Genomic DNA, 115,343 nt, shown 5'->3' with positions numbered 1-115,343 from the left:
CCGTATGGCTAACGCCACGCTGCGCTAACGCAATAACATTGTGTAATTAATTCTGTCTCACTACTTACAAGGTACATCCTAGCCCCATTCATCGCTTGCGGAGAGGGGGTAGGGTTCTTGTTCTGGGTTTGATGACAATTTGCTATAACCTTAAAAACAAGCAATGCACCTGACTGACAAAATCAGTAGAGTTATTTTCAGTATACCTACAGCAATTCTCATTCTTATGAAATACAATGGAGGGCGCAATGGAGGGCGCAATGGAGGGCGCAATGGAGGGCGCAATGAAGGGCGCAATGAAGGGCGCAATGGAGGGCGCAATGGAGGGCGCAGGCCCTGCGCCCCTACGAGTTTTGCGATAAAAAACTGTACCTCATAACATCAGAAAGTGCTTTATGTTTACTATTTACCCTTCTTCTCTGCAAAATATCCTTAATTTTGGTATCCGCGTCCTTACTTGGGGAAGTTTTATCGGACTCCCTCTGGTGCTATCTGGCCAAATGGCTCAAGCACAATCCTTAAATTTGATTCCAAGCATTGTCGAGTTAAATAGCGAAGGTGGTAAGTCCGAAGGGGCATTTACCATCGTCAATGCCAGCACTACTGACCCTGTTCGCGCTCGACTCTATACCGAACCTTTTTCCTATACGGATGGAGGATTCGCTTCAGAACCTAATAGTAAAGCCGACCTTTCCCCCTATATTGTATTTTCTCCCCGTGAGTTAACAGTCGGACCAGGACAATCTAGACAGGTGCGACTCGTGACTCGTATTCCCAGAAATATCACTAATAAAGAGTATCGGGCGGTAGTGTATGTTCAATCATTAGCTGAATCTCCTGATAACCCCAATGCACCTAAGGATGTAGTCACTGTAAAAATGGGTCTTGTAACCAGAATTGGGGCAACCGTTTATGCTCGTCAAGGTAAAACTGCCGCCAATCTCAACATTACAGGCGTTGAATATAATCCTAAAGAACGAAAAATATTACTTGGTGTCCAAAATACTGGTAATGGTTCAACTCGTCCCTATATTGAATGGACACTTAAACAAGGGGATAAGGAAATTCTCAGTCAGGTAGGCCTACCTACATCAATAGTAGCTGAAAGTAGCCGTAAATTCCCGATTAGTTATCCGACAAAGGATGAAAAGCCTCTTCCCACTGGGACTTATAATTTTTCTGGAAAACTTGTTTGGGTTAATAAAGGTTGGGCATTAAATTCTAGGACTAACCAAAATGTTCTCCCTTTTAATTTTTCCTTCACTGTACCTAGTAAATAATCGCTGAGTAAGGATCAAAAAATCAAGGTATACTAAACACGGGTGAGATTTAAACTTTTGCCAAATGACAAAAAACCCAGATGTGTAGGGGTAAAGCAAGAGCTTCATTGGTGTCAACTTAAGCTCAAATCCCTAACACATCTCGTTCCTAGTATCTGACTAGGAATGCAGTTGATGAGGCTCTGCCTCTAATATCATTGAAGGCAGAGCCTTCTAGAATTCATTCCCAGTCAGAGACTGGGAATGAGATGAAGGGAATTTAAACCCACGCACCATCTGGGTTTTGCCTGTGTAGACGCGGTTTCTAACCGCCCAGTTAACTATTTACAGAATCAAATGAATAATTCGTGTTGAAAATATATAATTTGTAAGGACTTCGCTTGAATGAGCATAAATGATATCATGAACCTAAACTCCTATAATTCTGACCCGCTACAGCCACTAAATTCAGAATTAGAAGATCCCTTGTATCAAAAACCATATAAATCCAGGAAAGCATCATCATCATGAAACCTAACACCATATTTCAAGACCTCAGCATTATCATTGCCACCAGCAACCACAACCCACGTATTCTGACTCACGATTTCCTCAAATGCAGCGATATTATCCCTATGGATTGGGAACTAGCGCAACAGCCAATAGTAGGAGATCAAGGTTCTCAAGTTATTTTCACAAATGCCCTGAGTTTGGTTGCTCAACCGGAACGTCTGATGTTTGTAGAAGTATTTGGAGATAAAAATATTGCAGATTTACAAATTGCGGCGATCGCTCACAAATACCTCAAAGCATTACCAAATATAGAATGTCAAGCCATAGGAATTAATCTTCGCAGCTATGCCAGTCCCACAGAAACAGATGGAGAAGCAGAAGTGCAAAACTATATGCAAGGTTTACTAGCTCCAGGACCTTGGCAAACAGTGGGACAAGAACCTATTCAACCAACAATCAGATTAACATTTACCCTAAAACATACCCAATTTAACCTCAGCATCAACGAAGGTCAACTCCACCAACCAGAACAAGCATCAAGTCCCATTGTCTTATTTTCTGGCAACTTTAGCTACAACGTTACAGGTGAAACTAAGGAAGGCAGACTTGCATCACTTACACAAAGTTTAAACAACTGGAAAACAGATTTAGAAACCTATCAAGAAATCATCAACACCAAATTTATAGCTCCTAAATTTCCCATTCTACAAGACGCACCGGAAGCCTTAAACCAGGAATTAATCACAGCTAGATAAATACCCTCTCTTAGTTATCCGAGAGCTTAATATATCCCCTGAAAATGGGGGTATTTTGGAATTTTTATTGTAAGTCACTTTTCCAGTATCAAGTTTTAATATCATCTCACCAAGTTCGCTTATTTATTACTACTAACAAAAAGGAACAAAATCATGTCATTACCAGAAAATTACAATCCCTTGGATCTCAATCCCCAAAGTTATAACCCCTTGATTCCTAACGGCACCACAGACCATTTAGGATTAAATCATCCCAAGGAAATCCTCTTTATTGCTCCTAACATTGACAACTATCAGAGTTTGATAGATGGGATTAATCCCAATATCGAAGTAATTAAATTAGACTTAACCCAAGATGGAGTCTTTCAAATCAGCGAAGTCTTGCAAAGATATCAAGGAATAGAGTCTGTTTATATTGCCACTCACGGTAGTCAAGGTGACTTAGAACTGGGTTCTACCAACTTAAACTTCAACACATTAGACAGTTACGAAAGTAACTTAACTAGCTGGGGTCAACACCTCACCCAGAATGCAGATATTATCCTTTATGGGTGTGACTTTGCTGCTACTGAAGAAGGTGTCAGCCTAGTCCAAAGGTTGAGTGCAATTACTGGTGCTGATGTAGCTGCATCCGACGATTTAACAGGTGGTACAAATAAAGGTGGAGACTGGGATTTAGAGGTACAAACAGGATTAATTGAAGCAGGGCTGGCTTTCAAAGATAGCGCGATCGCTGGCTATGATTCCGTATTTGCTTCCCTTTCTGGCAATATCAGTGGAAAACAACAATATGGAAATGTAGTTGCACTAGGTCCTGTAGAAAATAGAGATAATGTCACCTTTGGTGGTAACGTTACTCTGACCGGAGATGTTACCTTGGACGTAGTTGGTAACTTCACCTTAGATGGAGGCTGGAAAATTTCTGGAGATGGGGTAGGCGATCGCGACAGCCTAACTATTAATGCCACAGACACAGTGACAATTAACGGTGATATCGGTGGTGGCGGCTTTAAGAATATTACCATTCAAGCCCCCAAAATTAAAATTTTAGATAATGTCGTCATTTCTACCCGCTTAGTCAATGGAACTACTAGCGCTAGTTGGTTAACAGATGCCTCCACAGGTGATTCAGGTAGCATTAACCTAAATGCCATAGTTGATTTACGTGATCATCCTGATTTCTTCTTTGCTGCTGCTATCAAAGATGCACTGACACCAGATCCCCAAATTGAAGTCAAAACTGGATCAAAACTCCTAGCTCACGTTCTAGGCAGCGATACTACTAATAAAGCAGGTGACATAACCCTCAAGGGAGAAGCTTTAGTATTAAGAGCCGGTCTTTCGATCTGGGATTACTCCGATAAGAAAGTTGATATAAACCTACAAGGATCAACAATCAAGGGAGCTAAGGTTACAATAACTGCTAACGCTGAAGATAAAAACCCTTATTCAGAAGTCCCCGAAGGAGTGCAAAAAGCAATAATTGCACCTTTTGTGCAATCTACTTTGTATGAATTACAAAATTTATTAATTCCTGTATCCGTACAAGTGCGTGGTTCGGATACGCAAATCACCATTAATAACACCTTCATATCTGCCAGTGGCAAAGTTGATATTGCCTCTACATCGGTTGTAGATAGTAGTGTCCAAGCAATTAGTACAGTCAATAGCGTTAAAGCTATCACAAGAGACAAACTAAATAATCCCCTTTCTCACTTTGCAGTTGCCTATGGTAGAGCTACAGGTACAGCCGAAACCTTTATTCAAGGTAGCACCACCATTGAAGGCGGCTCTGATGTCAGTGTCGGATCAAAAGTAACAACAACCGCATTAGTAGGTGCTAGAGTATTTGCTAATACTTTAGGTTCGTTTTTCCCTGAAAATGCTCCTGCCAATGCTAACGAATTTGGGGCTTCATTCGCCTTTGCCAATACCGCTACCACATCTAAGGCAATTATGGACAATGGCTCCAGTATTATTGCCAAAGGGAACGTCAGTTTGAAGGCAGAGGGATCAGTCAAAAGTGATGCCAAAGCTACCACAGCAATCTACATTAGTGGCAACGCGGGTATTGGGATTGCCGCTAATTGGGACGACACGAATATTGAGGCCCAAGCCAATGGTTCAATTACCTCCGGTTCTGCCTTTGTCGGTAAGATCATTGATCTATCAAATGTCAACAACAACACCATTACAATTCCCAATCATCAATTTAAAACAGGGGATGAGTTTATTTATAGTAATGGGGGCGGTACAAGTATTGGTGGTCTGAGTGATGGAGAAACCTATACAGTCGTTAAAATAGACGACAATACCATCAAGTTAGTAAAAGAAACAGCTATAGATTTAGATAACACCGGACTTAACCCTGGAGTTAAACAAAGCCTAACTCCCCAAGGTGGATTATTCTTCGATGCCGCTACAGCGCTGAATGTTAATACAGAAGAAATCACACTAACTAATCATGGCTTAACAACCGGTCAGGCAGTAACTTATTTCAGTGATGATAATGGTAATGATCTTGATGGATTAATCACTCAAGGTGAATACTATGTAATTGCAGTAGATCAAAACAAGATTAAATTGGCATCAACCATTGATAGAGCAGCCACAGGAATAGCAGATATTGATCTAATTGATAGTGACAAAACTGCTGGTTCATCGCAACTGCTGAATTACCTGAAACTAGACCAGGTAGTGAAAACCATAGATGCTTCTAGTAACAGTATAGTTAATTTGAGCGATAGCAAAATTGCGATCGCTAATCATGGTTTAGTAACAGGGCAAGTAATTAACTATGATCCCGCATTAGGAACTGCCATTGGTGGACTTTCCAAAAGAGGTTATTTTGCCATTGTTCTGGATACAAACACAATTAAATTGGCATCCACCTACGACGATTCTGTTGATGGCACTGCTGTTACTCTGACTGGCTTAGGTTCGGCTTCCCAAACATTCACTTTTACCAAGACTCCCCATCAATTCGACCCTACCAATAGCACTGTTGTAAGTAAAGACAACGACACCATCAAAATCACCAATCATGGTTTTACTACTGGTGATGCGGTTTACTATGAAGTCGATCCCCAGTTCTCAACCACCCAAACAATGACAATGAACTTGTCATTTGATCCAGCAACTGACGTGGATCTGACAAGCAACACCATTACATTCAGTAGTCTGCACCACCTAACAACAGGCGATGCAGTTACCTATCAAACAGGCTACTTGGGTGAAACTTCCACAGCGATCGGCAACCTGGCTAAAGGCACAGTTTATTATGTAATAGTCATTGACGATACTCACATAAAACTTGCTACTTCCAAGTCCAGCGCAGAAAGCTACACTGCCACCAACGACACCTCCATAGATATACAAGCCGGAGGAACTGGCTCGCTTCATAATTTTAAAACCACCAGAAATGTCACAGTCAAGGATACACCGCTACGTGGTTTAGAGAATCAAACCTATTATCATGTTGTTGTTATTGATCAGGATACAATTCAATTAGCTGAATCCTTGCCAGAGGCCATTAATGCTGCGGGAATTGATCTAGATGCCACCGTTGCCAGTGCGGGTACAGAACATACCCTGAAAAATCCCCGACAAGGCAGCAGTGGTATTTCTGTAACAGCCTCTTTAAAAGCAACTGATAAATCATCCTCTAAAGGAGCTACTGGTTCTAACCCCACAATTAATGACCTGCTTGCCAATCCTGTCTCCCTACTCCCAGCAGCCACAGCAATTTTTCAGCCTGCCCAGACAAAGGATCTGTTGGCCGGAAAAACCGACAAGAATAAAAAAGGAAACATGAATGGTGAGGAAAGTTCCTCTGTTGGATTTGGTTTTGCCTTAAACTTGTTTGAACATGATGTATTTGCCACAGTCGGTCCATCAGCAGTTTTAAAATCCACTGGAAATGTTACTGTTAAGTCCTCCATAGAACAAAAACTGCAAACCTTCGTGGACGCTGCTACTGGTAAAGACGGAGATGGGATTGCTGTAGCATTTTCCTTTGGGCTGGGACTCTATACCAATACTGTTAAGTCCAGAATTTATGATGGAGCGATCGTTGATGCCAGCAATCAACTTTCAGTTACATCTGACCTCATTTATCCCTTTTTGTTGGATTTCAAGAAAGACTATTCCTTTAAGGATGACCCAAAGACTCCAGCAATAAATGAAGCAGAACAAGGCATAGGAAATGTGATTTTACTAACCAAGGATATTCTCTTTGATGGTAAACTAGGTTTCCCTAGTCGGATTTTTAATACCTTCGTCACTACAAAAAATAAAGGTAAGAAAGATCCGAAAAAAGGAGGAGAAATATCAGGAGGCACAATAGGTTTTGCCTTATCTGGATCATACCTGGATTACAACAATACATCTGAAGCGATTATTGGTTATAGAGATCCCAACGATTCAACTATTACTGGAACTCAAATTAATCAGGACAATAACTATAGCTCTGACCGAAACTTTGATGCCGCTAGTTCTAGCGTAGTTAGTCTCAACGATGGCACGATTAAAATTGCTAACCACGGTTTAACAAAAGGGCAATTAATTAACTATTCCTTTGTTGGCGGAAATGCTATTGGTGGACTTAGTAATCGTGCCTATTTTGTGATTGTTGTTGATGCCAACACTATTAAATTGGCAGATACCTACGCTCAATCCATTAGTGGTACGGCAATTCAATTTACAGCATTAGGTTCTGGAGTCCAAAAAGTTAGCTTAACTAATTCCTGGTCAAAGAAAACAGTAACAATAGTTGACACATCTAGTTTGAGTGGTGATGACAAAACCGAAGCTGATGATGAGAATAAACTAAAAATTAATACCAGCGATAACCTAATTAAAATTAGCGGTCATGGCTTAAAAACAGGAGACATGATCAACTATTCCGTTGGTACAGGTGGAACTGCGATCGGTGGACTCACGGCTAATAGGGGATATTTTGTCATTGCTGCTGATGCGAACTACATTCAATTGGCAAATAGCTATCAGGATGCCTTGGGTGGTAATGCTGTTGACTTAACTGGAGTTGGTATTGGCTCTCAAGTCTTTACAATCATTAATACACAATCTGTACTAGTAAAAGCTAATACAGAAATGACGATGGTTAATGTTGTTGGTATTATCCACATTGCTGTAAATGTTGATTCCCTTATTAAAGTTTCTCAAAAAGGAGATCCCACTGAAGCATTTAATATCTTTGGTAATCGAGCAAAAAATGGTCTTGGTGCTTCGGTATTAGTTCAAACAGTAGATAACAATACGATCGCTAAAATCAATGATGGCGTTGTCATCACCACAAGCCCACTGGGTGATACTGGCATTGACCCCCTGAAGAAAACAGCATTAGCAGTCATCGCCAAAGAAAATGTATTCTTCTTTGACCTAGTGCAGGGGGGTGGTGATGCCGAAAGCTATGGATTTACTGGTAGTGGTATTGGCGTAGGGCAAACCAGTACAACCATCGCCCAAATTGAAAGCGGCGTAAAAGCTGATGGTGGAGGAGTTGCAGTCAAAGCAGAAAGTGATAACACTCATGTGACAGTAGTTGGTGCTGCTCAACAAACGGACAGTGTAGGTGTTGGTATTAGTGTAGGAGTTAATGATGTAACTCGATATACTAAAGCCATTGTTGGCAAAGAACAGCAAGATAATGACCAAACACCAGGTAACAAGGGAACTTATATTATTAGCACTGGTGACATTGATGTATCAGCAAAAAATACGGGAGATTTTGTCGTAGTAGCTTTAGCTGCTGCCATCAATGCTGATCCACCTAAACCCAAACCAACCGCAGGAACCCAATATGATTGGACTGTGGCGGGTAATGTGGCAATCAATATCATAGATGACACTACTCTAGCGTATATTAATGATATTGGCACAGTTAGAGCCTATAACGGCAATATCAAACTTAATGCCAACGATGATAGTTTTGTTGGGACATTTTCTGGTGGAGCGGCAATTAATACCTCTAAACTGAAAACTCAAAAATCTACAAATATTGGGTTATTTGGCTCTTATAGTTTGAATGAGTTTGACAGTACCACCCAAGCATTCATCCTTGGGGCAACGGTAGCAGGTACAGACGTTACCCTAGAAGCTGATCAGGATAATACTGTTATTTCTCTCTCCATAGGCTTGGCGGGTTCAAGCACAACAGCCGCCACTGGTTCAGACACATCGGTAAATGTGCCGGGTTCCTTCTCCCAAAATATTATTAAGAACAAGAAGACAGAAGCGTTCTTAAAAGATGCGATCATTGATGCCACAGGAGACTTAAAACTACTGGCTGATGATACTTCCCAGATTTATGCCATTGGAGGTGTGATTGGATATAGCCTTTCCTTGGCTGGAGCAGGGGAACAAACTACTGCCGTAACTGCTGGATTCTCAGTAGCTACAAACGATGTAACAAATACGATCCGAGCTTACAGTCTCAACTCGGTGATCAATAATTCTGTAGCTACCACATCAGGCAATATTGAACTAAAAGCAACAGCATCAAACACAAGAATAATTGCTATCAGTTTAGCTGGTGCTGGTTCTAATGCCAATAATCCTGCTAACAGTAGCTTTAGTGTCGCTGGTGCTGGAGCAGGTTCTAAGAATACCATCACTAGCACCATTGCAGCATTTATTAGTGAAGGTTTGGTTAAGACTAAAACCAGTGGTAAAACCTTAAACCTGACAGCCAAGGATAATTCAGAAATTTATGCTGAATCTGGTGGTGTGGGTGTGGCTTTGGCTCAAGGAGGAAAGGGATCAGGTTCTATTTCCGTAGGTGCATCAGCATCAGTTAATAAAATTACTGACTCCTCTATCAAAACTTATATAGATAATGCCACCATTATCTCGGCAGGTACTATCACCCTTACCGCAGATTCCACTGCAACTATCCAAGCGGCGAGTATAGGTGGTTCAGTTTCCAGCACTCAAACTACCAGTGGATTAAGTGGTGCTTTTGCTGGGGCTGGGGCCGGGTCTGGAAATACAATTAGTACCACCATTACAGCGATTATTGACAATTCTGCTAATGTCACCAGTGTAGGCACAGTGACCCTCTATGCAAAAGATGAGTCGAAAATCACTGCTGACGCTGGTGGTGTGGCTATTGGGATAGCTGCTGGAAAGGAATTTACTGGGGCAATCACAGTTGGAGCATCCCAGGCAACCAATACAATTGACAATAATGTTAAAGCCACAATTGACAAGGCAAAAGTTAATGCCACAGGCGGTAATATTAGCCTGAAAGCTGAATCAAAGTCCACTATTGTGGCACGAAGTATGGCGGGAACTGTATCGGGAAGCCAGAGCAGCGGTACAACGGGATTGAGCTTGTCTGGGGCTGGAACTGGTTCTGATAACGATATCACTAATGTAATTGAAGCAGCCATTCGGAATGGCGCTGATGTTAATGCCAGTGGAGAAATTAAACTGGAAGCTATTGATACTCCGACCATTACTGCTGATGCAGGGGGAGTGGCAATTGCTGTAGTCTTGAATTCTAAAACTGGTATAGCAGGTACTATTGGTGCCTCGATCGCTACCAATGATATAGATAACACCATAGCCGCTGTCATTGAAGGAGTGAATACAAAAGTTGACTCTTCTGCGGGCGGAGTCACCTTGTCTACTACTTCTACCGCTAAGATCGATACGTTGGCATTGTCAGGTAGCATTTCTGCGGCTAAAGGTGGTAGTGAAACCGGAGTTAGTCTAGCCGGATCTGGTGCTTCTACTAATAACGAAATCAACAATACCATTGAGGCCGCAATTAGAAATCAGGCTGTTGTTACAGGTAGCGGCAAAATTGCCCTGACAGCAACAGATAACTCTACGATTATTTCTGATGCAGGTGGAGGATCTCTGGCATTTTCCGGTGGGAGTGGTAATAATTCAGGAGCGATCGCCATTGGTGTCGCCCAAGCACTCAACACCATTGACAACAAGGTTTCTGCCTACATTGACAACGCCAAAGCCTCATCTAGTAGTAATGATATAGATATTACGGCTGATGCCAATGCTACTATTACTGCCAAGAGTGTAGCCATATCAATCGCGATCGCTGTGGGGAAAGAGCTTTCCGCCGGACTTAGTGGTGGAGGCGCAGACGCAATCAATATCATTCTCAGTGATACCAACGCCTACATTAAAAACAGTGACATTATCCAAGTTAAGGATCTCACCCTCCTAGCCGAGAATACATCCACAATTACTGCCGCTGTAGTTGTTATTGCTGCTGCAGGTTCAAGCGGTGGACCAGGAGGAGCAGCATCCATCGGGGGAGCAGTAGCTAAAAACTACATTGGTTACGACAAAGATGGGAATAAAGCCGCCACAGACATTAGAGCCTACATTGAAGGTTCAAGTATCAAAGCTAGTGGTAATCTCACCCAAACAGCCACCACAACCAATCAAACTATTACCGCCGATGTGGGAGCAGGTTCATTAGCCGTATCAGTCAAAGGTAGCGGTCCAGTTAATATTGCAGCCAGCGGTGCTGGTGTATTAGCAGACAATAAAATCGCCCAAATAGTCAGTGCATTTATCGAAGGTGATGGAACTGGAGCAGACGGAATTTCTGCCAATGCGATCGCCCTCACAGCCAAAGATACCTCCACCATCACAGCCAGAGCCGGAGCAGTATCAGTAGCAGCAACATTCCTGGGGACAAGCGAGGTGGCAATAGCTGCCTCCATCGGTGTCAGCTTGGCCCGGAACGATGTTGGCAACGAAGTCAAAGCATATATCCAAAATGCCGACACCAAAGTCGAAGCGAAAACAGGCAATCTGAAGTTAGAAGCCTTTGATAAAGCCACCATTAATACTGATGCCGTGGCTGTATCTATAGCTGTAGCCGTTTCCGAGAAATGGTCTGCCGCCTTGAGCGGAGTCGGTGCTGAATCCACCAACAAAATTCATAACACCATCGAGGCATACCTAAAAAATAATCCCGTGGTGACAGTGGCAGGAGCAATCACTATCACCGCCACAGACGATTCAGAAATCACCTCCGATGCTGGTGGCGGCTCCTTGGCGGTGGCAGCCGGTGGGAATAATAGCATTGGTCTTTCCATTGGTGTGGTACTGGCAGACAACACTATTGATAATAAAGTTTCTGCCTATATTGACAACACTAGCCTCACCGCCAACACCACAGATATCTTGATCAAAGCCGAATCCGATGCGAAAATTACCGCCAGAAGTGTTGCCGTCTCCATCGCCGTAGCTGTGGGTAAAGAATTTAGTTTGGGACTCAGTGGTGGGGGAGCAGATGCAGAGAATATCATCCTCACTGACACCAACGCCTACATTAAAAACAGTACCATTACTCAGGCAAAGGATGTCACAATCACCGCCGATAACACCTCCACCATTACCGCCGCCGTGGTTGCCATATCCGGTGCAGTGTCTGGTGGTGGCCCTGGTGGTTCAGCTTCCATTGGTGCAGCCGTAGCTAGAAACTACATTGGTTACGAGAAAAACGGCAATAAATCAGCCACAGATATTAGAGCCTTCATCGAAAATTCCAGTATTACAGCCAGTGGCAATCTCAGCCAAACAGCCACCTCTGATCAAACCATTACCGCCGATGTGGGTGCAGGCTCGGTAGCCATAGCCGCCTTTAGCCAGGGATTCAATGTGGGTGTGAGTGGTGCTGGTGTGTTAGCTGACAATCAAATCGCTGAAGTGGTCAGTGCCTTTATTGATGGCGACGGAGCCACGGGAATTTCTGCCAATTCTGTCACCCTCAAGGCTGACGACACCTCAGACATCACAGCTAGAGTTGGTGCTGCATCTGTGGCAGCCGCATTCCTGGGTAATGCCGCGATCGCCGCCGCCATTGGTGTCAGTTTAGCTCGTAACGACATTGGCAATGAAGTCACGGCTTACATCAAAAATGCCAACAATAAGGTAGAAGCCACAAATGGGCAACTGAAAATAGAGGCGATTGAAGATGCAACTATTGATACCGATTCCGTTGCTGTTGCCATCGCGATCGCAGTGTCCGAGAAGGGGGCATTGGCCTTAAGTGGTGCGGGAGCAGAAGCCACTAATAATATTGAAAACACAGTTCAAGCTTATGTTGATGGCAGTACGATCATTGCCAATAATGGATTAACCACCATTAAGGCTAAGGACACATCAGACATCACCGCCGATGCGGGTGGCGGAAGCTTTGGCCTATCTGTGGGGGGAGCTACATCCGTCTCCATTTCTATAGGTGTCTCCTTAGCCAGAAACACCATTGACAACGACATCAAAGCTTACATCAACAATTCCACCGCTTCTTCCACAGCTAACAGCATCTCCATCATTGCCGAATCCGATGCCACCATCGAGGCTATTTCCGTGGCCGTTGCTATATCGGTAGCAGTGGGCAGCAACACAGGTATAGCCCTTGGTGGTGGGGGAGCAGAAGCCACCAACGTCATCCTCACCGATACCAACGCCTATATCAAAGGCAGCACCATCAGTGATGTTGATAATGTCACTTTAACAGCCGACTCCGACAACGACATTGATGCCGCCGTGGTGGCGATCGCAGGCAGTGGTGCAGGCAACGCAGGTGGAGGAGCGGTAGCCGCCGCCATAGGTGGGTCTTTAGCCAAAAACTACATTGGCTATAAATCTAATGGTGACAAATCCGCAGCCCAAGTCAGAGCCTATATTGAAAATTCCAGCATCACAGCCACAGGTGCATTGAGCCAAACCGCCACAGCCGAAGATACAATCACCGCCGATGTGGGAGCAGGAGCATTAGGTGTAGGGGCTACGGGAGACTTCGCCGTTAGCCTAGTGGGTGCGGGTGCGGTAGCTGAAAATAAAATCGCTGCCGAGGTGAAGGCATATATAGACAGGGATGGGGTATCAGGTATTTCCGCCAACAGCATCGCCCTCAAAGCTGATGACACCACAGACATTACAGCCAGAGTGGGCGCAGCTTCTGTGGGTATATCCTTTGCTGGTAATCTCTCTGTGGCAGCCTCCATTGGGTTAAGCATTGCTCGCAACGACATTGATAACGATGTTCATGCCTACATCCAAAATGCCGACAATAAAGTAGAGGCAAAGAATGGTTCTTTAATATTAGAGGCAATTGAAGACTCGACCATCACCTCCAATGCCGTAGCCGTATCCGTCAGTGTTGCCATATCTCCCAACATCTTCTCAGGAGCGTTGGCTCTGACTGGAGTTGGGGCAGAATCCACCAATATTATTAACAACAGTGTTAAAGCTTACGTTGATAGCAGCACCATAGAAACCAAAGGTGGAAATGCCAACGATATCAAACTAGATGCCCAAAGTACATCACATATCTCTGCATTGGCCGGGGCTGTGGGCGTGGCTGGTTCTGGCGCATTAATAGCAGCATCAGGAGCCATTGGCGTTTCCCTGGCTAGAAACCTAATTGGTTACGACTCCATCACTGATGACTCTGGTTACGGTAACGAAACCCTGGCATATATCAAAGATTCTACCGCCACCTCCACAGGGGATATCAAAGTTTATGCCAATAGTAAAGACACCATTGAGACAGTATCCTTCGCCGGTTCAGTGGCGATCGCTGTGGGTATTGGTTTATCTCTAGCCGGGGCTGGGGCAGAATCCACCAGCAAAATGGCCAGCAATATCCACGCCTACCTAGAAAATACTAAGGCTACTGCCGGAGTTGACATAAAAATCAAGGCCATATCCGATAGCCAAGTGACCAAAGCCCATGCAGTTGGTGCAGCGATCGCAGGTGTTTTGGGAGGAGGTGCAGTATCCGTAGCTGTATCTCAAGTAGTCAACGAAATTACCAATAGTGTCCAGGCTTACATTAAGAGCAATACTGCCAAAACTATCCAAGCTACCACCGGCAATGTTCTCATTTCTGCTGATGTTGAACGCGCCTACATTAGCAACGTCACCGCGGTAACAGCATCAGTAGCAGTTGATGTCAGTGCTGGTGGATTTGCCTTCGCCGGTGGAGGTGTGGGTTTGTATAACACCATCAATAACGATATTGATGCCTATATTACAGGACCAGTGACAGTCACCAGTGGCACAAATTTGGATGTCCTAGCCGCTGAGAACGCATACCTCTCCAGTGATGCCACAATAGTCAGCATAGCGGCATCTATCATCAGTGCTGCCCTGGGTGGAGCCATAGTTAAGAACGAGATTAATAGCAGTATCCAAGCCTGGATTGATAGTGATTCCGTCGCGGACAACTGGACAAGTGGAACTCCCATCACCACAACTATTAACTCAGTCAATACCACAGTTTACGTAGAATCCATTGCCGACATAGATAAGACCCTCACCGCCGGGGTTTCTGGTGGTACTGTAGGCGGTGTGGTTAATATTGCTACTGGCAATATTGCCATCCTCCTCAAAGCCTTTGTCGAAGGCACAAAACTTACATCCACTGGTGATATTGACATCAGATCAGCCGCTAACACCAGAAGCAGAACCTCCTCCAACGGTGGCACTATCGGATTAGGGGCTTTAGGCGCGATGGAGTCCAATGTTACCTTAGGTAAGGGCAATGATTTTGATGAAGTGCAAGCAACCATCGGGGATGGTACACAAGTAACTGCCAATGCCCTGACAATTGCAGCCGTTAGTACCGATGATTTATTAGCAGAAAGTATAGCTGCCTCTGGTGGTGCTGTTGCGGTAGCGGGCGCTCAATCCAACGTGACTACCGACTTCGCCACCCTAGCCAAAATTGGTAATAACACAGCGATCGTCGTAGATAACCTATACATTACATCCAGCCATGATCAAGATGTAGATTCCTCCGCTGACAGTTTTACCCTAGCAGCATTAGCTGGGACTGGAGCAGGAACAAAGAATCTAATTACCAGTAAGGCTAATGTAAATATAGGAACTAGCACTAGTATTACTGCTGATAATGTGATCATCAATGCCATTAACAGAGTATCTAAAGACGAAACCGCCGGGAAACCAAGCCTCATCGCTGCTTCTGCATCTGGCGCGAACGTTACTGTCCTTACAAGTGGTACAGACATTGGGACATCGGATAATCCCTTCCAGGCAGTAGTTAACATTGGTAGCGGCACTAACATTACCGTTAACGGCACAAATGCCAAGAAAGGAGTCCTGAAAATTGAAACCCTGAATCAAGCAACTGCCGTTGACAATGTCCGCATTGAAACCGTTGGTGGTTACAGTCTGGCGGTAGGTTTATCGAGAATTGATGCTGAAACCAATGCCGCCATCAATCTTAACGGCGCAACCTTAGAAAATAAATCTGGGGATGTTTACCTGACTACCCGGACTGATACGGGACTAAGACCAAGTGCGAACCTCCTCTCCGTCACTGCATTTGGCGGAGTTGCCGCCGGCGATGCGAAGACAACTACCAACGCCAAAAACCAAATCACAGTAGATAATGCCACCGTCAAAGGTAGTGACATTTATCTATTTACTGGACGAGATAGTTTTGCCGTTCCCAACTTGCTAGATAGTTCCGCCAATGCTGAAATTACGACCGTTTCCTTCGGTCCTGGTTTAAGTATTCCCGTCTTGAAAGCCGAGATCAACGAAACCAATAAAATTGACATTAAAGGCGCATCAAAAATCAGAGCATTAGGGGATGTCAGTTTAGTTGCGAAAGAAGGATTAGGCGGGAATAAACGGGCTGCAACTGATGGTTTAGTATTGAATCTTTCTGCCCTTCCCTACGGATTTAATGTTCCAGATGGTAGTTCCGTCAGCAGCAGCAATCAAATTGAGGTTGGTCGTAGTGTCAGCATTGAAGCCGGAATTAATAACAAAACAGTAGTACAAATTAAACCCATCAGTGTCGGTGGTACTCAACAGTTAGACCCAGCAAAATTAGGGCATGAACTAATTGCTAGTGAAAAAACCGCCCTGGGACTTGATCAAGAGACCAACTATGAATATGCCGAATTGGATTTAGCTAAAATTAGCTTTAGCATTTCCACTGGTACAGTCGTACAAGCCATAGCTAATGCCTATGAAAGTGGTACAGCCGGGCATTACTACAAATACAAACCTCTAACCAAAGATGGCGCTGACTCAATTATTTTAGAAACCCAGAACTATACCAATACTTTGATTTGGGAAGACCTTGGCACTAGTCCGAACTTGGAAGACTTGACTGTTTATACCAGTGATGTTACCAATAACTTAAAAAGCACCCTCGAAAACAAATTCTACGTTGTTAAACCAGTAGAATTAGACGACATCACAATGTCTTATGCGGGTTTAGGTAGTCTCTTACTAGAACAAAGAGAGAAAATCCAAGGTTGGATTAACAGTCACTCCGGTAATTCCGAGGCAGTAGCTCGTTATCAAGTACAATTGGATGCCATCAATCAAGCGATCGCTGATTCTGGACTAATTGATCCAGAATCAGCGACAGTTCAAAAAGAAATAGACCTATTATTCATCAATCTGCCCAATATTTATGCCGCGCCAGGTTCCATCTTTATTGAAGCAGACAGAACTAGTTCCACTGCCTTCACACCTCTAATTAGCAACAATCAACTAATAGCCAGAGGCGGCGCAGAAATTAAAATTACCAACCAGTCGCCATTCACCCTCAACGTCAACGATGCAGTCATTCGTGACAACAAACGAGTCAGAATAGTTGATGGTCAATACACAGTTCTCCAGCCCGGTAACGTTTATCTCAACAACGCTCTCATCTCCAACGCAGTTAACAACACTGGCGCTAAGAACATCTCCATCGTTCAAGATGCCTATCCCAACAGTCAATATGACACAGGCAGTCTTGTTATCCCCTCTGTTGACCAAGATATCTACATCCTTGGTGATGTAATCAACGAATCCGGCAACCTGTTAATTGACAACAAAGAAGGTAGTATCAACGTTTCCGGGGAAATTAGAGCCGAAAACGTCACCATCAATGCCGCCAGCAACTTTAACTTGAATACGGATGATTGGTTCCACAGCAATCAAGACCCCCGTCAATATCTCGACTATGACCGACTACGTCAAACAGTCTATAACCCAAATGGTATTGCCGATAGTGAAACCTACAACAGTGCTACTAACGTCAATGGTCAAAACCTAGAAACCTCCATTAACCGTAATCAATCCCGCATTCTCTCTCAAGGACCAGTTACAATCACCGCTCGTTATCTAAACGTCAACGGACTCATTCAAAGTGGTGTTAGTACCATTGAACTTGATATTGCTGCCACCTTTAATCCTGGTAAGAAAACCAGAAATTTTGTGGATGATAATGGCAATGTCTTAGCAGGAATTAGTTTCGGCACAGAAAATGTCCCTGTAGATGGTTACTTTGACGTTAATCAACAGGCAATCATCCTGAATGACATCGTTCCCAAGGGTGGAGAAATTACCCTGGCTGGTCAAATCTTCAGTACAGGAAATGGTCAATTGAAAGTTGCCAACGGTTATACCAACGTTGATATTAACAACCAGAGCATTTATCAACTGATCCTCAACCGCATTGACACCACCACCAACCGTCAAGGTAAAATTACCATCATTGACACAGAAACCCTCAAGAAGGTTCAGTACACAGTTGATGCTAATAATATTAAGACCACAAAATTTGACGGAGTATACGATAGTGTCAACAAAACTGTTACCTACACAGCAACCGGAACTCCAGTAACAAATAGCTTCACTGATGACATCAAGTACCAAACCCCACTAGGTCGCCAGTATGTGTGGACAGAGGGACAGGAGAAAACCCAGGTTGAAGTCAGAAAATATGAGAAAAAGAGCTTTAACCTCTTTGGTTTTGATTGGGATGCTTTAGTTGCAGATGATAGTTATACCTGGAAAACCGTAGAGTTCCGTGATGAAAAGCCACTGCTAGAATCGGAGTCATTAGTATTTAATGCTACAACTATTCTACCCGCCTACACTATCGAGTATCAACAGGTAAACGACAGTAGCGTAGACTTGATCAAAAACGTTTCCGAGGTCAGAAATGTTGCCAATAACAAGGTTTATCGTTATATCGGCGATAATGATGACTTAGTTCTATCTACCCAAGATTTCACTGACACCGATAAATGGACAGAGATTGGCACTAACTTATCAAGCATTACAGATAGAGTTAATAACAAGTTTGATAGCAACTACGTCAATTCTTCTACCAAGGTTGAAAATTGGACTACAGGTGGTGGTTGGCTGAGAAAGAAAACTTTACACACGCGAACAACTACTATTACTGGACTCAAAGACTTCTATACCAACGCCTTAAAAGCTGATTATCCAATTGATATAGATTTCATCCAAGGGCCTAATAAAAATGCTGCTCAAATATCTATCACCAGCAACAGAGTCCTTTATCTCCAAGGTGACATCGAATCTCCTAATAGCAAGGTGTCATTAATAGGTAGTTCCATTAATAGTAATAGTTCCAGTGTTGTTTATGCCAACACCATAGATAACGCCGATGTGCAAAACGGACTTCAAGCCTTGAAATTCAAGGCTCAGTCTGGTGGTATTGACTTAAAAATACAAGGTGGTCTACAACCGGTCAATGCTACAGCAGTAGGTGATATCAATTTAACAATTGTTTCTCTTGATAACATTAATAGCAACCTGGTGGCTGGTAATATTGCCTCCAGTAATGGTACTGTCACATTAAACGCACCTCAAGGCATCACCGCAGGAAATTCCAGTTCATTAATCAGTGGTAAAGAAATTAAACTTGAGACTTCTGCTGGAGCATTAGGAAGTACAACAGATTGGTTACGAGTAGACAGCGGTACACGTGGTATAGGGGCTGAATCTCAAGGTGATATTTATATTCGTGAAATAGCAGGAGACTTGAACCTCAATGCAATTGTGACTCCGGCAGATATTTACTTAGAATCTGTCCAAGGTTCGATTTTTGATCATCTTGTGGAAGGAAGTTCCATCAGTTCATCAGAAGTTAGTGAGAGAGCGCAAGAACTATTTGATGCAGAGTCCTTAAAATATCCCTTGTCCGCAGGTTTATATAGCTTCCTCTATCCCAATGCCAACTTACTAAGGACTACACCAACTGCTGGTAACACAGAAGGTTCTAACATTATTGGTCGCAACGTCACCCTCAAAGCCCAAGGACAGTTAGGACAAGTCGGTAACATGGTTGCCATTGACCTATCTGGTGGCTTTAACAACCTAGCAACTGATAAAAAGAAAACCCTCTCCAGTGCCTCTGTAAGTGATGTAGTGGGCGTAAGTTATGCCACCTACAAATATTTAGGTAGCGATGACACAGATGTTGATCTGACTCAGGCAAATTTCAGCAACACTTCCTTGTGGGAGAAATTGCAAGCGAATTTTGTTAGCGGAACCAATAAATCCATCAAGCAAGAAGTTTCCTTAGCAACATATCAAACTGTTCTAGTGCAGTACAACGCTGTTGAATATGGACTTTATAAATATTTAGGTCAAAATCAGACCCTTGATTTAGGGAAGCAAATCTATGGTGATACAACCCTTTGGCAAAAACTAACAGCAAATCATGGATCAGACGGAGTAGGGAACGTCAACCTAATTCAAGGAGAATTAGTACAAGACAAGTCTGTGGTAGAATCCCTAACCCTGCAATTAACTGATGATATTGACATAGAAATTACCAACATCACCACTATTGATGCCGGTGATGCCGTTGCAGTACAGGCTGCTGGAACTTTAAATATCAATCACGTTAATGCTCGTGGAGATGTGCGCCTCCAGGCGGGTGGTAGCATCATTGATAATTACGCCGGAGGAAGTACGGCAGCTATTACCACTACTGGTGATTTATTAGTGGTGTCTCAAGGTACTATTGCTGGAACAACGACTAACACTTCGTTCCGCATTGATTTGTCCGGTGCTAATAGCCAATTAAGTGCAGAATCATTAACTAGCACTTACATTCGTCAAGTTGCCAACACATCCTTATTTATTGATAAGATTAACGCTGGCAGTTACGTGACAGTTGAAGCTCCTGGTGGCGATATATTCGTCAATAGTATTCTCACTAATGGTTCTGTAGATTTACAGGCTCAAGGTTCAATCTTTGATATTAATGAGAATCTCCTGAATATTCGTGGTTCGGCAATTGATCTACAATCAACAACAGGTTCTATTGGCGAATACACCAACTACCTTGATGTTGATCTATTGTTAGATGGTGCTATTAATATCACGGCTCAACAAGGTGATATTTACGTTAACTCCCTAGATCATGACTTGAAAGTTGGTGTAATTGAAACTCAATTTGATGTCGGTTTACGGGCATTAACCTCGATTGTAGACACGGGAGATACGACGGCTGATGTTATTGGTAGAAACATCACATTAGAAACAGTGGGTAGTATTGGTACTAACTCTGATGTTTTAGAAATTAACACTAACTCTCTAACTGATGGGAAATTAACTGTTGTCAGTGGAGGTAACGTCTATGTTCAAGAGGTAACGAATGACCTGTTTGTTAATCAAGTAAGTGCAGTTGGTCATGCAGGTATCGAAGTCATCTCCGGTGATATGCGAGTGGGGTCAATCACTTCAGATACCCTAGATTTAACAGCAAATAATGGTCTGTTTATCCAGGGAGCAATTACCACCGCCAATCAAATCAACATGGTGGCTGGAACTTCTCGGTTAGATAAATATGATGATTATTTGAAAATAGGATTACCCAGTGACCTCTACCTGAAACCACTACAACCAGATGCGTTCTCCCTATTCCTGACTGGAACTATTACCAATAATGCAGACAATGCGGTGGTTAATTTGGAATTTCCCGATGATGTAATTCTCCGAGGTAATATCAACGTCAACGGTCAAAACTCTGACCTGAAAATTCGTTCTGAAGGTTGGGTGTACATTGAAAGCTTCTTAACCGTTGAAGATAAAATTGACATTTTAGGCGGTTATCTAGCAAATGGAACAAGCACCAACACTCCAAATAGTCAAGGTTCTAGCGTTTATGTTCATACTACATCGAGAGTTAATACCAAAAAAGCTGGTAGTGCCATTAACCTCCAAGGTGCGAAAGATGTTGATATCTTAGGCACAGTTGTCGCGGGGGGTAGTATTGGTGCAACCGGTGTAACTTGGGCAGGAAATGACGCAACCATCACCGTTAAAGCAGGTCAACAAATCTTCTTAGATACAGGATTACTAGCTTCCAAATCTGTTAGCTTAAATGGCGGTACAGCGGGCGCAGACGATAACGGACTTGGCTTAATTATCACCGCAGCAGGCGGTGTCACCGCCATGGGTCTAACTTCCGATAATAGTGGCGCATTAATTTCCATGAACAACACCGGCAACATGGAAATGATGGGAACCTTGGCATCAGGCGGTAAGTTAGTCCAAACTTTTGATGCCAACGGTAATATGTTATCTCAAACCATTGACTGGTCAGGTAACTACGGCAAAGTTGAGATCACATCTCTTGGACAGGCATTTATTGGTGGTCATACCATTAACCAACAAGGTCAAGCAATTGAAACAGGTGGTTACATCTACGCCAATAACAACATCACGATTAACGGTGGTGGTAACAGTTCCGGTACAGGTGCTTATGTTCAAGCAGCCAGTGAATTAGTTACTCATGCAGCAGATAGTTCCATTATTATTAACGCAGCCCAAGATGTTGACATTCAAGGCTTAGTCTTACCAGGTGGTGAAGTCCAAGATGTCCGCGACACCACCGGCAAATATATGGGACGTTACGCCCATAATTTCGGCGGTCATTCTACCATAAGCGTTCATGCAGATAACCAAATTCGCATCGGTCAAAGCCTGAAAGCCGGAAAACAAATAGACCTTGTGGGCGGTATTGACCCCGTAGAACCCAACCCAGCAGACGGTTCTACCAATTATTCTGGTAGAGGAATGGTTCTCTATGGTTCAACCCAAATTTCCACTTGGCGCGAAAACAGTCAAATTAACCTGAGTGCGAAGGGAGAAGTTGATATACTCGCCCCTGCTTACACCAACGAAATTGAAGCGGCTGCTTTCTATGAATTAGCCACAGGCGTAATTAGTCAAGATGTCACCTTGAAATTACGTTTAGATAAAGTTGGTTACTTCATTGAAGCCACTGTCACCTTACCCAAATCTGCGACAAATAATAATACTCAAGTAGGAAATTTAGTCGAAGACTTAAATACTGCTATTAAGAATGCGACTTGGACAGTTGTTAGTAGTCAAGATACTACCGCTCATGCTATTGGTAGTACCTACACTGGTTTTGATAATAATGATTTACAGGTAAAACTCCGTGAAAGTCGTTTATTATTAACCAGTTCCTATGCAACCACATTAGTTAAAACTGGTTCAACTAATGCTGATAAACTAGGTTTCACCAATCTGACTACCGATTTAACTTCAACCCTACCTTATACAGTCAAAGCCGACCAAGTAGGTTCAGTTGTGACTATTGGTTCGCCAACCGGACTAAACGGTAAATTGTATATTGCTGGTAAAGTATTGGGTTATGAAACTATTAATTTGAATAGTGGAAATTCGCCCGATGGTGTGGATATTGACTTAGACTATACAGGTTTATTAGAAACTCGTAATAGTTCAATTACCTTAAATGTTGGTACTTATGGAGTTGTTAAAGGTAATGTTATCGCCAGTGGTACAGGTTCTGATATTACTATTAACGCTACCAACACTCTTGATTTAAAAGGTAGTCTCACGGCTACTGATCAAATTAACATCAATGCAGGTACAACTATTACTACTGGACAAACCAGTGTTCATACTTTTGGTACAAGTAAAATTAATGGTAAATCAGTTAATATCACTGGTTTAAATGACGTGATTATTGACAGCACTATCGGCGAAGGTAGTGTGGGTATGACTGGTATTAATATTACCGCAACTTCTGGAGATCTAACCTTAGCCCGCACTTCTGGACGCATCATTACTGATACAAATTTGGTAATGACTGGTAAAAATATTGACTTTGAAGGCGTATTACAAAATACCAAATTTGATAATAATGCTAATACTAATGAGGTCTTAATTACTGCAACTAATAATATTTTGTTGATGACAGATATTATTAGTCAAGGAACAGTGAAAATGACCGCAGCTAACCAAATTCAGGGTTATAACGGTCAAATATTAGTCCAGGGAACAGGAGAAGTCCTGAATATTAACCAAACCAATGCTAACGGTAGTATTTCCTTTGGTCGGACCATCTTAACTAACGGTAAATATCAACAACAAGGCTTTGATTTAGCCAGTATTGGTAATCTCTCCATTAACGGTACAGGGACAGTTGATCTTAACTCTGGTGTGCGTCTTTTCAGTGGTACAGACAACAGTAATATTAACGTCACTGGTAATATTATCAACGTGGGCGGTTCACTCCTCGCCGGGGCGAAACTGGTTAACAACACCGTCACCTGGACAGGAAAAACCGCCAATATCAATCTAACGTCCGCAGATATAGTCACATTTGGTGGTTCAGGTGCAGACAACACCACAGGTTTAGTTGTCACCAGAGGAGGGACAGCGATCGCCACAGGTAACATCAACATTAATATTACTGGTGGTAGCAGCACCTTAGACTTCACCATGAACAGTCTAAGTTCAATTAAGAGTGATGCTACAGCCAGGTTTGCGGAAACTGGAACTCTGATTTTTGCAGATAGCACCGACAGCAAAATCAATATCACTGCCGGTAAACAAGTAGAAATTGATGGTTTAATTCAGGCTTATGATGACGGTGCAGACATCACTATTGATAGTGCAGGAATGTTATTAATTAACGGCTACCTGAAAGCAGATGATGTTCTTACCGTTGATGGTGGTGTTGGTGCTTCCGGTTACGGTTTAATGCTAACTCCCTTAATTTATCAAGACCCTCAAGGACGTTTTGTGAATAGTTCTGGGTTCTATATCAATGCTAACGGTGATTATGTCAGTGCGACAGGAACTGTACTAGCTGTAGGTGCTACACCCGTTGCCAGTGCCGAACTCCCCGCTAACCTCACCCGTGTTGGTGGCGGTACATTAGAAACAGCCACAAGCGGTATCATCAATATTTCGGCTGAATCCGGTCTGGTTTTAAGCGGTCAAATTGCACCACTTAACGATACTAGCGTCAATCCAGATAAGGTATTTATTACCAGTGAGAATAATGCAGGTGATGTCTTTATTGACAATGCTGTGGGCGCTAAGAGTCAGGTTGTCATTAAAGGTAATAATCTCTACCTACTGGACTACCAAGAAACCAACCCACTGAATGCAGTCCGTCCCAATAATGCCTTAATTCAAACCTACGGTGGCGGAACAACCACAACTGATCCGAGTATCCAAATTAACGCATTAGGTCAGGCGATTATTGCTAAGAGTAAAGCCCCCTTATCCCGTGCTTTAGTTGACTCCCATCAGAATTTGGAAGTTATTGCTAATTCTTTAGTAGTACAAGGTTTCTTAGATGCCAGCACCAATATTAGTTTAAATGTCGTCACCGATTTAACTGTTAACGGTTTAGTGACAGCCGCCCAAAACCTCGATATTCGGGCTGGTATTAACGCCAGTTGGACACCCAGCACCATTCGCGGCACAATTACCCGTTCTCAACTCAGTGGTGGTAATGTCTTAGTTAATGGTTCAGGTACATTACAAGCTCAGAATACTGCTACCATTCTCGCAGGGGGAACAGTCACCATTGATGCAGACTCAGCTTTAGGCGCAGGTACAAAACCAGTACCTATCCCCTTCATCACTCAACGCGCCGTTACTGTACCTGTTGTCACTGGCACAAGACAAGTTGCTGATGGCACAATTCAGGTAGAAGTAGTTAACTGGATACCCAGCACTTTCACAGAACAAGTCGGTACAGATAGCGTCAGAGTTGGTAATGAATTCTTCACGATGGATACCACTCTGAGTCAAGATAGTTACTGGAATCCTACTACCAATACAGAAAAAGAATGGTTTGTAGCTGGAGTTGACTATGACGCTTCCAAAGGGAATTTTAACGAATTAACTGATGATGCAAAAAATGCCCTTTTAACCTCACTGGGTTACTATAAACTCTATGATTTTGGTTTTAGTAACGCCAAACGTGAAACTACAAGAGACGGTAATCCTACTTCTGCTCAAATTTATTGGAATCTCACCGAAACCAATGAATCTTATGCAATGGAAACCGCTAACGGACAAAGTTACCGGAAAGAGTTTATCAGTGGTAGTGACTATCAACTAAGTGCAGCCGCAGGTTATTACAACTCCTACAATACAGCCACAAATAATAGCGTTGCTACTACAATTATCAAGATTAACGTTGATGGTTGGAGTGATAAATATATCCGTGTACCAGTGGGAATTGCTGGCGATTTACCCGCATTACTTCGAGTCGTTTCTCAAGGTGAAGCGAAACTATTAAATGACAGCAACAAAAATAACTTTAATGAATTGAGTACGGGAACATATTCACCTTCACAAACATGGGTGTCACAAACTGGCGGCACAACTCCTACTGGTGAGTATGTAGGTTATTACTGGGATCAAGCTACTGTTTATTATGATCAACTTACCTCAGCATTTGGAGCGTATACTAATACTTATGACCGTGGTATTGACAATGATAATACGACGGTAGTTCGCTGGGGAGTTAGTTATGATAGCAATGGTAAACGTTTGTATTCTATTAATGACGGTAGGACAGGTGGTAATGTAGCACAGACATTGCAGTATCCTGCTTGGAGAGTTCAGAGTTCAGTTAATAATAATGATATAAATGGTGTTGTGATCTCTGCACCCACAGAATATGTCTCTACTACTCGTCTAATTAATAACAGAAATCAAGTTGCAACATACACACAGTTAGTGGGTCAAATTGAGGAAAAACTTTTTGACGTAGGTATTAAAGTCACCCAGATTCAATTTGATGTTAATACAGAGAGAAATTCTGAAGAACCTTGGTATCGAGTTTGGGCAAAAATTAACAGTGAAGAGAATTTTAAACAGTGGACATGGAACGATTCGTCCCGTACGGATAATCTTAATGATATACTCATATCCAAGTCAGATCTAAAATATAATGCCACTTACCGGTTATTCTGGGAATTCCGTGAAGATGATGGTGATGGTAATTGGGTTGTCAGTAGTAATGACACTATTATTGGTACCTATGACAGTAATATTGTGACTATTCCCCAAAGCACCACTTCTTATAGTCGCGAGGTTTCCAGTAGTACTAGTTGGGACAGTAGTTGGGGAAAACTATCTTATTCCATTGATGTCAATTCATCCTGGAGGAAAACTAGCGATAAGTCTGAAACATTTAATGACTATAAATACAATTGGGAATCTGTTTACAAACCCATTTATGACACCCGGTTACAAACTTCTTGGCAGTGGGTAACAAATACCCAAGATATTTACGATAACCGTCCCCGTTACGAAACTCGTGATATTCAAGTCAAGAGCGTTTCCATAGACACCCAGACTAAATGGCGTACTGATAACATTACAGAAAATCAAACCATTTGGGTAACAGAACGTCAAACCTCAAATGACCAAACGGCTTACGGTCAATTTGCTGGTGACTCTATTAGTGCAGCTAACGGTATTACCATTGATGCCACAGGTAACATCAGCATCACAGGTAAACTGGCCGCTAACGGGACAACAGGTAACATTAATATCAGCAGTTTGGGTCAAGTTAATATCCAAGGTAAACTCCCCACAGGCAGCAATACAAGTAATACCTTAGCTGCACCTAGCTATATTTATGCCAAAAATGACCTGAATGTTACAGGTACAAGTGTTTCCGTCCTTGATTCCAGCGAATTATATGCGATTAACAATACTGGTAAAGTTACTATCACCAGTACCTCATCCACCGGTGACATCAACTTTGCCGGTGCAATTAATGCCGGAACAACGGCTACATCTGGAACTCAAATCCAATTAAATGCAGGTAATGACCTCATTATTAAGGGCATACTGAATGCAGGTAATGGAATTACTGGTTTGGCTGGTAATAATGGAGGTAACGGTAATATCACAGGTGATGTTAATACTTATATCGCCACAGGGACAAACGGCAATATTACCTTAACTGGGGGAACAACATCGGGTAATAAGATTGACTTACCTTCTGGTTTATTAACTACCGGAACCCTCAATTTAACTGCATCTCAGGGCAGCATTAACAACTATTTGGTTACTAATGGAGTAATTCAAAATGGTTTAATTAGTGCTACTACCATGAACCTCAATGCTAAATCTGGTATTAGTGCTAACCTGACAGCCACAACTTTGAATGTGACTAACAGCAGTAACGGCAATATTGACCTAGTTGTAGATCGGAAATCAACTACCGATGTTCAAGCCACAATTACCACAGCTAACGGTAATATTGACATTGATTCTGTGAACGGGATTCGGTTATTAAATGTCACTGCGTTAGGTTCAGGTAACGACATTAATATTACGGCTGGTGATACTGTTACTGTTGATAAACTCAAAGCGGCTGATCTTCTCAACATCACAACCAACGGTGCATTAACTCTGGATCTTGATACAGCCTTGGATTTATCTGCGGGTACTTCCATGACTCTCTCCGCAGGTAGCATCACTCGCAATAATACTAACCGGATTAGTGCCAATAGCTTAGATATTAATTCTGCTGGTACTGTTGATCTTCTTTACATCCAAGTTAGCAACCTCAGCTTTGAAGTTGGTGGCACAGGTAACGTAGATATTGACAACATTGGTAATCTTAACCTCACTGCCGGTCAAGTTGGCAATGGTAACTTTACCCTCAACAATAGCGGGACATTAACTGCAACCTTAGTTCAATCAACTACCAACTCTCAGGCGCATACCTTCAATTTAACTTCCTCTGGTAACATGACCATTGGCAAGATAGACGCTGGAGTTTATAGTGATTACGACGGTAGCGGTAACTTAATCTCCTACAGTCAGATTAACCTGACTGCGAATAATGGCGGTGACATACTTGCACTCAACTCTAATGATAATATTGCTGAATTAGTCGCTGTTAAAGCTAACCTTACCGCCACAGCTACAGGTAGTGATATTGGTTTGTTAGAAGTTGATTTATCGGAAATTACCGCCACTGCTGATGGAACTATCAACATTGAAGGTATCGGTAAATTAGCATCGGGCGCGAATCGCACCTTAAATGTGCCGAGTATGACATCTAACGCAGGTAGTATTTATCTATCCAATTTAGGCACGTTAAGCACTAACTCTGGTTTAAGCGTTCCCACTAGCTCAGGAACTATCCAATTAGTCAGTAAACAAGATGATTTGGTCATTGATCCTGCTGGTAGCGATAAAACCCTGAGCGCCAATACTTTAATTCTTCAAGCTACCCAAACCTTAGATATTGACTCAACCATTACCCTAGATGCTATTAACCTCACCCTTAATGGCGAAGGTGGTGTGCGTCTACCCATCATCAAGACAAATGATCTCACCTTTGAAGTAGGTTCAGATAACATCATCATTTCGCCTGAATCCTTTGCTAATCTGACTGCTAAGACTCCTGGTGGAGAAACTATCATTAATTTAGTGGCACGAGGTAACTTACAAAGCTCTGGTACTTATGCAGGTTATTATCAGTATCGAGATATCTACACCAACACGACCTATTATCTCGATAGCGCTGATATTTCCCAAGCTACTGTTTATAACACCGCTCTAACGGCTCTCACACAAGCACAAAAAGATAGTCTCACCTTAGCAGCCGTATTAAGTACCATTTCTTCCCAAGAACGGGAAACCCAAAGCGGTATGTATGCTTACTTCGATGACACTGACAATAATAATGTCTTCGATGGTAGTGAACGAGTTTATTATAAAGAATCTCCCGATAGCAGCACAGTTTATAGTCGTCAAATCAATCAATCTGGAAACTATAGTTCTGGTTACTATGCTTACTCTGTCACCGAAAATATAGCAGGTCAAGTTCCTGTTAATAAAATTATCTATACTACCGAGTCTGACTATAATGTAGTCGCACAAAACCCTAATTATACTGACGTACAAATCTTCTTTACCGCAGTTAGTAATGGCTTGAACCTGAAAGCGAAAACAGTCAGTAAGCTAGCCGGTAGTATTGAATTAGCACAACCTGTCGGCGAATTACAGGATAACACTACTAGCAGATTTAACGTCACTGCAACTAACCTCATCCTCAACGCCCAAAAAGACTTAGGTAATATCAACTTCCAGCAAATGTTAGCTACTGCTAGTTATGTGGAAATTAGCATGGGTGCTGATTTAGTCTTTAATGGTTCACCTAGTACATCTCAACTGGTTGTTGGTTCTACGGGTTACTATAATGGCAATAGCCTTATTGGTGGTAGTGTCACCACGGCTGAGGGTACAACCTTAAATGCGGGGACGATTGAAGTTACAGCCCTGAAAAATATTGATATTGACACAAACTCAACTAACCTGACAGCCACAGCAATGGGTAACGGTTACATCCGAGTTGACTCCACTGGGACTCTGACTCTCAATCAAGTTCAAACTGATGGAAGTGTGACTCTCACAGGTACAGGAATCCTCGGAGGTAACAACTCACGAGATATTCAAGCTAATGCTGTTAGTTTGACTTCTAGTAGTGGTATTGGTAGTAGTAGCAATAGTCTACAAATGACTGCTAATAGCCTGACTGTTCCCAGTGGTAGCGGTGCTGTGTATGTGGATAATTACGGTGCATTGAGTGTTAATGGAGTTAGTTTGAACAGTGGTAATCTTAATATTGCTACCCATAGTCCTTTGACAATTAGCGGAAGTATCATCACATCTGGTACCATTACCTTGAATGCAGGAGAATCTGCTAGTAGTGGCGATGATTTGACCATTAACAGCGATATTCAAGGTAGTAGCATCATTTTAACCGCAGGAGACAATTTCACACTGAACAACGCTTCAATTAAGGCTTCTGGTGCAGTCCAAATTACTGTAGACCAAGGTACAACAGATGTGGGCGTTGGTAGTACAGTCGGAATTTACGGTTATATCACTTCTACAGGCGTAACCATCAACACAGGTAACGATAACGATACCATCAATTTAGGCAGTTCTAGTTCTCCTTACAGTGGCGCGACAGGAACATTTACTGTTAATGGTGGTAGTGGCACAAATGCCCTCAATATTGATAATAGTGGCGATACAGTTGGTCGTTCTGCCACCGTAAGTTCAACCCAAATCGTCGGTTTGGGTGCAACTATTAACTACAGTCAATTTCAGGACATTAACATTAAATTTGGTTCTGGTAATGATGTGATCAATCCCAATTCAAGCGTTACTGCAAACTTAGTAGTTGATGGTAATACTGGTTATGATGTCATTGGCCAAGACTATTCCACCCGCACAGATAACCTTAACCTGACAATTGATTTAGTTAACTTTATCTCCAGTGGTGGTTTCGACTCTCAAGACTTTGAAGAATACGGTATTATCTTAGGCTCTGGTAATGATACTGTCACCTTAATTAATCCCAGTGTCAGCAATATTGGTGGTAACTTAAACTTCAGTATTAAAGGTAATGCAGGTAGCGATAACTTAAATCTCGACTACTCTAGTAATACCAGTGGTTATAACCAAAATGTGACGGTAAATAATACCTACGTTGACGGATTTGGTTTAAGTAGTCGTCTGCAATATAGCACCATTGAAGCTTTAGCTGTTCAACTCGGTTCTGGTGCAGATACTATTAATCTCACTAATAACTTTACTGCTGGTACATTAGACTTCAACACCGGCAGTGGTAATGATGCACTCACTCTCATAAGTAATTCAGGTCAAACAAACTTGTATACAGAAGCGGGTGCTGATACAGTCCGCGTTAAGACTATTAGTGGTGCAACAACAGTAAGTTCGGGTACAGAAGACGATAATATCCAGATTTATAACGACAGCAACACGGTAGATAATATTGCTGCTTTATTAACAATTAGTGGAGATGCTGGAACTGATACCATCACTGTTAATGATTCTAGTGATACCGACAATAATACAGGCATATTAACCAGCACCAATGTGACTGGTTTAGATATGGCTGGAAGTATTACCTACAGCAATGCGGAAACTCTGAATATCAATCTGGGTTCAGGTGCAGACGAATTCACCATTAACAGTACCCACACAAATCAAACCAATCTGAATACTAATGCGGGTGCTGATACGGTAACGATTAATGACGCGAGTGGTATATTATCAGTTAACAGTGGCGATGGTAATGATAACCTAAGGGTCAATGCAACTCGCGCTACGACTAACATTGATACTGTTGCTGGACAAGATAGCATTCGCATTAAGTCTATTGATGCCGCAACAACAGTAAGTTTGGGTACAGAAGACGATAATATCCAGATTTATAACGACAGCAACACGGTAGATAATATTGCTGCTTTATTAACAATTAGTGGAGATGCTGGGACTGATACCATCACTGTTAATGATTCTAGTAATACCAACGATAATACAGGCATATTAACCAGCACCAATGTGACTGGGTTAGATATGGCTGGAAGTATTACCTACAGCAATGCGGAAACTCTGAATATTAACTTAGGTTCAGGTGCAGACAACTTCACCATTAACAGTACCCAGACTGGACAAACCAACCTGAATACTAATGCAGGTGCTGATACAGTCCGCATTAAGACCATCAGTGGTGCAACAAACGTTTCCACTGGTACAGAAGACGATAATATCCAGATTTCTAACGACAGCAACACGGTAGATACTATTGCTGCTTCATTAACAATTAGTGGGGATGGGGGAACTGATACCATCACTGTTAATGATTCTAGTGATACCAACAATAATACAGGCATATTAACCAGCACCAATGTGACTGGTTTAGATATGGCTGGAAGTATTACCTACAGCAATGCGGAAACTCTGAATATTAATCTGGGTTCAGGTGCAGACAACTTCACCATTAACAGCACCCAAACTGGACAAACCAATCTGAATACTAATGCGGGTGCTGATACAGTCCGCATTAAGACTATTAGTGGTGCAACCAACGTTTCCACTGGTACAGAAGACGATAATATCCAGATTTCTAACGACAGCAACACGGTAGATGATATTGCTGCTTTATTAACAATTAGTGGGGATGCTGAGACTGATACCATCACTGTTAATGATTCTAGTGATACCGACAATAATACAGGCATATTAACCAGCACCAATGTGACTGGTTTAGATATGGCTGGAAGTATTACCTACAGCAATGCGGAAACTCTGAATATCAATCTGGGTTCAGGTGCAGACGAATTCACCATTAACAGTACCCACACAAATCAAACCAATCTGAATACTAATGCGGGTGCTGATACGGTAACGATTAATGACGCGAGTGGTATATTATCAGTTAACAGTGGCGATGGTAATGATAACCTAAGGGTCAATGCAACTCGCGCTACGACTAACATTGATACTGTTGCTGGACAAGATAGCATTCGCATTAAGTCTATTGATGCCGCAACAACAGTAAGTTTGGGTACAGAAGACGATAATATCCAGATTTATAACGACAGCAACACGGTAGATAATATTGCTGCTTTATTAACAATTAGTGGAGATGCTGGGACTGATACCATCACTGTTAATGATTCTAGTAATACCAACGATAATACAGGCATATTAACCAGCACCAATGTGACTGGGTTAGATATGGCTGGAAGTATTACCTACAGCAATGCGGAAACTCTGAATATTAACTTAGGTTCAGGTGCAGACAACTTCACCATTAACAGTACCCAGACTGGACAAACCAACCTGAATACTAATGCAGGTGCTGATACAGTCCGCATTAAGACCATCAGTGGTGCAACAAACGTTTCCACTGGTACAGAAGACGATAATATCCAGATTTCTAACGACAGCAACACGGTAGATACTATTGCTGCTTCATTAACAATTAGTGGGGATGGGGGAACTGATACCATCACTGTTAATGATTCTAGTGATACCAACAATAATACAGGCATATTAACCAGCACCAATGTGACTGGTTTAGATATGGCTGGAAGTATTACCTACAGCAATGCGGAAACTCTGAATATTAATCTGGGTTCAGGTGCAGACAACTTCACCATTAACAGCACCCACACAAATCAAACCAATTTGAATACTAATGCAGGTGCAGATACAGTTCGCATTAAGACTATTAGTGGTGCAACCAACGTCTCCACTGGTACAGAAGACGATAATATCCAGATTTCTAACGACAGCAACACGGTAGATAATATTGCTGCTTCATTAATAATTAGTGGGGATGCTGGAACTGATACCATCACTGTTAGTGATTCTGGAGATACCAACGATAATACAGGCATATTAACCAGCACCAATGTGACTGGTTTAGATATGGCTGGAAGTATTACCTACAGCAATGCGGAAATTCTGAATATTAACTTAGGTTCAGGTGCAGACGAATTCACCATTAACAGTACCCACACAAATCAAACCAATCTGAATACTAATGCGGGTGCTGATACGGTAACGATTAATGACGCGAGTGGTATATTATCAGTTAACAGTGGCGATGGTAATGATAACCTAAGGGTCAATGCAACTCGCGCTACGACTAACATTGATACTGTTGCTGGACAAGATAGCATTCGCATTAAGTCTATTGATGCCGCAACAACAGTAAGTTCAGGTACAGAAGACGATAATATCCAGATTTATAACGACAGCAACACGGTAGATAATATTGCTGCTTCATTAACAATTAGTGGGGATGCTGGGACTGATACCATCACTGTTAATGATTCTAGTGATACCAACAATAATACAGGTATATTAACCAGCACCAATGTGACTGGTTTAGATATGGCGGGAAGTATTACCTACAGCAATGCGGAAACTCTGAATATTAACTTAGGTTCAGGTGCAGACAACTTCACCATTAACAGTACCCAAACTGGACAAACCAATCTGAATACTAATGCGGGTGCTGATACAGTCCGCATTAAGACTATTAGTGGTGCAACCAACGTTTCCACTGGTACAGGAAACGATAATATCCAGATTTATAACGACAGCAACACGGTAGATAATATTGCTGCTTTATTAACAATTAGTGGGGATGCTGAGACTGATACCATCACTGTTAATGATTCTAGTGATACCAACGCTAATACAGGCATATTAACTAACACCAATGTGACTGGTTTAGATATGGCTGGAAGTATTACCTACAGCAATGCGGAAATTCTGAATATTAACTTAGGTTCAGGTGCAGACGAATTCACCATTAACAGTACCCACACAAATCAAACCAATCTGAATACTAATGCGGGTGCTGATACGGTAACGATTAATGACGCGAGTGGTATATTATCAGTTAACAGTGGCGATGGTAATGATAACCTAAGGGTCAATGCAACTCGCGCTACGACTAACATTGATACTGTTGCTGGACAAGATAGCATTCGCATCAAGTCTATTGATGCCGCAACAACAGTAAGTTCGGGTACAGAAGACGATAATATCCAGATTTCTAACGACAGCAACACGGTAGATGATATTGCTGCTTTATTAACAATTAGTGGGGATGCTGGGACTGATACCATCACTGTTAATGATTCTAGTGATACCAACGACAATACAGGTGTATTAACCAGCACCAATGTGACTGGTTTAGATATGGCTGGAAGTATTACCTACAGCAATGCGGAAACTCTGAATATTAACTTAGGTTCAGGTGCAGACGACTTCACCATTAATAGTACCCAGACTGGACAAACCAATCTGAATACTAATGCAGGTGCTGATACAGTTCGCATTAAGACTATTAGTGGTGCAACCAACGTCTCCACTGGTACAGAAAACGATAATATCCAGATTTCTAACGACAGCAACACGGTAGATACTATTGCTGCTTCATTAACAATTAGTGGGGATGGGGGAACTGATACCATCACTGTTAATGATTCTAGTGATACCAACAATAATACAGGCATATTAACCAGCACCAATGTGACTGGTTTAGATATGGCTGGAAGTATTACCTACAGCAATGCGGAAACTCTGAATATTAATCTGGGTTCAGGTGCAGACAACTTCACCATTAACAGCACCCACACAAATCAAACCAATTTGAATACTAATGCAGGTGCAGATACAGTTCGCATTAAGACTATTAGTGGTGCAACCAACGTCTCCACTGGTACAGAAGACGATAATATCCAGATTTCTAACGACAGCAACACGGTAGATAATATTGCTGCTTCATTAATAATTAGTGGGGATGCTGGAACTGATACCATCACTGTTAGTGATTCTGGAGATACCAACGATAATACAGGCATATTAACTAACACCAATGTGACTGGTTTAGATATGGCTGGAAGTATTACCTACAGCAATGCGGAAACTCTGAATATTAACTTAGGTTTAGGTGCAGACAACTTCACCATTAACAGTACCCACACTAGACAAACCAATTTGAATACTAATGCAGGTGCTGATACAGTTCGCATTAAGACCATCAGTGGTGCAACCAACGTCTCCACTGGTACAGAAAACGATAATATCCAGATTTCTAACGACAGCAGCACGGTAGATAATATTGCTGCTTCATTAACAATTAGTGGGGATGCTGGAACTGATACCATCACTGTTAATGATTCTAGTGATACCAACAATAATACAGGCATATTAACCAGCACCAATGTGACTGGTTTAGATATGGCTGGAAGTATTACCTACAGCAATGCGGAAACTCTGAATATTAACTTAGGTTCAGGTGCAGACAACTTCACCATTAACAGTACCCACACTAGACAAACCAATTTGAATACTAATGCAGGTGCTGATACAGTCCGCATTAAGACCATCAGTGGTGCAACCAACCTTTCCACTGGTACAGAAAACGATACCATCACAGTTGGCGACGACAACAACACAGTTAATAACATTGCCGCAGCACTGACCATAAGTGGAGATGCTGGGACTGATATCATCACTGTTAGTGATTCTGGAGATACCACCGCTAATACAGGCATATTAACCAGCACCAATGTGACTGGTTTAGATATGGCTGGAAGTATTACCTACAGCAATGCGGAAACTCTGAATATTAACTTAGGTTCAATTGCAGACAACTTCACCATTAACAGTACCCACACAAATCAAACCAATCTGAATACTAATGCGGGTGCTGATACAGTCCGCATTAAGACTATTAGTGGTGCAACAACAGTAAGTTTGGGTATAGAAAACGATAATATCCAGATTTATAACGACAGCAGCACGGTAGATAATATTGCTGCTTCATTAACAATTAGTGGGGATGCTGGGACTGATACCATCACTGTTAGTGATTCTGGAGATACCACCGCTAATATAGGCATATTAACTAACACCAGTGTGACTGGTTTAGATATGGCTGGAAGTATCACCTACAGCAATGCGGAAACTCTGAATATTAACTTAGGTTCAGTTGCAGACAACTTCACCATTAATAGTACCCACACTGGACAAACCACCCTGAATACCAACGCAGGTGCAGATACAATCCGCATTAAGACTATTAGTGGTGCAACCAACGTTTCCACTGGTACAGAAAACGATAATATCCAGATTTCTAACGACAGCAACACGGTAGATAATATTGCTGCTTTATTAACAATTAGTGGGGATGCTGGGACTGATACCATCACTGTTAATGATTCTAGTGATACCAACAATAATACAGGCATATTAACCAGCACCAATGTGACTGGTTTAGATATGGCTGGAAGTATTACCTACAGCAATGCGGAAACTCTGAATATTAACTTAGGTTCAGGTGCAGACAACTTCACCATTAACAGCACCCGCACTGGACAAACCAATCTGAATACTAATGCAGGTGCTGATACAGTTCGCATTAAGACTATTAGTGGTGCAACCAACGTCTCCACTGGTACAGAAAACGATAATATCCAGATTTCTAACGACAGCAACACGGTAGATAATATTGCTGCTTCATTAATAATTAGTGGGGATGCTGGAATTGATACCATCACTGTTAATGATTCTAGTGATACCGACAATAATACAGGCATATTAACCAGCACCAATGTGACTGGTTTAGATATGGCTGGAAGTATTACCTACAGCAATGCGGAAACTCTGAATATTAACTTAGGTTCAGGTGCAGACAATTTCACCATTAATAGTACCACTGCCAATGTCAGTAACTTAGTCATAATTAACGGTGGTGCTGGTAACGATAACCTGCAAGTAACAAACATCAACGGCTTGAATCAGCTAGTCGTAGTCGGGGGAATCGGAAATGACAACCTCACAGTTCAGCAATCTACCAACACCCACACAATCCTAGTAGGAGATGAAGCCACCATCCAATACACAGATAGTTGGCTGAGTCAAATTACCAGTAACAGTGGTAATGGCAACGACACCATTACACTAAACAGTGGCAAAAATACAGTCCTCGCAGGCGCAGGAACCGACACCATTACGACCAACAACGGCACAAACCGTAACATTCTTCTAGGAGACAACGGTATAGCCAAATTCAGTGCCGGGAACCTCACTCAAATTACTAGCACTGATAACGGTAGCGGTGGTCAAGATATCATCCAATTGAATGGAGGATTAGAAAACCTAGTCATCGGTGGGGCTGGCAGCGACACAATTACAAACGCTACACCAGGTAACAGGGGCAACAACGACAGCGATGTCATCTTCGGCGACGAAGCCGACCTCACCGTCACCAGCGACGGCTACGATATCACCTCCATTAACCCCAACAACGGTGGTAACGACACAGTACAAGCCCTAGACAATGCCCAAAAAGTAGTAGTAGGTGGCATAGGTGATGACAACATCACCACAGGTAAAGGCAACGACCTAATCACAGGAGGTAACGCCCGCATCCGTCGCATCTTCAACGGTGTTTGGAACTCCTTGATCACCTTCATCTCTGGTACAGGAACAGACAACGATATTCTCAGAGGAGGGGATGGTAACGACACAATCTATGGTCAAGCAGGAAATGACAGCCTCTACGGAGAAGCCGGAGACGATGTATTAAGCGGTGATGAAGGATCTGACTTTATTGATGGTGGTGCAGGAACAGACCGCATGAGTTACCAAAGCTCTACCAGTGGCGTAATCGTCAATATAGATAGCACCAAAGGCTATCAAGGTACGGATGGTATCACCTTTACCTCACTCACCCAGTCCACACCACTGGTTACCAACCTAGAACCAGTTTTTAACATAGCCGCTAACACAGCCCAAGACAGCTTTGGCAACCTTGACCAACTAGCCAACTTTGAAAACATCACCGGTTCAAACTATAACGATATCCTCATTGGTAATGCCCTTAATAACAAAATAGAAGGTTTGGCCGGAGACGACATTCTCATTGGTAACGCGGGCAATGACAGCTTAGAAGGCAACGAAGGCACTGATACCGTCAGCTACCGCCGCGACCCACTAGCAGTAATTGCTAACCTCACCACTGGCATTGCTACTGATGGCTTTGCCAATACCGACAGCCTCACCAACATTGAAAATTTAATTGGTAGTTCCTATAACGACGAATTGACAGGTAATACAGTCAAGAACCGGATTTACGGCGGTGCCGGCAATGACACGATTTTAGGTGGAGCAGGCAACGATGAACTCTATGGTGAAGATGGTAATGATACGATTACTACTGGCGCAGGTGATGACATTATCTATGCTGGTGAAGGGACTAACATCATTAATGCTGGTGACGGTAATAACACCATTTACGGTGGTAGTGGCAACGATACAATCACTACAGGCTCAGGTAATGACGTGATCTACGCCTTCGGGGGTGATAACATCATCAATGCTGGTAATGGACTAAACACAATTACTACTGGTGCTGGTAGTGATACCATCACATCTGGCAATGACAAGGACATCATTCAAGCTGGTGATGGCAACAATACGATTAATGCTGGCAATGGCGATAATGAGATTACTACTGGGGCTGGTAATGATAGAATTACCACTGATATTGGTAAGGATATAATCTTCGCTGGTAATGGTTACAACTACATCACGACTGGGGATGGTAATAAAAATATTACTGGTGGTGATGGACGTGATGATATCTTTACTGGTAGCGGTGATGATGTTATTATTGCTGGCAATGGTGACAATAATATTAATGTCGGCAATGGTGCTAATAATATCAAGACTGGTTCTGGTATTGACAGTATCACTTCTGGAAGTGGTAATGATATAATTGATGCTGGTAATGGTAATAATACTGTTAATGCTGGTGATGGCAATAATACTGTCACTACTGGCTCTGGTAATGACAGAATTACCACTGGTTCTGGTAATGATACGATTTACTATGGCGACGGTATTGATGTGATTAATGCTGGTCTTGGTACTAATGTTATCAAAAAGTCGAAGTCATAAGTGAGTCGATAAGAGTAGGGATATTATTGTTCTGGTGGGCAATGCCCACCCTACATAGCGCTTGCTTGCTGAATAAAACTGAAACCTTTTATCCCACATTCAGCATGAGTAAATATACTCAAAATATTTTTCCCAGCAGGTTATTTTGTCAAAAAAAGAATTTCATAAAACAGCTAAAACCCAATCATAATAACCACTTCATGCTTTTTGCCATCTAGTGGTCTGTCAAGCAAAAAATTGTGAATTTGAGAGAGAATAGAGGGGCTATTCACTGTAAATCCCACATTCCGCAGATGTGACTCAGATTATTGATATTTTTACGATATTTTTGAAAAATTCCAGTCAGGAGAATTTTATCTACCTAATTTTTCTGGCTGAGGTTAACATTATCTGCCAAAAAATAAAGCCTATTAAGTAACTTAATTTTACGAGGTTTTAAAATAGATTTTCTCTTTCAATTAAAGTAGTTATTTCGGATAAAATAAACATGACAATTGCAGCCAAGAATATTTACATCTTCACCTGAGTTCGACGGAAGAGAATAACTTACAAGTGTTGACTGGAAAGAGTTTCAGGATTAAATGAATTTTTAGCGGTTATCAATAATTTCCGGTTATTGACAATTTCTTGGGAATAAATAATATAAATTGTAAATTTTTCTTAAAAACCATTAAATCCCACATTCCGCACCCTTGACTGTCACAAACGGTGATTACGGAGGTAAATTGATGAAAAATGAGTAAAAGAATACATTTATCTATAAAAAAACAAATTTTCTTAACGGGTGACAAGGCGGCTAAAGAGCTTGTTTCATAAGGGATAGAGCCTGAAAGCCCCGTTGAAAAAAGAGGCGTTTATGAGGCTTGAGATTGATTAAATTCAGAGCTAAATCAGCCCATAATTCCATACCATAAATCCATAGTTGTCCGTAGAGAGCAAAGCTAAAATCACTTTGACGTGGGTACTTGTCCTGATGTTGTTGAATACGTCCGGCATAAGTCTCTATACCTAATTTTTTCATCCGTTGACCGTGCATAGTGGCTAAACTATAAGCAATGACAATCAATAATACTAAAGCTAAAAAGCGAGTTTCATTTACTTTAGTATCCTCTAAATTATAACCACCAGTTTTACAATCCTTAAAGAATTGCTCAATTCCCCATCGACATCTATAGAGGCATAAAGTTTGTTGGAGAGTTGGTAGATTCGTCAAGATATACCAAGGTTCTTTTGGTCCAGAGTTCCGATATTTTCTCTTCCAATAAACAGCGATATTAAATAAGCCTAATTCATCCCCTTTACCACATTTAACTTTTTCATAAAATCTCGACATTCCTGGCTTAAATCCTTGATTTTTAAGAACTTGATATTCTTGTTCAGGTTTTTCTTGAAAATAAAGGTTTTTCTTCTGGCGTAAAGCGAAGTAAACTCCTTGCTCATCAAGCCATTTAGCCAGTTTTGGACTATGAAATTCTCTGTCTGCTAACACCACAATTCGACATTTTTTTAACAACTTTATTGCTGTCTTTATTAATCTTTTCTGTGTTTGTAAATTACTATTTCCGACATGATTTAATGTTTCCCAATATAGTGGTAGGGCATGAGTACCCCATACCAATGTCACCATAAATATATTTCGCCCCTTCCACTGTGTTCTATCCAGTGCTACCATCCAATAACCATATTTTTGATACTGTTTTTTATGAAAATAACGGCGCTGTTCTCGATTCAGTTGTTTTGGTGTTAACGATTGTCTAATCCAATATTTTATCAATGGAAACCATAATAATTTTACGCAGAGTTTACCTATTCCTAAAAATCTTTGTAGATTACGTTTCCTGCTTTCATATTTAATTGGTTGGGGAAACAAGCTGGCCAATTTTGACAGTTTTACTTGGCGATGAGCCTGTATTAATAACAACAATATCTCTAGTGTCAAATACTGCTGTTCACTCAAATGCTTTCGGAAAATTGTTTGATATGATTGTGGTAACATTTTTTGCTTCGGGGGCTTCTTTGTCCCTATTTTTTTACTCCCTTATTTTCTCAAATTATTGCCACATCTCATCTTCAACCGCCTTGTCACCCGTTAAGACAAATTTTAGATAGGAAAATTGATTCAGATACATTCTCAATAAGAAGCAATAAAGAATGAGGGTGGTTTCTGGCAGAAAATATAATATAATTTTATTGTTAGTCTATCAAGACTTAATCATAACTTATATCCTTCTAGAAATAAACTTAAAAACAGCATTAAAACTTAAACTCATTAATAAAATCAATGAGTCAAATTGTATAATTAAACTATTAATAATGTTGATAAATCAACTTATATATCTGTAGTAATTACGGCAAGCTTCTGGGAGGAATAGGAGAATGTACTTCATTTCTGATGTCAAATTATAAAATTCTCTTTTTCCTTGAAAAGTCACAAGATGAACTGATTGAAAACATTGAAATATCCACCGCATAGTTGGATTGTTTATGGCCTTTCCTAATTGATTTTTTACAGTATAGTTTAAAGATTTTAAAGCTGCTCTAATTTCTCTTTGTGCTAGAGTATAAACTAGCAAACATAACCCCATTATCATTGCCAATGCTTCTATTCTTTCTGGGCTTTTTAGAAAAATACTATCTGCTAAAAATAAAGGATTTTTGAGAAAACTAAATCCCCTTTCACAGGATTGCTGCGCTTTATATTCAGACAGCATTTTATCTTTACTCAGTTCCTTTTCTGATAAAACATTGGTGGCAATTATAAACCTTCCTGCACTTGACATTTCTTGCTCAATAGTATCTTTATTTTCAACAACTGTTGCTAAGATTTGATAGTATTTTGATTGATTTTCTTCTTTGATTTTAGGACTTTTTTCGATAACTTCAATATTTTCTACTTGATGATATTTAAATTCTTTACTTATTTTTGTTAATTCCTTTCTAGCATCAGCCGCACAAGCAAATTTTTCTTGCGATAGGTTTTTTAACTTACTTTGAGTATTAGTCAAAGCTTTTTCTATTCTCTTTGATAATTTCTTTAAGTCAGATTTTTTTCTATCTTGACTTTGTACGATTAACCATCTTTGCTCTATATCTCCATAAGTTATTTTCTTCTCGGCATAAGAATATCCTGCTTTTTCACTTTTAACAAATTCCGATTCTGCTAAACTCATCACTAAGTTTTTTGCTGATTTTATCGTTAAGGGTACTCTGGTTAACCATTTGAGACTCGACATTAACTTGATATTTGATTCTGTATATAATGCGCTATCTGCTACTATCAAACTATCAACTTGTATTCTTTTCTGATATTCAACTGCGATTTCTCCAAATTTTTTAGAATCAACTTCATTCCCTGATACTGCTTTTATATATATTGGTATATCTCCATCTCCTGAACATACTAATTGTGTAATAAATTGTTTTAAATCTGGACGATGATCTCTAGAATAACCGTAAGTCAGCTTTATCGCTTGAGGTGATTGACTCTCTTCATTTTCTTTTTCTAATGAACCTGATTCTTTTGAATCTTCAAATATTACTGATGGTAAACTATTTTCATATTCTCCATGTACATGAAATGATGTTGAATCCAAGTGTGATGATGAGAGTGATATCTGATATATTTCTACTGCATTTAAACTGACGGCTAAAAATACTGTATCTAGTCCTTTTATAAATAATTTATCTAATACTCTCCCCAGCTTGTCATCATTGAGATATTCTGCTTTTACTCCTACACCAATTAAATGTTCACAAGCAATTAATTCAAAGAATTTTGGAAACATATATAACGGCTGTGACATCATACTTAAGCCGTTCAAAATCATCGCCTTTACCACCTGACCTGCACTGACTTTTTCTCCTGGCTCTGAACCTACTAAATTATTAATTATTTCTACAATCCCTATTGAATCTACTATTCCTGCTACTATCCCTAAATGGTCTATCTTCTTCAATTCCAGGTCTTTTGTACTAAACATGGTAACAGAAACTCCATATAAGTATCTGTTACCATGTTCTCATTTTTCTGTTGATTTAAAACGTTTTTTTAGTTTTTTATAGTCATTGAGGATAAAGCTTTCAATGATTCTGGACTAGGTTTTCCATTACAATCACCTCAGAATCAAAATTTCGTACTTAGTCGTTTTATTGACTATATATCTGCTTTAATAGTAATTATTCCTATTTAGCCTCAATAAATTTTAATCACCCCTCACAGGTATTAGTTCTTATGTACTAAATATATTGCTTTCCTTGGGGTGTGACACTTGGGGGTGCGGAATGTGGGTTACAAAATGTCATTGCGTAAGCGTTGCGTGGCGTTAGCCATATGGAACGAAGTGAAATGAAGCAATTCCAAGGGTTGTGATTGCTTCCCTTCGCTCGCAATGACTCTAAACTCATGAAATCAGATTCACAAAATACTATTAATCATGCCAACGGTGAGGAGACATCTGTTTAATTATCTCATCTTCATAACCAGATACAAACTTAGCAAACCGGACAGCTAAAGGAGGAACAAAAACAAAAGAACTAGTAAAACCAGAAAATAGATGCAGTCCTGAAAATTCAGAAATAGCACCAATTAAAGGTAATTTATCCTGAGTAAATGCGACTAAACAATGATGCCATATTCCTGGTACATTTCCTAAACTTGGTAATATTTTCGTGATGCTTTCTCGTAACCATTGTTCACTTGCTGCTGAGTTAATTTCTGCTTGCGGATTTACTAAAAATCGGCTAACTTGACCTAAGCGCAAACTACCGTCCAAAAATTGTACCACACCAGCATCTAAAATTGGTGGTAGTATTTCAGTATCTGGGTTATCCCATAATTCATCAATTTGAGTAGATTCTGCTTCTAATTGAAATCTTTGCAAATTTGCTGGTGATACTAAGGTATGTAATTTAATATCCAAAGGTGGTGTTTCAATGATTTCTGCATGAGAAAAATATATTTTCGCAGCAATACCCATTGATTTTAGTAATTGACGATTAATTCCCCCAGCACAAATAACAACATTATCACCATGAAAGGTAGTGGTATTTGTTTTCACACCTGTACATTTTTTAGAGGGTGTCGTGATTAATTCTAAAAAATTCCCAAATTCAATTTCTCCTCCTAAATTTACCATAGCTTGAATGTAAGCTTGAGTAATTTTTTCTGGGTGAACATGACCATGTTTAACAGTTAATGCACCAGATATTACTTCAGGATTTAATAAAGGTTCTAATTCACAAGCTTCTTGAATAGTAATTAACCGCGGAGAAATCAAAACTTCTTGATAGGATTGAAGGAGTGCGATTCGTTGTTAGCTGAATCACGGTAATCAGTCCGTACATAAGCTAACCAACCCAATCCAATCATGGAAAAAAAGGTTGAACTCTCGGTCTGATATGGGTGTAAGTCCCATCTACCAGACTCAGGTATGACTCCCTATCTGCCCACGATGACCCGACTCGGTATCGGGAGGTCGAAGCTGGGAACAGGACGCAATCAGACATCTGTTGTGAGATGACACTTGGCGTTAACGGGGAGTTCCTACGGTGAAACAGAGCCTAAAAAAGCAACCTAGTCCAAAGCAGGACACAACAACAACACCTGACTTTACTGGAGCTAATTCCCGCCGCATCGTTCTTCAATAGCGGTAAGAGTCTAGGGAATCCAGTGGTTGAAGTGGCTACACCTAACGGAACTAACAATCTAGCCGAGGGAACGAATAAAAACGGATTGAAGGTCTAAGGGCGGTCGAACCCTATAAGTAGGCTGGACGAGCAGCGGAATTCCTTCAGTTCGGGTAGGACAGACCGTAATTGGTCGGAGGTGTTCAGAATACACAGATTGGAGCAGAGCATGATTAGACACAGAGAAAACTCTAGTGAATCCTGGAAAACGTTACCTTGGAAGCAATTCCGTCGTAACTTATTCCGCCTACAAAAACGCGTGTACAAAGCTGTTCAAGTTGGCGACAAGCGCAAAGCTAAGTCCCTACAAAAGCTGATTCTGAAATCAACCGCAGCGAGATTACTGGCTATCCGTCAAGTAACACAGCTAAATGCTGGGAAAAAGACAGCGGGAATAGACGGCAAAACCGCGCTCTCATTCGAGCAAAGGTTTGAACTAAGTGAAAAACTTAGAACCGAAGGTAACGACTGGAAACACCAGGGATTACGTGAAATACCCATCCCCAAAAAGGACGGAAAAACCCGGATTCTCAAAGTCCCCACTATTGCAGATAGGGCATATCAATGCCTTGTCAAATACGCACTAGAACCAGCACATGAGGCAACCTTCCACGCTAGGAGCTACGGTTTTAGGACGGGACGCTCGGCACATGATGCCCAGAGATACCTGTACAACAACTTAAACTCTAAAGCTAATGGAATAGATAAACGAGTTATAGAACTCGATATTGAAAAATGCTTTGACCGGATAAACCACACCGCCATAATGGATAGACTCATCGCTCCTTATAGTATAAGACAGGGAATATTCCGATGTCTCAAAGCCGGAGTCAATCCAGAGTTTTCTGAACAAGGAACACCCCAAGGAGGAGTGGTAAGTCCACTGTTAGCTAACATCGCCTTAAATGGGATTGAAAGTATTCATAGATATCACCGTATATCTAGCTACAGAATTACAGACAAGACCTCAAATGGAGATATTGTCGAGCCAACAATCCGTTACGCGGATGACATGGTGATAATACTCCGACCTCAAGACGATGCCACAGAAATACTTGACAAAATCAGTCAGTTCCTAGCAGAGCGGGGAATGAAAGTCAGTGAGAAAAAGACAAAGCTAACCGCCGCGACAGATGGATTTGATTTCCTGGGCTGGCATTTTAAAGTCCAGAAAAACGGAAAGTTTAGATGTACTCCCTCAGTGGACAACTTCAAAGCTTTCCGCAAGAAAGTAAAATTCATCGTCAACAACTCGAATTATGGTGCTACCACAAAGGCTGAGAAATTAGCCCCTGTAGTCAGAGGTTGGAGGAATTACCACCGCTTCTGCAAGATGGATGGGTCGAAGTTTTCCTTATGGCACATCAATCACAGAGCATTCAAGGTATTTAACAAGGAAACTAAGCAGAATCGCCATAATAGCCAAGAGCTAATAAAGAAAGCATTCCCAACAGTTCCTTACTCCGAAAACAAACACATCAATGTCAAAGGTGAGAAATCACCCTACGATGGAGATTTAACCTACTGGAGCGAACGCAATAGTAAGTTATATGACAATAACACCTCTAAAGCCCTCAAACGGCAAAGCCATAAATGTGGTCATTGTGGGTTAAAAATGCTCAGTGACGAGAAGGTACATTTACATCATATAGATGGAAACCACCAAAACTGGAAAACTAAAAACCTTCTAGCAATTCACGAAAGCTGCCACGATTACATTCACATGAGCAAAAGCGAAAGCTAAGAACATCGGGAGCCGGATGCCGTGAAAGTGGCACGTCCGGATCTAACTGAGAGGGGCGGGGAATAATATCCCCCCTCGACTCAACCTAATTTCAGGATTCATATCCACAGGAATAGTCATTAATAAATCTAATTTCCGAAATTGAGTATCTGCATTTAATTCCTGTGATAAGATACGGTGACGGGTAATACCTTCCTTACATAATTGTTGTGTAATTGGTGTTTTTCCTGACCAAAAACTAATTCCACCATAACTATAACGAGTAGCATTTTGAGATATTTCATATTGTTCTAACAAAAGGACAGAAAATCCGATTTTTCTTAGTTCATAAGCAAGTGCAGCACCAGTAATTCCCGCACCAATAACAATCCAGTCGTAAGTTTTCATAATTTCGATATTTAAGATTTAAAATAAATTACACCACAATACAGTTAAGTTAAAAATGCTTTTTCTCTGTGTCCTCTGTGCCTCTGTGGTTTGTTTTAAAAAAGAGTTTTATTCCTAACAGAAACCTATTGAATTATACCATGTTTTTCTAAGGGACTTCCAACAGATAAATTGTCCCAAGAAATTTGTACATTTGTCGGGGCGGAAGGTTTTACGACTTGGAGGTGGGATGTTTTTTAAATTGGAAGTCCCTAAAATTGCTGCAACCCGTAAAATTAAAGCTTCATTATAATTGACGATTTCAGCGATATCTTTGATTTTCTCAAAATCGGCAATTACTCCATCTTTAGATTCTTCATTTATTGGTAAATCCAATAATAAAGACATTTGATGAACATATTCTTGAATCCAAAAATTATTATTTTCCATTTTTGTAAAGTAAGCATTGCTTACTAAAAAAATATATAATTATCCAAGATAAGTAATTGGACAAAAATATTTACAGTCATTGCGAGGGAAGGGAAGCAATCACAACCCTTGGAATTGCTTCATTTCACTTCGTTCCATATGGCTAACGCCACGCAACGCTTACGCAATGACATTGTGTAATTAATTCTGTCTCACTACTTAATTATATATTAAAATTGTATTTTATTTTTAACAATAAATAAGATATTAGATCCCCGACTTCTCTAAGAAGTCGGGGATCTGACTTTTGACTTTTGCAATGTTTACAAATCAAATAGCATTGCTAAGTAATTAGACAAAAATATTTACAGTCATTGCGAGCGAAGGGAAGCAATCACAACCCTTGCGATTGCTTCATTTCACTTCGTTCCATTCGCAATGACATTGTGTAATTAATTCTGTCTCACTACTTATATATTTGATTATAAATGGCTCATTTTATAATGAAGGCTCTATAATAAAATAGTTTGAATTATAACCCCTTTTTTCAATATGACAACTAGCGATATTATAACCAAGGTGGACTATCTCCGCATCAGTTTAATTGATCGCTGTAATTTTCGTTGTCAATACTGTATGCCATCAGGTGCAGAACTTGATTATATTGTCAAGGAACAATTGTTAACTGATGAAGAACTGCTTACCCTCATTCAAGAAGTATTTATCCCTGTCGGTTTTACCCGCTTTCGCTTAACTGGTGGTGAACCTTTACTCCGTCCCCACTTAGTTGATTTAGTTGAAAAAATTGCTCATCTTCCCCAAACCGAAGATTTAGCAATGACTACAAATGGGTTTTTACTCGCTCCTATTGCTCAAAGCCTCTATGATGCAGGTTTAACAAGAATTAATATTAGTTTAGACTCTTTAGATCCACATATATTTGAAGAAATTAGCGGTAATCATGGGCGTGGACGTTGGCAACAAGTATGGCAAGGTATCCAAACTGCGTATAATGTAGGATTTGACCCATTGAAATTAAATGTGGTAGTAATTCCTGGTGTTAATGACCATGAAATTTTAGATCTAGCTGCTTTAACTATTGATAAACAATGGCACGTCCGATTTATTGAGTTTATGCCTATTGGGAATGAAGACTTGTTTGGCGATCGCGGTTGGGTATCTTCAGCCGATTTGCGTCAATCAATCCGTGAGCGTTGGGGATTGACAGAATCCCAAATTCGTGGTAACGGACCGGCTGATGTATTTCAAATTCCTGGGGCTAAAGGTACAATAGGATTTATTAGCCAAATGTCAGAATGTTTTTGCGATCGCTGTAATCGGATGCGTTTAAGTGCCGATGGTTGGCTACGTCCCTGCTTATTAAACGAAACAGGTCAAATTGACTTAAAAACTGCTTTACGTGCTGGCATTAGCACCACCGACTTACAATCACAAGTCAGACAAATTTTAAATATCAAATCAGAAATCAACTTTAAGCAACGCGACTCTGGTACTGTCGGCACATACACCCGTACCATGTCGCAAATTGGCGGTTAGTCATGAGTCAGTTGTTCGTTGTCAGTTGTTGCTTTTTTAATAACCACTGACCACTGACCACTGACCACTGACTATTACGCTTGACGTGAGTAGTATTCCACCACGAGTAGTTCATTAACTTGTAGTGCTACCCATTCCCGTTCAATTACACTATTGACCTTACCAGATAACTTGGTTTTATCAAACTCTAGATGACTAGGCAAGTTAGCTAAACCGGGATATTGCAAGTTAGCTTCCACCAACTTCTTAGAAGCTTCTCTGTTTCTCACAGCGACTTCTTCACCAGGACGGCATTGATAGCTGGCAATATTTACTGGTTTGCCATTAACAGTTACATGACCGTGATTTACCAATTGACGGGCGGCAGGGATTGTCGGAGCCATACCCATGCGGAAAACCGTATTGTCCAGGCGCATTTCTAACAATTGCAGCAACACCTGTCCTGTAGAACCAGCTACTCGTCTAGCTTTACGGACATAACGCAGCATTTGTTTTTCAGTTAAACCGTAGTTCATGCGGAGTTTTTGCTTTTCCTCTAAACGGATAGCATACTCAGAGCGCTTTTTACGGTTTTGACCATGTTGTCCAGGGGGATAAGCACGTCTAGCACTCTTGCGAGTTAAGCCTGGTAATTCGCCTAAACGACGGACAATTCTGAGGCGGGGTCCTCTATATCGGGACATGAGTTTCCTTAATTTAATCCTTCTAAAATTTTATTCAGACTTACCATTATGGCATAGTTCCCAAAAGCATAGACATTTTATGGCTAAATTGTCTTTTAAGTAGTGAGACAGAATTAATTACACAACGTCATTGCGAATGGAACGAAGTGAAATGAAGCAATCGCCAGGGTTGTGATTGCTTCCCTTCGCTCGCAATGACTGTAAATATTTTTGTCCAATTACTTATTTACCGCTAATATTCACAAGAAATCAATCCGTTGAATTCACCACTTTTCGGTGATTGCACTGACATTCCTTGATGGTAGAAAATTGGGACTAGATTCTACGGTAGCATAACCTTGGTGGAATCGAAAACGGTTATGTTAACAAGCGAAAAAAAATGAGTAACTTTGGGAACAAAAAAAACAATTATTCCTTCAGAGGATTTACAGCATCATTTATAACTATAGGTGGATTACTAATCGGTAGTTTACCTACTCTGGCTGTTACCGATTCCTACGAGAATGACTATCGAGTTTGTGCTGCCCAACTTTTGAGTGTGGGAGTTACAGCTACATCAGCATCTCAAAGTTGTGCTTCGGCAATTCGCCCACGAGAGTTATCCTCATGTGTAGCAAAAATTCATAAGCTTACACAAATCACACCTGTGGATGCCCTTTCTTCCTGTCGTCAGAGTCGCAGTCCACAGGATTTAGCAACCTGTGTAGTTAGCATTAGTAAAAGTTATCAGGGTTCAGAAAATCTAGCTACCTTAACATCCTGTGGTCGCAGTTTGTTACCAGTAACCTTTGCTGAGTGTGTAGTTGGTTTACGTCGGGAAATTGATTTGAGTCCTGTTCAAGCATTAACTACTTGTATTAGTGCCAGTGAAGGATCTAGTGGTTTTGGTGCCGTGTCTACAAAGCCATTGGGTTTTAACCCCAAGCCGTAGACTTTCGCCTTGACCCTCAACTCCCATGAGTAAATAGATTTACAACGTAGGGTTGGTAAATATGCCACCCTACGCAACATAAAAATTTTGTTTTCTATTCATCTTTATTACCAACAACCATCTGTAAGATCATCGGAACTCCGCCTTCTTTGTGATATTTATCACCCCAAGACCGAATAATTTCATCTAGTTCCTCCATTGCTGGCTCAATCCAATCAGGTGGAATATCCAATTCTTCCACAGCCCGCATTGTGTTTGGTTTGCGCTCCGCCCAATATTTCATCATGCGGAAATACCGAGCCGTGTCCTCGACCATTGTGTATGTACGTTCTTGGTCATCGGCTGGAGCATAGAACGGACGGGTGAGAGCATAAAAGGGCATTCCCCAGGGACAATCAATGCGTGTTACCGTTCCTGAATACAGTAGACGACGCTTAATATGTTCGGCTAATGCTTCACTCAAGGGCATCTGATGGCTAGGGGGTAGGTCTTCCTGCGATCGCTTATGAAGAAAGTCAATTAACTCCATAAATTCAAAAGAGGAGACTAACTTCGCATCAGGAAGATTGTCTGGGAGCTTTTGCTCAATTTGTTTTTTCTCTTCACTGGTCAAACTCGTACCGGGGACGCGGGATCTTCCTGGTATCCAAGGATACTTTTCCATCCAGACATAGGGAAGTTGGATCAGATAGCGCGGTTCTTGAGAACCCAGCATTTTTAGCAGTTTGCCTTCGGTTAAAGCAAGTCTTACTTCTTCAACAATGATTTTTACTCGTTTTGGCTCAAGGTGGTGCAAATGACCAGTCATTCGCAGATTTTGTCCTTGCTCTAGATAAGTCATGTAAATTGCACACTTGGCTGCTGTTGCGGCTGCATCTAAAAATGCTCCATGCCTATGGCCACTTGTACGCATGGCACTAAATGCCAGATAAAGCATGATCTGATCCATCGCACTAGGTCCAAGACGCTTGATCAGATCGATGTCGTTGGTCATATTCTACAGACGGATAAATGGCTTGTTTACAAGTGTGATATTGAAATCAAACTAAGAATTATACACCCAGTTGGATACAAATATTTTAAATCTAAACCTAAAATTGCTGTTTGACTCGGGAATTTTTAGGCGGTAAATACTGAGGGTGTAAATTGATGGTTTCTCACATCGGACTAACTAGCCCCTTCCCCTGGTAAACTCAAAGACTTTAGATACTCAGGGTGTTGGGATGCAGGGGTATAGGGTAAGACGGAGGAACGTTAGATTGATTTACATTTTGTATCTTAATAACCTATTATAACTGCCTATTCCTGAAATATCTACATATTTTCCAAGAATTTTTCCAGAAGTTTTTTGCTGATAACTTTATATAACAGGAGTCAGAAGTCAGGAGTCAGAGAAAAAAGAAAATTCCCCACTCCCCTCCCCACTCCCCTCCCTACTCCCCCAACTCCCCCAACTCCCCCAACTCCCCCAACCTCCTCCACTCCCCCAACTCCCCCAACTCCCCCAACCTCCTCCACTCCCCCAACTCCCCCAACTCATTTAGTAGGTTGTAGCTGATTAGGTGTTTTTTTCCAGCTAATACTTGCTGCACCCAGGGTCACTAAGATAACTCCTATAACTTGGACAATATTTAGGGATTCTTGCAGCATGATCCCGGCGAAAATTACTGTTAAAATCGGGACTGTAGCTCCAATTAAAGAGGAGAACGGAGAGCCTAGTTTACGAATGCCAAAATTATTGAATAAGTAACCGCACAAAGTTAAAACACCTAATATAAACGCACTTAATACCAGTTCAAGGATGTTATATGAACTAATTGCTACATTTAAATTACCGGGTAATGGAATTATTAAGCAGATAAGACTTAATAACAACATGGTGGTGAAGTTAATTAAAGTCAAAGATACAGGATGTAACTTGAGTTTAGTAGCACATATCCTGGTGAGAATGACGTAAATTGCAAAGGCGATTCCAGATAGAATGGCTGTGGTGCTTCCCAATGAGGTGTTATTCACCCCTGTAGACTGACTACCTAAAACTAATAATTCACCGCAAAAAATTGCTGCCATTGCTCCAGTAACTAGTGAATTAGGACGTTCCTGAAATAGAAACCAGGACAGAAACACGCTCATAACTGGATAGACAAAGAAGAGGGCGATCGCCATTCCTGTTGTTACTTCACCAATAGCAATGTAAATAAATACCTGTGATACAAATAATAAACAACCGCTAATTACTGACAAAAATAGAGCCTGTTTAGTTTTATTCTGAGTAGGCGTTGCATTTGCTCCCAATGAAGCAAATAAATTTTCTAATTCTTGCCAAATAGGAGGATGTAATATAGGTGATAAAAGTAACATTAATGGCACAACCACTAATAAGCGCAGCATCAAAATCAAGAAAATATTCCCCAATGTCGGAAAGATTAACTGCTGTGTTGGCAATCCTGCCAAGGGGTTAGAAGCTGTAAAGAAAATCGCTTTAATTGCTACGTTGTAAAGAGACGAAACCACTGTAGACAAAGCAATAAAAAGGAAACCTATCTGCAACTGTGACCAATTAGGAGATGTCCGGGATCTTTGTTGTCTGGGAGTTATTTGTTGTTGAGGTGTAATCGGTTGTTCAGGTGTTGTTGGTTGTCTAGGAGTTGTTTCCCGTCTTAATTTTGGTGTTGGCGGTCTTCCTGTGGGTAAATTAGGAGTTAAAACAGAAAGTGGTTCAGGTTTTGTATCTCCCAGGGATGGTGCTGTTAATACCTTAGAAGTCAAAATAGCACCAAGTTCAGAATTTGGATCTTCCGATGGTGTATCTAGACTTACAAAAGAACTAAGTACAGATGCTTTATCTGCTGCTGATGTATCTGGATTTACGAAAGAACTGGGTTCAGGGGTTTTATTGTCCGGTATTACTGTTGGTAAATCTGGATTTACGAAAGAACTGGGTTCAGGGGTTTTATTGTCCGGTATTACTGTTGGTAAATCTGGATTTACAAAAGAACTGGGTTTGGAAGTGTTATCTATTGGTGAAGATAATATAACCGCATTGGCTGCTGATGTAGAATCACTGTGTGCTGATTCATGAGGAATCAAAGCAACTGGTTCAACCATGATTCTTTGTGGGGATTTTTCCGAAGAACCATTTTGATGAGTTATGGCTTCACCACGCAGATTATCAGATAGTTGTAAAACTGTAGGTGCGCCTCCTGTTGTTGTTTTGACGGAGTTAGCATCTCGATTTTTTTCTACTTCACTTCGCAGACGATTGACAAATTCTGCTAGTATGGCTTCCCCTTGCTGTTGTTGGCTATACATCCGTGATAACTGCTGGGAAAGATCACCTTGATAGTTTTTGAGTTCTTGTAATAGTGAATTAAAGGCAATAGTTACCGTCCCATCCAGACTGTCTAGCATATTAGTGACATTCTGTCCGATTTCATTAATAGCATTATTGTTTAATTGAGTATTTTGCAGCGCAGATGAATCAGAGGAGTTATGCTCTACGGATTGAGTAGCTAAAGTTTTTAGTGACGATTGTAATTGGGAAGATATATGTTTGGCTAGAACTTCTGCTAATTGACGGATTAACACTTGCTGTTCAGTGATTTGCCGCGATTGTTGTAGATTTTCTTTTTCCTCAATTAACCTTTGAATATCGCCAGATAAGCGATTTTTTTCAGTTTCTAGCCGTTTTACGTCTTCCTGCAACGACCTCAGCAGATTTTGTTGAAGATTTTCTAAATCTTCAACTACATCCCATAGAGCATTTTCTGCGGCTCTGGATAGCTCACCTCTAATGCGTGGGTTTTCTGGTCGCTTCTCAAATCGCCCCATCGGTTTCTAGCCTCTAACACCTTGATGATTAAGTTACTCGGCACTTTGCGCGAACAACACCTGTATTAAGTTTCCTGGAGAAAAGGCAGGAAACTGAACAATTTCACCGAACTTATCAATTTAATTAACTTATAAAAGCCTTACAAATGAATACCTAACTACAAGCATTAAATCCGTGCGGAATACCTATTGCTTGATAGTTGCCATCATGATCGCAAACTGCTGTAATTTATAGAAGGCGACAGGGAATAGGTTTTGGGAGATTCTACTTGTTACATAACATATTTTGTTTTTTCATGTCTACCTATCTAGTGCCAGTTTAGTGCCAGTTTAGTGCCATAATGGTAAAAATAGTGGCACTCAGGGCGACGCTGATGGGAATGGTAATTAACCAAGCGGCGGCGATATTTTGGATAGTGGCAAATTTTATTGATTTAATATTTTGTACCAGTCCAATCCCCACAACTCCACCGACAAGGGCATGGGAGGTAGAAACAGGTAAACCTAAGCGGGAGGCTAATAAGATAGTGATGGCTGTGGCTAGTTCGGCGCAAAATCCGCTACTAGGTTCTAAGGAAATAATATTTTCGCCAATGGTGGCAATAACTTTTTTACCCCAAACTGCTAATCCTGCCACAATGCCGATCGCACCGAGAACCAGAATCCACGAGGGGATGGTGAGTTCATCACTGGGAACTTTACCTTGTTGGTTGATGTAGGCAATTACTGCTAGAGGAGCGATCGCATTACCAACATCATTAGAACCGTGAGCAAAAGCCACAAAGCAAGCGCTCAAAACTTGAAATCTGGCAAATAAACCTTGAATTTTGTTTTCAATTTGACTATTTACCAATTGTCGCCAACTGATCAAGGTCAAGCTAATTACGGCGATTCCACCAATGAATAGGGTAATGTCGTGAGCGGGAACATTAAATTTTCCCTCTGTGAGTAAGAACTGGCTCAAGGGTTGAGTGATTGTCGGGAGAACGATAATACCAAATACACTCAATAGCAATGCACTTAACCAGGGAATCCATTCTTGTAGCTGGGAGAGAGGTTGGGGTTGATTAAAAATCCATTGTTGAATCAAACTATACAAACTAGCGGCGATCGCTCCACTAATTATTGGTGTTAAAATCCAGCCTATGGTAATTAAACCAATGGATGACCAATCCATTGCTTCTACCCCCAATGCTACCCAACTAAAGCCAGCGATCGCTCCCACAATGGCATGAGACGAAGACACCGGTAAACCCCTAGCTGTGGCAATTTGTAGCCAGATCCCAGCCGTGAGCAGTACCGAAATCATCCCCATCACTAAAGTTTGTGGTATCGTCGCAAATAAAACCGGATTTGCAATTTTCGTGCCGAGGGTAGACGTTACCTCTTGTCCAAACAAGACAGCACCAAGAAACTCTAACACGCCAGCAATCATGATCGCCTGTTTGAGAGTAATAGCCCCAGAACCCACAGAAGTTCCCATCGCATTAGCAACATCATTTGCACCCAAATTCCAGGCGACATAGAAGACTAAAAGAGCGACTATCGCAGTTTGCAGTTCCATAAAATAAACCATTCACACCTGTTAACAGGTAAAAATTGTCATGAATGATTTACATTTTCCATTTTTTTGGCTATAAAAATCTGGACGAGCCATGAAACTCGACACAATCAACAAAACCTAATTTTATCTTTTATCTATGTTTGATATTTTCACAAAATCAAGCTACCAAGCCCTGCAATCAGGGAAGAATTACTTTGCTTTTGCTCACAAAACCGTAAGTTCACAGATCAAAAACCTAATTTATCCATCACTTCAGCCAAATATCAGTCCTTTATCCCAGAAATTGCTCACACAACTTCAAGACAATATGAACCAGTTATTGGCAAGAGACTGGGAAGATAGTCAAGCAGGTGTGTATCCACAAAATTTATTATTTGATAATTCTTGGGAAGATTTCTTCTGTTACTATCCATTAATATGCTTAGATTTACCAAATATCTGGGAACGAATTAAAAATCGGAGATATCAAGAATTTTCCCAGGAAATATCCACAGATAACTATCCCAGCTACTATGTACAGAACTTCCATTACCAAACAGATGGCTATTTGAGTGAACTGTCCGCCAATTTATATGACTTACAGGTGGAAATTCTGTTTGGTGGCTCAACTGATGCTATGAGAAGACGCATCCTCTGTCCTCTCAAATCCCAACTGACAGCATTTGACCATATTCCCCAAGAACAACTCCGAGTCATAGATATTGCTTGTGGTACTGGACGAACACTGAAGTTAATCAGAGCAGCTTTACCCGACGTATCTTTATTTGGTATAGATTTATCCCCAGCCTATTTGCGGAAAGCCAACGAACTATTATCCCAAATTCCTGGAGAATTACCGCAACTCGTACAAGGAAATGTCGAAGAGTTGCCTTATCGAGATAATTATTTTCATGGTACAACTTGTATTTTTCTGTTTCATGAGTTACCAGCGGCAGTTCGTCAAACTGTAATTGAAGAATGTTTTCGGGTCACAAAACCAGGAGGCATTTTTATTATCTGTGATTCTATTCAGGTAAATGATGTACCGGAGATGGAATTAGTTGTCAAAAACTTCTCAGAGACTTTTCATGAACCTTATTACAAGCATTACATTACAGATAACCTGGTAGAGCGTTTAGAAAAAGCGGGATTTGAGCAAATAGAAACCCAAGTTCACTTCGTAAGTAAATATTGGATTGCTCACAAGCCAAGTTACTAGAGATTCAGCATTCACAATGACGGTTGATAACTAAGAAAAGTTTTCTGTACCCTCACTTCGGGTAATTATTCCCACCTACTAACGCCCAATGTGTACTGGACGCGATTACCACAGGTGAGATTGGTGCGTGTATTAGTGACTTGGTCACCAATACACGCCAAGGGTTGAGCAATTACCGGATGTTTTGATGAAATATTGAACAATTTTCGAGAGATGAAGTGCTGTAACTGTCTATGTTTTTAGCAGAGAAATGGCAATACTGATAGCTTGCGTGATGACGCGAGAGCCATGCAACTGATTAAAGATATAGTGCTTGTAACTATCTATATCTGGTGTCAGTCAAAGAGAAATTCACAAACGATAAAATCAAACAAGTGTAGTGCTGTAACTGTCTATATCGTTTCAATTCAAGAAGTGGTATGTAGGATTTAAAAGATCCAATAATCCGGTAACATCATTTCTGGGTTGGCAGGTATTGCGCTCCAACGATTGAATAACAGAACTGAAATTGCCAACTTATCCATCTAATCCTCTACGACCACTACCTCGATGAGGATTGGGCTTTTCGGGTTGATTGGGGCTAGGTTTGGAGTTATCAGCCAGGTTGAAACTCTGGTTTAACACCAAAGGTGAAAGCTGGTAATCGGACTTAGCCATTGACAGAGCGGAAAAACGAGTCTGTACTGCTTCGCAGTTAAAAGCTAAGGAGCCAAATACCAGACTCGATACTAAAAGTGAAATGGCAGCACGCATAGTAGATGTCTATTTTAGAACTCTCTACTTCACTAATACTTAACTCTTATATGTCTATCCGGAAAATTTGCGAAAAAGTATTGTATTTTACTGAATAAATGTTCATTTTATACTTCTTCAATATATTCAACAAGTAACCAATTCCCAGACAAATTTGGCCGCCCCCAAATCTTGAGTATTTTTTCTGGGGGTAACGCTTGTAGTTGCTGATCTATATCAGGTATCAACGTCACAAGCTGCCAATTTGTTGTAGTAAAATTGGTTTCATTTGTAATATTAAATTGGTAATTTTGCTCACTTAGTCGTTGGAATTTGCCTGTAAAGCAGTTGAGGTTTAATTTATTATCTGGTCTCACCACAATACAAGGGCTGTTACCATCAGCAGGATAAGCTTCTGGATGGTCTAAATAATAAGTTTGCCAGTACAACCAATCGGGATGATTAGTTAATAAGTTAAACAGGGGAACAATTACGCTAGGTGCATCGTCATCTGTCAGTAATGCAGCCTGCAAACTCTTCACTGGTAAATCCCTGGGCTGACATTCTAGCATAATACAAAGAGAAGCTGCCATACCTGCCGCTTGTCCAATTCCCATGACTACTGGTTGAAGTCTAGTAGCGCCGTTAGCGATGTGAGAAACGGAAATGTTTTTTTCACAAACTAGCAAACCATCTGTGGTGGCAGGAACAAGAGCGCGATAAGGGATAGTGAAGGGTGTTCCTGTCCATCTTCCACCCCAACGGATAGATTTAGGTTGCAGTGAGAACTCTACACCAGGATAATGATGATCGTTGGCATAGTTACCGACGGCGATGGCATCATGAAATGGTAATGCGGTTTTGCCGTTGGCTAAAGGCAGGATATCCCGTTCAGAAACAGTTGTCAAGCCTACTAGGCGGCGACTTTCCCGATAATAGGGATTGAGGGCAAAGGCGGAGTTAGGATGGGGAAACAGGTTTTCTGCTAATCCGTAACGCCTACCAAACTGACTTTGAATGTGATGGGCGAAATTCTGACTATGCCAATAACATTCTTGCATAAATTCGCGCTTTTTCTCCCCTACATCTAGTAACCGATTGGCATTTTGGCAGTAATCGTTGCCCGCAATAGGCCAGTTAATCATAAATTGATTCGCTGGTAAGCGTCCATAGTTCAAAAATTTTTCTGAGCCATAGTTATCCCAAGCTCCTGTAAACTGGGATGGGTGATAGTTGGGGGCGGGGAGAATTTCTGGGGCGGTATTTTCTCCAAAGTCTTGCATGACTACTACCCAAGTTGGTGCTTGGACTGGATAGGTTTGGGTCAGGGAGTTAAAATTAGTTGGTGCGCTGGGTTCTTGCCATTCTGATTGTAATTCCCAACCCCAACGATGAGGGATTGATCCTAAAGCTAATAGGTCTCCTAATTCTGTGCCGTCGAGAATGATTTTGGCGTTGATGGTAAAGTCCGCAAAGCGTATACCTGTGATCTGGTCTTGGGTTCGCAATACTTCTAAGGGAACTTGTCCAGAAATCCATTGCAGGTTAGGTAGTTCTCGCACCCAGTCGGCAAATATTTCTGCACCTATCCGCGGGTCATAAGTAAAAAAACTGACCCAACTATTATCTAATCCGCCTGGTTGTCTGCGTTGTAATTCTTGGAGGAAAGCCCCCCATAAACCTGTTTGCCAGGCTTGTAATTCGTTGCCGTCTGGTGCAGATACACCGGCTGAGGTGAGCATTCCTCCTAACCAGGGAAATTCACTCACGAGGATTGTGTTTACACCTCGTCGCGCTGCTTGGATAGCCGCAGCAGTTCCGCCGGTGCCTCCGCCAACAACTAGGACATCGGTTGTATAGATTTGATTCATCGTATTTTATAGGATTAAGTATGGTTTTATAGTTTATCAAAGGGCGATCGCTACCTGATTATACTCAAAACGGCTAGAAGCTGGACTTTTTTATCATACAAAGAACAAGTTCAAAGCCTCTCCAGTATTAAATATTATTCCTTTTCCCTCTCCTCTTAGGAGAGGGTTAGGGAGAGGTGCAAAGGAGAGGTTTACCAGAGGGGGTTTCATATTTGGTTAAACTATGAACCGTTTTCAGTATAAGTGACATAATCAATGGGATCTTCTAAACCCAATTCGGCAAAGGCTGCTAACCGCAATTGACAGGAATCACAGACACCGCAGGCTGAATCACCACCGGCATAGCAGGACCATGTGAGATCCCAAGGTACTCCTAATTGATTACCTAGTTGGATGATTTCTGTCTTTTTCAAATTAATTAATGGGGCGATAATTTTAATAGCTTCTCCCTCGCGTCCTTGTTTTGTCCCCAACTGGAAAACTTGCTGCATAGCTTCGATATAGTCAGGACGACAATCTGGGTAGCCGGAATAATCTAGGGCATTAACGCCAATATATACTCTTTGGGCGGCGATCGCTTCGGCATAGCCCAAAGCAAAACTTAAAAAGATGGTATTACGGGCAGGAACATAGGTAACAGGAATATTATCTGCCATTTCGTCGAGGGATAGCGAAGCGCTCCGCAGGAATCGCCCTTCAGGTAAATCAATCTTGTTGTCTGTTAGTGCTGAACCACCCCATTGTCGTAAATCAAAATTGACCACCTGATGTTGAACTACTCCAGCCGCTTCAGCGACCATATAAGCAGAATGCAACTCTTTGCTATGACGCTGTTGATAATTAAAAGAAATAGCGTAACATTCACAGCCATCAGCCTTTGCTTGGTAAAGAACAGTAGAAGAATCTAAACCACCAGATAACAAAATTACAGCTTTCATATTCAGAAGAGGAAATGGGAGATCAAGAAATAGCAGGAGGAGAGGGAAATTTTCACAATTACCAATTCCTTCATAAATTGCATCCAAAAGATGGGAAAATTAACAAAATACAACCAACAAAAATTAAATATGGACAAAAAGACTCTCAGGAATGAGAACATTAATTGTATAAATCGCCTAAAACATTATACTCTGAGTATTAACTATGTAATGACTTGTAATTTTACTTATAGAAAGGGTGATTAATTTACCTCTATAAAGACCAAGTATGTATTGAATTTAGTTAATTTCCTAAATACATACCTGATAATTCCTGTCAAGAGTTACAAAAATTACAGAGTTAAAGAAAAAACACATAATTTTTCTAATAGATGAATAAAAACAGGATAATTAACAACTGTTAACGGAAAAGATCACCAGATGGCGGGAACTGAACCCAAACTTTGAAATTCTTCATAAAGATAATCACTATGTTACCATCTGGATGGTTTAAGACAAATCAGACCTGGCGTTTAAGTATAAAAGCCAACGACCTTAGCGTCTCTAAATTTGGTGGTTGAGGAGAGAACAATAGTGCAAGATAGCATATCAGTGTCAGAGCCAAATCTTTATTCACAGCGCAGCCAGCCGCACCATATTCGCATAGGCGTAATTGGGGTTGGTAACATGGGACAACATCATACCCGCGTACTGAGTTCCATGAAAGATGTGGAATTAGTCGGCGTTTCTGATATTAATGTCGAACGTGGTCTAGAAACTGCCAGCAAACACAAAGTCCGGTTTTTTGAAGATTACTGCGACTTACTACCCCATGTAGATGCCATCTGTGTTGCTGTGCCTACAAGGTTACACTATGCAGTGGGTATAAACTGTTTGTTAGCAGGAATCCATGTTTTAATTGAAAAACCGATAGCAGCTAGTATTTCCGAGGCAGAATCCCTAGTTAATGCTGCTGCTGAATCCCAGTGTATTTTGCAAGTTGGTCACATAGAACGATTCAATCCCGCCTTTAGGGAACTTAGTCAAGTCCTCAAAACCGAGGAAGTTTTGGCTTTGGAATCTCACCGTATGAGTCCTTATTCGGCGCGGGCGAATGATGTTTCCGTAGTGCTGGATTTAATGATCCATGACATTGATTTACTGCTAGAATTAGCCGCCTCACCAGTGGTGAAACTGACTGCTAGTGGGACTCGTTCTTTAGACTCAGGTTATTTAGATTATGTAACGGCTACCTTGGGTTTTGCTAATGGGATTGTTGCCACTCTCACAGCCAGCAAAGTTACCCACCGGAAAATTCGCCGTTTAGTTGCCCATTGTAAAAATTCATTTACAGAAGCAGATTTTCTCAATAATGAGATTTTGGTACATCGGCAAACCCCTGTTAATCCTCTGATTGACCATCAAAAAGTCTTATATAGACAAGATGGTTTAATTGAAAAGGTTTATACCACGAATGTTCAGCCTCTCAGTGCAGAGTTAGAGCATTTTGTCAACTGTGTTCGCGGTGGCAATCAGCCTTCTGTCGGTGGTGAACAAGCTCTCAAAGCTTTACGCCTGGCTAGTCTAATTGAGCAAATGGCTTTAGAAGAGAGAGTTTGGAACCCATTAGAGTGGTCTTCGGAATCCAGAGTCCAATCTTTGACATCAACCATTTAGCAAAATTTAGCTAAAACTGGTAGTGGGAGAAATTTAATGATTTTTCTCCCGCCAATATGACGGGTTAGGAGTAGGGGCAACCCCCTGTGGCTGCCCTGTGCTTATTCTGTGCTTGGATGTCAAGAGGGGGAAGAAAAAAGAAAAGCTTGACTTGACATTTCCCAAGACTGACATCAGAAATACTAAATCATAAAAAATTGACGATCGCCTGTTATGAATTTTGACGTATTTCTAGTTACACTTAACCCAACCTAAAATTTTTTGTAGCTCACCTTTTTGTAAGATGAGCATGATAACTTTTTACAGAGGAGATTTCATGACAGATCAACCGCCCGTAGCTAATCCCATGAACGCTGCTGCTATTCCTATGAACCGGACTACAGCAGCAGCATCAGCAGCCACACCAATGAATTCTGGAAATTCCGGCAAGCCAACCAATATTACGGGTAAAACTATTCTGAGTGTGGATTTAGGTAGAACCTCCACAAAGACTTGTGTGAGCCGTGAAACCGCTAATGTGGCTTTCATTCCTGCTAATGTGAAGCAAACATCAATTGAGCAGATCCGTGGTGGTGTGTTTGAAGCTAAGGCTACTGACCCACTAATGGATTTGTGGTTGGAGTATCAAGGTAGTGGCTATGCTGTAGGGCAATTAGCAGCCGATTTTGGGGCTAATCTTGGCGTTGGCCAATCTAAGGTAGAAGATGCGCTGGTCAAAGTTTTATCATCTGCTGGTTACTTTAAGCTCAGAGATGAAATTTATGTTGTCCTGGGACTGCCTTTTTTATCTTTGGAGCAATTTGAAAGAGAAAAGGAACAGTTAACTAGCTTGGTAACTGGACCTCATGTAGTAAATTTCCGAGGTGAATCCATAACTTTGCATATTGCCAAAGTCTGGGTAATGCCAGAAGGATATGGTAGTTTGCTGTGGTCAGAAACTCAACCGAATAAAGCAACAGCAGTTCCCGATTTTACGAAAATATCTGTGGGGATTGTGGATATTGGTCATCAAACCATTGATATGATCATGGTGGATAATTTCCGCTTTGCTAGGGCTGCTTCTAAGAGTGAAGACTTTGGGATGAGTAAGTTTTATGAACTGGTAGCTAAGGAAATAGATGGTGCTGTTGATAGTCAATCATTGGCACTGATTTCTGCGGTTAATAAGCCTAAAGGCGATCGCTTTTACCGTCCCAAAGGTGCTAGTAAGCCCAGCAATTTAGATGATTTTCTGCCTAACTTAACAGAACAGTTTTCACGGGAAATTTGCTCTCGTGTGTTAGCGTGGTTGCCAGAGCGGGTAACTGATGTGATTATTACAGGTGGTGGTGGAGAGTTTTTCTGGGAAGATGTCCAACGTCTACTCAAGGAAGCTAAAATCAATGCTTACTTAGCTGCACCTTCTCGGCAAGCTAATGCTTTGGGGCAGTATATTTATGGAGAAGCGCAATTATCTGCTGCTGTTCGCGCTAGGTCATAAAACTGATGTTCCAATGGTCAAAAAAGGTAGTTAAATCCGTTACGTTCAATCCAGAAATTGCTGATGAGAGTTTGTTAGCGCAGGTGGAAAACTCCTTAGAGACACAGCCAGATAAAACTTTCAGTGACCTGTGTAAGGAGGCTCTCTGGAAATTTTTGTGTGTCCCAGAAACTGTACAAGCAGTTGCTAAGACAGCAAATATAACTACGGTTGAACAAAAAATCGGTGAGATGCAAAATCAAATAGCTGGTTTTGAGGAACGTTTTTTGGCGAGGGAGTCTCATCGTTTGGAGGCGATAGAAAGTCAAATGTTGCAACTTACTCAACAAGTGGCAAATTTGGCAATTATCCTGAATCAACAACCACTTACTTATATTCCTCCTGATAGCGTTAGCGTGGCGCAAGCCATACCTGAACCTGAACCTCAAGAAATAGACCCCGTAATTAATCGGATTGGTCAGTTTCTTGATGATTTCTAAGCAATAACTAGGTTTTTCCTGGTTTTGACTTTGAGAAAAACTCTTAACTAAACTATCCTCAGTCCCACCAAATAATGCTGAAATGGCTTATAGGTGGGATATTTTGTGTAAAAATTAAAAGCATTTTCGTATTAACAAGATTAGAATCAGCCTGTTCTAATTTCTATTGGCATTAGTAGCACCTAGAGCGATTATTGTTTCTTTTTGAGCTTGGTTAAGACCTGTGGCATGGTTGATGTTCATACCTTCGTATAATCTGTGAATTTTCAGAGTTTTTCGACATTCACCTCTTTGTAAATCCCAAATTTTAATTGTTTCATCTTCGCTACTACTAGCTAAAACTGGATCTTGAGGACTGAAAGAAAGTGATTCTACACCTTGAGTATGTTCTGTGAAACTGACGGTATTTCTGAGTGTGAAATCCCATAATCTAATAGTTTGGTCGTCACTACTACTTGCTAATAGTTTATCATCAGGACTATAGGCGATCGCTCTCACAGCACGAGAATGTCCCTCAAACTCCTGTAAAAATTGACCCGTATTCACATCCCAAAGCTTCACCATGCCGTCATCACTGCCACTTGCTAGAGTTTTACCATCATGACTAAAAGCTAAGGCTTGTACACGCAAAGAATGTCCTATACAAATATGGTGGCATTGTTTACTGTCAATATCCCATAACCTGACTTGATAATCATCATCACCAGTAGCCAAAATCTTACCATTAGGACTCAATGCCATAGACCAGATCCAACTACTTAAAGGTTGCCATGTTTTTAGACATTCTCCACTATTAGCATCCCATATTTTCACCGTTCTATCATCACTACTACTGAACAAAATTTCACCATCAGGACTGAAAGTTACCCACCATATCCAATCTTTATGTCCAATTAGGGTTTTGAGACATTTTCCCCTAGCAATATCCCATAACCTAATAGTTTGATCATTACTTCCACTGGCTAACTTTTGACCATCTGGACTAAAACTAACAGTCCGTACCCAACTGCTATGTCCTCTTAAAGTTGTCAAACATTCCCCTGTGTGAATATCCCATAACCTCACTGTTTTATCATTGCTTCCACTGGCTAATTTTTGACCATCTGGACTAAAACTAACAGCACGTACCCAACTTGTATATCCCCGTAAAGTTCTCAGACATTTTCCAGTATTTGTATCCCACAGTTTTAAAGTTTGTGTATCACAACCACTTACTAATATGGTTTCATCAGGACTAAATGCCACACAACGAACTCGATGATGATTGTCGTGTAAATTTGCTAATAAATCCCCGGTAGCAGTATTCCAAATTTTCACGGTTTCATCACCACTACCACTAGCCAATTTATTACCACTAGGACTAAAAGTAACAGACCAAATTCTCCCACTATGCCCTTTTAAAATATGCAAACATTTTCCATTATTAATATCCCATATTCTAATTGTCTGGTCATCACTACTACTAGCCAATATTATATTCAAGTCTTAACAAAGAAAACAGAAAAGCTGTAAGGATGGCTTTAACTTTTCTCGGTGTAAACCCAAATATATTCGGTTAACTAACCCAAGAATAATATATAACACCATAAATTTTAACGTAAATCAATTTGGAGTAAGTATGTCATACATTCAACGAATTGCAACATTAGAAGACACAAGTGCGCTCGTTCCCCCATGGAAAACCTTTGCGGAAGCGCGATCGCTTGCTGACCAATCAATGCCAATCATACCCGATTTTGACTATGAGCGGTATGTGGCTTATCAATTAGGAAAACCCCTATCTTTCTGTTTTGTTTTGGAATACGAAGAAGAGTTAGTCGGGTTTATCTCAATGTATCTCTATGATGAAGCACCTCCACCGAATTTACCCTCTGATTTAGAGGTATTAGAAAATCCTTTTAAACCCCGTCGCGTTGGTGCAGTGTTGGGGTTATAAGTAGGTGAACACAATAAAACCAAACTGTGTAAAGAAACGTAAAATCGCCCAAAACCTCTTTACTCTTGCCTTTTGCCTCTTGCCTCTTGCCCTGCCATAACGACAATTTTCAACGCCAACCTACTTATGTTCAGGAACTTCATCGCAAACTGGAAACAATCAAACTATTAATTGATGTGGCAACTAAGAAAGCAGAGTCCTTCAAAATTACTGACATTGATGTATTAGGCTCTTGCGTCTCTTTTATGGTGATTGAGGATTGATGATAACAAAACCCTTACGGGACAAGGGTTATAAACAATTATTTCCATATTTTCAATGAAATGCCTACACAATAGGGCTTTCAATGATTTTGAACCAGGTTTTCCATAAAAATAACCGAAGAACCTCAACAACTCAGCCAACCATATCTAAAGTTTTTGAATTTTCCATAAATAGCTAGATAGCCAATTTGTCACCATATGAGCAACTATTGGTAATAACAAGTTGCCACTTAATAGGGTGCTACAACCTAAAATAATACCAACAATGGTTGCCCAAATTACATAAGGCCATTGTTCGGGACCGCTAAGGTGTAGGACTCCAAAACAAAGACTGGATAGGATCACAGCGGTATAATCTGCGCCTAAAGCGGGTAGCATTACACCTCGAAATAATAATTCTTCACTTAAACCAGGAAGTAGTCCTAACCAAATTAAGTCTGGTAAAACTAACGGTTTAAGAACCATTTCTAGATAATAATCGGCACTTCTGCGGTAGGAAGGGGAAAGACGATAAGCTAAACCACTTAATATGGTAATAATTACACCTAAACTAATTCCTAATAATAAATCTTGTTCTTGCCAGTGCCACTTAAAAAGCGCGATATTACCCCAGCGTAACCATAATTTAGCAACTATCCAGAGAATAATTGCGGTTACACCCATTGCTACTAAGACTTGGGTGCGTGTTAAATAGGGTATTTCTGGTTCTTGGTTTTGTTGTTCAATCACAGGATTTTAAAAAATAATTGGTAATTGGTGATTGTTAATTGTTAATGAGGAAGGATTGATACCTGCTTTATGAGCGACTAATACACCTACTGCTTCTAAATATGAGTTTACCTGCAAGGTGGGAATTCTTAACATGGATGCAGGAACTTGCATCAAAGTTTTATTTTCTGCAACTGTAATTATTTGACATTGTTTCTGGCTTAAACTCAATAAAGCACTACTTCCACAAGCTGTAGCAGGAATGATTAAAGCATCAACTTGATTTGCCCAGATGTCAGTGGATAAAGAATTGTGATTTTCTGTATTAATGATAAATTGCGGGGCGTTACTCAACCCAACTAAAACGCAAGGTAAGAATGTGTAGCCCAATTCTTCCGCTGCTGCAGGGGGGGATAAATTTGCGTCTGGTGGGGTGCTGGCAAGGGCAGGAGCATGGGCGCAGGGAATTTTAAAGGTACGAACTAATAAATGGCTAATGACGGCTTCTACACCGGCTATAGGATCTACTCCTTGACCTTGATGATAGTTTTTAATTGCGGTTTCGTCCATATCGTCGGGGAAACGGGCAACAACAGCGATCGCTTCGGCTTTTTCTTCTATAATTAATTTTTCAGCAGCCCGTAATAAACTATCAGGATTACCGATTGTTCCCCAACTAGCACCTGATGGAGAAGTTCGTAATTCTACGTTTAGCGGTGCATCAGTAATAACATGATTTGTAATATTTAATCCTAGAGTGGCTCTAGCTGCATCGGCTACCTGCAAGTGTCGCAGCATTAATTCCGGTTCGATACCCTGGTCTAAAAGCAAACCGACTCTATTACTGCGAACCGGACGTAAACCCCATTCTCCAGCCGCAAATTTATCTAAACCATATCCTTCGACGTAGAAGCCATTGGGAATATTCCAGTATAGACTTGCCCCGTTCATAACATTGGGGTGAGTAATCAAGCGATCGCATACCTGTGATATAACTCTAGCTACTGGTAACGCATCACCAGCATAACCGCCAATCGCCGCCCCAATGCCGGTAGGTATAATTAAAATTACTGTGTATGGTTTTTGGATGGGTATCACAGGTTTTTTTTCGCGCAAAGAGGCAAAGATACAAAGAAGAAATTTAAGCGGTAACTACGGCTTCTACTGTTACGGTTTGTGCTTCTTCATTAACAGCGGTAATAGCCCAACGCAGGGGTTCACCTTGTTTCTCCAATTCTACTGTAATCGCTTTTTCTAATTCTGTGGGAGTTTGTTGCAATTCGATTTCAGCGGAAATAAAGTGAGTTGTCATAATCCTAAATCCTTTGCCTTGATGATTTTGAGAATACAGAAACTTTTTGGTGATTGGTGATTATTATCCACCTTTCCCAAATTGCGCTTTATAAACAATCTCTTCTTTTTCTGTTTCGATTTTTAAATCAGAAAGAGGTTTAGCAACACAAAGCAGCGCATAGCCTTGTTTTTGCAAATCTAGACTTACACCCATACCATCTTCTTGATTTACAGTTCCTTCTGTAATCAAAGCCGCACAAGTTGTACAAACACCAGCACCGCAAGAAGTTGGTAAGTCTAAACCATTAGCTGAGGCAGCGTCAAGAATATTTTCATCTTCAGAAACTTGCAGGGTATGTTTTGTACCTTGGTGGTTAATTTCTACGGTGTAAATTTTGGACATATATAGCAGCAGTGTTTGACAACAGACAAATATTCTATTCTACTTGTTGACATTATTAGGACATTCTACCATATTTATTCTTAAATTTGACTTAATCCTCAAGGCTTTTGGCTGTTGTTGAATTTGGTTCGTTTATATTTATGGGGATAAATCAAACTGTGCTGTCATTAACCATCTGCAAGATGTCAGTTATAGCAGGAGTCAGAAGAAAAACCCTCTGGTAGCAAGAGTTTGACCTGGCATTAGTTATTTTCACAACTTTGATTTAAGTAGGTTGACGTTGAAAATTGTCGTTATAGCAAGGCAAGAGGCAAGAGGCAATAGTAAAGAAGTTTTCAGCGATTTTACGTTTCTTTACACAGTTTGGTTTTATTGTGTTCACCTACTTAATCATATTACAAAATTCTATGAAGGTTTGAAAGGTAGGTAAATGCTCAGTTTCATTTTGAACCCTGGCTATTAATTGTTCTAAATATTCTTCTTTCATGACTTCATTAGTAATTTTATAATGTTTAAGATTGTTGATCTTAAACAATTCTTTTAAATAATCCTTATGAAATTGAGCATGAGTATTAAAATCCAGTTTACCCATAATTTCTGGACAGTTAATTGAAACATCATAATAATTTGTATAATCTAACAATGGGCTATTTTCTGCTTGTAAAGGATAAATTCCTTTATTTCCCAAGCACCAAGTGTCAAAGCAGCGATTTTGAACAATGATATGAAAGTGGATATTTACTAAATCAATGTTATTAGACTTTAAACATTTATAAATTTCTTGTTTTTTATAATCAATAGTAACTTCTTCCGCATCTAAACAAATAACAAGATAATTATATTTACTATACTCTTGAATATTTGCAATAGCATCAGGTAGATGTCTATCAATTATTCCCGGTTGACCTTTTGCATTGAAAAGATAATAGTTATGATGATCAACTTGATGGGGTAGTCCAATTCGTGTTAATTCTGGTAGAAGATACTTAAGCCAAGCTTTATAAACTTTTTCTTCAGTATCTCCCTCCACAAGAAAATAGATATTCATTATGCTGATATTCCTTCATTATAAGCTGTTACGCATTTACTTTTTTTGCCCGAAAGCCTTACGGCAAGGACTCTAGGCTACTAAATATCAGATTTAGCTGCGTAACAGCTTATTCATCGAGATTAATCAATTGCATAAATGCTTCGTGTCTGGATTTACCTAGTCCAAAATCTTTTGCATCTTTAGCAGTTACTACACCACCTTTGCGAGTAACTATTTTCCAATGTTCCATTCCAACTTTATTGATAATATAAGGATGGTGACTGGTAATTATAAATTGTAAATTCCTACTTTCAGATAGTAAATCACTTAGAATATCAATACAATTCACTCCTAAACTATTTTCAAATTCATCAATCAAAATCACAGATCCTTCAGCAGTCAAATAACATTCACTGATTTGTATTAAGGTTTTATACATACCAGATGATATATATTTTTCACTAATCCAATTATTTACGCCTTTTTCTTTTATTTTAATTGTGAGAGGAGCTTTTTCTTGAATAGAATTTAAAAGAGTGTCCTCTTCATTTTCATCTTCATCTTGTTCTATTTTGATATCTTCTACTTGCTCAAATATATTTATAAATCTCTCTTTAATTGCTTGAAATATTGGATTTTTTTCAAAATAAGCAATTACTAATTTAATCTGAACTGGCAAGTTAGATTGATAATATCTTTTGTCAACAACCATCCTTTGATCTAAAGAACTATCCTTAAATATTTTATCTATAACAATATTATATATAAGACCGTTATAGAAAGAAGCATCTGACCATTGAACAGTGGAAATTATGCTCTCGAATCCATGCTTGACAGCTGCTATATCTGCTTCTCCATTTAATGTTTCCACTACACTTTGAACTGGTGAAGGCTTGATTGGTAATATATTGTTCTTGAACTTTATTTCGATTTCATTTCTATCTATTATTAATTCTCCATTTTTAGATAAAGATTCATTCTTTATCTTGAAATTACTATTTTTAGAGAAATTATTTTCTTCATTTTCCAATATTAAATTGTTTGAGATATTGCACTCAAACTCACCACTCCAATGATATTCATTGTTTTTATAAGTAAAATGTATATCCCATTCAACTCCGTTGAGTGATTTACCCTCAGATATTTTTTGCAAATCAAGTATTGCTTGTAAAATTCTAGTTTTACCAACGCCAGAAACACCAACTAGAAGATTAAAATCAGAAAACTCGATTGGCTCAATTCGCCATTGTCTTTTATGGTCATAATAACTTAGTTGATTAATTTTCATGTTTTTACATCTAAATGATATTTTCAAAAATAAACCTGACACAGTGTATTTTAACTTAATCCTTTTAGCTTAAATAAAAATTTATAACCATAAATTTAGTAATTATAAATAGTTGGTAAATTTTCTTACCCATTACTACAGTTCAACCCTCAATAAACCTTATATCTGCTACAACTAAACAATAACTCTCTCGTTGCTACTTCTGTAACTGAGAGAGCAAAAACTGAAATCGCCCCTAAATATACGCTAAAATACTGAATGTAACTAGCTTTTTAAACTTTTAATTTTTAATTCTTAATTGGTTATGACCATGCACAATTCCGCTGAATTCCGAGACGCTTATGATGTGATTGTCGTCGGTGCAGGTCACGCCGGTTGCGAAGCAGCGCTTGCTACTGCCCGCCTCGGTTGTCGGACTCTGCTATTGACCCTAAATTTAGATAAAATCGCTTGGCAACCCTGTAACCCCGCAGTGGGTGGTCCTGCTAAGTCCCAATTAACCCATGAAATAGATGCTTTGGGTGGGGAAATTGGCAAAATGGCAGACCGGACATACCTACAAAAACGCATCCTCAACTCTTCACGGGGTCCAGCGGTATGGGCATTACGGGCGCAAACTGATAAGCGGGAATATGCAGCGATAATGAAGGGAATTGTCGAAAATCAGGAGAATTTGACAATTCGGGAAGGCATGGTGACGGATTTAATCTTAAATGATAGTAATGAAGTTATTGGTTTAGAAACATATTTTGGCGTATCTTTTCACTGCAAAGCGGTAATTCTCACCACCGGCACATTTCTAGGTGGTAAAATTTGGGTGGGGAATAAATCAATGCCCGCAGGACGCGCGGGAGAGTTTGCAGCGGAAGGATTAACACAAACTTTGAATCGTTTGGGATTTGAAACCGGCAGACTGAAAACTGGGACACCAGCACGGGTTGATAAGCGTTCCGTTGATTACAGTCAAATGGAAATTCAACCGGGAGACGAAGCTGTGCGGTGGTTTAGTTTTGACCCCGAAGTGTGGGTAGAACGTGAACAAATGCCTTGTCACATGACCCGGACAACCCAAGAAACTCATCGGTTAATTCGGGAAAATTTGCATTTGTCGCCGGTGTATGGTGGTTGGGTGGAAGCAAAAGGACCCCGCTATTGTCCGAGTATTGAAGATAAGATTGTCCGTTTTGCCGATAAGGAAAGTCACCAAATCTTTATCGAACCGGAAGGAAGAGATATTCCTGAATTGTATATCCAAGGCTTTTCCACTGGTTTACCCGAAACTTTGCAAATTTTGATGTTGCGGAGTTTGACTGGTTTGGAAAATTGTGTGATGTTGCGTCCGGCTTATGCTGTAGAGTATGATTATTTGCCCACAACTCAGTGTTTTCCCACCTTAATGACAAAAAAAATCCCAGGGTTATTTTGTGCCGGACAGGTCAACGGGACGACTGGTTATGAAGAAGCTGCTGCCCAAGGAATAGTAGCGGGAATCAATGCAGCGCGGTTTGTCCGGGGTAAGGAAATGATTATTTTTCCCCGTGAACAAAGTTATATTGGCACTCTAATTGATGACCTGTGTACGAAGGATTTACGCGAACCTTATCGGATGCTCACCAGTCGGTCAGAGTATCGGTTATTACTGCGTTCTGATAATGCTGATATCCGCATGACACCTTTGGGACGGGAAATAGGTTTAATTGATGACCGACGTTGGGATTTGTATAGTCAAAAACAAGAACAAATTACAGGGGAGAAAAAACGCCTTCATGTTACTAGAATAAAAGAGAATGAGGCAGTGGGGCAAGCGATCGCTCACGATACCCAAGAAGCAATTAGAGGTTCTATTACCCTGGCTGATTTACTGCGTCGTTCAGGTATTCATTATCTTGATTTAGAACGCCACGGACTTCATAACCCTGCCCTCAAACAAGCCGAAAAAGAAGGAGCAGAAATTGACATCAAATATGCCGGTTATTTAGCCAGACAGCAAAACCAAATTGACCAAGTTGCCCGTCAAGCAAATCGCCAACTATCTAGTGATTTGGACTACTCAACCATTGAGACTTTATCTAAAGAATCCCGAGAAAAACTCAACAAAGTTAAACCCCTCACCATTGGACAAGCAGCAAGAATTGGCGGAGTTAACCCAGCCGATATCAACGCTCTTTTGATATATTTAGAACTAGCTAAAAACAAGACGGTAATAGGTAATAGGTAATTGGGAAACAAATTCTCCCTCTTGCCTGAATGGGTAATAGGTAATAGGGAGGAGATAAATATAGAACGTGATTTACCATGACATACTAGACATATCTGGACATCATGTGGTATGGTAGGACGAGTAACAAACTTAGGCTGGCGATGACAGTAAATTATGTACCTCCAAGAGTCGCTGCTACCAGATTGGGAGTCAGCACCAAAACACTTGAAAGGTGGCTTGAAGACGGGAAAATCGAAGGCATCTTTACCCAAGGTGGACAAAGAGTGCGATTCGTTGTTAGTTGAATCACGGTAAACAGTCCGTACATAAACTAACCAACCCAATCCAATCATGGAAAAGGTTGAACTCTCGGTCTGATATGGGTGAAAGTCCCATCTGCCAGACTCAGGTATGACTCCCTACCTGCCCACACTGACTAGACTCGGTTTCTAGAGGGTGAAGCTGGGAACAGGGCGCAATCAGACATCCGTTGTGGGGTGACACTGGTGCTAACGGGGAGTTCCTACGGTGAAACAGAGCCTAGAAAAGCAACCTACCACCAAGCAGGACACAACATCAAAATCCTGACTTCATTGGAGCTAATTCCCGCCGCATCCTCTTTGAATATCGGTAAGAGTCTAGGGAATCCAGTGGTTGAATTGGCTACACCTAACGGAACTAACAATCAACCGAGGGAACGAATAAAAACGGATTGAGGGTCTAGGGGCGGTCGAACCCCATAAGTAGGCTAGACGAGCAGCGGAATCCCTTCAATTCGGGTAGGACAGACCGTAACTGGTCTGAGGTGTTCAGAATACACAGATGGTCGCAGAGCATGATTAGACACAGAGACAACTCTAGTGAATCTTGGAAAACGTTACCCTGGAAGCAATTCCGCCGTAACTTATTCCGCCTACAAAAACGAGTGTATAAAGCGGTTCAAGTTGGAGACAAGCGCAAAGCCAAGTCCCTACAAAAGCTGATTCTGAAATCAACCGCAGCAAGATTACTGGCTATTCGTCAAGTAACACAGCTAAATGCTGGAAAAAAGACAGCGGGAATTGACGGGAAGACCGCGCTCACATTTGAGCAAAGGTTTCAACTGAGTGAAAAGCTTAGAACCGAATGTAACGACTGGAAACACCAGGGATTACGTGAAATACCCATGCCCAAAAAGGACGGTAAAACCCGGATTCTCAAAGTCCCCACTATTGCAGATAGAGCGTATCAATGCCTTATCAAATACGCATTAGAACCAGCGCACGAAGCAACCTTCCACGCCAAAAGCTACGGGTTCAGAACGGGACGTTCAGCGCATGATGCCCAAAAAATCCTGTTTAATAACCTAAACTCCAACGCCAACGGAATAGATAAACGAGTTATTGAACTCGATATTGAAAAATGCTTCGACAGGATAAACCATTCCGCCATCATGGATAAACTCATAGCTCCCAGAAGCATAAGACAAGGGATTTTCCGATGTCTCAAAGCCGGAGTCAATCCAGAATTTCCTGAACAAGGAACACCTCAAGGGGGCGTGGTAAGTGCACTACTAGCTAACATCGCTTTGAATGGGATTGAAAGTATTCATAGATATCATAAGATATCTAATTGCCGAATTACAGAAAAAACCTCAAAGAGAGAAATTATTGAACCAACAATCCGGTACGCGGATGACATGGTAATAATACTCCGACCTCAAGACGATGCCATAGAAATACTTGACAAAATCAGTCAGTTCCTAGCAGAACGGGGAATGAAAGTCAGTGAGAAAAAGACAAAGCTAACCGCCGCGACAGATGGGTTTGATTTTCTAGGCTGGAACTTCAAAGTCCAGAAAAACGGGAAATTTAGATGCGTTCCATCAGTGGATAACTATAAATCTTTCCGCAAGAAAGTAAAATTCATCGTCAACAACTCGAATTATGGTGCTACCACTAAGGCTGAGAAATTAGCCCCTGTAGTTAGAGGTTGGAGGAATTACCACCGCTTCTGCAAGATGGACGGATCGCGTAACTCGCTATTCCACATCGAAACAAGAGCATTCAAGGTATTCAACAAGGAAACCAAACAGAACCGCCACACTAGCAAGCAATTACTAGATAAGGCGTTTCCCCCAGTCCCTTACTCCGAAAATAAACATATCAATGTCAAAGGTGAAAAGTCGCCTTACGACGGAGATTTGAGTTATTGGAGCGAGCGCAACAGCAAGCTCTATGACAGTCATACCTCTAAAGCCCTCAAACGGCAAAACCATAAATGTGGTCATTGTGGGTTAAAAATGCTCAATGATGAGAAGGTACATTTACATCACTTAGATGGAAACCACCAAAACTGGAAAACTAAAAACCTTCTAGCCATTCACGAAAGCTGCCACGATTATCTTCACATGAGCAAAAGCGAAAGCTAAGAACGTCGGAAGCTGGGTGCAGTGAAAGCTGCACGCCCAGATTTAACAGAGAGGGGCGCGGGATAGTACCCGCCCTCGACTCTACCAGATATAACCTCGATTCAATTATCCCTGTTCGACATGGTAATCCATCAGACGAGCGAGCCACTGTTCTATATGCCAGAGTTTCAAGCCGCAGTCAGAAAAACGACCTTGAGCAACAGGTTCAGTTTCTCCAGTCTCGTTACCCTGACGCAGAAATCATCACTGACATCGGCAGTGGACTCAACTTCAAACGAAAAGGTCTTCAAGCCTTACTGGACAGAGTTCTCGGAAACACTTGCAAACTTGTTGTCATTGCCCACAAAGATCGGCTTTGTCGCTTTGGATTCGATCTTATCTCATGGCTCTGTGCTAGGCAGCAAACTCAAATATTGGTTCTCAAGCAAACGAACCTCAGCCCAGAAATCGAAATGGTTGAAGATATCCTTGCCATTATCCATGTCTTCAGTTGCCGATTGTATGGACTTAGAAAGTACAAAAAACAAGTCATTGAAGACAGCGAGTTACCGAGTGTACCCAGCAAAGGAACTTGAGCTTATTTGGAAAAAATGGGTTGCTGCTGAACTATTCTAGTATGGAAAATTTTCTTCTTCCTTATTCCTTCTCTTAGAGGGTGTTTGAAAAGTCATGATTGCTGTATCAAATGTTTTACCCCTCCCTAACCCTCCCCTTATAAGTAATTGGACAAAAATATTTACAGTCATTGCGAGCGAAGGGAAGCAATCACAACCCCTGCGATTGCTTCATTTCACTTCGTTCCATATGGCTAACGCCACGCTACGCTAACGCAATGACATTGTGTAATTAATTCTGTCTCACTACTTAAAGGGGAGGGAACTGGATTTTTATTGTTTCCCCCCTTTACAAGCTATCGTGTACACACAAGTTAAATTACCCCCCTTAGTCCCCCCGATGCTTTGGGGGGAAACCGGAAAAATTAGTTCTCTCCCCAAAGCATCGGGGAGGGTTAGGGTGGGGTAATTTGAGGAATAATGGTAATTAGATAACTTGTGTGTACACAGTAGCCTTTACAAGAGGGGACTAAGGGGGGTAAAAATGTGATAAAAATTACGGGATACCACTTTTAAAACATCCTCTAAGATACAAGGTTGGGTTGAGCGATCGCGAAACCCAACAAAATCCTTGATAATGTTGGGTTATGGCTGATGCCTCTGGCACGCTACCGCAGGAATATGCCACACTCCGTAAACGTTACATTGCTCCGCAACGCTGACATTCCACAACTCAACCTACCATATAATGACTTCGCTTAACCGAGCAGTATTGCCTCTTAGACAACTGACAACTGACAACTGAAAACCGAAAAAGCCTATGTTACCCAAATCCAGCACTGATTTATTTGTTTCAGAAGCGTCCGATAGCACCAGTATGTCTTTAGCCATAGATTTCGTCAACAACGAGCCTTGGACAATAGAAACCTATGCTGAAAGCTTAATGGACGAACTTTTTCATGATATTGACAACATTCTTGATGGTCGAAACAAGCGAAATCATCATAGAGGCAGAAACGAATCTGTCCCCGTGCAAACTATGACATTTCAAATGCCAGATGTGGTTTTACCATCAAAACTTAATCGTCCATTACAATCTACTGCACCCATTAAAAACGTCCAAACCACTACACTAGTAGTTAATCATCCATCTATCAAAGCAATTGCAACTACTGAACAACAACAAACCAGTGGTTTAGGTAAACTAATATTTATGGGATTAAGCCTAACCGTCGGGACTTTGGGTATGGTCTACTTAACTGAGTCTGGTTTATTAAATACAATAAATGCCCAATTAACTTCCCAAAGTTTGCCAAATCACCAGACACCATCACCTGCATCTGTAATCACAGATCCTCAGTTAGACTTAGTAAATTATATGTTGGAAGCCTTAACTGTGATAGAACAGCAAGGGACAACCAATGGTAAAACAATTGCTAAACCAGGATTTCCCACTGTTAATCTGAATCAAACCACTGCCTTACCTTTACCAAATACCCAACTAACAGAAACTCCACCATTACCTGTAGCAGCAACCAATATGCTACCTGCTAATAATCGCTTGACTACCCCTAATGTGGTTGAGCGCATATATATTCCAGTTTATCAGTCTCCCGCACTCAAATATCAAATACCAATTGTTCCCACAGTCCCAGTACCACCTACCTTACCTTCATCTTTAACAGTTAATAATTCTCCTACTATTAATACTATACAACCAGCAATTAAGCCGATACCCAAAACAACACAGGTGAATCTCAAACCAGCAGCCGTTAATCCTCAACCGCTGAAAGTCGCACCACCGAAATTACCAACAATTGTTCCCCCAGCACCTGTAAAAGAAACTAAGAATATACCACAACAGGTTGCAGCACCTAGCTATTCTGCACAATTAGAGGGACTATTGGAGTTGGGTAATAAATCTGTGGCTTTGTTTAAGGTAGATGGTATTAGTCGCCGAATTAATATAGGTGAAAATATCGGTACTACAGGTTGGACACTAGTAGAAGTCAGTAACGGAGAAGCTATTGTTCGCCGTAATGGTGAAGTTCGCTCTATCTACACAGGACAAAAGCTTTAATACAACTGCATGAGTCAAACAAAAATTGAATATCTTCTGAAAAGCCTGTGTAATCAGCTTCTTTAGTTTTTAGTACCGTAGTACGGCACTAACTTTTACACTTATTTTTTATACTTCTATCTGAGAAGCCTACTGATATTAAGATAGTTGGCGTTGCTGATAGCCTGCGTGGCGTAGCCATATTGAGGTATGAAATTCCCAAATTGAACCTTGAAAACTCAAACCTCAGTGCGTCTTTGCGCCTTTGCGTGAGACTAAAATTCATACCCTTAATCAGCAACGCCAGATAGTTATTTGATAATAGGGTTCTGTGTACTATCTGTTAGCTATTGCACCTATGGGAGTTGCTGATTCAGAAATGGGGTAGGATAAAAAACGTAAAATCAGGTAGAATCTCCTAAGTTGAGGGGCAATATAAAGATGTTCACAGAGAAAAGCTGGAAGAATTTTAAGGTATTTACAGGGGCATTTTGTGTTGTCGCGCTGACACCGTTTTTTGGAATTAATTCTTCTGTCCACGCAGCAGATACGGTTGTGATTCGTTATGGACCCATAGAGGAATCTGTATCCTTGGAAGAGTTAAAAAAATCTACGGAAACTGGCAAATTACCAGATAGTTTGGGAACTTATACCAAAAGAATGACTGAAGAACAACGTCGTTTTTTGGTAGAGGGACTAAAAATCCGAATTCCCATAAATGTTGCTACTTTAGATAGATTAATCAATACCCAAATTGGGACTACAATTCTTAGCGATGTCTCTACAGCTATTACCCGTCGAGATCAATCGGGATTACAAGCTATGAAAGGGGGATTGGTTTTAGCTGCTAATTCTCCACAGGGTTTATCTATACTAAGTTTTATTGCTGCCTATCCCAGTAAACGCCTAGAAATTAATTTACCCCAGGCTTTAACTGTGGCGGGGAGTTTAAATGGTGCATTTGTCCGCACTCAGCGGTTTATGTTTGGTCTTTCTCCCCAAGTTAACCCTAAAGATATCAAAGTTGCGTCTTCTCTAGATCCTACTCAAGCAGGAAGCGCACAGGTACAGACACTCAAGTTAAGTTTCAATGACCAAAAGCGTCAACGACAAATTCCCCTAGATGTTTACTTCTCTACCGCTGCAAGTGTAAATAAACCTGTAATTGTCTTGTCTCATGGTTGGGGTTCGGTGCGGACTGACTTGCGTTATTTAGCCGAACATTTGGCTTCTCATGGTTATGTTGTTGCGGCTTTGGAACATCCTGGTAGTAATGAAACTACTTTTAAGGCAGTCAGTAAAGGTAGAAAACAACTTGTTGAACCCCAAGAATTTTTAGACCGTCCCAAAGATGTTAGTTTTATTGTTGATGAATTGGAAAAAGTTAACCAAACTGCGAATAGTCCTTTACGGGGAAAATTAGCAACTAACAATGTGATGGTTGTAGGTTATTTCTTTGGTGGGGGAACGGCTTTAGCATTGGCTGGGGGCGAATTACAAATCGAAACCCTCAAACAACGCTGTCAGCAAAACTTAGCTAATGCTAACTTGGGTGAAACTCTTCAATGTGTGGCTCAAGCATTACCAGAAAAAACCTATCAATTGCGAGATGGGAGAATTAAACAGGCGATCGCCCTCAATCCTACCACCTCTTTAATGTTTGGGGAAACTGGGTTAACAAAAGTACAAATTCCCACATTAATCCTCTCTAGTTCCGCAGATAAAATTACCCCTGCATTAACTGAACAAGTTATGGGTTTTGCGAAAATTCCCTCCCCAAAGTGGTTGGTGGGTGTGGTTGGTGCTTCTCATTTGAGCATTATAGATCCTAGTCTGACCCCATATCAAATGGGGAAATCAAATACACCTATCTTGAACAAAGAAGTAGTTGGAGAACAAGCTAAAGATGTGCGGAAGTTTCTCAAAGGTATTACCCTAGCAATGGCAGCACAGTTAACTCCTGAAGCTAGTCAATATGCTCCTTTTCTGACTGCCGACTACGCTCAAATTTCCTCAACTCGTCTATTTCCCTTTCGCACAGTGCGAGAACTTTCTCCTGAAATGATACAAGAAGCACAAGGTCCAGGTATGACAGCCAATAAATAATAGGTTGAAGGACGAGCAAATAAATAAAAAGGCTTGGAGGGTAAACCAAGCCCAACTTCACTCAGGGTAAAATATATAATCCATCCTATAGATTCTTTATATTTTCAGAATCCTTCTCAAGAGAGAATATTCAATCCAAGACTAATTTAAGCGTGAAATATGATGAGTTTCTTCACTAGTACAGGTTGGCGTAAATAACATGACCATTAAAAGCTCCGAAAATTTGATTGATTACAAGGCTTGAAAATGGTTCATTCACTTAAGCTGCACGGTACTAAGTAGGTGAACACAATAAAACCAAACTGTGTAAAGAAACGTAAAATCGCCCAAACCCTCTTCACTCTTGCCTCTTGCCTCTTGCCTTTTGCCTTGCCATAACGACAATTTTCAACGCCAACCTACTTAGTAGATTCTGACCATGAAAAATTCAGAAAGTAGGGGCGCAGGGTCTGCGCCCAGAGGCTATTAACTGCTGTTTGCACTATGGCAGGAGTAATATATTTAGTACAGATGTCACGTTCGCTGAAGGCTTTTTTGTCAAAGTCCATAGAATTAAGTCTGATTATAGTTTCAGCACAATTAATTGCCTATTGTATCAACAAAAACAGAATATCTGACGATGGCATCAGATGGCATTTGAAAAAAGTTGTCTTGATATTGTAAATTTTTGTAAAATTGATGTCTTCAAGACTAGAAACCTGCTAATTACATGACTAAACTAAAAACTAAGTGCATCTGTACTGTTAACAATCAAAATTCTAAATTTGGCACTATAGCCTGAATGATCCCAGTCCAACTTATCATTAAAAACTTTCTCAGTTACCGTGATGCAAGTTTAGATTTTAGCGGCTTGCATACGGCGTGCATTTGTGGTTCTAATGGTGCAGGAAAATCTTCCCTTTTAGAAGCTATCACTTGGGCAATTTGGGGTGAAAGCCGTGCTACTGTTGAGGATGATGTGATTCATGCTGGTGCGAAAGAAGTCCGAATTGATTTCACTTTCCAAAGTGGTCAGCAAACTTATCGGGTGATTCGCAACCGGGTTAGGGGTGGAACTAGTATTTTAGAATTTCAAATTGAAACTCCTACTGGGTTTCGTCCTTTGACGGGTAAGGGATTAAAAGCCACTCAGGATGTCATTCTTGAACATATTAAGCTAGATTATGAGACTTTTATTAATTCTGCTTATTTGCGTCAAGGAAAAGCCGATGAATTTATGCTCAAACGTCCTGCTGAACGCAAGGAAATTTTAGCAGAGTTATTGAAACTAAATCAGTATGATGAGTTGGAAGAACGAGCCAAGGATAAAGCTAAACTTTATAGAATCCAAGGAGAAGAGTTAGAAAATTCTTTAGCAAATATCAAAATTCAACTCCAACAACGGGAAATAACGGAAACTCAACGCACTGAGTTAGAAGCGCAACTAAATAATCTACAACAGGTGCAAGCTTTTGAAAATATTCAGTTACAAAGTTTACAGGTTATCCAACATCAAAGACAAAGTTGGGAACAGCAATTAAATTTTCTGCGGCAACGATATGATAATCTTAGTCAAGATAGCGATCGCCTACAACAAGAACAAATAGCCGTAAAATCCCAACTAGCAGATTTAGAAAAGATTATCAATCAACAAACTGACATTCAAGCCGGTTATACTCAATATCAAAATCTACAATCTCAAGAAGAAATCTTTGCTGCTAAATTTGAACAACATACCCGCGCTACCAATTTAAAACAACAAAAACAACAACAGCTATATAAACAAACTCAAGATTTAGAACGTCAATTACAACAAGCCCAAGCCCAATTATCAGCTTTAGAACAGCAAGAACAGGAAATTAATCAAACCCTGAGTAAATCTGGGGATATCGAAACAGCTATATTACAATTAAATACCGCCCGTCAGCATTTGACTAACTTAGATAAATTGCAAATGCAGGTAACACCATTATTACAACAAAGAGCCAGTTTACAAACTCAATTAGATCGCACTCATGCTAGTTTAGTCGCGCGATTAGAGCAAATGCAAGCCACAGAAAAACAATTACAAAATCAACATCACCGGCAACCCCAATTACAACAAGCAGTAATAGAGATAGGAACGCAAATTGAAGAATTAGAAAAAAAGCGCGTTTATCTGCAAAGAGTCCAAGAAAAAGGACAGGAAAGACGACATTTTATTGAACGTTTGCAAGCCCACCAACGAGATTATGAAAGGTTGTTGGCAGAACTAGAACAAAAATTGCAAATGTTACAAAATCCCGATGCTAGTTGTCCTTTGTGTGAACGTCCTTTAGATGAACATCATTGGAGTAAAGTTATCGAAAAAACCCAATTAGAATATGAAGATACTCAAGGACAATTTTGGGTAGTGCGGGAACAACTCGCAGTTTCAGATCGAGAAATTCAGGTACTCCGACAAGAATATCGAGAAATATCCCAAAAATTATCAGGTTATGATTCATTGCGAGAACAACGGGGACAATTAGCCGCACAGTTAGAAGCTACAAGTGATGTCCAACAACAGTTATTACAAATTATTGCCCAAAAAGAACATTTAGAACGTTCTTTAGAGAGTGGTGACTATGCCCCTGAAAAACAAACAGAAATTCAGCAATTAGATCAATCTCTTCAACAACTTAATTATAGTGAACAAGACCACGCCCTTGCCCGCAGTGAGGTGGATAAACTACGGTGGGCAGAAATTAAACAAGGACAAATTAAAGATGCCTTAAAACGCCAAGCACAACTAACAGCTAAAAAGCCAGAATTAACAGGGAATATTACTCAATTACAATGGCAACTGCAACAGGGACAAACTGATTCTGATTGTGCCAAAGAAATTGCTAATTTAGAACAGCAAATTGCGGAAATTGCCTATAGTTCTGAACAGCATAATTATTTGCGTCAAGGTGTGCGACAAGGGCAAGTTTGGCAATTACGCCATCAACAATTATTATCAGCACAAGCACAATATCCGCAATTACTTAATAAAAGTCAAGATTTAGAAGATTCATTGCAAAGAATCCTGAAAGAAAGAGAAATATCAACTCAAGAAGTTGATAATATTGTTAAACAATTATCTGATAGTGCCAACCCCACGGCCCAAATTAATAATTTAGAACAACAATTAGCAAACCGTAGACAGGAACTAGATAATAAAATATCTCAGTTAGGGCAATTAAAACAAATGTCCCTGCAATTGGAAACTTTACAAAATCAGTATGAACAAGGAATACAACAATTACAAAATTGTAAACAACAACAGCGTGTATATCAGGAATTAGCCCAAGCTTTCGGCAAAAATGGGATTCAAGCTTTAATGATTGAAAATATTTTACCTCAACTGGAAGCAGAAGCCAATCAACTACTTTCTCGATTGAGTGCGAATCAATTTCACGTCCAATTTATTACCCAAAAAGCCGGACGCAGTGGCAAATCCAGTAAGAAAAATGCCAAATTAATAGATACTTTAGATATTTTAATTGCTGATGCCAGGGGAACGAGATCCTATGAAACTTATTCAGGAGGGGAAGCTTTTAGAATTAACTTTGCCATTCGTTTAGCACTGGCAAAATTATTGGCACAAAGAGCAGGAGCATCATTACAATTATTAGTAGTAGATGAAGGTTTTGGGACTCAAGATGGGGAAGGATGCGATCGCCTAATTGCCGCCATTAACGCCATATCCACTGATTTTGCCTGTATACTTACTGTTACCCATATGCCCCACCTCAAAGAAGCCTTCCAAGCCAGAATCGAAGTGAGTAAAAATCAGCAAGGTTCACAGTTACAATTATTGATGTAATACCCAGATCCCCGACTTCTTGGAGAAGTCGGGGATCTATATCCAATTATCTACTCATGCTGAGATTAATTACTGACTTTGACGGTCCAATCATGGATGTTTCGGAACGCTATTACCGTGTTTATCAATTGTGTCTAGAGAAAACCCGATATCCTCAACAAACAATTACGGAACTGTCTAAAGCCGAATTTTGGCAACTCAAGCGATCGCACACTCCCGAACTCCAAATTGCCCTAAAATCAGGTTTAGATGCCCAACAAGGGCAAGAATTTTCCCAAATTCGTAAACAAACAGTCCACACCCTCCCTTATTTCCAGCATGATGTTCTTGTCCCCACAGCATTAGCCGCACTCAGTCAAGTTCAAGCCGCCGGTGTTGATTTAGCCGTCATGACAATGCGAAGGGTACGAGAACTAGACTATGCCTTTAATCAACATAATTTAAGCCAATTTTTCCCAGAAAATCGCCGTTATTGTCTGAGTAACGACTATGTAAAAACCCGTGATGTCGAAGATAAACCATTGTTAATGGCTAAAGCCTTAGCCGAACTCCCCCCCGCTGCTGATAGTTGGATGGTGGGAGACACAGAAGCCGACATTACCGCCGCCAAAAAACATAATATTAAAATTATCGCTGTTGAATCTGGTATCCGCGATCGCTCACAACTAGAATCTTATCAACCTGATCTGATTATGCCAGACTTAAAAACCGCTGTAAATTTCATCCTCAACGAGTAAAAACAAAAATAATGGGTAATCGGCAATAGACATCTCCGAAAATTAAATGTGCGTCGTTTGAAACCCTTGTAGAGACGTTCCATGGAACGTCTCTACAATCTTTACTGGAGAAGTCTAATGAACCAAACGTGAGTTCGACCAATAATTTTTAACCCCCCTGGTAAACCTCTCCTAAGAGGGTGTTTAAAAAGTCATGATTCATGTATCAAATATTTTGACCCCTCCCTAACCCTCCCCTTGCAAAGGGGAGGGAACTAATTTTTCCGGTTTCCCCCCAAAGCATCGGGGGGATTAAGGGGGGTAATTTAACTTGTGTGTACACGATAGCTCCAACACGGAGAGGTGTTGGGGTGAGGTTCATCGAATTCACGTTAACCAATTACCCATTACCTAACGTAAAAAACTACTTACTAACCACAGCAAGATAAAAGTCAACAACGTAGAAAACTGATTCGCCGTCATATTTATCAATGGCAATGGTAATATCAAGCCAGCAATCAGACCACCAGCAATTAAACCAGCAATTAAACTCACCAGCGTCAATAAAACTGCTCTACCAAACTTTCCTTCCTTACGATTGAGAAAGTAAATACCAATACCGACCCCAACTACCAAGGACAGTTGCAAAACCTGTCCACCACTACCGGGATACAATAAACTCGTTGCACCCAAACCTAGATACCAGGCGCCTGGTAGCAGGACATCAGTTAACGTGGGCTGATCTAAACTTCGCTGTAGCCATGCAGGAGACTGCTGACTAAGAGACTGACTTGTTTGAGTAGAAGATGGAACTCGCATTTCTGGAAATCGGATGCGCTCAGGCACTTTAATCTTACCTTCTTGGCGCATCCGCAGGCGTTCCATTAAAATCGCATCATAAGCGGCTTCAATAACTTCTCGGACACTGCCATCACCACCATGTTTTTCTAACAGGCGATTCCGAACATCCTGGATTTCATCGAAGCTTGCGTCTTCCGATACCCCAAGTTTTTCGTAGGGACTTTGATCACTCATGGGAGGTTATTACTTTAGCCTTAATCAGCGGCACTTTTTATTTTACAGAAAAACAACTTTAGATTTTATAGAAATAAAGACAACAACTAGATCAGTAACTACGCGACATACTCCACACACTCCCTTTCAGGTGAGTGTGGGCAACGAGCGCGACTCTTCTATGAAGACATTAACTGAGCTTTAAGACCGTGTGTCCCACGGTTCTTTGGTTAAGCCAAACAATTAGCTTTTATTTTGATAGGCTGCTTTTGGTGCATTTAATTGAGTTACACCTACCGTTGAAAATTATATCAAATATTTGAAAAAAAATCAAGAAAGTGTTCATTCCGCACTTCGTGCCGCTTTGCTAACATCGCCCAACAACACTGATTAAGCTGCGCTTAATTTTGTTCGTTGGGCAATTCCTCACTCGCGCGTATTGTATTCATCTCATCACCTCCCTATCGGGTAGGTGAGAGGCTTCTACTGTCTAAGCTAAATTATATGTCTTAGGCAATTTTATACATCTACTAGAATCATAGCACGAGTCGGGTCAACCGCACACAAATTCAAAAAGACTGAATTACTCATAACTTTTGCTATACCAGCATATTTACCTCTTGCCTATCCATAATAAAAATCACATTTTATGGAAATAATCAGGATAATCATTGCTCTCCCCTGTAAATTTTGAATTAGTAACAAAGTAGAACCTGCGTCCCTACGCAATCATGTTTGTTAATCCTATGCGCTTTTATAAAAAGTAATCCCTATGGCTCTTGCTAAGATTCTTGTAGTTGACGACGATCCTGCGGTTCGGAATTTAATCCAACGCTTTTTGCTCAAACAAAATTATCAAGTTGAATCTGCCGAAGATGGGAAGACTGGTATGAGTATGTTTGAACAATTTAATCCCGATTTAGTAATTTTAGATGTTAATCTGCCGGATGTAATTGGTTTTAACCTTTGTCAAGAAATGCAGAGTCGTAGTGGCGTATTTGTACTACTCCTGACGAGTAGAACCGACGAAGGTGATAAAATTCGCGGTTTTGCTAAAGGCGCTGATGACTATCTGACTAAGCCATTTGGCTTGGGAGAGTTGGAGGTAAGAGTAGGGGCTATTTTAAGGCGGCAGCGAGTTGTGACTAATGCCGAACAGCAACGCTTAATTTTTGACAAATTAACAATTGATTCTATGCGGCGGGAAGTAATGATTAACAGCGAACCCATTCCCCTAACTGCGCTGGAATTTGACTTATTATATTTTCTTGCTAGTCATCCAGCTAGAGTTTGGCGACGATCCGAACTCATTCAAGAAGTTTGGGACTATGAATATGTTGGGGATCAGCGGGTTGTGGATGTTCATATCGGTCAAATTCGTAAGAAAATTGAAATAGATCCTACTCAATCAACATTAATTCATACTATTCGTGGTGTAGGGTACAAATTTGAATGCGCTACTTCTGCCTAAAATTTGACTACCACCTGTAAACCCCCGCCAATCCCACGCAATAAAGATTTGACACTCTCCGGTCTAAAGACGCGAAGCTCCCAACGCTACCGCGTTCCTCTTGTGGGATCAAATAAATAAACTTGGTTTATGAATTTAATCCAGTATTTTTATGGATTATTGATGAAATAAAGTTTCTAAGTAAACACGCGCCGCTCGGCGATCGCTCTCACCATTTTGCAGCAAAAATAATGATAAAGCCGCTGTTAAGACACGGGTTTGATCCCAATCAGGATGGGTTTCTAAGTAGTTGTTCATGGATTCCTGTAATGTTTCGGGAATTTCCGTAAAGATAGGGACTGTGGTGTTCATAAAATTTTCCTGTAGATCAATCAAGAGAAGTTATTGGTGTTCAGTTTTACTGAGGGCTGATTCATGCCCTGTGAGGGACGTAGGGAGAAATTAAAATAAACCAGAACACAAAATTCAGATGCTGAATGAAATCAAACTAAGACTCATTATTCTGCGCTCACCAGGGGTGGATTTGTCAATGCTGCGAAATGTTAACAATTAGCAGTCAAAAATAAATCTTGACCAAATAATCAGGCTTACAACTATATTTTTGTTATATAACTTTATAAAAACTCGGTTATCCACCCTGTTAGTAGTGAACAATTAACAATCCCCAATAAGTCAGCAATGACTGATTAACTCGTAGAACGTCTGTGGAAAAGTCCAAAATCACCTGTGGAAATCCTGTGGAATCAATGAGGAAAAAGGTTGTTAATAATAAGAATTACCATAATGTCAGGAAAATATGACATATCAAGCAATTGACACTCTCAGGTTTTCAGATACTGAATTTGACGCTTACCAAAAAACTCGTAAGGTGGTAAAGTATATAGCAGGAGTCAGGAGAAAACCCCTTTGGTAGCAAGAGTTTGACTGTTAATTAATGTCCTAACCGCCTTGGCGATTGCTATATTTGTAAATACAATTTATTTTATAAAAAATTTTGCTTATAGACATTTTGACGGGTCATGATCAGAAAAAAATTATCTTATTGCCCTGCTTGCTTGCTTGTTAGTTTGATAGCCTATACAGTTGGTGATAAGAGTTACTCATTAAGAGTAGGCTAAATGCACGTTAAAATAGATGGAAGTAGTAATTTATTGTAGTTTCGACAATAAAAACCTCTAAATCCCATATCCTGTAGATTCTGAATTTTTGCCTGAGAAATTGGAATGTTAGACCAAATATTTGATTACTTAAATTTTCATTTCAGTGTTGAAGCTTCTATAGTCCTCTTAATATTAGTGATTTTAGAAGCGGTACTGTCGGCTGATAATGCGATCGCTCTCGCTGCGATCGCCCAAGGACTAGAAGACAAGAAACTAGAACGTCAAGCCCTAAATATTGGGTTAATCTTCGCTTATGTTCTCCGCATTACCCTACTGTTAACAGCTACCTGGGTACAGAAATTTTGGCAATTTGAACTATTGGGTGCTGCTTATCTGTTGTGGCTGGTCTTCCAGCACTTCAGTTCCCAAGAAGATGAAAACAATCACCATCATAGACCACGTTTTAAATCTCTGTGGCAAGCTATACCCGTAATTGCCTTTACAGATTTAGCCTTTTCCTTGGATAGTGTCACCACAGCGATCGCCGTTTCTCAAGAAATATGGTTAGTAATCACAGGTACAACCATTGGGATTGTCACCCTCCGATTTATGGCTGGATTATTTATCCGCTGGTTAGATGAATATACAAACTTAGAAGACGCAGGTTACATCACTGTAGCATTTGTGGGTTTACGTCTCTTATTAAAAGTCATCAACGATGATTTAGTCCCACCAGAATGGCTCGTAGTGACTGCCATTGGGATCATCTTAGCCTGGGGCTTCTCTAAACGCAACGTTGTAGAATTAGCCCCAGAAGAAAAGGAAAAAGCTGAAGTATCCGAAGTAACAAAGTAATTCAGCAAAGATCAGAAGCAGAGGAGATGAGGAGAAATTAATCTTGCCTCTTGCCTCTTGCCTCTTGCCTCTTGCCTCTTGCCTCTTGCCTCTTGCCTCTTGCCTAACTACTCACTTAACCAAGGTGTAGAATGAGGTTGCCAAGCAACTAACTCCTCTTCCTTAAACCACAGCGCAATTTCTGTTTGAGCGGTTTCTTGAGCATCAGAACCATGAATGAGGTTACGACCGACATTAACACCAAAATCGCCGCGAATTGTTCCTGGTTCTGCTGTTAAAGGGTTGGTTGCGCCAATAATTTTTCTGGCTGCTGCCACAACGCCCTCACCTTGCCAAACCATTGCTACCACTGGACTAGAAATGATAAATTCCACTAAACCAGGGAAAAAAGGTCTTTCACGGTGAACATCATAATGTTTTTCCGCTAATTCCTTACTGACTTTCATAAACTTTAAACCCACCAGGGTAAAGCCTTTGGTTTCAAATCGGCGGATAATTTCACCCACTAGTCCGCGCTGGACACCGTCAGGCTTAATTGCTAAAAATGTGCGTTCCAAATCTGTCTCCAAAAACATAATCTAATTTTGATGGGTTAATTGTCAGTTGTATTGATGTCTTTTGTCTAGTAGTCTTGCGAATTTTCCCGAAAAATTTGCAGAGATCAGGGAATTAAGCAAAGATAGTCTTCTTTTCTTTCTGGTCAAAACCTAGCAAGGCTTACTTACCCCTCTATGGGTAGCGCAACATGGTATTAACCATACTTCTAATTACTAATTCTTAATCAGAAATTATTTCTAGTTGTATATCCGTTACCAGACTATTTTGTTAAATTGTTATTTCGTGGGCGCAATACAGAGGTCAGGAAAAAATGGGTGTCGAGTCAACCGCTGATGAGATTGTGAAAATGCCATCTAATGGGCATAAATCCGAACTAAAACACCAAAAAAAGAAACAACTGTTAGTACCTAGTACAAGTACAGGAGATTTACCTTTGCCTTGGAAAATTGAGAACAGTGAAGACCTTTACCGCATTGAAGGTTGGGGACAGCCTTATTTTTCGATTAATGCGGCTGGTCATGTCACTGTTTCTCCCAAGGGTGAACGCGGTGGGTCATTAGATTTGTTTGAGTTGGTAAATGCTTTAAAGCAGCGCAATTTGGGTCTGCCCATGTTAATCCGGTTTTCTGATATTTTGGAAGACCGAATTGAGCGGTTAAACGCTTGTTTTGCTAAAGCGATCGCTCGCTATAACTATCCTGGTGTATATCGGGGAGTATTTCCAGTTAAGTGTAATCAACAACGCCACCTGATCGAAGATTTAGTTCGGTTTGGTAAACCTCATCAATTTGGTTTAGAAGCAGGTTCTAAGCCGGAATTAATGATTGCTCTGGCTTTGTTGGATACACCAGGATCATTGTTAATTTGCAACGGCTACAAAGACCAGGAATACATCGAAACAGCGATGTTAGCCCAAAGACTAGGACAAACACCAGTTATCGTCCTAGAGCAAATTGAAGAGGTGGATTTAGCCATTACGGCTAGTCGTCAATTAGGCATTAAGCCCATCTTAGGAGTAAGAGCGAAATTAAGTACCCAAGGAATGGGACGTTGGGGAACTTCCACAGGCGATCGCGCTAAATTTGGGTTAACAATTCCCGAAATTATGGAGGCTGTGGAAAAATTGGGTGCAGCCGACTTACTCGGTTCTTTGCAATTATTACACTTCCACATTGGTTCTCAAATCTCCGCGATCAATGTCATTAAAGATGCCATCCAAGAAGCCAGCCGCATTTATGTAGAATTGGCAATGTTAGGGGCAGATATGAAGTATTTAGACGTTGGTGGTGGCTTAGGTGTAGATTACGATGGCTCTCAAACCAATTTCTACACCTCGAAAAACTACAATATGCAAAACTATGCTAACGATATCGTAGCAGAGTTAAAAGACACCTGTGATGAAAAGCATATTCCCGTACCAACGCTAGTTAGTGAAAGTGGTCGGGCGATTTCTTCCCACCAATCGGTTTTAATCTTTGATGTTCTCAGCACCAGTGATGTGCCTCTTGATCCCCCTTCTCCTCACCAAGAGGGAGAATCCCCAATCATTAAATATCTCTGGGAAACCTACCAATCCATTAATAAGGAAAATTACCAAGAGTTCTATCACGATGCTGCTCAATTTAAAGAAGAAGCCATCAGTCGTTTCAACTTAGGAATTTTGCGCCTCAACGAACGCGCTAAAGCCGAGCGTCTTTACTGGGCTTGTTGTCAAAAAGTTTTAACTCTTATCCGTCAGGAAGAATACGTACCTGATGAGTTGGAAGACCTGGAAAAAATTATGGCTTCCATTTACTACATCAATCTCTCTGTGTTTCAATCAGCACCAGATTGTTGGGCGATAGATCAACTATTTCCCATTATGCCCATACATCGCCTTGATGAAGAACCAACTCGCAGAGGAATCTTAGCGGATTTAACCTGTGATAGTGATGGAAAAATAGACCGCTTTATAGATTTACGGGATGTCAAATCGGTTTTAGAACTGCACAAATTTGAGCCGGGGAAACCTTATTATCTAGGAATGTTCCTGAATGGAGCGTACCAGGAAATTATGGGGAATTTACATAATCTCTTCGGTGATACTAACGCTGTTCACATTAATTTAACCCCCAAGGGTTATCAAATTGAACACGTTGTCAAGGGCGATACCATGAGTGAAGTTTTGAGCTATGTCCAGTATGATTCTGAAGACATGATAGAAAACATTCGCCAACGTTGCGAGCGAGCCTTAGAAGAAAAGCATATCACCATAGCAGAGTCCCAACGACTATTACAAACTTACGAACAAAGTTTACAACGGTATACTTACTTGAATAGTCATTAGTCATTGGTCATTGGTCATTGGTCATTGGTCATTGGTCATTAGTTAGTAGTAAATTACAGCCGATAGCTGACAACTGACAACTGACAACTGACCACTGACAACTGACCACTGACTAAATTGAGTTTGTTCCCAATAATTCGGCGATCGCTTGGTGTTCTAAAGGCTTTTGAGAAGGTGGAGTTTGACGAGCATCAGTAATTAACCAATCTAAAGCCGCAGCTTGGACATCAATTGATGCCCCCGTCTTATCCACACAATAACGTCCAAACACCAGCTTATCTACCAAACGCACACCTGGAGCTAAACGCGACCATTCAAAAATCACACTGTTATCTACAGTTGCACCACTGCAAATCCAACAATTTGGACCAATCATCGCCGGACCAATGATTTTTGCGCCATCCTCAATTTTAGTCATTCCCCCGATATAAACAGGTCCAGTAATATCTACTTTGTCCCAATTTACAGATACATTTAGTCCAGTAAAAATACCTGGCAAAACTTCATGTCCAGGGATTTGCACATTTTTAATTTCCCCTGATAAAACACCACGAATTGCTCGCCAATAATCGGGAACTTTACCAATATCTACCCATTCAAAATCCATGGGAATGGCGTAAAAAGGGGCATTATCTGCCACAAGTTGGGGAAATAATTGGCCACCAATGTCATACTCCATCCCAGAGGGTATATACTTGAACACTTCTGGCTCAAAAATATAAATACCTGTATTGATATTAGTGCTAAGAGCTTCTTCAACAGTTGGTTTTTCTTGGAAAGCTTGAATGCGATTATCGTCGTCCGTAACTACCACACCATAACTAGAAACTTCTTCCTTGGGAACTGATTTGGTAATAATAGTAGCGATCGCCCCTTTGGATTTATGCCACTTTACCGCAGCAGTTAAATCTAAATCAATTAAAGCATCACCACACAACACTACAAATGTATCGTCAAAAAATGGGGAAAAATCTTGAATCCGACGCATACCCCCAGCCGAACCAATAGCCTCACCGACGAGTTTACCGTCATCATCAATTTTACCTTCAAAAGAATAGGCAATCTGCACTCCAAACCGCTGACCATCTCGGAAATAACTTTCTATTTCCTCCGCCAAATGGCTGACATTGACCATAATTTCGTCAAAGCCATGTTGACGTAATAACTCCAGCAAAAATTCCATAACCGGCTTTTGCAGTATAGGAATCATCGGTTTGGGAATTGTATACGTAATGGGACGGATACGAGTACCTTTTCCCGCCGCAAGAATCATCGCTTTCATAAAATTTTATTTCCTTTGTCAGTTGTCAGTTGTCAGTTGTCAGTTGCACAAGAATATTTCTCCCCTTTTACTTCCCCCACCTCCCCCACTTCCCCAACTCCCCTTACTCTCTACTCCCTGCTCCCTGCCTTTAAGTAAGTAAGCGGATTTGAATTTCCTGGTAAAATTCTTGTTGAAATAGTTCTACCTTAGATTGAGCCGATAGCAGTAGTAACGCCCAAAAAACGCTAACTAAGTTACCGTGTTCTGATTCATGATGAGAAGCTTTTTTCTCTGGTTGTTTTGTCTTTATCCACAAATCTATCAGTTGTTCTAAATTCCAGCATTGTTCCTCTAAATTTTGCCCTTTAGCAGCAGAATTTAATACTTGCTCTAGTTCTAACGCGACTTCCGTTAGATTTTCTTGGTGTGCTAACTCTAGGGCTTCCCTCATAGTTTGCACACTAGGTTGACGTTTCAGTCGCTTAGGTTTATCTACTGTTTCTACCAGCTTTAGTTGGCTGGCCATAATTTGTAACTGGTCTATTAACTCTTGTAAAGTTACCCGCCGTTTTGGGGGTGGCATAGCTGCCGGACGACGGCGTAAGTGTTGCTCCAGTTGCAAACGATGGGCTGGATATAACAATCCATCCTCAATTTCTAATAGTGTATCATCTACAACTTCTTCTGAGATATTATGTACTGCCGACAACTGCATTAATGTATTAGCTTTAAATAATACAAGCATTGATGCTGATAAAAAAGCCTGTCCAGATTGAGACAAGTCACTTTCATAGCCTCTGATAGTTCTTGCTTCTGGAGCCATCAATTCTAAGTAATGGTCAATCACCTCAATAACTCGCACGTCCCAAGGGTCAATTTCCCCTTTTTCAGCTTGCTCAATGAGGTGTGTAATTGTTTCTAATAGTTCGACTGCATCCATTTAATTCAAAATTTAATATACCAGGAGTCAGGAGTCAGGAGTCAGGAGTTCGGAGTTCGGAGTTCGGAGAAAATTACCCAATGACCAATGACCAATGACTAATGACCAATAACCAATTTATTCATCTTGTTCAAATTCCGAGCCGTAATTAGCTCGAAAAGTAGAGACAAAATCACTGTGATCACTGCCTTTAATGGCATCAAAAGTGCCTTTGATAGTTCCCGCAATTGGCACAGCAACGAGTGTTCCTAATAATCCAGCAATTTCAAATCCCATTAAAATGGCAATAAAAATCCATAAAGGGTTAAGTCCAATAAAATTGCCCATTAATTTTGGTGCTAACAAATTGTCTTTGATTTGTTGCATGATAACTGCCATTGTAGCGACTGGAAAGGCTAACCACCAATTTTGGATTAATACCAACAATGTGACTAAACCAATGCCTAAAGTTGCGCCAACAACGGGAATAAGCCCAGAAATACCGATAATAATAGCAAATAACAGGGCAAATGGAATTTTCAGAAATAAGAAAATGGGTGTAAGGGCTATGACCATAAATAGTCCTAGCAATAATTGGCTCAAAAAAAAGTTTTGAAAATTTAACTGTAATGAGCGGCTAAAAGGAAGACCAATATTAGACGGGAGAATGTTAACTAAACCAGACCAAACGCGATCGCCATATATGAGCATATAAAAAGCTAGAACAATGACCAATACTACGTTCAGTATTCCTGATAACAGTGTTCCTGCAAATCCTACCGCCCCTGAAGCTATTTGCTGTACTAAATTCTGAATATTAGCATTTATTTGGTTTGTTACTAGCTTTAAATCTATAGATAACCGCCGCTGCTTTGCTAAACTTTCTAAGTGATCCAAATTAGCTTGACTAGTCGCTAACCAATCAGGAATCTTATTTAACAATTGAATGGTTTGGTCAATGACCATTGGTACGAGGGTAACACCCAAAACAATAAACAAAGTTAAAGTCAGCAGTAAAACAATAATTACTGCTTGAGTACGGGTAACTCTGACTTTCTCCAGTAACTTAACCGGGTAATTCAATAGAAAAGCCAGAATTGCAGCAATACTGAGAATAGTAATTGGATTCTGGAAAAAATGGAATAATACAGACAGTAGCCAGATATTGAGGGCGATAATTGGTCCACTGAGTCCGTAAATTAACAGAGTTTGCAGAGAAGCAAAACGGCGCATCTGATTTAATGTATAAGCAAGGACTTCAGGTGTAAGAGAGGAATGATCACCTAGTGTGGCGGAAGCCATACTTTTGTAATTTCCATTTCCTATTGTCAATACCTTGTCCAAATTGGAAAAAGCCTTGATTTGTAAGGTTGGGTTGTGGAACGTAAACGTATCCCTGCGGGACACTGCGTGAACGCCAAGCAATCAGCATGAAACCTAACGCATTTGTTGGGTTGCGCTGTCGCTTAACCCAACCTACGGAAAATGGACAAGGTATTACTATTGTCTAAACTATTTACTGATTTTGATCATAAATTTTAGCTGATCTAAATTTGAGGAAATAACAAAAATGGATACTAGCATAGCTGATCTTCGCAAAGACTACACATTACAAGATTTAAATGAGAAACAAATTGATCCAAATCCATTTATACAATTTAAAATATGGTTTAGTCAGTCCCTGTCAGCCCAGCTACCTGAACCTAATGCTATGACTTTGGCTACTTGTACATCCGATGGTCAGCCTTCGGCGAGAATGGTATTACTCAAAGATTTTGATGAACGGGGGTTTGTCTTATTTACTAATTACAATAGCCAAAAAGGACAGGAATTGACAGTAAACCCCCATGCTGCTTTGGTTTTTTGGTGGGCGGAATTAGAACGCCAGGTCAGAATTGTGGGAACTGTGGAAAAAATTTCCGCAGCAGAATCTGATAGCTATTTTGAAATCCGCCCTACATATAGTCGGTTAGGTGCTTGGGCTTCTAATCAAAGCGAAGTAATTGCGAGTAGAGAAGTTTTAGAATTACAATTGCAAGAATTTCAGCGCAAATATCAAACTCAGGAAGTTCCTCGTCCTCCACATTGGGGTGGTTTTCGCGTGATTCCCCAAAAAATTGAGTTTTGGCAGGGAAGATCGAGTCGTTTACATGACCGCCTGTTATATACTCATGTAGATAATGGCGGCTGGGAAATCGAGCGTTTATCACCTTGATTTAATATTTGATGTCAGCATTCAGCTATCAGCAGTAATAGTGGAGATGAGGAAGTAGTTATTTCCTGAAAGTTATACACATTTAACATTCTGTATTTCCGTATTGAAAACTGATAGCTGAATACTGAATGCTTAAATGATAATTAATAGGAAGATCCTGATCAGAGTAAAAACCGATGATTATTAATTAATAATTCAGTATAAGTTAACTACCCCAAATTATCTTTGATATATGTTTCTTAATGTACAGTTAGATTATACTGGATCTGTATATATTAAGCATGACTTATCAGAAAGACCGACATAGATATAGTAGTTATCAGGTCATTAAGTAGGTTGGCGTTAAAAATTGTTGTTATGGCAAGGGAACAGAAAAGAGATTTTGGGCAACTTGACTTTTCCTTACATATGTAGTTTTTTTTCCATTCACTTACAAAAGAAGGGAACAGGGAACAGGGAGCAAATAAGAAACACTCATTTGCACCAGTTTAAAGCTCAGTCAAAAAAAGGATGTTTTTAAAAGATGCGTAGCACGAAAAAAACAGTGTCATTATTTCAATCTCATGTTTTTAAACATGAGTTTTTCCTGTTCCCTGTTGCCCGTTCCCTGTTCCCTTTGAATTAGATGATTAATCTTTCTTTGCTGAAATGTATTTAAGTTTTGATACACATTTTTAACTTTATGCGAATCATACATATATTAAATCATGTCCAGGAAATCGGTAATGGTATTGTCAATGTAGCTGTGGATTTAGCTTGTTTACAGTCCCAATCTGGCGATGATGTGGCGGTAATTTCAGCGGGAGGGGGATACGAAAAATTATTAAATCAATTTGGTGTTAAACATTACGAAATTAACCAAAGTCGTCAGCCAATAACAATGATGAAGGCGGCGATCGCTTATCGGAAAATTGTGCAAGAATTTCAACCAGATATAGTTCATGCTCACATGATGACTGGTGTGGTATTAGCGCGGGCTTTGAGATGGGAAAATAGATATATTTTAGTGGCTACTGTCCATAATGAATTTCAACCTAGTAGCCTATTGATGGGTTTAGCAGACCGAGTAATTGCTGTTAGTAAGGCTGTCAAAAATTCGATGGTACAACGGGGAATCCCCAAACAAAAATTACGGGTAATTTGTAATGGGACATTGGGTAGTCCTCGGACTCGGAAAATATCCGATTATCAACCTTTAAGTTTACAAAGTCCAGCGATAGCCACCGTAGCAGGAATGTATAAAAGAAAGGGCATCACTGAATTAATTGCGGCTTTTGAAGAAATTGCTCAGGATTTTCCCGAAGTACATTTATATTTGGTGGGAAATGGTCCAGATAAACAAATATTTGAGTCTCAAGCCCAAGCAACGGCTGTTAGTCATCGGATTCACTTTGAAGGGTTTCAGCCTGAACCCCAACGTTATTTACTAGCCTGTGATATTTTTGTCTTGGCTTCCCACCGTGATCCCTGTCCCTTGGTGCTTTCAGAAGCGAGGGAAGCAGGGTTGGCGATTGTGGCCACTGAGGTAGATGGTATTCCAGAGGCCTTGGATAATGGTAAAGCGGGGATATTAGTGCCGGCGCAGGATAGTCATCAGTTGGCTAAGGCATTAATAAAATTATTGAGTGATGCAAATATACTTCAGGAATGGAAACAGCGATCGCAGGAAAATCTAGAATGGTTAAATGTTGCCCGTGTACACCAAGAAACATTGGCTGTATATGAGGAGTTAAGTTTTCAGGAAAGTTTTTCGACCTCTACTCAACCTGATTAATACTAATTTTTGGCATTGGATAATAGGGAAGTGCTGTATGTTTTGTCCTATCTCTCTTAGAGATCCCGCAGGGCAGACACAAAGTTTGAAATTGCTGATTTTTCAAGTTTATCCTCCAATTCAGCAACTCCACAAACAGTTAAATTAAGAATCTAAAGATTCAGTTATAATGGGACGATAATAAATTAGAAAAAATCCTCACAACAGGGAGTTAGAGTTATGGTGGCTACTCCAATCTCAACTGCTCCACAACTATCAACAATAGCAATCTCTTGGGAAGCATTACCCGAAGATTTTATCCTAGAAGAAGAACCTGTGGAAAACACTGCACAACCATTAATTGCTGGGGCATTACGAGAAAGTCTGGAACTAAGTGGATATATTCAATCCACCATGCTGATAGCTGCCAATTTGGGCATATGTGCCACAATGAATGACAAACTTGTTGTTAAAGCCCCAGATTGGTTTTTTGTGCAGACAGTTTTACCCTTGTCTGGGACAACAGATAGACGCAGTTATACACCTCATCTGGAAGGAGAAATTCCCCGCGTTGTCATGGAATTTTGCTCAGATACAGACGGGAAAGAATACTCAGCTAGACGCGCCTTCCCCCCCGGAAAATGGTTTTTTTATGAACAAATTCTCCAAGTCCCTACCTATGTAATTTTTGACCCCCTGACGGCTGAATTGGAAGTTCATCAAATTGAGTCAGGACAGTATAAATTACAGCCAATAGACGAGAATAATCGCTACTGGATTACAGATATGGGATTATTTTTGGGATTGTGGGAAGGAGAAAAAGAGGGGCGTATAGGTTACTGGCTAAGATGGTGGGATCAAGCAGGTAATTTGTTACCCTGGGCAGTCGAAAAGGTAGAACAAGAACAGCAACGGACTGAACAGGAACGCCAACGGGCTGAACAAGAAAGTCAACGGGCTGAACAAGAAAGTCAACGGGCTGAACAGGAACGCCAACGGGCTGAAAGATTGGCAGAACAATTACGCGCACTGGGTATTGATCCAATTGATTAAATGTGCGTTTTCTAAAATTGTTGTAGAGATGTTTCATGGAACGTCTCTACTTTTTTCACCAGATGTCTAATCAATCCCAATTGGCAAATTCATCACTAATATTGCGAAGTAGGGCAGTGATTTGAGTGCGTCGGGTTTCAAAGTTAGCAGCAATGTAAATTAACAAAATACCAACTAATAAACCAACAATCCATTTTAAGAAAGAATAACTCAGACTGAAAATTACTAATTGGTAAATGCTAGTAATTAAAAAAGTACCTGTACCAACATAAAGAAAAGCGCGGACTTTTAAACCTAAGCCAGCGAAAATAGTAATCAGACTAAAAACACCAGGGATAAAAGGCAGATTTTGATAAAACAAAATTGTCCAACCGCAAATTAAACCACTTCCTAACATTCGCAAACTGTGACGGAGAGGTTTGGTTGTTGATAATTTTAGTTGTTCATCTATTTGGGCAATATATAGTAAAGATAAACCAATTGGTATAACGTACCAAAGAGAATCTCTGAAGTTTAAATCATTAAACCAAGTAAATAATGCCCAATCAATTAATATTAAACTGATATATGTAAACCGGATTTGTGTGGCAGCGTTAGCTAAAAAGATGTAGTAAGCAGCAACGATAATTAAAGTAATAGGATAGGTTGTTAGTCCCGTTGTTCCTACAATAATTAATGGGAGAATGTATGCTGTGCGTTGCCAAGGCGTTTTTGACCAACCTAATCTTTGCCAAGGTAGAATATATAGGAAGTAGGCAAATAGGCAGGATATCGCTCCATTCCAAGGTAGTAATTGCTCAAATATTAATCTCCCTATTGGTAAATTTTGTAAATAAATACCAATAATTCCTACTTCTATTAAACCTAAATAAACCCAGATTTCTTGATTTGTTTCTTGGGAATTTTCTTTTCCTTGCCAAATCGCATAGCGAACTAAAAATAATCCTGTTCCTAATACGATAGACGAGTTAATTTGGATAGGTAAAGTCATAGCAAAAAGGAATAAAATACTACTCCAAACCCAATGAAGATGGGCAATATTTTTTAATTCTTGAGAATTGAAACCCAGATAACTAATCAGCCAGGGTGTGAGGATACGGTAAGCATACATGATGCTAGTACCAAGGGCTGACATGGCAATTAAACCATCACCTAAAGCCTCTCCTTTAGATAGGGACATTTGATAAAATAGGAGTTCGTAGGCGGAAATTGATAGGCCGATAATACCAAAATAAAGGAGGGGTTTAAATGCTTCCCTGCGTCTTCCTACTCCAATGAGAATTAAGGCTACACCCAGGGAACAAAAACCTGTAAAATTGGCAAAGGTATTTAATCGCAAAATGACGCTAAATGCACCATAAATAAGGGGGAGAATATGAAAACTATTAGGTAATGTTTGTAATTGATGTTTGCGTCGCCACCATTCACCAAATAGCTGAGTTGTTAAACCGAGAATGATGTTTGCTATGGCGATTCTAATGATTGAATGTTCGCCAAATCCTAATATTTCGGCTGTTAATAATTCTAAACACCAACCAATACCATAAAATGCCGATTCTTTCGATTGTCCCCAACTGCGATAGATGATTGATGCTAAAATTATCGCTGTGGTAATAACATAGATATATTCTGTTTTGATAATGCTTTGATAAATTAAACTGGAATGCAAAGTCAGAGCTGATAATTCTATTGTACATAATGCGATCGCCCATTTATCACTTGCGGCTGCATAAATTATTGCCAATTCTGTACCTTTGCGTAAAAGTACACCACGCCATAGCCATAAACTCAGTATTGTTAATGCAGTAACGACAAACCAACCTGATATTTTTAATTGGATTAAACCAAATACACCTTCACCTAATAATGCAGTCAGGAAACTTAATCCAAAACCAATAATTATTCCTGCATATATTTGGTTTCTTGAATAGCGAGTATGGACTAACATTACCGCTATACCCACACCCAAACCGATTAATCTTATTCCTGGTAATGGTAAAGTTAATAATTGAGAAATCCCTACAGCGAAGACACTTAAAAACCTGTTAGTGGTGCGATTTGGTTCAGTATTACGAATAGCTAAACCTGTTAATGCTAAAGGTGTAATTAACCAAATTACGCCTAAAGAGTTTTGATTTTGCCAATTACCATGCCAATAACTTTCAGCATTTACCCATAATAGAGAAAAACTGATTGCAGCTAATACTAAACCAATATACCATGCACTCCGTCGCGTTATGCCTTCACCAAGACTAAATCCCCATTCAGCTATCATGATAGCTAATAAGATACCAGCCCAAATTTCTTGATTTAAACTTGGTAAAAACCAATTAATGCTAGAAATTAGCGTCAATACTCCCATACCATGAGTTAAGTATATCAAGGGAGGAGAAAAAGCTGCACGACGTTGGATAAATGTGGCTAGAGTAATAGTAGATAATAAAAAATTGATTGTTCTTAATATTGGATTTACCAAACTAATTATTGTTAAACAAATTCCCAAACCTAGAGTTAGCTGTTCTCCAAAATCTGCCAAGTCTTGATTTTCTTGATTATGTAATTTATCTGTTAGCCATAACATCAAAATGACGTAAGGAAATAAAGCAATACTCAATAATACCCAAGGGTGATTTTGAGAATTAGTTAAATGGGTAGCGGTGCTAATTAGTAATGTTTTTAGTTCATTAGGAATTAATCTCCAACCTAGCCAAATTGTCTGTAAACCAATTAAGAAAATAGCTAAAAAATCTTTTTGTAAATTATATTTTTGTAACCGACGACTAAAAACCCACAAACTTAAAATGCTGACTATTATAGCTTGGGCTGGTTCTGTTATGACTGAAACTAACCAACCTAATAAAAGTAAACTTCTTCCTAATTCTTCCCAAAGGATAGAAGGATTTGTAGAAGAATTTTTTTCTGATAACCAAATTACTAAACCACCGCAAATCCCAATTGCTAAACCTAATTGAGTAATATTAACTCCAGCTATAAAAATAGCCCTTGTCAGTAAAGTTAATAAAGCGTAAATCAGAAAAGTAAAATATAAACTAATTCCCCATTGTGGAGTTTCTATATTTGTATTTTCTTGCGGTTGGGTTAATTGATTGTAAACAGTAATAGTAGTTGTTCCTATCATTGCTAAATAAACAGCAATTAGGGGAAAATTTGATAACTTCCAACCCCAATGTAAATAACTCAACCCGATAATATTGATTAAAGGTAATTTACCACTGGGAAAATTATTAATAATATTGCGGTTTTGACAAAGTTGATTAGTAATAAATGTCAGGGTTAGCGACGCAATTCCCATCACAACTAAGTTTAATGGATTTTGCCACAAACTAAAGCTATCCATTGCCCAAAAGTTGATAGGAACTAATAACAATGTGACTATTAATAATGTCTGTGCAGTTAACCTTAAATTGCTTTGTTTACCCGCCCAAAATGTAAATCCACAAAAACTCAAAGTATAGGCAAATAAAACTCCATACTGTCCAACTGCGGGGAATCTTTCCCATTGACTTGCAGCGAGAACACCGGAGGAAAGCACTACTAAAAATATACCCAAAAACAGCAACCACCGTACACTTAATTCTTCACCAAAAGATTGCAGCATCGAATTAACAAAACTGGGTTTCGTAGGTGGTTTTGTGATGGGTGGTAAAGTTGCAATTAATGGTTTTCGTGGGGGTGTGCTAGGGGTGAAAATTTCCTCTGGTTCTGATGCAGTCTGAGGTGTAAAGACTACAGTGCAAGTGAGATATTGACGGGCTATTTGTTTAACTTGATCATCAGATATTAAACCGAGTTCTAGTAAGTCATCTAATCCTAATAATAAGTCAGGATGATTAGATGGTAGTTTAATGGGAATTTTCTGGGATGGTTCAAAAGGTGATGTCATAATCTGCAACCCTGTAAGTGTATATTAGAAATAGCCCTTTTAAGATGACTGGATAATTTAAAATATTTCAGTCACATTAATACTGACATCAGGAAAAGCTAAAATTGATAAAGTCTGATTTTTTACTAACTTCTGTATATCTTGATAAACTCCCTGGAGAGGATTTCGATATACTTCTATAACTTCCTGATTAACATCTATTAACCAAACTTCAGGAATATTTGCTTCTGCATATAAAGGAATTTTTACTTCTCTGTCATATTTTATCGTTGTGTCGGCAACTTCTATTAACAAAAATATATCTTCTGGTTGGGGGTGTGCAGTTCTATAAAAATCTGCACGGGGTTTTAATAATGCTATATCTGGTTGAGGTTCAGAAGTTTCATCTAATTCTACTGGGTTTTGGACATTAATTAAGGCCAGACCTCCTAATAGCAACGCTAGTAAGTTACTTAAAAATAAAACACAACCTGAGTGTCTTGTACCAATAGGGGACATATCAATCATTTCTCCGCGAATTAATTCTAATCTTTCATTTTCTGACAAAATACCAGATTCAGCCATTTGGTGAAATTGCTTAACTGTAAATTGGTGTCTGAGTAATTGTAAAACCATTGTCGCCTCTATGGGAATTTTAATTAATAGGGGTGAAACTAGGGAATCTATTAAATATTCTACATTTATTTTAGATCTTTTTTATCTGTGATGTAAATACCACATACAGTATAAACGAGATATGATTAGATGGTAGTTTAATGAGAATTTTCTGTGATGGTTCAAAAGGTGATGTCAGAAATTGCAACCCTGTAAGGGTATATTAGAAATAGCCCTTTTAAGATGACTGAAGAATTTACTAAATTAATAAATTACTAAATTACTAAAATAGAACTCTCAATCAGATGTATTTTTCACAATTAGATTTACTATTTAAAAAACAACGTTTTAATCCCAAAGATAATGTTTGAATAAAAAATCTTGCTTCAGGTAAATCATTGAAAATATAGTCTATACTTTCAGGTGTGATATAATCTAAAGCCTGTTTTTCGATTTCTTCATCTTGAGGATATTCGGTTTTGTACAATAAAACTTTCCACTCGCGGGGATTTTTACCATAATTTTTATTTAATTCTCCTCTCGCAGCAGCAACAAGAACTTCTATTGAGGGAAATGTTGTTAAAGGCATGATTATGGGTAAATATTTTCTAGGATATTCATTTCTAGCTTGAAAAGCATAAAATTTTTCAATTGCTTCTCTCAAAATATGCGATAAACTAATTGCCCAAGTATCAAAATATTGATTTTTATCTTTAAGAATATGTTCCGTATCAGTAGTTATTAAAAGAATATCACTATAGGAAATATCTACATTATCTTTAAACTCCTCAAAAGCTTGGATAATTGTACCACATATACTATCTCTTAGTTCTACTGCTATTTTATTGGGTAAGTAATACCCTTCAGGATTTTTGCGACAGGCATTTTTGTATTTTTGAACATGATCAAAAATGTTTTTTCTAATCAGTGGAATAATATCAAATTTGACATTTTCTGATATTTCTTCTAATAAAATACATTCAACAATTTTTCCAAACACTTTATAGTCAGTTAACCCGTCTCCAACAATTCCCACATTAATAGTATTCATGATATTTTACCCAATTGTCCCTGTGTACCAAAGTTCTGCTAACTGATATTTTGGTATTTTTATTAACTGTTTACCTGTATTTTCCTCAGTTTCATATTCTACTTCATCATCTTTAATTGCTCCAATTCCCACAAGGGTATCAAGTGCAGTATTTAAGTTTCTCACATCACTTTGACGACTACGTTTATCTAAACGAACTGTATAAACATGATCAGGATGTTGATTAAATTCTCTTAAAACAGAGGGGCTGTGAGAAGTTAAAATAAATTGTGTTTTTGCAAAACCATCTTGACTAGGTGATGTTGCTTGCCAAATCCAATTCATTAGTTGTTGTATATTACCTGGATTAATACCATTTTCTATCTCTTCTAACATGATTAGAGCAGGTGGTTTCTTTAATGATGTCAGCAAACTAATTACAGCAATTTTCATAAAGCCATCTGATACAAGATCTGGCATAAATTCTTCAATAATACCCTTGCGTCCTAAATCAAATTCCCAGATGAGACTGGAACGATTGGGATCATAACGAACTCCAATAAAACTTGTATCAACAGTTCTCATTTTGGCAATAAATGATGAAAATATACGTTCTTCTTTTTCTTTGACATAACGGAGAAGTGACTGAAAGTTACTTCCTGTTTCTTTCAAATATATTGGGATTAATCTATCTCTCAAATATACGGGGATTGCACTTATTTCAAAGTCATGTTTTTGATCTATATCCTGATTATCTTTCTGTTTGAGAAATGTAGGTTGAAAATGATAACTAAATATATTATCAAAATCCAAGAAAAATAATTCGCATAGTCTTTTTTCTATTCTGTTTAAATCTTGGTCTAATTGTATTTTTTTCCTTAATTCTAGAATAAATCCAGACTGATCATAAACACTATTAACTTCCTTTGGTGTTTCATTGTTGGCTAATGTGATAATTATTGTTTCCTTACAGCCAAAAGCATCCGAAAATGGATCTATTTCATATGTTTCTATTTTATAATTAATTCCTCCAATTATGTTATTCCATAAAATGGAAAATGACATCGGTTCTTCATCTTTAGCAAGCCTGTGTTTATGTGGATATAAATCTTTATTAGCATTTATAGTTTGATCTATTTCATTGTTAAAATTTCCTCGTCTGACAAGATTACAAAAATGTTGTATTCCTGCTAAAAAATTTGTTTTACCAGAATTGTTATTACCAATTAACAAAGTTACTGGATATAATTCTATGGTTGTTAATTTGTGAGTTCTAAAATTCTCTAAAGTAACTTGTTTGAACATGGTAACCTCCCAAAAACAGAATTATTTTTACCTTACCAGTTATGTTAATACTTTACACTATATTTTCGGAAATAGATAAAAAATGGTGGGCATTGCCCACCCTACACTCAAGCAGTTTCCGAAATTGCCCCTTGCATTTTTACAAAAGTATCTATTAAAGTCTGCAATTGTTGATCTGCTTTAAATACTCCTAAACCTCTTGCTGTTACCTTCCCAGGAGAATAAACAAACCTTGCTTTCATTGTGGGAGTGAGGTTTTCTGCTAAGAGATTCCAAGCTGGTTCTTCCATTGGTGTTTCTAAAACAATGTGCTGTTTATTCTCTGGTTTAATGCGGCTAAATCCGAGATTTTTGGCTAATTGTTTTAATTCCATAACTCGTAATAACTGACTAGCTGGAACTGGTATAGTCCCATATCTATCAGTCCATTCAGCGGCAATTTGTTTGAGTTCATATTTTGATTTTACTGTGGCTACAGCGCGATAAGCACTCATTTTTTGATCAAGATCAGGAATGTAGGTTGCAGGGATAAATGCGGTGAGATTAAGGTCAATTTGGGTATCTTCAACTTTGGGTATTTCTTGACCTCTAATTTCTCGAATTGCTTCTTCTAACATTTCCATGTACAAGTCAAAGCCAATGACATCCATTTGTCCAGATTGTTCTGCACCTAGCAAGTTTCCCACTCCGCGAATTTCCATATCTCGCATTGCTAATTGATATCCAGAACCGAGTTGAGTAAATTCTTGAATTGCTCTTAATCTTTGTCTGGCGGCATCGGATAATTCTCTTTGTTTAGGGTAAAATAACCATGCGTGAGCTTGAATGCCAGCACGTCCTACCCGACCCCGTAATTGATATAATTGAGATAACCCAAAACGGTGAGCATCTTCAATTAATATTGTGTTAACTCGCGGAATATCTAAACCAGATTCAATAATTGTGGTACAAACAAGAATATCAGCGTCATTATTGCCAAAAGTCAGCATAGTTGATTCTAACTCGCTTTCGTCCATTTGACCATGAGCGATCGCAAATCTTCCTCCTGGTACCATTTCTCGCAATTTTGTAGTAGTTTCTTCAATCCCTTCGACTCGCGGAACTACATAAAATACCTGTCCACCTCGATCTAATTCTTGACGAATTGCACTTCTGACAATATCAGAATTTAAAGGTGCGAGATGGGTTTGAATTGGTCTTCTGGTGGGAGGTGGAGTGGTAATTAAACTCATTTCCCGAATTCCTGATAATGACATATATAAGGTTCTGGGAATAGGAGTTGCGGAAAGAGTGAGAACATCAACTTGCGTTTTGAGGCTTTTGATTTTTTCCTTCTGATTAACTCCAAATCTTTGTTCTTCGTCAATTACTAGAAGTCCCAAATCTTTAAATTGCACACCTTTTCCTAATAATTGATGTGTGCCGACAACTATATCTAATTCTCCAGTCGCTAGACGTTTTTGAATATTGCGTTTTTCTTCTGCGCTGCGAAACCGATTTAGTAACCCCACGTTCACAGGATAGGGGGCAAAACGTTCTTTAATTGTATGATAATGTTGTTGAGTGAGAATTGTGGTTGGGGCTAAAAGTGCTACTTGCTTTCCTGCGGTGACAGCTTTAAAAATTGCCCGAATTGCCACTTCAGTTTTGCCAAAACCCACATCTCCACATACTAACCTATCCATCGGTCTTTCACTTTCCATATCCCGTTTCACATCTTGTACCGCTTTTAGCTGATCTGTGGTAGGTTGGTAAGGAAAGGAATCTTCCATTTCTTCTTGCCAAGGCATATCTGCGGGATAGGAAAAACCTTGTTGTTGAGAACGGGCAGCATACAATTTTAACAAATCTACTGCTAGTTTCTTAATGGCTTTACGGACTTTATTCTTAGTATTTTCCCAGGCTTTTCCGGTCATTTTGTGTAATTCTGGGGCTTTATCTCCACTGGTGCGAAAACGAGATAAAGAACTAACTTGGTCAGCCGCAACTCTTAATAAACCATCTGCATATTGCACGACTAAATAATCACGGGTTTCATCATTAATTGTTAAACTCTCTAATTTAACAAATTTACCAATGCCATGACTACGATGAACAACATAATCTCCCTGACGTAATTTATTAGGATCAACTTGTTTAGATGTGGCTTGACGACGTTTGCGGACATAACCAAAATTAGCTAAAGAATGTTGTCCATAAAATTCTCTATCGGTGACAATAACTAATCGAAAAGAAGGTAAAATAAAACCTTCTAATTCTGCTAAACCGGAATATTTAAGGGCAATCGGGATATGATTAATTTGCAGTTTATCAATAGCTTGATAATCACGGGGATTGGGGATAAACTGGGCAGGACAATCATGTTCTTGTAGCAGAGAAACCGAACGGGAAGGTTGAGCCGAAATTATCCAAACTGCAAAATTGCGTTCTCTCTCGTTTCTAATAGTTTCCCCTAACTTGGCAAATTGGTGAGGTGTAACAGGTAAAGGTCTACTTGCTAAATTTAAACCATTATTTTCTTCCGACAATTCTGATAAATATAACTTTCTAAAATTACTAATTTCCCCTATACACTCATCAAAATTTCGATGAATCTTAGGTAATCCAACCGACAACTGACCACTAACAACTGACCACTGACTATTAGCATTTTCCACCCAGCGATCGCTATGAGCATAACATTGTTCTGGTTCATCAATGGCCACAAGGGTATTTTCTGCTAAATAATCCAGCAATGAAGCCGGTTTTGCAAAAGCCAACCCCAAAAACCGCCGACTTCCTTCTAATGTTCCTAACTCTTGTAGAGACGGTTCATGAAACGTCTCTACATTTTCTGTAAGTGCTGTGTTGATAATCGGTGCAAAACTTGTAGGGGTAAGGGTAACTTTTTCCACCTTATCCAAGGCAGAACGCTGGGTAGCCGGGTCAAATTCCCGAATTTGTTCAATTTCGTCGCCAAACCATTCCAAGCGCACAGGCAACTCGGAGGACACCGGAAACACATCCACAATATCTCCCCGTCTACTCCATTGTCCTTCAGTTTCCACTAGGGGAACTCGTTCATATCCCAAAATCGTGATTTTTTCCCCAAACCCGTCTAAATCAAATTCCATCCCTTTTTCTAAGGTGACACAAAATGATTTAAACGCATCCGGTGGTGGCAAATGCGGCTGCAACGCCCCCACAGTAGCAATTATGGCAGTTCTTTGTTTTGGCAACTGACCACTGACAACTGACGACCGACCATTGACCAAATCAGCTAACACCTGCATTTGACCCCAACTCAACTCATTTTCAGGGTCAAAGGGTTCATAGGGAGAAGCTTCGGAAGTGGGGTAAAAGTGGACAGTTTTCCATCCCATTGCTTCCATTTGGGCAAAAACCCGCCCAGCTTCCTCTAAAGTGGCACAGACCACACATAAATCCTGATCTTCATAATTTGCTAATGCTGAAGCTACCAGTCCTTTGGGTAGCCGAGAAATCCCATTTAACCGCAATTCCTGTTGCTTGTTGAGTTTAGTAATGAGTTCTGCGGTAAGAGGCGATCGCGCCAAAGCACGCACAATAGAAGAGAAGGACATAAGTTTTACGCTAAAAAAGGAAGTCGCTGCTGACGTGAAAATCTCGAATTATTTCCTGTTAACCATTTTAAAAGTGTTAACCCCTCTCTTGACGATAAATAGGAAAGAATCAAACCGAACTACTCATAGACAGAAGCAATATAGCTACTACTTTGTGTATAGTCAAAGTATTTAGAGAATTACCTAAAATACTGGATACTAAGATCAGTCTGATTGAATGAACACTGGGCAACTTCTGATCACCGTATACTTCTATTCTTTATACCAGCAATTTTAAAAATGTCTTCCTTCACGTTTGAAATTTTAACGATTTTGGTGCTAATTTTCGCCAACGGTGTATTTTCCATGTCGGAAATGGCTGTAGTTTCAGCCCGGAAAGTCAGACTACAGCAGTTAGCCAATCAAGGGGATATTAACGCCAAGGCTGCATTAAAACTCGCAGAATCTCCCAATCATTTTCTCTCTATCGTCCAGGTAGGGATTACACTCATCAATATTCTGAATGGTGTCTTTGGTGGTGCGACCATTGCCAAAAGATTAGAAGATTATATCAAGCTAATTCCCATTTTAGCTAATTATAGTAATGCGATCGCCTTTGGCATCGTAGTCCTACTCATCACCTATTTTTCCCTCATTGTCGGCGAACTCGTCCCTAAACGGCTGGCTTTAAATAACCCCGAAAAAATCGCTGCTTCAGTCGCCATACCCATGCGGGCTTTAGCAAAAATAGCTTCACCCATAGTTTATCTTTTGAGTGCATCTACAGATTTAGTTTTGCGAATATTAGGAATTACCCCCTCTGCTGAACCACAAGTTACAGAAGAAGAAATCAAAATTCTCATCGAACAAGGGACAGAAGCGGGAACATTTGAAGAAGCCGAACAGGACATGGTAGAGAGAGTTTTCCGGTTAGGCGATCGCCCCGTCACCTCCTTTATGACACCTCGACCTGATATAGTTTGGTTAGACTTGGAAGATCCCCCCGAAGAAAACCGCCAAAAAATGGCAGAAAGCGGTTATTCTCGCTATCCCATTTGTCAAGAAGGACTAGATAACGTTCTGGGGATTATTCCCGTCACCGACCTATTAGCCAGAAGTTTACGCAACGAACCCTTAGACTTAACTCTAGGATTACGTCAACCCGTATTTGTCCCCGAAAGCACACGCGGTTTAAAAGTTTTAGAATTATTCAAACAAACCGTCACACACATGGCTTTAGTCGTAGATGAATATGGCGTAATTCAAGGCTTAGTCACCCTTAATGACATCATGAGTGAAATTGTCGGTGATGTTCCCACAGAACCAGGACAAGAAGAACCTGAAGCCGTACAACGGGAAGATGGTTCTTGGTTAGTAGATGGAATGTTAGGAATAGAAGAATTTTTAGAACTATTTGATCTTGAAGAATTAGAACATGAAGAAAGAGGAAATTATCAAACATTAGGCGGTTTTGTCATCACCCATTTAGGCCGGATTCCCGCAGCCGCAGATCATTTTGAATGGGATGGTATGCGGTTTGAAGTTATGGATATGGACGGAAATCGGGTTGATAAAGTCCTAGTAGTACCCAAGGTCATGGCTAATTGAAGTCAGGAGGTAGGGGCGCAGGTCCTGCGCCCAGTCAGGAGAAAGAAGCGTTACAGAAATCTGGTTTGGATAAAATTCATGTAAAATTAACTCTTCCTTATTTAAAGCTTAACTTTTCTAATGTTCACTAGGGTTAAATTCACTTTTTGCTGCAACATTAAAATTCCCCCCCATTACCTTCAAGTGAAAAGGTTTGGGGGATTATTTTAGGGCTTAGGCATTGACATCCCAAAGCTGAAAACGACGCAATTTCGTTTATTAATATCATGGTAAGTTAGTGAGCGTGCATAAGCCCTATATTTGTTAAAATATCCTCAACTTACAAAAAAAAACCTTTGATCAGCAAAAATCCCCAACCATTAAGTAATATTAGTTACTCTCGTGTCATCCATCTTAGTCATCTCATTGATCAAGATATACCAAAATGGACAGGTGATCCTCCCGTAGAATTTACCAGTGTTGCAGAAATTCCAGATGATGGTTATTACTTACGAGGCTTTTCCTTGGGAGAACATAGCGGGACTCATATTAATGCCCCTAATAGTTTTTATGCAAACGGCGCAAGTATTGACCAGTATCCAGCATCATGTTTAATATTACCAGCTATAGTTATCAATATTTGTGAACAAGCAGCAGTAAATCCTGATTATGCCTTGACTGTTAGTGATATCCAAACTTGGGAAACTGAATTTGGAGAAATTCCCACAGGGAGCTTGGTGATATTATATACTGGTTGGCAAGAAAAATGGTTAAATCACCAGGCATTTTTTAACCAAGATAAAGACGGAAAAATGCACTTTCCTGGTTTTAGCTATGATGCAACTGAGTTTTTAATAACACACAGGCAAATTACTGGAGTGGGTATTGATACTCATGGTGTAGATTCTGGGCAGAATACTAATTTTACTATTAACCGGTTGCTTTTAGAGCGATCGCTAATTGTTCTCGAAAACCTCACCAATTTAGATCAGTTACCACCGCATAGTATCACCTTAATCATTGGAATTCTCAGATTAAGAGGAGGTTCTGGTTCTCCCGCAGCAATCATGGCATTATTTTAAATTTTTCCTTTTCCAACCATTTACCCCAAACTCTTTAATTCACAACCAATAATAAGTAGGTGAACACAATAAAACCAAACTGTGTAAAGAAATGTAAAATCGCCCAAACCCTCTTCACTCTTGCCTCTTGCATGAGTGCCTTTTGCCTTGCCATAACGACAATTTTCAACACCAACCTACTTACTCAATAAAACCATTAACCAATTCAGAAAACTTGTAAAATCAGAACTCCAAGAAATAATTAAAAAATATTAAAGCCCCATAGCCAGAGTATGCAAAACTACTCAAAAATGGCTATGAGGCTAAAATATTTTACGAATTGGAAATGATATTTTTAATCAATTTCCCAATCATGGAGGCAATCTTGCCAATTTACTGGAAATCGCCGCTATCAAGTTTAATATTGCCTATTTGCACCGCTGTAAACAAGCAGGAATTAAACCTCATTTAGCAAAGTTCATGAAACTTTCGCTGAGTTCTTTATTAAATTTTTGACAGACGAAAAGGATCTAGTTTCAGATCCCTTTTTTGCCTTTAACACAACGGACTTTACTACTGTAAATTAGCAATACCGTTAGTTAAGTTTGGACTTAAACGAGAACTATTTAATGGCAACTAGCTAAGGTTTTAGTCAAAAGTAGAGACTTGATAAATCACACTACCACTTTTGCTATTTTTTAGCTTGTGAACTGAAGGCTTGAGACTTTAAATTTTAGACTCCTGCCAGCAGCTTTAGATTTCACCATTAACCTGCATTTGATGAACTTGATCTGCCAATTCTTGACAATTTTGATCATCTAACTTATCAATTGCCAACATTCCCATGAGAATAACTTCTTTCAAAGTTAAGCGAGTTGAATGTGCCTGTTTTTGCACAATCTCCTTAATGATGGGAGATACACCGATTGCTGTACTAGCTCTAGCCACGTTATAAAAAGAAACATTAATGACATCGGATAAATCTTAGCACTTTTCGCTAAGTTATTCTACATCCCCGGAACTGATCTACTTTAGTTTCGATAAATCTTTGTATGTCTAATCCAGACTATAAATAGCAAACAGACTCAATAATTCTGCAAATCTAACTTTTTAACTACGGACATAACTCTTCTGTAGCAAGCATTTTAACGATTTACTTACTCTGCTACAAACAGCCGTGTTACTGAAATCACACAATAAAATAACGCAATTTATTTAAGTATTAATAATAACATTGCTTATAGAGATAGGTGTAAATAAACGTAGCTATCTTAAAAAAATAAATACTATTTAAAGCTTATCAATTCGACTTCCTAGCGTTTTATTGCTGTTTTTTTAGCAACAAAAATTGATACCTATATAATTATTTATTAATTTTTCTTACAACTCACAACATAAACAATTAATTATTGTCATCTATCAAAAGTATGAAACCTAAAATTTAGTAAATCATCAAGGGATAAGATTTTGAAAAACGATGGTAACAGTGAGATACTCAAAAAGCTGGAAAGCTTATACAGTAAATCTTCTAAAATGGAAAATCCCAAAATTTAGTGTTGATTAATCCTGACGGGAGGATATTTATCGTGATTCAAAGGATTGAATAGCGTTGAATAACTTAATATTATTAAATATTGTAAACTAGCAAAATAAACCCTGTCTCACTTAATGATCGATTGACAATCAAGACAGTCGCTACGAATCAAAGCTTTTTTTAATGTGGCGAAGGTATTGAGTTCAAACCTATAGTTTTTTGATAGCAAACCGCAAGTTTGCAAGATAGATGGGGTATAGACAGAAATCGAAATCTTCCTGAATTCACTTAGTTAACGCTGTCATAAGAAAAAGTAGTGAATACGCACAAGGAACAAAACAACGATGAGTGAACCTTA

59 protein-coding genes and 2 pseudogenes (1 of these 61 cut by a window edge) are annotated in these 115,343 nt (G+C 40.0%); 29 read left to right on the top strand and 32 right to left on the bottom strand.

Going from position 1 to position 115,343, the window contains the following annotated elements:
- Positions 1-395: 395 nt before the first annotated feature.
- From AA650_RS09520 to AA650_RS09510, 3 genes are all read left to right on the top strand, one after another.
- Complete coding sequence (locus AA650_RS09520) at positions 396-1,280, top strand: hypothetical protein (RefSeq protein ID WP_053538827.1); 885 nt, start codon at positions 396-398, stop codon at positions 1,278-1,280.
- Between the two features lie 506 nt (positions 1,281-1,786).
- Positions 1,787-2,527 carry a hypothetical protein gene (locus tag AA650_RS09515; protein ID WP_053538826.1) on the top strand — a complete coding sequence of 247 codons (741 nt, stop codon included), beginning with the start codon at positions 1,787-1,789 and terminating at the stop codon, positions 2,525-2,527.
- Between the two features lie 153 nt (positions 2,528-2,680).
- Entirely contained in the window at positions 2,681-39,964 is a 37,284-nt protein-coding gene (locus AA650_RS09510) for a DUF4347 domain-containing protein (RefSeq protein ID WP_053538825.1), read from the top strand.
- 796 nt (positions 39,965-40,760) lie between these two features.
- On the opposite strand, the gene AA650_RS09505 is transcribed toward AA650_RS09510, so the two are convergent.
- From AA650_RS09505 to AA650_RS09495, 3 genes and pseudogenes are all read right to left on the bottom strand, one after another.
- Positions 40,761-41,960 carry an IS4 family transposase gene (locus AA650_RS09505; RefSeq protein WP_053537530.1) on the bottom strand — a complete coding sequence of 400 codons (1,200 nt, stop codon included), beginning with the start codon at positions 41,958-41,960 and terminating at the stop codon, positions 40,761-40,763.
- 328 nt (positions 41,961-42,288) lie between these two features.
- Entirely contained in the window at positions 42,289-43,944 is a 1,656-nt protein-coding gene (locus tag AA650_RS09500) for an IS1634 family transposase (protein ID WP_053538824.1), read from the bottom strand.
- A 447-nt stretch (positions 43,945-44,391) separates the two neighbouring features.
- Positions 44,392-45,255 (bottom strand): annotated as a pseudogene (locus AA650_RS09495) (NAD(P)/FAD-dependent oxidoreductase); the annotation flags it as partial.
- A gap of 563 nt (positions 45,256-45,818) precedes the next feature.
- Between AA650_RS09495 and AA650_RS09490 the strand changes: the two are divergent.
- A complete protein-coding gene (locus tag AA650_RS09490; protein WP_053538715.1) occupies positions 45,819-47,393 on the top strand; it encodes a group II intron reverse transcriptase/maturase in 1,575 nt (524 codons plus the stop codon).
- Positions 47,394-47,480: 87 nt separating this feature from the next.
- Here the strand turns inward: AA650_RS09490 and AA650_RS09485 are convergent.
- Positions 47,481-47,780 (bottom strand): annotated as a pseudogene (locus AA650_RS09485) (NAD(P)/FAD-dependent oxidoreductase); the annotation flags it as partial.
- A 114-nt stretch (positions 47,781-47,894) separates the two neighbouring features.
- Positions 47,895-48,209 (bottom strand): DUF4089 domain-containing protein, encoded by a 315-nt coding sequence (locus AA650_RS29295; protein ID WP_053538822.1) that lies wholly within the window; start codon positions 48,207-48,209, stop codon positions 47,895-47,897.
- Between the two features lie 549 nt (positions 48,210-48,758).
- Here AA650_RS29295 and moaA point away from each other — a divergent pair.
- On the top strand, positions 48,759-49,745 hold the full coding sequence (gene moaA / locus AA650_RS09475; protein ID WP_053541238.1) for a GTP 3',8-cyclase MoaA: 987 nt from the start codon (positions 48,759-48,761) through the stop codon (positions 49,743-49,745).
- Positions 49,746-49,819: 74 nt separating this feature from the next.
- On the opposite strand, the gene rpsD is transcribed toward moaA, so the two are convergent.
- A complete protein-coding gene (rpsD, locus tag AA650_RS09470; RefSeq protein WP_027401392.1) occupies positions 49,820-50,428 on the bottom strand; it encodes a 30S ribosomal protein S4 in 609 nt (202 codons plus the stop codon).
- A gap of 379 nt (positions 50,429-50,807) precedes the next feature.
- Here rpsD and AA650_RS09465 point away from each other — a divergent pair, with 379 nt between their 5' ends.
- A complete protein-coding gene (locus tag AA650_RS09465; RefSeq protein WP_053538821.1) occupies positions 50,808-51,359 on the top strand; it encodes a hypothetical protein in 552 nt (183 codons plus the stop codon).
- 94 nt (positions 51,360-51,453) lie between these two features.
- On the opposite strand, the gene hetR is transcribed toward AA650_RS09465, so the two are convergent.
- The 3 genes from hetR to AA650_RS09450 all read right to left on the bottom strand — a co-directional run bounded on the left by hetR (position 51,454) and on the right by AA650_RS09450 (position 56,754).
- Positions 51,454-52,353: a heterocyst differentiation master regulator HetR gene (gene hetR, locus AA650_RS09460; protein WP_027401391.1), complete on the bottom strand. Its 900-nt coding sequence runs from the start codon at positions 52,351-52,353 to the stop codon at positions 51,454-51,456.
- Positions 52,354-52,895: 542 nt separating this feature from the next.
- Positions 52,896-55,190, bottom strand: coding sequence for an EamA family transporter (locus AA650_RS09455; protein ID WP_053538820.1), 2,295 nt, complete (start codon positions 55,188-55,190; stop codon positions 52,896-52,898).
- Between the two features lie 319 nt (positions 55,191-55,509).
- Complete coding sequence (locus AA650_RS09450; RefSeq protein WP_053541237.1) at positions 55,510-56,754, bottom strand: inorganic phosphate transporter; 1,245 nt, start codon at positions 56,752-56,754, stop codon at positions 55,510-55,512.
- A gap of 136 nt (positions 56,755-56,890) precedes the next feature.
- On the opposite strand from AA650_RS09450, the gene AA650_RS09445 reads away from it, so the two are divergent.
- Positions 56,891-57,952, top strand: a complete 1,062-nt coding sequence (locus AA650_RS09445) for a class I SAM-dependent methyltransferase (protein WP_053538819.1) — start codon at positions 56,891-56,893, stop codon at positions 57,950-57,952.
- A 516-nt stretch (positions 57,953-58,468) separates the two neighbouring features.
- On the opposite strand, the gene patX is transcribed toward AA650_RS09445, so the two are convergent.
- From patX to queC, 3 genes are all read right to left on the bottom strand, one after another.
- Positions 58,469-58,705 (bottom strand): heterocyst-inhibiting protein PatX, encoded by a 237-nt coding sequence (gene patX, locus AA650_RS09440; RefSeq protein ID WP_027401389.1) that lies wholly within the window; start codon positions 58,703-58,705, stop codon positions 58,469-58,471.
- 107 nt (positions 58,706-58,812) lie between these two features.
- Positions 58,813-60,555: an FAD-dependent oxidoreductase gene (locus tag AA650_RS09435; protein ID WP_053538818.1), complete on the bottom strand. Its 1,743-nt coding sequence runs from the start codon at positions 60,553-60,555 to the stop codon at positions 58,813-58,815.
- A gap of 221 nt (positions 60,556-60,776) precedes the next feature.
- Complete coding sequence (queC, locus tag AA650_RS09430; protein WP_053538817.1) at positions 60,777-61,493, bottom strand: 7-cyano-7-deazaguanine synthase QueC; 717 nt, start codon at positions 61,491-61,493, stop codon at positions 60,777-60,779.
- A gap of 14 nt (positions 61,494-61,507) precedes the next feature.
- Between queC and AA650_RS27775 the strand changes: the two genes are divergently transcribed.
- The 4 genes from AA650_RS27775 (at position 61,508) to AA650_RS09415 (ending at position 65,108) form a co-directional block, all read left to right on the top strand.
- Entirely contained in the window at positions 61,508-61,648 is a 141-nt protein-coding gene (locus AA650_RS27775; protein WP_168636164.1) for a hypothetical protein, read from the top strand.
- Positions 61,649-62,066: 418 nt separating this feature from the next.
- Complete coding sequence (locus tag AA650_RS09425; protein WP_053538816.1) at positions 62,067-63,149, top strand: Gfo/Idh/MocA family protein; 1,083 nt, start codon at positions 62,067-62,069, stop codon at positions 63,147-63,149.
- Between the two features lie 316 nt (positions 63,150-63,465).
- Positions 63,466-64,629: a ParM/StbA family protein gene (locus tag AA650_RS09420; protein ID WP_053538815.1), complete on the top strand. Its 1,164-nt coding sequence runs from the start codon at positions 63,466-63,468 to the stop codon at positions 64,627-64,629.
- Between the two features lie 5 nt (positions 64,630-64,634).
- Positions 64,635-65,108: a hypothetical protein gene (locus AA650_RS09415; protein WP_053538814.1), complete on the top strand. Its 474-nt coding sequence runs from the start codon at positions 64,635-64,637 to the stop codon at positions 65,106-65,108.
- Positions 65,109-65,264: 156 nt separating this feature from the next.
- Here the strand turns inward: AA650_RS09415 and AA650_RS09410 are convergent, their stop codons facing one another.
- Positions 65,265-66,590, bottom strand: coding sequence for a WD40 repeat domain-containing protein (locus tag AA650_RS09410; RefSeq protein WP_081424194.1), 1,326 nt, complete (start codon positions 66,588-66,590; stop codon positions 65,265-65,267).
- Between the two features lie 136 nt (positions 66,591-66,726).
- On the opposite strand from AA650_RS09410, the gene AA650_RS09405 reads away from it, so the two are divergent.
- Positions 66,727-67,044 (top strand): hypothetical protein, encoded by a 318-nt coding sequence (locus AA650_RS09405; RefSeq protein ID WP_053538812.1) that lies wholly within the window; start codon positions 66,727-66,729, stop codon positions 67,042-67,044.
- A gap of 410 nt (positions 67,045-67,454) precedes the next feature.
- Here the strand turns inward: AA650_RS09405 and AA650_RS09400 are convergent, their stop codons facing one another.
- The 6 genes from AA650_RS09400 to AA650_RS09380 form a co-directional block, all read right to left on the bottom strand.
- On the bottom strand, positions 67,455-68,036 hold the full coding sequence (locus AA650_RS09400) for a CPBP family intramembrane glutamic endopeptidase (RefSeq protein WP_053538811.1): 582 nt from the start codon (positions 68,034-68,036) through the stop codon (positions 67,455-67,457).
- Between the two features lie 6 nt (positions 68,037-68,042).
- Positions 68,043-69,104, bottom strand: coding sequence for a DUF3326 domain-containing protein (locus AA650_RS09395; RefSeq protein ID WP_053541236.1), 1,062 nt, complete (start codon positions 69,102-69,104; stop codon positions 68,043-68,045).
- A 52-nt stretch (positions 69,105-69,156) separates the two neighbouring features.
- On the bottom strand, positions 69,157-69,327 hold the full coding sequence (locus tag AA650_RS27770) for a hypothetical protein (RefSeq protein ID WP_168467300.1): 171 nt from the start codon (positions 69,325-69,327) through the stop codon (positions 69,157-69,159).
- A 63-nt stretch (positions 69,328-69,390) separates the two neighbouring features.
- Positions 69,391-69,711, bottom strand: a complete 321-nt coding sequence (locus AA650_RS09390) for a 2Fe-2S iron-sulfur cluster-binding protein (protein ID WP_053538810.1) — start codon at positions 69,709-69,711, stop codon at positions 69,391-69,393.
- 382 nt (positions 69,712-70,093) lie between these two features.
- Positions 70,094-70,759 (bottom strand): hypothetical protein, encoded by a 666-nt coding sequence (locus AA650_RS09385; protein ID WP_053538809.1) that lies wholly within the window; start codon positions 70,757-70,759, stop codon positions 70,094-70,096.
- A gap of 109 nt (positions 70,760-70,868) precedes the next feature.
- Positions 70,869-72,029, bottom strand: coding sequence for an AAA family ATPase (locus tag AA650_RS09380; protein WP_053538808.1), 1,161 nt, complete (start codon positions 72,027-72,029; stop codon positions 70,869-70,871).
- A gap of 304 nt (positions 72,030-72,333) precedes the next feature.
- Between AA650_RS09380 and mnmG the strand changes: the two genes are divergently transcribed.
- The 6 genes from mnmG (at position 72,334) to AA650_RS09350 (ending at position 81,358) form a co-directional block, all read left to right on the top strand.
- Positions 72,334-74,247 carry a tRNA uridine-5-carboxymethylaminomethyl(34) synthesis enzyme MnmG gene (gene mnmG / locus AA650_RS09375; RefSeq protein WP_053538807.1) on the top strand — a complete coding sequence of 638 codons (1,914 nt, stop codon included), beginning with the start codon at positions 72,334-72,336 and terminating at the stop codon, positions 74,245-74,247.
- A 143-nt stretch (positions 74,248-74,390) separates the two neighbouring features.
- Positions 74,391-74,534, top strand: a complete 144-nt coding sequence (locus AA650_RS09370) for an excisionase family DNA-binding protein (protein ID WP_233455482.1) — start codon at positions 74,391-74,393, stop codon at positions 74,532-74,534.
- A gap of 530 nt (positions 74,535-75,064) precedes the next feature.
- Positions 75,065-76,639 (top strand): group II intron reverse transcriptase/maturase, encoded by a 1,575-nt coding sequence (locus AA650_RS09365; protein WP_053538805.1) that lies wholly within the window; start codon positions 75,065-75,067, stop codon positions 76,637-76,639.
- Positions 76,600-77,214: an IS607 family transposase gene (locus AA650_RS09360; protein WP_190383042.1), complete on the top strand. Its 615-nt coding sequence runs from the start codon at positions 76,600-76,602 to the stop codon at positions 77,212-77,214. The genes AA650_RS09365 and AA650_RS09360 overlap by 40 nt, the downstream gene beginning before the upstream one ends.
- Positions 77,215-78,013: 799 nt before the next feature.
- Complete coding sequence (locus tag AA650_RS09355) at positions 78,014-79,273, top strand: hypothetical protein (RefSeq protein WP_053538803.1); 1,260 nt, start codon at positions 78,014-78,016, stop codon at positions 79,271-79,273.
- 420 nt (positions 79,274-79,693) lie between these two features.
- Positions 79,694-81,358 carry an alpha/beta hydrolase gene (locus AA650_RS09350; RefSeq protein ID WP_053538802.1) on the top strand — a complete coding sequence of 555 codons (1,665 nt, stop codon included), beginning with the start codon at positions 79,694-79,696 and terminating at the stop codon, positions 81,356-81,358.
- A 398-nt stretch (positions 81,359-81,756) separates the two neighbouring features.
- Here AA650_RS09350 and AA650_RS27765 read toward each other — a convergent pair whose 3' ends face one another.
- Positions 81,757-81,906, bottom strand: coding sequence for a hypothetical protein (locus AA650_RS27765; protein WP_199924414.1), 150 nt, complete (start codon positions 81,904-81,906; stop codon positions 81,757-81,759).
- Between the two features lie 233 nt (positions 81,907-82,139).
- Between AA650_RS27765 and sbcC the strand changes: the two genes are divergently transcribed.
- Together sbcC and AA650_RS09340 are read left to right on the top strand one after the other, a co-directional pair.
- Entirely contained in the window at positions 82,140-85,166 is a 3,027-nt protein-coding gene (gene sbcC, locus AA650_RS09345) for an exonuclease subunit SbcC (RefSeq protein WP_053538801.1), read from the top strand.
- A 56-nt stretch (positions 85,167-85,222) separates the two neighbouring features.
- Positions 85,223-85,903: an HAD family hydrolase gene (locus AA650_RS09340; RefSeq protein WP_027401373.1), complete on the top strand. Its 681-nt coding sequence runs from the start codon at positions 85,223-85,225 to the stop codon at positions 85,901-85,903.
- Positions 85,904-86,293: 390 nt separating this feature from the next.
- On the opposite strand, the gene AA650_RS09335 is transcribed toward AA650_RS09340, so the two are convergent.
- Complete coding sequence (locus AA650_RS09335) at positions 86,294-86,917, bottom strand: CPP1-like family protein (protein WP_053538800.1); 624 nt, start codon at positions 86,915-86,917, stop codon at positions 86,294-86,296.
- A 751-nt stretch (positions 86,918-87,668) separates the two neighbouring features.
- Between AA650_RS09335 and AA650_RS09330 the strand changes: the two genes are divergently transcribed.
- Complete coding sequence (locus AA650_RS09330; protein ID WP_053538799.1) at positions 87,669-88,367, top strand: response regulator transcription factor; 699 nt, start codon at positions 87,669-87,671, stop codon at positions 88,365-88,367.
- A 156-nt stretch (positions 88,368-88,523) separates the two neighbouring features.
- Here AA650_RS09330 and AA650_RS09325 read toward each other — a convergent pair whose 3' ends face one another.
- Positions 88,524-88,718 carry a DUF2811 domain-containing protein gene (locus AA650_RS09325; RefSeq protein ID WP_027401370.1) on the bottom strand — a complete coding sequence of 65 codons (195 nt, stop codon included), beginning with the start codon at positions 88,716-88,718 and terminating at the stop codon, positions 88,524-88,526.
- Positions 88,719-89,590: 872 nt separating this feature from the next.
- On the opposite strand from AA650_RS09325, the gene AA650_RS09320 reads away from it, so the two are divergent.
- On the top strand, positions 89,591-90,322 hold the full coding sequence (locus AA650_RS09320; protein WP_053538798.1) for a TerC family protein: 732 nt from the start codon (positions 89,591-89,593) through the stop codon (positions 90,320-90,322).
- Positions 90,323-90,429: 107 nt separating this feature from the next.
- Here AA650_RS09320 and ndk read toward each other — a convergent pair whose 3' ends face one another.
- A complete protein-coding gene (ndk, locus tag AA650_RS09315) occupies positions 90,430-90,879 on the bottom strand; it encodes a nucleoside-diphosphate kinase (RefSeq protein ID WP_027401368.1) in 450 nt (149 codons plus the stop codon).
- A 311-nt stretch (positions 90,880-91,190) separates the two neighbouring features.
- Here ndk and speA point away from each other — a divergent pair, with 311 nt between their 5' ends.
- Positions 91,191-93,206 carry a biosynthetic arginine decarboxylase gene (speA, locus tag AA650_RS09310; protein ID WP_053538797.1) on the top strand — a complete coding sequence of 672 codons (2,016 nt, stop codon included), beginning with the start codon at positions 91,191-91,193 and terminating at the stop codon, positions 93,204-93,206.
- A 112-nt stretch (positions 93,207-93,318) separates the two neighbouring features.
- On the opposite strand, the gene AA650_RS09305 is transcribed toward speA, so the two are convergent.
- The 3 genes from AA650_RS09305 to AA650_RS09295 form a co-directional block, all read right to left on the bottom strand.
- Positions 93,319-94,488, bottom strand: a complete 1,170-nt coding sequence (locus tag AA650_RS09305) for a sugar phosphate nucleotidyltransferase (RefSeq protein ID WP_039201385.1) — start codon at positions 94,486-94,488, stop codon at positions 93,319-93,321.
- A gap of 130 nt (positions 94,489-94,618) precedes the next feature.
- Positions 94,619-95,410 carry a segregation/condensation protein A gene (locus tag AA650_RS09300; RefSeq protein ID WP_053538796.1) on the bottom strand — a complete coding sequence of 264 codons (792 nt, stop codon included), beginning with the start codon at positions 95,408-95,410 and terminating at the stop codon, positions 94,619-94,621.
- Positions 95,411-95,527: 117 nt separating this feature from the next.
- Entirely contained in the window at positions 95,528-96,622 is a 1,095-nt protein-coding gene (locus AA650_RS09295) for an AI-2E family transporter (RefSeq protein WP_053541235.1), read from the bottom strand.
- A 337-nt stretch (positions 96,623-96,959) separates the two neighbouring features.
- Between AA650_RS09295 and pdxH the strand changes: the two genes are divergently transcribed.
- The 3 genes from pdxH (at position 96,960) to AA650_RS09280 (ending at position 100,410) form a co-directional block, all read left to right on the top strand.
- Positions 96,960-97,604, top strand: a complete 645-nt coding sequence (pdxH, locus tag AA650_RS09290) for a pyridoxamine 5'-phosphate oxidase (RefSeq protein WP_053538795.1) — start codon at positions 96,960-96,962, stop codon at positions 97,602-97,604.
- 682 nt (positions 97,605-98,286) lie between these two features.
- On the top strand, positions 98,287-99,378 hold the full coding sequence (locus AA650_RS09285) for a glycosyltransferase (RefSeq protein ID WP_053538794.1): 1,092 nt from the start codon (positions 98,287-98,289) through the stop codon (positions 99,376-99,378).
- A 222-nt stretch (positions 99,379-99,600) separates the two neighbouring features.
- Positions 99,601-100,410, top strand: coding sequence for a Uma2 family endonuclease (locus AA650_RS09280; RefSeq protein ID WP_442853962.1), 810 nt, complete (start codon positions 99,601-99,603; stop codon positions 100,408-100,410).
- A gap of 70 nt (positions 100,411-100,480) precedes the next feature.
- On the opposite strand, the gene AA650_RS09275 is transcribed toward AA650_RS09280, so the two are convergent.
- From AA650_RS09275 to mfd, 5 genes are all read right to left on the bottom strand, one after another.
- Positions 100,481-104,314, bottom strand: a complete 3,834-nt coding sequence (locus tag AA650_RS09275) for a hypothetical protein (protein WP_053538792.1) — start codon at positions 104,312-104,314, stop codon at positions 100,481-100,483.
- 57 nt (positions 104,315-104,371) lie between these two features.
- Positions 104,372-104,929: a Uma2 family endonuclease gene (locus tag AA650_RS09270; protein ID WP_053538791.1), complete on the bottom strand. Its 558-nt coding sequence runs from the start codon at positions 104,927-104,929 to the stop codon at positions 104,372-104,374.
- 280 nt (positions 104,930-105,209) lie between these two features.
- Positions 105,210-105,959, bottom strand: coding sequence for a hypothetical protein (locus AA650_RS09265; RefSeq protein WP_053538790.1), 750 nt, complete (start codon positions 105,957-105,959; stop codon positions 105,210-105,212).
- Positions 105,960-105,965: 6 nt separating this feature from the next.
- Positions 105,966-107,243: an AAA family ATPase gene (locus AA650_RS09260; RefSeq protein ID WP_053538789.1), complete on the bottom strand. Its 1,278-nt coding sequence runs from the start codon at positions 107,241-107,243 to the stop codon at positions 105,966-105,968.
- A 107-nt stretch (positions 107,244-107,350) separates the two neighbouring features.
- A complete protein-coding gene (mfd, locus tag AA650_RS09255) occupies positions 107,351-110,824 on the bottom strand; it encodes a transcription-repair coupling factor (protein ID WP_053538788.1) in 3,474 nt (1,157 codons plus the stop codon).
- A gap of 279 nt (positions 110,825-111,103) precedes the next feature.
- Here mfd and AA650_RS09250 point away from each other — a divergent pair, with 279 nt between their 5' ends.
- Entirely contained in the window at positions 111,104-112,411 is a 1,308-nt protein-coding gene (locus AA650_RS09250; protein ID WP_081424192.1) for a hemolysin family protein, read from the top strand.
- Positions 112,412-112,746: 335 nt separating this feature from the next.
- Positions 112,747-113,472: a cyclase family protein gene (locus tag AA650_RS09245; protein ID WP_205748555.1), complete on the top strand. Its 726-nt coding sequence runs from the start codon at positions 112,747-112,749 to the stop codon at positions 113,470-113,472.
- A gap of 732 nt (positions 113,473-114,204) precedes the next feature.
- Here AA650_RS09245 and AA650_RS09240 read toward each other — a convergent pair.
- Positions 114,205-114,399, bottom strand: a complete 195-nt coding sequence (locus AA650_RS09240; RefSeq protein ID WP_015083627.1) for a hypothetical protein — start codon at positions 114,397-114,399, stop codon at positions 114,205-114,207.
- A 930-nt stretch (positions 114,400-115,329) separates the two neighbouring features.
- Between AA650_RS09240 and AA650_RS09235 the strand changes: the two genes are divergently transcribed.
- Positions 115,330-115,343: the 5' end (the start) of an SGNH/GDSL hydrolase family protein gene (locus AA650_RS09235; RefSeq protein ID WP_053538786.1), read on the top strand. It continues 1,120 nt past the right edge of the window; 14 of the gene's 1,134 nt are visible here — the first part of the coding sequence; it begins with the start codon at positions 115,330-115,332; the stop codon falls past the right edge of the window.

The sequence above is a fragment of the Anabaena sp. WA102 genome, from assembly GCF_001277295.1.
In the GTDB taxonomy this organism is placed as follows: Bacteria; Cyanobacteriota; Cyanobacteriia; order Cyanobacteriales; family Nostocaceae; genus Dolichospermum; species Dolichospermum heterosporum.
The sequence above is the reverse complement of the archived record's forward strand: the minus strand, read 5'-3'. Positions and strand labels throughout refer to the sequence as shown.

Coding starts and splice junctions, on each gene's coding strand:
- sbcC (WP_053538801.1), top strand. CDS start 82,140: ATGATCCCAGTCCAACTTATCATTAAAAACTTTCTCAGTTACCGTGAT.
- pdxH (WP_053538795.1), top strand. CDS start 96,960: ATGGATACTAGCATAGCTGATCTTCGCAAAGACTACACATTACAAGAT.
- AA650_RS09300 (WP_053538796.1), bottom strand. CDS start 95,410: ATGGATGCAGTCGAACTATTAGAAACAATTACACACCTCATTGAGCAA.
- AA650_RS09370 (WP_233455482.1), top strand. CDS start 74,391: ATGACAGTAAATTATGTACCTCCAAGAGTCGCTGCTACCAGATTGGGA.
- AA650_RS09265 (WP_053538790.1), bottom strand. CDS start 105,959: ATGAATACTATTAATGTGGGAATTGTTGGAGACGGGTTAACTGACTAT.
- AA650_RS09325 (WP_027401370.1), bottom strand. CDS start 88,718: ATGAACACCACAGTCCCTATCTTTACGGAAATTCCCGAAACATTACAG.
- speA (WP_053538797.1), top strand. CDS start 91,191: ATGGGTGTCGAGTCAACCGCTGATGAGATTGTGAAAATGCCATCTAAT.
- mfd (WP_053538788.1), bottom strand. CDS start 110,824: ATGTCCTTCTCTTCTATTGTGCGTGCTTTGGCGCGATCGCCTCTTACC.
- AA650_RS09365 (WP_053538805.1), top strand. CDS start 75,065: ATGATTAGACACAGAGACAACTCTAGTGAATCTTGGAAAACGTTACCC.
- queC (WP_053538817.1), bottom strand. CDS start 61,493: ATGAAAGCTGTAATTTTGTTATCTGGTGGTTTAGATTCTTCTACTGTT.
- AA650_RS27765 (WP_199924414.1), bottom strand. CDS start 81,906: ATGGACTTTGACAAAAAAGCCTTCAGCGAACGTGACATCTGTACTAAA.
- AA650_RS09330 (WP_053538799.1), top strand. CDS start 87,669: ATGGCTCTTGCTAAGATTCTTGTAGTTGACGACGATCCTGCGGTTCGG.
- AA650_RS09295 (WP_053541235.1), bottom strand. CDS start 96,622: ATGCGCCGTTTTGCTTCTCTGCAAACTCTGTTAATTTACGGACTCAGT.
- AA650_RS09285 (WP_053538794.1), top strand. CDS start 98,287: ATGCGAATCATACATATATTAAATCATGTCCAGGAAATCGGTAATGGT.
- AA650_RS09250 (WP_081424192.1), top strand. CDS start 111,104: ATGTCTTCCTTCACGTTTGAAATTTTAACGATTTTGGTGCTAATTTTC.
- AA650_RS09340 (WP_027401373.1), top strand. CDS start 85,223: ATGCTGAGATTAATTACTGACTTTGACGGTCCAATCATGGATGTTTCG.
- AA650_RS09380 (WP_053538808.1), bottom strand. CDS start 72,029: ATGAAAATTAATCAACTAAGTTATTATGACCATAAAAGACAATGGCGA.
- hetR (WP_027401391.1), bottom strand. CDS start 52,353: ATGACCAACGACATCGATCTGATCAAGCGTCTTGGACCTAGTGCGATG.
- rpsD (WP_027401392.1), bottom strand. CDS start 50,428: ATGTCCCGATATAGAGGACCCCGCCTCAGAATTGTCCGTCGTTTAGGC.
- AA650_RS09500 (WP_053538824.1), bottom strand. CDS start 43,944: ATGTTTAGTACAAAAGACCTGGAATTGAAGAAGATAGACCATTTAGGG.
- AA650_RS29295 (WP_053538822.1), bottom strand. CDS start 48,209: ATGGAAAATAATAATTTTTGGATTCAAGAATATGTTCATCAAATGTCT.
- AA650_RS09355 (WP_053538803.1), top strand. CDS start 78,014: ATGTTACCCAAATCCAGCACTGATTTATTTGTTTCAGAAGCGTCCGAT.
- AA650_RS09435 (WP_053538818.1), bottom strand. CDS start 60,555: ATGAATCAAATCTATACAACCGATGTCCTAGTTGTTGGCGGAGGCACC.
- AA650_RS09260 (WP_053538789.1), bottom strand. CDS start 107,243: ATGTTCAAACAAGTTACTTTAGAGAATTTTAGAACTCACAAATTAACA.
- AA650_RS09390 (WP_053538810.1), bottom strand. CDS start 69,711: ATGTCCAAAATTTACACCGTAGAAATTAACCACCAAGGTACAAAACAT.
- AA650_RS09445 (WP_053538819.1), top strand. CDS start 56,891: ATGTTTGATATTTTCACAAAATCAAGCTACCAAGCCCTGCAATCAGGG.
- AA650_RS09275 (WP_053538792.1), bottom strand. CDS start 104,314: ATGACATCACCTTTTGAACCATCCCAGAAAATTCCCATTAAACTACCA.
- AA650_RS27775 (WP_168636164.1), top strand. CDS start 61,508: ATGGGAGATCAAGAAATAGCAGGAGGAGAGGGAAATTTTCACAATTAC.
- AA650_RS09490 (WP_053538715.1), top strand. CDS start 45,819: ATGATTAGACACAGAGAAAACTCTAGTGAATCCTGGAAAACGTTACCT.
- AA650_RS09350 (WP_053538802.1), top strand. CDS start 79,694: ATGTTCACAGAGAAAAGCTGGAAGAATTTTAAGGTATTTACAGGGGCA.
- AA650_RS09385 (WP_053538809.1), bottom strand. CDS start 70,759: ATGAATATCTATTTTCTTGTGGAGGGAGATACTGAAGAAAAAGTTTAT.
- AA650_RS09515 (WP_053538826.1), top strand. CDS start 1,787: ATGAAACCTAACACCATATTTCAAGACCTCAGCATTATCATTGCCACC.
- AA650_RS09415 (WP_053538814.1), top strand. CDS start 64,635: ATGTTCCAATGGTCAAAAAAGGTAGTTAAATCCGTTACGTTCAATCCA.
- AA650_RS09520 (WP_053538827.1), top strand. CDS start 396: ATGTTTACTATTTACCCTTCTTCTCTGCAAAATATCCTTAATTTTGGT.
- AA650_RS09320 (WP_053538798.1), top strand. CDS start 89,591: ATGTTAGACCAAATATTTGATTACTTAAATTTTCATTTCAGTGTTGAA.
- mnmG (WP_053538807.1), top strand. CDS start 72,334: ATGACCATGCACAATTCCGCTGAATTCCGAGACGCTTATGATGTGATT.
- AA650_RS09405 (WP_053538812.1), top strand. CDS start 66,727: ATGTCATACATTCAACGAATTGCAACATTAGAAGACACAAGTGCGCTC.
- AA650_RS09270 (WP_053538791.1), bottom strand. CDS start 104,929: ATGGTTTTACAATTACTCAGACACCAATTTACAGTTAAGCAATTTCAC.
- AA650_RS09510 (WP_053538825.1), top strand. CDS start 2,681: ATGTCATTACCAGAAAATTACAATCCCTTGGATCTCAATCCCCAAAGT.
- AA650_RS09505 (WP_053537530.1), bottom strand. CDS start 41,960: ATGTTACCACAATCATATCAAACAATTTTCCGAAAGCATTTGAGTGAA.
- AA650_RS09305 (WP_039201385.1), bottom strand. CDS start 94,488: ATGAAAGCGATGATTCTTGCGGCGGGAAAAGGTACTCGTATCCGTCCC.
- AA650_RS09335 (WP_053538800.1), bottom strand. CDS start 86,917: ATGAGTGATCAAAGTCCCTACGAAAAACTTGGGGTATCGGAAGACGCA.
- AA650_RS09450 (WP_053541237.1), bottom strand. CDS start 56,754: ATGGAACTGCAAACTGCGATAGTCGCTCTTTTAGTCTTCTATGTCGCC.
- AA650_RS09465 (WP_053538821.1), top strand. CDS start 50,808: ATGAGTAACTTTGGGAACAAAAAAAACAATTATTCCTTCAGAGGATTT.
- AA650_RS09455 (WP_053538820.1), bottom strand. CDS start 55,190: ATGGGGCGATTTGAGAAGCGACCAGAAAACCCACGCATTAGAGGTGAG.
- AA650_RS09420 (WP_053538815.1), top strand. CDS start 63,466: ATGACAGATCAACCGCCCGTAGCTAATCCCATGAACGCTGCTGCTATT.
- patX (WP_027401389.1), bottom strand. CDS start 58,705: ATGCGTGCTGCCATTTCACTTTTAGTATCGAGTCTGGTATTTGGCTCC.
- AA650_RS27770 (WP_168467300.1), bottom strand. CDS start 69,327: ATGACAACTCACTTTATTTCCGCTGAAATCGAATTGCAACAAACTCCC.